The following is an 88,956-nucleotide window of genomic DNA, read 5'->3' on the forward strand; positions in this document are numbered from 1 at the left end:
CTCAACGAACTCGCCGACGCCTACCCAGACCGCATCCAGTAAAGACAACCAGACCCACAACAAGATCATCTTTACACACTTCGAGTTACAGGCTCCCGCGACCTGGAGCGCTGGCTAGGCGTGGTGGGCGGATGGAGGTGGGGAGCCTGTATCTCTAGAGGGGGTGAAGGGGACAAAGGGGACGAGGGGCATCGTGGCGGGGTTGGTCGAGCTGTGTGGGAGAGACGCGGAGGTCGCGGAGGTCGCGGGGCTGCTTGAGGGGGCGCGGCGGGGTGAGAGTGCCGTGCTGGTGTTGCGCGGGGAGCCCGGTATTGGCAAGACGGCGCTGCTCGACCATGCCGTTGGGGCGGCCGGGGGCATGCGGACGGTTCGCGGTACGGGTGTCGAGTTCGAAGCGGAGTTGCCGTACTCGGGGCTTCAGTTGCTCCTGCGTCCGGCCCTGGGAGGTCTCTCCGCGTTGCCCGGTCCGCAGCGTGAGGCACTGGAGGCGGCGTGCGGGCTGCGGGACGGGGATGGGGCCGACCCGATGCTGGTGGGGCTCGCGGTGTTGTCCCTGCTCACGGACTACGCGGGTGCGGACGGGGCGCTCTGCCTGGTCGACGACGCGCAGTGGCTCGATCGGGCCTCGCGGGACGCGCTGCTGTTCGCCGCTCGGCGTCTGCGGGCCGAGGGTGTGGTGATGATTTTCGCCGTTCGGGAGGGTGAGGGGGCCTTCCCTGCGGCGGGGCTTCCGGAGTTGCGGCTGGACGGGCTGTCGCCGGAGGCCGCCGCGGCCCTGCTTGACCGGTCGCCGCTTGATCCCGCTCTGCGCTACCGCCTGCTGTCCGAGGCGGGCGGGAATCCGCTGGCGCTGCTGGAGTTGCCGGTCGCCCTGGCCGCCGAAGGCGGTGGGGCGTTCGCGCCGCGCGCTCTGCCGTTGACCGACCGTCTGCGGCTGGCGTTCCACGGGCAGGTCAGCCGGATGCCGGAGGCGTGCCAGAACGTGCTGTTGACGGCGGCGGCCGAGGAGTCCGGGGAGGTGGCCGTGATCCTGCGCGCTGCTGCGGTGCTGGGGGCGAGTGTCGAGGCACTGGCGCCTGCTGAGCAGGCCGGCCTGGTGCTGCGCGGGGATGCCGAGGGGACGATCCGGTTTCGTCATCCCCTGGTCCGCGCTGCGGTTTACCAGCGGGCGCCGCTGGGGCAGCGGCTTGCTGTTCACCGTGCGCTCGCCGAGGTTCTCGACGCGCCCGAGCAGGGTGATCGGCGGGCCTGGCATCTGGCTGCCGCCGCCACTGGTCCCGATGACGAGGTCGCCGGTGCGCTGGAACGTGCGGCCGTCCGCGCCGGGGAGCGCAGCGGGCACAAGGCGGCCGCGGCCGCGTACGAGCAGGCCGCTCGGTTGAGCACCGGGGCGGATGCTCGGGCTCGGCGTGAGGCTCTGGCGGCGGAGGCGGCGTTGGAGGCGGGGGATCTGGAACGTGCTCGGGCCTTGGGGGTGAGTGCGTTCCGGAGGCTGGAGCAGGATCCGGTTGGGAATGCGCGGATTGCGGCGGTGCGGGCGCACGTGGACTTCTGGCAGGGGTCTTATGCCGCTGCGCATCGGGCGCTTGTTGATGGTGCTGCGGTTGTCGGCGACGTGGATCCGGAGCGGGCTGCTGCGCTGTTGGTTCAGGCCGTCCACCCGTCTTGGTATTTGGGGGAGCGGGTGCTGGCGGAGACGTTGGGCGGGCTGTCCGCGCTGCGGTTGGACGGGGAGAGCCCGTTTGCGCCTGTTGGTCCGTATCTTGCCCACCTTGATCGAGGACGTGCCGGTCGGCCTCCCTTGTTGGGGGAGACCCTCGATGCCGTGCGGCGGCGGGGTGGGGTGCCTGATCGGGTGCTGATGATCCTTTGTGGTGCGGCGCTTGCTCTGGGGCAGGATGCCGACGCGCACGCGTTGGCGACGGAGTTGGCCGCCGAGCAGCGCGCTCGGGGCGGTGCCGGACGGCTGCCGACCGTGCTGTTCTTCGTGGCCGAGGGCGAGGTGTTCACCGGACGGCATCTGGACGCGCTCGCCACGGCGTCGGAGGCCCTGGAGCTCGCCCGCGACACCGGGCAGCGGCAGTGGGTGGGCCAGTTCAGCAGCGTGCTCGCCTACCTCGACGCGGCGCGGGGGCGGGAGGCCGACTGCCGGCGCAACGCCGAGGAGGGGCTCGCCGGTGCCGCCGTCGGGGGTGTCTCGCCCGGCGCGCCGTGGGCGCACTGGTCGCTCGGGCTGCTGGACCTCGGGCTGGGCCGTGCCGAGGCCGCGCTCGCCCGTTTCGAGCGGCTGACCCGCGAGCCGATGCGCCACCACATCTGCGCCACGCGTTCCACCCCCGACCTGGTGGAGTCGGCCGTCCGGGTCGGGGCGCCGGAGCGTGCCGTGGAGCCGCTGGAGCGGTTCGAGCGGTGGGCGGGGTCGGTGCGGCAGCCGTGGGCGGACGCGCTGGTGCTGCGCTGCCGCGGGCTGCTCGCTGCCGACGATCGGGCCGAGTCGTTCTACACCGAGGCTCTGAGCCTGCACGACCGGGACGACCGCGCGCTGGAGTACGCCAGGACCGCGCTGCTCTACGGCGAGTGGCTGCGCCGGGCGCGGCGCAAGGCGGAGGCGCGCGGGCGGCTGGAGGACGCGCTGGACGTCTTCGAGCGGCTCGGCATGCGTCCGTGGGCCGAGCGCGCCCGCGGCGAGCTGACCGCCACCGGTGTCCCGGATCGAGGCGCCGCCCGGGGCGGGGGCGCGGCCGTCGCGCTCACCCCGCAGGAACTCCAGATCGTCCGGCTCGCCGCGCGGGGCCTGTCCAACCGCGACATCGCGGCGCAGCTCTTCCTCAGCCACCGGACGGTCGGCTACCACCTCTACAAGGCGTATCCCAAGCTCGGCGTCGCCTCCCGGGGCGAACTGAAGGACGTCGCCGACCTGCTCGGACTGTGAGAGGCTGCCCCCGTGACGGCTCCTGAACAGGTACTTTCCGGGCAAATCCTGCCCGTGGACGTCGATGGGGTCCCCGCGGTCGAGCTCGGTCCCGGCGTCCACGTCCGGATGCTGCCGGGCATGCCGGGCATCCGGACGTGGGTGATCGACCTGGCCCCGGGCGCCGAGTGGCCGGGGCTGGACGTGCACGAGACCTACGGCGAGGCGTACTTCGTCGTCCGCGGTGAACTCATCGAAGGGGACCTCGTCCACGGGCCCGGTACGTATGTGGCGTTCGGTCCGGGGACGAGCCACCGGCCCCGCACGGAGACCGGTGTGCGCGCCTTCGGGTTCAACTACGACGTCCCCGCCTGACCGGCGGCGAGCGCGTCCCGCATGGCCCGCACGGCGGGGGACGGGTCGTAGCCGTCGGGAACGCCCTCGACCATGATGATGTCGCCCTCGATGTGCCGCGAGCGCAGCGGTGCGATCTCCCGGTACGCGGGCGAGTCCCACCAGGCCCGCGCCTCGGCGATCCCGGGGAAGCCGATCATCACGACGGCTCCGGGCCAGCCGCCCTCCAGCACCTCGTGCGCGGTGACGTGCACGAGGTAGCGGCCGCCGTGCGGCGCGAAGGTGCCCGGCAGGCGCTCGATGTAGTCCGCGATCTCCGGGTGCGGAGGGGCGTCCTGCAAGTGGGCGATGACGTAGGCGGTCACGGTTCCTCCTCGGGTTGCGTGGACGGGCGAGGGGCGGGCCGTCGCGGCCCGCCCCCGCGCGGCGGTCAGACTCCGGCCGGCACCCGGTCGAGGAAGCCGAGCACCTGGCGGATGCGCCCGTCCTCGCCGATCACCGCGACGTCGAAGCCGATGACGACGGGCTCGCCGCCCTCCGGACCCAGGTGCCAGGTGAACCGCGCGATGTCGTGGTGGGCGTCCACCGCGCCGCCGAGGCTGAAGACCAGCCCGCCGAACTGCGCCTGGACGGCCGCGATGGTGGCGTCGAGCCCGTCCCTGCCCTGGACGGACGCCAGCGGGTCGGTGTAGACGGCGTCCTCGGCGAAGACGTCCGCCAGGACGGTCTGCCGCGCGGCCGCGTCGGTCTCGTTCCAGGCGGCGAGGTAGCGCTGGACCAGCTCGGTGACGTCGCTCATGTGCTTCTCCTTAGTGCGTTCCCTTGCTTGTGACCACCACGCTAGGGACGCCGGAGAAGCGGGGAATCTGACGTGCTTAAGTACTTTTCGTGCGAGGTGCGTGCCGCGCCCGGCCGGAGAGTCCCCCGGCCGGGCGCGGGGCGGGTCAGGTCGGGTAGACGGAGTAGACCATGCGCTTGCCGGGGTGCTCGCCCACGGTCCAGAACGTGCCGAGCAGCGGGTTGGCGGGGTCGGTACCGCTCTGCCAGTGGGAGAGGTCCTCGGGGCCGATGCTCAGCGGCTGCTTCCTGTCGATCACCAGGTTGACGGTGGAGGAGTTCGCCGGCTCGGTGGTGATGAGGTCTCCGGCCGTGTTCTCGCCGTGGCTGCGGCTCAGGTACCAGCGGCCGTTGAAGCGGGTCGCGCCCTGGACGTTGCTGTCCGGCAGCTTGTGCGCGACGTCGGCGTTCCAGCGGTAGGCCGTGTCCATGATCAGGTTGTTGTTGCCGTCGAAGGCCCCCGCGATGGGCCAGGCGGCGACCCGGCCGTTGGCCTCTTCGGGCCCGGCGCAGTACTCGCCCGCGATGAGGTGGTCGGCGCCGCTGCGGTCGAGGGAGACGTAGGAGAACTGCGGCGACTGGTCGGAGAAGGTGCACGTGGTGCCGGTCGGGGCCGTCCGCGTCCAGGAGCCGACCTGCGGCATGACGTAGCGGTAGCCGTAGCCGTAGTAGGTGTCGCCGTAGAGGCCGACCTTGTCGGCGCCGCTCGTGGTTCCGTTCGGGGACGCGCCGAGGTCGTAGATGCGGCGCATGTCGAACATCCGGAAGCCGCGGGCGGTGTCCGCGACGAACAGGTAGTTGCCGTACCAGAGGATGCCGCCGGCGTGCAGCGCCTTGTTGTAGTCGCTGGTGGCGGGGTCCTCCGACACCCTGACCGTGTCGTAGTCGCCGTCGGCCCGCGGGTACACGAGCAGGACGTGCCGGTAGGCGCCCGTGTTCGGGTCCATGAAGCTGATGCGGACGCCCTTGACCATGCCGTCGCCGTTGTCGTTGTGGTCGTACCAGCTGACGAGGACGGGCTGGTAGCCGTTGCCCCACTCCTGGTCGGCCTGCATGTCGGCGACGGTCGTGACGCCTTGCGGGTACCACTGGCCGGTGTCCCTGTCGTCGTCCTGGAAGCACATGCTCCGGCCGATCGTGGGACGGGGGCCGCTCTCCGCGATGGCGGCGGGCTCGCAGGCGGTGCCGTTGCCGGTGGGATTGTCGTCCCGCCGGTTCAGGTCGTTCATGATGTCGGTGACGGTGGCCTTGACCAGGGGCAGGTTGTCGGCGCGGGTCTGCAGGTCGGTGCCGTAGGAGTTCGGGCGGAGCTGGAAGTTGGAGAGGGAGAGTTCGTCCGCGTGGGCGGGAGCCTGTAACGCGGTGAGCAGGGGGACGGACAGGGCCAGGGCGGCAAGGGCGGCCAGACTTCGGCGCATGCGCACTCCTCACGGCCGGGCCCGGCCGTGAATCTGGGGGGAGTGGGCGGGCTCCGGCCAAGATCGACGTTGTCGGCTTGAGCAACATGTCACGAATGTCTGGTTTGTGCTAGCAGGAAAAGTGATCAGCTTCACTTTCCGGGGCGGACCCGGCATAAGTTTGCGGGATGGACGTTGCCGTAGCCGTCGCCGCGACCCTGGTGGTGACCTGGGTCCCCGTGCTGCTGTGGTGGCGGCGGCAGGGGCGGGGCGGTGATCTGGGCGGGCCCGCGCGGCGGGCGACGTTCGAGATGCTGCACACCGCGTCCCGGGCGGCGCCCGCGTTCCGGGCCGGGCTGACCGAGCAGGGCGCGCAGAAGGCCGCGCGGCACCTGCGGGCGCTGCTCGACTGCCGGGCGCTCGCGATCACCGACGGGGAGCGGCTGCTGGCCTGGGACGGGGAGCACGGGCACCACGCGGACGAGGGGCTCTCGCACGCCGAGGTCACGCTCGGCAACGGGCGCACGCAGGTGCACGACGTGACGTGCGACCGGATCGACTGCCCCATCCGGCGGGTCGTGGTCGTCCCGCTCGCCACCGACGACCGGGTGGTCGGGACCCTGGCGGCGTACGGGGAGGACGTCCCGGCCGGGCTGATCCGGGCGGCCGAGGAGGTCGCGCAGTGGGTCGACGCCCAGCTGGAGCTCGCGGAGCTGGACCATTCGCGGGCGCTGCTGATGGAGGCGGAGATGCGGGCGCTGCGGGCGCAGATCTCGCCGCACTTCATCTACAACTCGCTGACCACGATCGCGTCGTTCGTCCGGTCCGACCCGGAGCGGGCGCGGGAGCTGCTGCTGGAGTTCGCCGGCTTCACCCGGTACTCGTTCCGGCGGCACGGCGACTTCACGACGCTGGCGGAGGAGCTGCGGTCGATCGACCGGTACCTGCTGCTGCAGCGGGCCCGGTTCGGCGAGGAACTGCGGGTGACGCTGCGGATCGCGCCCGAGGTGCTGCCGGTCGCCGTGCCCTTCCTGTGCCTGCAGCCGCTGGTGGAGAACGCCGTCCGGCACGGGCTCCAGGACAGGTCCGAGCCGGGCCTCATCACGATCGTGGCGGAGGACGCCGGGTCCGACTGCGTGATCAGCGTCGAGGACGACGGCATCGGCATGGACCCCGAAGAGGTGCGGCGGCTGCTCGCGGGCGAGCGCCGCATGCCCGGCGCGGACGAGTCCGGGATCGGGCTGGCGAACGTCGACGACCGGCTCCGCCAGGTGTACGGGGACGAGTACGGGCTCGCGGTCGAGACGGGCCCCGGCGCCGGGACGAAGGTCATCGTGCGGGTGCCGAAGTACCGTCCGGGCGTCACCGCCTCTTGACTGTGCCGACGGGGTTGACTGGAATGTGGCGCACGGCGAGGGAAGGAACGATGCGGTGGGCCTGCGTGTCCTTGCGGTGGACGACGAGCCTCCCGCGCTGGACGATCTCGTCCATCTGCTGCGCGCCGACCCGCGGATCGGGGAGATCCACACCGCGCGGGACGGCGCCGCCGCGCTGCGCAAGCTCGACCGGGCCCTCGCCGACGGGCGCCCCGTCGCCGCCGTGTTCCTCGACATCCGGATGCCCGGCCTGGACGGCACCGTGCTCGGCCGCGTCCTCGCCCAGTTCGCGCGCGCCCCGCAGATCGTGTTCGTCACCGCCTACGAGGGGCACGCGGTGGACGCGTTCGAGATCAAGGCGACCGACTACATCCTCAAGCCGGTGCGGCCGGAGCGGCTCGGGCTGGCGATCACGCGGGTGACGGAGGCCGCCGAAGAGGCCGGCTGGGCGGACGCCGTCCCCGACGCCGCGCCGGCCGAGCCGGAGCCGATGCCCGTCGAGCTGGGCGGAGTCACCCGGTTCGTCACGCCCGCCGAGGTGCTGTACGTGGAGGCGCAGGGCGACTACGCGCGGCTGCACACGTCCGGCGGCAGCCATCTGGTCCGCATCCCGCTGAACGCGCTGAGCGAGCGGTGGAGCGGCGCCGGGTTCGTCCGGGTGCACCGCAGCCACCTCGTCGCGCTGTCGGCGATCGAGGAGCTGCGCCTGGACTCGGGGCGCTGCACGATCGTGGTCGGCGGCACCGAGCTGCCGGTGGCCCGGCGGCACGTCCGGGAGCTGCGCGACCTGCTCGTGCGGCGGGCGAGGAGAGCCCGCTGAGCGCGGGGGAGCGGCGCGAGATCGCGCCGGGGCGGACGCTGGTGACCGGGCCCCGGGCCCGGACCGTCCGGCGGCCGCGCTACCCGGTGACCCGGGAGATCGACGAGCAGACCGGGCTCGGCGAGGCGTACATGCGCTCGCTGCTGCGCAGCCAGCTGCGGCTCGCCGTCCGGCTGTGCCTGGTGCTCGCGGTCGTGGTGCTCGGGCTGCCGCTGCTGTTCGCGCTCGTCCCCGAGGTGCGCGAGCGGGAGCTGTTCGGGCTGCCGCTGCCGTGGGTGGTGCTCGGCGGGCTGATCTACCCGTGGTTCGTGGCGTGCGGCTGGTGGTACGTCCGGCTGGCCGAGCGCAACGAGGACGACTTCGCCGACCTCGTCGACCGCGCCGACCGCCCACCGGGCGACCCCAAGTGAACGCTGCGTACGGGCTTGCCGGGGTGCTGCTCGTGGTGGTCGCCACGGTGCTGATCGGCGTGCTCGGCGTGCGCATCTCGCGGACGACGTCCGACTTCTACGTGGCGTCGCGGACGGTGACGCCGCTGCGGAACGCGTCCGCGATCGGCGGCGAGTACCTGTCGGCGGCGTCCTTCCTCGGCATCGCGGGGCTGATCCTCGCCTACGGCGCCGACATGCTGTGGCTGCCGGTCGGCTGGACGGGCGGGTACCTCGTCCTGCTCGTGCTGGTGTCGGCGCCGCTGCGCCGGTCCGGCGCCTACACGCTGCCCGACTTCGCGGAGGCGCGGCTGGAGTCGATGGCCGTGCGCCGCGTCGCGAGCGTCCTGGTGGTGCTGATCAGCTGGCTGTACCTGCTGCCTCAGTTCCAGAGCGCCGGGCTGGTGCTGCGGACGGTGACGGGCGCCCCGGTGTGGACGGGTGGGGTCCTCGTCGCGGTCGTCGTCGCGGTGAACGTGCTGGGCGGCGGCATGCGCAGCGTCACGCTCGTCCAGGCGTTCCAGTACTGGATGAAGCTGACCGCGCTCGCCGTCCCGCTGATCTTCCTGCTGCTGGCGTGGCGGGGCGACGGCGCGCCCGGCCTCTCGTCTGACGTCCCGCCGCGCTTCGCCGACCGGACGACCGTCGCGGTCGGCGTCGCCGTCACCGTCGACGTGACCGCGCCCGTCCAGGTCGTGGCGGACGGCCGCGTCGACGGGCGGCACCACGCGAACGTGCCGCTGACCCTGAACCCGGGGCGGCACCACATCGACCAGGACACGTCCGTCACCTTCCCGGCCGGCGCCGACGTCCCGCACGTCAGCGGGCGGCCCGTCACCACCGACCGGGAATGGGCGCTGCCGCTCGACGGGCGCGACCACTCGCTGTACGCGACGTACTCGCTGATCCTCGCCACGTTCCTCGGGACGATGGGGCTCCCGCACGTCCTCGTCCGCTTCTACACCAACCCGGACGGGCGGGCCGCGCGGCGCACGACCGTGATGGTGCTGTCGCTGCTCGGCGCGTTCTACCTGCTGCCCGCCCTGTACGGGGTGCTCGGCCGCCTCTACACCCCCGAGCTGCTGATGACCGGGCGGGCCGACGCCGTCGTCCTGACCCTGCCCGGACGGCTGATCGGCGGGGTCGGCGGCGACCTCCTCGGCGCGCTGGTGACCGGCGGCGCGGTCGCGGCGTTCCTGTCGACGTCGTCCGGCATCACCGTCTCGGTGGCCGGGGTGCTCGCGCAGGACATCCTGCGCGGCGGCGTCCGGTCGTTCCGGGTGGGGACGCTGCTCGCGCTCACGGTGCCGCTGGCGCTGGCGATCGCGGCCCGGTCCCTCGCGGTCGCGGACGTGGTGGGGCTCGCGTTCGCCGTCGCCGCGTCCACGTTCTGCCCGCTGCTCGTCCTCGGGGTGTGGTGGCGGCGGCTGACCGTCCCGGGGGCGCTCGCCGGGCTCGTCACGGGCGGGGTGCTCGCCGGCGGCGCCGTCATCGTGACGATCGCGGCGGGGCCGCCGTCCGGGCTCGCCGGGGCGCTGCTCGCCCAGCCCGCCGCCTGGACGGTGCCGATCGCGTTCACCGTCATGATCCTGGTGTCGCTGTGCAGCCAGCGCCGGGTGCCGCCGGGCGTCGCCCGCATGATGGTCCGCCTGCACACTCCGGAGTCGCTCAACGTCGATCGCGGCACCTGGCGGCCCCGCAGGGTGTGACCGGGCGCCTGGCGACCCCAACGGGGGCGACCGTTCGTCGTGCGAAAGCGACCGTTCATCGACGGGGACGACATTCCGGCGACGATGACCGGCACCTTGCCGCAGCCCCGGCGTCGCCCTCTCGTCCCCTCCGAGCTGGATCTTTACCGTGGCGCGTGATTGGCGTCACAACAGAGGAGGGCGGTCGTGTCCGTCGATAAGAGCGCCCCCGGCACCGTCTATGAACGGTTCCAGGGCACCGAGGAGTTCCAGGAACTCCGCCGCAGGTTCCGCCGATTCGCATTCCCCATGACCGCCGCGTTCCTCAGCTGGTACCTGCTCTACGTCATCCTGTCCGGGTGGGCGCGCGGCTTCATGGGCCACGAGCTGTTCGGGTCCATCAACGTCGCGCTGGTCTTCGGGCTGCTGCAGTTCGTGTCGACGTTCGGCATCGCCTACATGTACTCGCGGCACGCCGAGCGGCGCCTCGACCCGCTCGCCGACAAGGTGCGCGGGGAGGTCGAGGCGGCGCAGGCCGGCGACGCCGCCGCGGCCGCCGGCACCGCCAAGGCCGTCGACACCACCAAGACCACCGGGGCCGGGACCGCCGAGACCGCGGAGGACGCCCGATGAGCAACGAGACCCTGTCGATCATCCTGTTCCTGGTGTTCGTGGCCGCCACCCTCGGGATCACCGTGTGGGCGAGCCGCAACACCAAGAGCGCGACCGACTTCTACGCCGGCGGACGCTCGTTCTCCGGCGCGCAGAACGGCCTCGCGATCGGCGGCGACTACATGTCCGCCGCGTCGTTCCTCGGCATCGCCGGGCTCATCGCGCTGTACGGCTATGACGGCTTCCTCTACTCGATCGGGTTCCTCGTCGCCTGGCTCGTGGCGCTGCTGCTGGTCGCCGAGCTGCTGCGCAACTCCGGCCGCTTCACGATGGCGGACGTGCTGGCGTTCCGGATGAGCCCGCGCCCGGTGCGCACCGCCGCCGGCGTCTCCACCATCGTGGTGTCGATCTTCTACCTGCTGGCGCAGATGGTCGGCGCGGGCGCGCTCGTCGCGCTGCTGTTCGGCTTCACCAGCGAGTTCGCCAAGGGCGCCACGATCGCGATGGTCGGCGTGCTGATGATCATCTATGTGGTGTTCGGCGGGATGAAGGGCACCACCTGGGTGCAGATCGTGAAGGCCGTCCTGCTGATGACCGGCGCGGCCCTGATCACGGTGCTGGTGCTGGGCGAGTTCGGCTTCAACCTGTCGTCGCTGCTGAAGGACGCCGCCACCGAGAGCGGCAAGCCCGACGCGTTCCTGGAGCCCGGCCTGCGCTACGCCACCGAGGAGTCCGGCCTCACCGGCAAGCTCGACCTGATCAGCCTCGGCCTCGCGCTCGTCCTCGGCACCGCCGGGCTGCCGCACATCCTGATCCGCTTCTACACGGTGCCGACCTCCCGCGACGCCCGCAAGTCCGTCATGTGGGGCATCGGGCTCATCGGGGTGTTCTACCTGTTCACCCTGGTGCTCGGCTTCGGCGCCGCCGCGCTCGTCGGCTCCAAGGAGATCTCCGCGGTCAACGCGGCGGGCAACACCGCGGCGCCGCAGCTCGCCGAACGCATCGGCGAGATCATGTTCGGCGACGCGGGCGGCACGATCCTGCTCGCGGTCATCGCGGCGGTGGCGTTCGCGACGATCCTCGCGGTCGTCTCCGGCCTCACCCTGGCCTCGTCCTCGTCCTTCTCGCACGACCTGTACGCGCACGTGTTCCGCAAGGGCAAGGCCACCGAGCGGGACGAGGTCCGCGTCGCCCGCATCGCCGCCTTCGTGATCGGCGCCGTGTCGATCGTGCTGGGCATCTACGCGCAGCGGCTGAACGTCGCGTTCCTCGTCGCGCTCGCGTTCGCGGTCGCCGCGTCCGGCAACCTGCCCGCGATCCTCTACAGCCTGTTCTGGAAGCGGTTCAACACCTCCGGCGCCGTCTCCGCCATCTACGGCGGCCTCGGCTCGGCGATCTTCTTCGTGGCGTTCTCCCCGGTGGTGTCCGGCTCGGAGAAGGCGCTGTTCACCGACCACGACTGGAGCTGGTTCCCGCTGGAGAACCCGGGCATCGTGTCCATCCCGATCGGCTTCCTGTGCGGCTTCCTCGGGACCGTCCTCAGCAAGGAGTTCAACGCCGAGAAGTACGCCGAGATCGAGGTCCGCTCGCTGACCGGAGCCGGCGCCGAGCAGGCGGCCGAGCACTAGATCCGCGGGGGGCGCCCCCGCCGCCCCCCGCCCTGCCCGCCGCGCGGGCGACCGTCGCCCGGTCCCGCGCGGCTCGCGGCCCCGTCCCGCCCCACGCCCCCTTGGGACGGGGCCGCTCCATGCCCGCCGAGCCCTTCGGCGGGCAAGTCTTTTCGGCGGGGTGGGGCGGGGTTTGGCGAGGGCGCCGTGTGCAAGATCTACCGTTGGACGACACGGCGACGTGGCGGGGGAACGGTCCGGGCCCCGTCCGGGCGGGAGGGGCGATGGGGTACGGAAGGTCGGCCAAGCGCGGCATGGTGCTGGTCGGCGGGGGGCTGGTGCTGCTGACCGGCGTCGCGCTGCTGGTGCTGCCCGGGCCGGGGCTGCTGCTGGTGCTGGCGGGGCTGCTCATCCTCGCGCGGGAGTTCCCGGCCGTGGACCGCTACGTCGAGCCGGTCCGGGAGCGGGCGATCCAGGCGGCGGAGGAGAGCGTGACCTCCTGGTGGCGGCTGACCGGGTCGATCCTGACGGGGCTGGCCCTGTTCGGGGCGGGGGTCGCGTGGGGGCTCGTGGAGGAACTGCCGTTCTCGGGGTGGAGCGCCGGGTCGGGCCTGATCCTGTCCGGGTTCATCCTTTATGGACTGCTCTACTGGAGCTATCGGCGCGTCAAAGCCGGAAAAGCGCAATGAGTCGGCCATGGGGCGGTCTGGACACTTTCCGTTAAGCCAGGCTTCCGCTGATGGTCCGCGGGCGGTGGGCGTCCGGCCCTCCGGCGGGGGGATCTTGCTGAGCACGCATCATCGTGCGTCGATCCCACCATTCGCCTGAGGAGTCCGAGCATGCCCGTGGAAACGGAGAAGGCCGTTCCCGCGGCGAGTCCGGTGATCGGGGAGGCGGAGATCGCGGCGGCCGTGCGCGTGCTGCGCAGCGGGCGGGTCGTGCAGGGGCCCGAGGTCGCCGCGTTCGAGGACGAGTTCTCCGCGCTCGCCGGGGGCCGCCACTGCGTCGCGGTGAACTCGGGGACGTCGGCGCTGCAGCTGAGCCTGACCGCGCTCGGCATCGGCCCCGGGGACGAGGTCGTCGTCCCGTCGTTCACGTTCGCGGCCACCGCCAACGTCGTCCGGCTGGCCGGCGCCGAGCCGGTCTTCGCCGACATCGACCCCGCCACGTTCTGCGTCGATCCGGACGCCGTCGCCGCCGCCGTCGGCCCCCGCACCGCCGCGATCATGCCGGTGCACCTGTACGGGCACCCGGCCGCGATGGACCGCATCGGCCCGCTCGCCGAGCGGCACGGCCTCGCCGTCGTCGAGGACGCCTGCCAGGCGCACGGCGCCGCCCTCGGCGGAACCCCGGCGGGCGCGCTCGGGACGGTCGGCTGCTTCAGCTTCTACCCGACCAAGAACATGCACGCGCTCGAAGGCGGCATGGTCACCACGGCCGACGCGGAGACCGCCCGGACGCTGCGGCTGCTGCGCAACCAGGGCATGGAGCAGCGCTACGCCAACGAGATCGTCGGCGCCAACATGCGGCTCACCGACGTCGCGGCGGCGATCGGGCGCGAGCAGCTGAAGCGGCTGCCCGCGTGGACCGAGCGCCGCATCGCCAACGCGCGGTTCCTGGACGCGAAGATCACCGCCGCGGCCGTCCCGCCGGTCGCGGACGGCGCGCGGCACGTCTACCACCAGTACACCGTCCGGGTCGCGGAACGCGACGCGGTCCAGCGGGGGCTGGCCGAGCGCGGGATCGGCAGCGCCGTCTACTACCCGACGCCCGTCCACCGGCTGCGGCCGTTCCTGCTGGACGGCCGTCCCGACCCGCGCTGGGACCTGCCGGAGACGGAGCGGGCGGCGGCCGAGGTGCTGTCGCTGCCGGTGCATCCCGGGGTGGGCGACGACGACCTCGCGCGGGTCGCCGACGCCGTCAACGAGGTCGCCGGAGGGTTCACGGCCGTCAGGGGGAGGGGGACGTCATGAGCGTGCCGCTGCGGGCCGGGCTGATCGGGCTCGGCGTCATGGGACGCAACCACGCGCGGGTCCTGAACGAGCTGGACGGCGTCGACCTCGTCGGGGTCGTCGACCCGGCGGACCGTCCCGTGGGCGTCCCGCCCGGGGTGCCGCTGCTGGCCTCGGTGCAGGAGCTGCTGGACCTCGGCGTCGACTACGCGGTGGTCGCCTGCCCGACGGCGCTGCACGAGGAGGTCGGCCTGGCGCTCGCCGAGGCCGGGGCCGGGGCGCTGATCGAGAAGCCGCTCGCCGAGTCGGTGGAGGCCGCCGAGCGGCTGGTGAAGGCGTTCGAGCCGCGCGGCCTGGTCGCCGGCGTCGGGCACATCGAGCGCTACAACCCGGCGCTGCAGAGCCTGCGGGCCCGGCTGGAGGCGGGCGAGCTGGGCGAGGTGTTCCAGGTCGTGACGCGGCGGCAGGGGCCGTTCCCCAACCGGATCGCCGACGTCGGGGTCGTCAAGGACCTCGCTACCCACGACATCGACCTCGCCGCCTGGGTGACAGGGCAGGACTACGTGTCGGTCTGCGCGCACACGGTGGCGCGCACCGGCCGTCCGCACGAGGACATGGTCGCCGCCGTCGGCCGCCTCGCCGACGGCGCGATGGTCAACCACCTCGTGAACTGGCTGAGCCCGCTCAAGGAGCGGACGACCGCGGTCACCGGGGAGCGCGGCTGCTTCGTCGCCGACACGCTGACCGCCGACCTGACGTTCTACGCGAACGGCGAGATGAGCACCGAGTGGGAGGCGCTGCGGACGTTCCGCGGCGTGTCCGAGGGCGACATGGTCCGGTACGCGATCCCGAAGCGGGAGCCGCTGCTGGTCGAGCACGAGCGGTTCCGGGACGCGGTCCGCGCGGGCGCGGGCGGCGGCGACGAGCCGGGGATCGTCACGCTGCGGCAGGGCCTGCGGACGGTCGAGGTGTCGGTGGCCGTGCTGGAGTCGGCGCGGCTCGGCACGACGGTGAGCCTCGGGCCGGCGGAGGTGCTGGGTGCCGTCTGAGCTGCGGCGGGGGCCCTTTCTTAGGGAGGTGGGTGGCTGATGCGGATCTGCGTGGTCGCGCTGGGCAAGATCGGGCTTCCGCTCGCGGTGCAGTTCGCCCGTAAGGGGCACCGGGTGATCGGCGCCGACGTGGACGAGCGGGTCGTCGCGGACGTGAACGCCGGCCGCGAGCCGTTCCCCGGCGAGGCGGACCTGGACGTCCACCTGGGCGCGGCGGTCCGCGACGGGCGGCTGATCGCGACGACCGACACGGCGGCGGCGGTCGCCGAGTCGGAGGCCGTCGTCGTGGTCGTCCCGCTGTTCGTGGACGAGCACGGCACGCCCGACTTCGGCTGGATGGACGCGGCGACCCGGTCGATCGCCGCGGGGCTGCGGCCCGGCACGCTCGTCAGCTACGAGACGACGCTGCCGGTCGGCACCACCCGGGGCCGCTGGGCGCCGATGCTGGCGGACGGCTCGGGCCTCGCGCCGGGCGACGGCTTCCACCTGGTGTTCAGCCCGGAGCGGGTGCTGACCGGGCGGGTCTTCGCCGACCTGCGCCGCTACCCGAAGCTGGTCGGCGGCATCGACGCGGCGTCCGCCCGGCGCGGCGTCGACTTCTACGAGCGGGTCCTCGACTTCGACGAGCGGCCCGACCTGGACCGGCCGAACGGCGTCTGGGACCTCGGGTCGGCGGAGGCCGCCGAACTCGCCAAGCTCGCCGAGACGACCTACCGCGACGTCAACATCGGCCTGGCGAACCAGTTCGCCCGCTACGCCGACGCGATCGGGGTGGACGTCATGAAGGTCGTCGACGCCTGCAACACCCAGCCGTACAGCCACATCCACCGGCCGGGCATCGCGGTCGGCGGCCACTGCATCCCCGTCTATCCGCGGATGTACCTGTGGAACGACCCGTCCGCGACGGTCGTGCGGGCCGCCCGCGACGCCAACGCGGGCATGCCCGACTACGCCGTGGGCCTCCTCGCGGACGCCTACGGCGACCTGGCCGGCGCCGGGGTGCTGGTGCTCGGCGCCGCCTACCGGGGCGGCGTGAAGGAGACGGCGTTCTCCGGCGTCTTCCCCACGGTCGAGGCGCTGCGGGCGCGCGGCGCCGTCCCGTACGTGTCGGACCCGATGTACACGGCCGAGGAGCTGGCGGACCTGGGGCTCCCCCCGCACCGGGGGGAGGCGGTCACCGCCGCGATCGTGCAGGCCGACCACGCCGCCTACCGGGACCTCGGCGCCGACGACCTGCCGGGCGTCAAGGCCCTCGTGGACGGCCGCCGCGTCACCGACCCGGCGCGCTGGCACGGCGTGGAACGCGTCGTCATCGGCGGCCCGTCCCGCTGACCACCGACTGGAGCATCGCATGCAGAACGAAGACGACACGGCGGCCGAGGAGTCGCGCGGCCGCATCGTCATGCTCGTCGACAACGACGTCGAGCGGGACTCCCGGGTGCAGAAGGCGGCGGCGTCGGCCGCCGGGGCCGGCTGGGAGGTGCACCTGCTCGGCTGCGCCGCGCCGAGCAGGCGGCGGCGCTCCTGGACGCTGGGCGGCGCGCACGTGCGGCTCGTCCCGCTGCAGCACACGCTCCTGCGGGACAGGCACGGCGTGCTGCGCGCCACGCTCCGCCGCCCGCTCGCGTACGGGCATCCGAGCGTGGCGGACTACCGGCGGCGGCTCGTCCAGTCCCGCCGCGCCGACCTCGCCGCGTCCAGGCTCGCGCCCGGCGGCGGCCCGGCGCGCAAGGCATGGCTGATGGTGCGGCGCGTCACGGCGAAGACGCAGTCGCGGTGGGTCGCGCTGCGCGTGCGGCAGACCGGGTCGCTCAGCGCGGCGCGCGAGAACCCGCACGCGCCGCTGGAGCGGCTCCCGATCAGGTTCTGGCAGGCGGTCCTCGGCGACCGGGCCTGGCGCGTCCTCGACCGCAACCTGTGGGACTGGGACAGCGCGTACGGGAAGATCATCGACGCGCTCGAACCCGACATCGTCCACGCGAACGACTTCCGGATGCTCGGGGTCGGCGCGCGGGCCGTGCGGCGGGCGCGGGCGAAGGGCCGGGCCACGAAGCTCGTGTGGGACGCGCACGAGTTCCTGCCCGGCATCCGACCCTGGGGCGCCGGGCCGCGCTGGCATCCCGCGATGTGCGCGCACGAGCGCGAGTACGCGGGCGACGCGGACGCGGTGGTGACCGTCTCGGCGGCCCTCGGCGAACTGCTCGTCGAGCGGCACGGGCTCAAGGACGAGCCGACCGTGGTCCTCAACGCCCCGATCACGGGCGGGGAGCCGACGAGCGCCGGCCCGGTTCCGGACATGCGGGAGCTGTGCGGTGTCGGGCCGGACGTCCCGATCGCCGTCTACAGCGGCAGCGCGTCCGTGCAGCGCGGCCTGGACATCATGATCGAGGCACTGCCGCGGCTGCCGCGGCTGCATGTCGCGCTGGTCGTCGCCACGCCGCGGTCCGAGTACATGCGGGGGCTGCTCGCCCGCGCCACCGGGCTCGGCGTCGCCGACCGGCTGCACGTCCTGCCGTACGTGCCGTTCGACCAGGTCGTGGAGTTCCTGGCGGCGGCCGACCTCGGCGTCATCCCGATCCACCACTGGCCGAACCACGAGATCGCGCTGATCACGAAGTTCTTCGAGTACTCGCACGCGCGGCTGCCGATCGTCGTCAGCGACGTCCGGGCCATGGGCGGCATGGTGCGGGAGACCGGGCAGGGCGAGGTCTTCCGCGCCGAGGACCTGGACGACTACGTGCGGGCCGTGCAGGCGGTGCTCGCCGACCCGGGCCGGTACCGCGACGTGTACGGCGAGCGGCCCGACCTGCTCCGCGACTGGACGTGGGAGGCGCAGGCCGAGATCCTCGACGCCGTCTACACCGGGCTGCTGCCGTCCGCCGCGCGGCCCGGCCCGTCCCCGGCCGCCGCCGCGGAGCCGCCCGCCGACCGCCTCGTGGCCAGCCAGGATTGATGGCGCAGCGAGCGGACGGCGGGGACGTCGCCGTCGTCACCCCCTGGTATCCCAACCCGCTGCAGGAGTGGGCCGGAACGTTCGTCCAGATGATGGTGGAGGCGACGGCACCCGGCTGCGGCGACGTCACCGTCTACCACACCGAGGCGTGGCTGATGCGGGAGCCGGAGGCGGAGGTGGAGGCGGCGCGGGCGGCGCACCGGCGGCTCCTGCCCGTCGCGCTGCGCCCGCAGCCGACGGTCGCGGGCGCCCGGCTGCTGCGCGTCCCGGTGCCGACGGTCCCCGAGTACACCTTCGCGGACCTGGCCCGCGAGCACGCGCGGTGGCTGCGGGAGGCGCTGCGCGGGGAGCCGATCCCGGCACCGGTCGTCCACGCGCACGTCGGGCTGCGCGGCGGCTGGACGGCCCTGGAGAACGCCCGGCCGGACGCGCGGGTGTTCGTCACCGAGCACGCGTCCTTCATCGACAAGGTCCTCGCCCAGCCGGACTCGCGGGACCTGTACGCGCAGGTCCTCGACCGGTGCACCGGCTTCTTCGCGGTGACGGACGTGCTGCGCGACAAGCTCGCCGCCGCCTTCCCGGACGCCGCCCGCAAGATCGAGACCCTCCCGAACCCGGTGTCGTTCGCGGCGCCCCGGCCGCGTCCCGCCACGGAGCTGCGCCGCTGGCTGTACGTGGGCGCCCTGATCGAGCGCAAGGGCGTCGAACCGCTGCTGGAGGCGTTCGCCGCGTGCCGCGCCGAGGACCCCGCGCTCACGCTCACGATGGTGGGAACGGGCGTGCTCGGCGCCCGGCTCGCGGAACGGGCCGCCGAACTCGGTATCGAGGACGCGGTGGCGTTCCCCGGCGCGGTCGCCCCGGACGAGGCCGCGCGGCTGATGCGCGAGCACGACCTGCTCGTCCACCCGGCCCGGTGGGAGACGTTCGGCATGACGGTGATCGAGGCGGTCGCGGCCGGGACGCCGGTGCTCGTCACGCGCTGCGGCGGCCCCGAGCGCACGCTCGCCGGCATAGAGGACGCCGCCGGGGAAATGATCGCCGTCGAGGACGACCCCGGCTCGATCGCCGCCGGCTACCGCCGCCTGCGCGGCCGCTTCCCGGACGGCCTCGACCTGCCGAAGGCCCGCGCCGTCCTGGACGAGCGGTTCGGGTACGGCGCGGTGGCCGGGGCGCACCACCGGCACTGGTTCGGGGAGGACCCCGGCGAGGGAGGGGGAGGGGGACGGTGAACGTCGTGTTCGTGGCCCTCGGGGGCACCCGGCGGCCCGCGGTCGTCCGGGAGTGCGCGCGGGTCCGCGCGGACGGCGGCACCGCGACCGTGGTCGTCGGGAGGGCGTCCGCGTGGGCGGAGGAGCCGCTCCCGGACGGCGTCGAGACCGTCGACCTGCCCGCGCTCGAACGCCGCTACCGCCCGGCGCCGGAGCGGTTCCTGCTGTACCGGCTGCCGCGGCTGGTGCTGCGGGTGGGCTTTCCCGGCCCGCTGCGCGGGGTCGGCGACCGGCTCAATGCCGGGTTCCGCGCCCGCGTGGCCCGTCCCGTCGACCGGCGGCTGGCCCGCCGCCCCCGCCGCGACCCCGCCGTGATCCGCCGCCGGATCGTCGACCGCGAGCTGCTGCGCGGCCGGTCCGTGGACCTCGTCGTCATCGGCGACCCGCAGTCGCTGGCGGCCGTGTCCGAGCTGGCGGACGTGATCGCGGACGCGGGAGCGCGGCCCGCCTACACCATCGCCGGAGGACGATCCCATGACTGAACGCCCGGCCGGACGCCCGAGCGAGCGGCGCCCGCGCCTGCTGTACCTCGCCTTCTACTTCCCGCCGTCCCGCGCGAGCGGCGTGTACCGGCCGCGGGCGACCGCGAACCGGCTCGTCGAGCTGGGCTGGGACGTCACGGTGTTCGCGGCGCCGCTGCCGTTCCTCTACGACACGATCGGCTCGGTCGACGACAAGCTGATGGACACCGTCGACCCGCGCGTCAGGCTGGTGCGGCCGAGCCTGAACCGGTTCGTCTGGGAGACGGACCTGCGCGAGTACAGCGGGTTCCGGGCGAGGTTCCCGTACCTCGCGCAGTCGCTCTATACGTGGGGGCAGGAGCACGTCTTCCCAGAGCACTACGCGTCCTGGGCGCGGGCCAGTGTCCGGCGGGCGCTGCGGATGCACGCGCGGCGCAGGTTCGACGTCGTGCTCGCGACCGGCAACCCGTTCGCCTCGTTCGGTGCGGCCTGGCTGTTCCACAAGCTGACCCGCACCCCCTACATCATCGACTACCGCGACTCCTGGACCCTCGACCAGTTCTCCGAGGAGCCGAGGTTCGAGGACGGGCATCCCGCCTGGCGGTGGGAGAGCCGGGTGCTGGGGTCGGCGGCGAACTCGCTGTTCGTCAACGACGCGCAGCGCGCCTGGCACGCGGAGCGGCACCCGCACGCGGCCGACCGCATGATGACCGTCCTGAACGGGTGGGACGCCGACACGCTGCCGAGCATCGCCGAGCCGCCCCCGGCGGCGCGCGACGCGGCCGGGGCGGCGGCGGGGCGGCACGCGCCCCGGTTCACCTACGTCGGCACCGTCACTGACCAGCAGCCCATCGAGCAACTGGTCGAGGGGTTCTCCCGAGCCCGGGAACATCCCGACATGGTGGACGCGTCCCTCGACTTCTACGGGTACTTCGGCTTCTTCAAGGGCTCCGTCAAGGTGCTCCGCAACCGCTTCGCCGCCGCCGTCGCCGGGCGCGGCGACGCGGGCGGCGGCGGGGAGGCGGGCGGCGACGGGGACGCGGCCGAGGACGACGCGGTGCTCGCGCCGGGAGTGCGCTACCGGGGGCCGGTCTCCAAGACCGACCTCGCCGGCGTCTACCGGGACTCCGACGTCCTGGTGTTCCTCAACGGCGGCGGCCGCTACGTCACCTCCGGGAAGATCTTCGAGTACATGGCGGCGGGACGGCCGATCGTGTCCGTCCACACTCCGGGGTCGGCGGCGGAGGAGCTGCTGCGCGGCTACCCGCTCTGGTTCAACCCGGGCGGGCTCGACCCGGCGGACATCGCCGTGTCGATGGCGGCGGCGGCGAAGGCCGCGGCCGGGCTGGACGGGCCGCAGGTCGCCGAGGCCCGCGAGTACGCGGGCCGCTTCTCCCGGAACGTGACCTTGGAGCCGCTCATCGCGCGGCTCACCGAACTGGCCGCGCGCAGGCGCGGCGTGGCGGGACGGGGTGGTTCTCGGTGAACGGCGACGCGCGGGCTCCGCGGGTGCTCGTCCTGGCCCTGGATCCCCGGCTCGCCATGGATCCGAAGCCGAGCGTCCCCGCCCGGCGCCAGTACAAGCGCATCATCGGCCTGGCCGGCCACTTCGTGGACGAGGAAGGCGCGCAGGTCGACCTGGTGACGGCGGAACCGGACGGCTGGGACGAGCTGGACGGGCGGGTGCGGCTGCACCGGCTCGACCGGGCGGAGGCCCGGCATCCGCTGCCCTGGCTGGAGCACACGATCGTCACGCGGATGCCGCGCGTCATCGTCCGGCCGGTGGCGGGGCTCGGCCGTCCCGGCGCCCGGCTCAACACGGCTCGGACGCGGCTGTCCGTCGGCGTCCACCGGCGGCTGTTCGTGCCGTTCTACCGGCACGTCCGGCCGATGCTGCTGGCCCGCATCGCGCAGCGGCGGGTGCTGCGCGGCCTCGACCCCGCCCGGCTCACCCGCGTCGTCGTGATGGACCGGACGTCGGTTCCGCTCGGCCGCCGGCTGGCCAGCCTGCACCCGGACATCGTCGTGACGACCCGGCAGGACCGGACCCTGGACGCGAAGCCCTGACCGCTCAGGACGCCTCGGTGAGGACGGCCGTGCCGTCGGCGGCGGGCTTCTCGACGTAGCGCTCGCCGGTGCGCGGGCACTCCCACGTCCCGTCCGGGCCCTCGGTCAGGCGCGCCCCGGCCCGGCCGACCCAGCCGATGCGCCGCGCGGGCACGCCCGCGACCAGGCCGAAGTTGGGGACGTCCCGGGTGACGACCGCGCCCGCCGCGACCATCGCCCAGCGGCCGATCCGGACCGGCGCGACGCACACGCTGCGGGCGCCGAGCGAGGCGCCCTCGGCGACGTGCACGCCGACCGCGTCCCAGTCGCCGCCGCGCTTCAGCGTGCCGTCCGGGTCCACCGAGCGGGGCTCCCGGTCGTTGGTGAGGACGACGGCCGGGCCGACGAACACGCCGTCCTCCAGCACGGCGGGCTCGTAGACGAGCGCGTGGTTCTGCAGCTTCACGTTGTCGCCGATCTGGACGCCCGCGCCGACGTAGGCGCCGCGCGACACGATGCAGCCCGAGCCCAGCCGGGCGTTCTCGCGGATCTGGGCGAGGTCCCACACGGTGGTGCCGTCGCCGAGCTTCGCGCTCGGGTCGACCTGGGCGCTCGGCGTGATGCGGGGTGTCATGCGCTGCCCTCCTCAACGTTCTGGTCGATGCCCGGTGCCCTGGGCGGAGACGGTGCCGCCGCCCTGCGCCGCAGCCGCCGCAGCCGCGCCGCGAGCGGCACCGTGACGTGCACGGTCACCGGGTCCAGGTCGAGCCGCACGTGCGCGCGGCGCGGCGGGAGCAGGGACGCGGTCATCGGCCGGAGCGGGCCGCCGCCGTCCGGGACGCGGACCTTCACGGGCCCGCCGACGCCGTCGATCTCGATGGACGCGCGCCAGCGTCCGGGCCGGACGCCGGTGAGCGGCAGGTCGGCGAATCGGCGGTCGGGCCGGCCGGGGTCGGTCACCAGCGGGGTGCGGAGGACGCCGTCGTCGCCGGCCCGGCGGAGCAGCACGCTCATCCCCGGCGGCGGGGCGGACGCCAGCACCGGCGGCGGCTCGCACAGCACCCGCAGCCGCCGCCCCGACCGCTGGACCAGCTCGACGCTGCCCAGGTCGGCGACGGTGAGGCCGCCGCCGACGTCCAGCGCGAGCGGGCCGCGCCCGCCGCCGGGACGCGGCCGGACGAGCCGCCACCGGCCCGCCGCCTCGACGAGCCCGGCGCGCGGCACCGCCATCCCGCTCGGCTTGGTCAGCGCGTCGGTCAGCACATGGCCTTCGAGGGCGGCCTCGACGCCGAGCGTCCAGCGGCCGTCCGGCCAGGAGGCGGGCGCGGGGCGGAACGCGGCGGTGAAGGCGGTGGCGCCGCCGTCGCCGGCCGGCTCGCCCGGCCGGGTCGTGCACGGGATGCGGTGGCGGGCGCCGTCGCCGTTCTCCACGACCAGGTGGACGTCCGGCGTCCCCTGGTCGGCGTCGCGGATCACGACCGTCCCGGTGACCGTCAGGTGGGGCCCCTCCCAGACGATGCCGTCCAGCGCGGACCGCAGCACCGGGACCGTCTCGTAGCAGGCGTCGGGGACGTCCATGGCCGCGTCCCGGAAGTAGGGGTAGCGGGCGAACGCGCGCCCGGCCTCCAGCAGGACGCTCGGCCGCTCCCCGCTCCGGTGGAACCGCAGGACCTCTTCCATCTCCTCGGCGAGGCCGAGCCGGACGCAGTGCGCGAGCAGCCGGCGGTGCGGTTCGTAGCGGGCCGCCAGCCCGGGCGTGAGCCAGGCGTCGAGCAGCTCACGGGCCCCGGCCAGCGCGGTCGCGCGCTCCTCGGCGGACGCGCCGAGGTAGCCGCGTTCGAGCCGCCCGAACACCTCCAGCTGCAGGAAGCGGTAGTGCAGCCGCTCGCGCGTCTCGCCCGGCTCGGTGTGCGCGGCGACCAGCGCCATCGCCCGCCCGGCGATCTCGTGGACGGCGGCGGTGGGCGCGCCGCCGACCTGGGTGCTGCTGGTGCCGTCCTCCCGGGCGGCCCAGTAGTAGCAGTCGTAGTCGGCGAGGACGGACACCCCGCTCGCGTGCAGGTAGGCGCCGGTGGTGAACAGCTGGTCCTCGTGCGACAGCAGGCCCTCGGTGAACCGCAGCCCGGCCCGCTCGACCAGCGACCGGCGGAACAGCTGGAGCGCGGCCAGCGACATGCGCGGGAACAGGTCGCAGCCGGGGTCGAGGACGTGGGTGCGCTCGATCGTCCGGCCGAACACCCTCGGCACCTTGCGGCCGCCCGTCCCGACCTGCCGGCCGAGCACGATGTCGGTGCCGTTGCGCTCGGCCATCGCCGTCATCCGCTCCAGCGCCTCCGGGCCCAGCCGGTCGTCGGCGTCCAGGAAGAACACGTACTCGCCGGACGCCCGCTCCAGCCCCCGGTTGCGCGGCGCGCCGGGGCCGCCCGAGTTCGCCTGGTGGACCACCGTCAGCCGCTCGTGGTCGCGGGCGAGGCCGTCCAGCAGCTCGGCGCCGCCGTCGGTGGAGCCGTCGTCCACCGCGATGATCTCGACGCGCCCGGCGGGGAGGCTCTGCGTGAAGACCGACTCCAGCGCCCGGCCCACCGTGCCCCGGCAGTCGTACACCGGCACGATCACACTGACCAGGGGTCGCCTCATGGGCCCTCTACCGTCGGACGCCTTCGGAACGCGTTTACCAGGCAACTCTATGGCGCGGATCCCGCCGTCGTGATCTCCCGGACGGCGCTGAGGGACCTTGCCTTGCACAGTTCACCGGCCGGGCCATGTCCGTTAGCGGTATTGCCACCCGTCCGTTACCGGGGCCGCGAGAACCAGGGAGAAAACCCTGGAGAAAAGGTGCCATCCCGTTGATCCGGCGGCGCGGTATCACCGTGCCATGGTTATGGGCATTGTTCTTCGTCTCCTCGTGGCCGCCGGACTCGCGGCCGACGCAGTCGTGCACTGGCGCTTCGCGCCCGACATGGCCCCCGGGCCGAACACCCCGGACGACGTGATCCCCGGGGACGACCTCTTCCGCGCGCAGGCGATCGCCGCGGCCGTCGCCGCCGTCCTGGTGCTGGCGTGGGCGCGGCGGTGGACGTACGCGATCGCGTTCCTCGTCGCGGCGAGCGCCGCCGGCGCCGTCCTGCTGTACTACTTCGTCGACTTCGGGCAGCTCGGGCCGATCCCCCGCATGTACGACCCGCAGTGGTACGCCGACAAGACGATCAGCCTGGCCGGTGAACTGGTCGCGGCACTCGCCGCGCTCATCGGCTTCCTCACCGTCCGGCGGGACCGGGAGCCGGCGTCGCCGTCGCGCCAGCTCGGCGCGCGCTGACCCGCCGGGTGTGCTGGGCGCGCTGGGCGAATTCGAGGGACTCCTCGAAGATCGCCGTCACGTCCCGGACGTTCTGCCAGAGGTGGCCGGCGCCGGCCACCGGGCGGTACTCGGCCCGCGCGCCCGCCGCGCGGAGGGCCGCGGCCATCCGCTCGCTCTGCGCGCACGGCACCATCCGGTCGGCGGTGCCGTGCCACAGCTGGAACGGCGGGGCGCCGCCGTGGACGTGCGCGACCGGGCTGGCCTCCGCCGCGAGGGACGGCGCGTCCCGCACCGGGGCGCCGAGCAGCAGCGACTCGCGCGAGCCGGGGGCGCCGCCGTCCGGCATCGCGGCCAGGTCGTACACGCCGTGCCAGCCGACCACGGCGGCGATCCCGGGACCGGTGAGCGCGGCGAGCGCGGCCAGGTGCGCGCCCGCCGACTCGCCCCACGCCACGACCGTCGCGCCGTCGAAGCCGTACTCGCCGCCGTTGCAGCGCAGCCAGCCGACGGCGGAGCGGACGTCCTCCAGCTGCGCGGGGTGGCGCGCCTCGCCCGACAGCCGGTAGTCCGCGGCCGCCACCGCGAACCCGGCGCGGGCGAGGCGCTCGAACGGGGACGGCCGCCATCCGGCGAACGCGTGCCCGAAGTCGCGGCGCGACCCGCGCCGCCAGCCGCCGCCGTGCAGGAACAGCACCACCGGCGCCGGGCCCGCCGCCGGGAGGTACAGGTCCAGCAGCAGCGGCCGGTAGCCGACCCGGTCGGCGTACTCGATGCCCGCGCGGACCTCCATCACGTCCCGCCCGCGACGAACCGCTGGGTGAGGCCGCCCACGCCCTCCAGCCGGCTCACCAGCACCTCGCCCGGGCGGATGAAGCGCTTCGGCGAGCGGGCATTGCCGACCCCGGCGGGCGTCCCGGTGAACACCAGGTCGCCGGGGAACAGCCGGCAGACCCGCGACAGCCGGACGAGCAGCTCCGGCACGTCGTAGATCATCGAGGAGGTGCGCGCCTCCTGCACCGTCTCCCCGGACAGGCCGCACCAGATCGCCAGGTCGGACGGGTCGGCGAACTCGTCCGGGGTGACGAGCCACGGGCCGGTCGGGCCGAAGTTCGGGTACGACTTGGCCAGGCTGAACTGCGGCTTCGCGCCGGCGAGCTGCGACGTCCGCTCGGACAGGTCCTGGCCGAGCATGATCCCGGCGACGTGGTCCCAGGCGTCCTCGCGGCGGACGGCGGCGGTCTCCCGCGACACCGCCACCACCATCTCGACCTCCCAGTCCACCGTGTCGGACGGCAGCGCGACCTCGCAGACCGGCCCGGCGAGGCAGCTCGGGAACTTCGTGAACGTCACGGGCGCGGTGTCGGGCGGGTACCCGGCCTCGCTGGCGTGCGCCGCGTAGTTGACGCCGATCGCGAACACCTGGCGCGGCCGGGGCACCGGCGGGCCGAGGTCCGCCCGGTCGAACGGCCTGCCCCGCGCCGAGTCGAGCGACGCGGCCCAGGAGCGGAACGCGTCCCAGTCGGCGAACGCCTCCTGCGGGTCGGCGGAGAACCGGCCGTCCGCGGCGTCGGCGACGTCGACCGCGACGTCCCCGACGACGACCGCGGCGCGCCCGGCCAGGTTCGCCAGCCTCACCAGTCGACCCTCTCCGGCGCGGGCTCGCCGTAGGCGTCCTGCCAGGAGACGACCGGGTTGCGCAGCGTCCCGACGCCCTCGATCTCGGCCTCCACGACGTCACCGGGACGCAGGTAGAAGTCGAACGGGTCCGGCTGGACGGCGGCGACGCCCGAGACCGTGCCGGTGGTGATGATGTCGCCCGCGCTGTAGGTCTGCGGCGAGTGGTACGCCACCAGGTGCGGGATCGACACGCGCATCTGCTTGGTGTGCCCCGTCTGCCGGGTCTCGCCGTTCACCCGCAGCTGCATCGCGAGGTTCTGCATGTCGTCGATCTCGTCGGCGGTGACGATCCACGGCCCGATCGGGCAGAACGTGTCGATCGCCTTGCTGAACGAGAAGACGCCCGACTCCATCTCGCGGCGCTGGATGTCGCGGGCCGTGATGTCGTTGAACACCGTGAACCCCGCGATGTGCTCCAGGGCCTCGTCCGGACCGAAGAACTTGCCGGGCTTGCCGATGATGACGGCCAGCTCGAGCTCGTAGTCCAGCTCCCGGGTGAGGTGCTCGGGGTAGACGATCGGGTCGTCCGGACCGATGATCGCGTCCACGTTCTGGAAGAACACGATGCCCTTGTGCACCGGGTGCGACCAGTTGACCGCCTGGAGCTCCTCGTGGTGGTCGGCGAAGTTGCCGGCCGTGTGGAAGAACTTCTTCGGCCGGATGGGCGCGCGGAGCCGCACGTCCGCCAGCTTCAGCCGCTCCCCGGTCTCGGCGGCCGTCCCGCCGCGCTCGAAGAACGCCCGCGTGGACGGGACGTCCAGCTCGATGACGTCGTCGCCGTCCAGCCGGCCGACCCGTCCCTCATCGAAGGTGATCAGCTTCATCAGGCGCCCACCATGTTGAAGCCGCCGTCGGCGAGCATGTACGCGCCGGTGATGTGCGACGCGTCCTCGGTGGCGAGGAACAAGGCCGTGCCCGCGACCACCTCGGGCGGCGGGATCGTGCCCATCGGCGTCTGCGCGATGAGCTTCTCGCGGCGTCCCGACTTCCAGTCCTCGCGCTCCAGCGTGGCGCCGGTCTCCATGAACCCCGGCGCGAACGTGTTCACGCGGACGGACGGCGCGAACGCCGCCGCGTACGACTTGGTGATGCCGAGCAGCCCGTACTTGGCGGCGGCGTACTGCGGGGCCCGCGCGCTGCCCCGCACGACCACCGTCGAGCCGATGTTCACGATGCAGCCGTGGCCCTGCTCCAGCATCCGGGAGCCGAACTCGTGCGTCATCAGCAGCGTGCCCTTGACGTCCACGTCGATGACGCGGTCGAGGGACTCCTGCGTCAGCTGCCGCCACGACATCTGCTCGGTCGCCACGTCCCCGACGTTGTTGACGAGCACGTCGAGCGTGCCCGCCTGCGCGAACACCTCGTCGGCGAGCCCGCGGATCGCGTCCCACGACGAGATGTCGGCCTGCACGACGAACGCCTCGCCGCCCGCCTCCCGGACGCGCTCGGCCGTCCGCTCCGCGCCCTGCTTGGAGCTGTTGTAGTGGACGCCGACCCGGGCGCCCTCCTGCGCCGCGCGGACGGCGATCTCGGCGCCGAACCCGGTGCCGGCCCCCGTGACCAGCACCGTCTTCCCGGCGAACCGCGGGAAGATCTTCTGCTCCGTGCTCATGGGTCCTCCTAGACCAGCGTGCGGCCACCGTCGACGTACATGACGTGACCGGTCATGAACGACGCGTGCGGCGAGGAAAGGAACAGGATCGGGCCGACGACCTCGGCCGCCGTGCCCAGCCGCCCGGCGGGGACCAGGCGCACCAGATCATCGCGGACGCCGGGCCGCGCGAGGTACTCGGCGGTGAGCGGCGTCTCGACGTAGCCGGGCGCGACCGCGTTCACCGTCACCCCGTGGGACGCCCACTCGGCCGCCATCACCCGCATCATCTGGTTCATGCCGCCTTTGGACGCGGCGTAGGGCCCGTGCTTCTTGTGCGCCAGATGCCCCGACACCGACGACAGGAAGACCAGCCGCCCGCCGCCGGCGTCGATCATGTGCCGGCCGGCCGCCTGCGCCGCGCCGAACGCGGTGGACAGGTTGGTGCGGAGCATGCCGTCCCACTCGTCCTCGGTGAACTCCAGGATCGGCCGCCGGTCGTTGACGCCGACGCAGTGCAGCAGGACGTCCAGGCCGCCCATCGCCTCCACCGCGTGCCGGACGGCGGCGGCTCCCGCGCCCGGCTCGGTGAGGTCGGCGGCGAGCGTGTGCGGCTTCGTCCCGCCGGGGCCCGAGGGCAGGGCGTCGAGCCGCGCGGGGTCGCGGTCGACGGCGGTGACGGCGGCGCCCGCGTCCAGATAGCCGCGGACGCACTCCGCGCCGATCCCGCCCGCGCCGAGCACGAGCACGCGGGAGCCGCGCAGGCCCAGCCAATCGTCCACTTGCGGTCCCTCGCCTCTCTCAGGTACTTTCATTGTGTGAAAGTTAATTTCACGATCCAAGAGTATCGGCGGGACCGGTCATGACGTCAAGCGACCGGTCGCGGTACCACATCGCGGCCCTGGCCAAGGGGCTGCAGGTGCTGAGCCTGTTCGACGGGCCGACGCTCTCCCTGCGCACGAGCGACATCGCCGCCATGACCGGCATCCCGATGCCCACGGCGTTCCGGATCGTCTCCACGCTGGAGGACCTCGGCTACCTGGAGCGGCGGCACGACGGGTCCGTCCAGCCGGGGGTGAAGGTGCTGACGCTCGGCTCGGCGGCGATGCGCGGGTCGAGCCTGGTGCAGCTCAGCGACCGCCCCCTGCGCCTGCTGGCGGAGGCGACCGGCGAGACGGTCAACCTCGGCGTCCTGGTCGAGGACCGCGTCCTGTACCTCGCACGGCTGCGCAACGCCGACCTGGTCACCGCCAACGTGCACGTGGGCTCGACACTGCCCGCGCCCTACACGTCCATGGGCAAGGTGCTACTCGCCTACCTGCCGCAGGACGACCTTGACCGGCGTATCACCGACGCGTCCCTACCACCGGGCGCCGGCCCCAACGCGGTCACCAACATGTCCGCCCTGCGCGCCCAGCTAGAACAGATCCGCCGCGACGGCTACGCGGTACAGGACGAGGAACTAGCGCAGGGCCTCCGCTCGGTCTCGGTCCCGGTGTTCGGCTCAGACGACGCCCCGGCCGCCGCAGTGAACGTCGCCGTCTCCGCGATGCGCCGCTCCAACGCCGACCTGCACGGCGAGATCCTCGACCGCCTGCGCGAGACCGCCGACGACATCAGCACCAGACTGAGGACACATTGAAGGACACCGAAGCCACCGCGCGGCAGCACCCCTTCACACCGGACGAACTGGACGCCGACCGCCTGGCCGTCTACCGGTCGATCACCGAGGGCCCGCGCGCCAAGGGCCCCCGCCTGTTCGACCTCGTCTCGGACTCGGGCGTCCTGGCCGGCCCCTTCAACGAGTTCCTGCTGCGTCCCGCCCTCGGCGACGCCCTGCAACGCCTCGGCGCGGCCATCCGCTACGAGGGAGCGCTCAGCGGACGGTCCCGCGAGATGGCGATCCTGGTCGTGGCCGCCGCCTGGGACAGCGAGTTCGAACGCACCGCCCACGAGGCCGTAGGCCGCGCGGCCGGCCTCACAGAGGAGGAACTGGCCGCCATAGCCGCCAGCGCCCCACTAGCCCTGGCCGACCCGCACGAGGCCGCCGTCCTCCGCCTAACCCGCGCCCTAACGACCGGCGACGTAGACGACGAAACCTGGTCAGCCTGCGTCCCACCCCTGGACCGCGAGACGGTATTCGAACTGACCACCCTCGTCGGCTACTACGCCACCCTCGCCCTCCAAATGCGAACCTTCCGCGTCTAGTCCCGCCGATCATGCGGGCTGGGGTAAGGAGGACACGTGATGAACCATTCCCGGTGGAAGACCCGCCGGACGAAGAGGCTCTTGGGGGAGACGGTCGAGGAGTCGCCGTCCTACGTCGAGGCCGGACGTGCTCTGGCGCTCGGTCAGGCCGTTCATGACCGTCGCGTCGAGCTGGGCATCTCCCAGGCCGAGCTGGCTCGCCGCGCCGGCATGACCCAGTCCCAGATCTGCATCATCGAAGGCGGTGACTCGGTTCCCACCCCGCCGCTCCTCACCCGCCTTGCCGCCGCACTGACCATGCCGCTGGACGCTGTGCGGTAACAACGACCTGTCATCGGGCGCCGTGGCCGGTTACCAGGGGATTTCGCCGTTGTCGTCGTAGAAGGCGCCGGTCGGGCCGTCGTCGGGGAGTCGGGCGAGGCGGATCGCGGTCGCGGCGCCCTGCTCGGGGGTGCGGACGCCGCGGAAGCCGTTGAGGTCGGTCGCGCAGAAGCCGGGGCAGGCGGCGTTGATCAGGATGCCGGTGCCGCGCAGCTCCTTGGCGTACTGGACGGTGACCGCGTTGAGGAACGTCTTCGACGGCGCGTACGCGGCGGAGATCGGGCCCGTCTCCCCGTCGGGCATGGACTGCCGCGTCAGGGAGCCGACCGTGCTCGACATGTTCACGATGCGCGGGGACGCCGACCGGCGCAGCAGCGGCAGCATCGTGTTCGTGACGCGGATGACGCCGATCACGTTGGTCTCCACGGCCGCCCGCATGATCTCGGGAGTCACCCTCGTGGGCTCCTGCGGGCCGCCGCCCGTCACGCCAGCGTTGTTGACGAGGACGTCCAGCCGTCCGGCCCGCTCCTCGATCAGCGCGGCGGCGGCCTGCACGCTCGCGTCGTCGGTGACGTCGAGCGGCACGCCGAAGGCGTCGACGCCCTCCGCCCTCAGCTTCTCGACAGCGGCCTCCCGGCGTGCCTCGTCCCGCGCGCCGACGCCGACGCTCCACCCGAGGGCGCCGAGCCCGGCCGCGATCTCGTAGCCGATTCCCTTGTTCGCGCCGGTGACCAGCGCGATCGTCTGTTCGCTCATGCCCCCATGCTGGACGCGCCCCAGGCCGTCCTTCCAACACCGTTTGGGTGGGCTGCGATACCTCGCGGGTATCGTGGACGCCATGGAGACGCGGGAGCTGCGGTATTTCGTCGCCGTCGCCGAGGAACTGCACTTCGGCCGGGCCGCGGAGCGCCTCGGCATCGCGCAGCCGCCCCTCTCCCGGGCCATCCAGCAGCTCGAACGCCGGCTCGGCGTGACGCTGATCGACCGCACCAACCGCACCATCGCGCTGACCGAACCCGGCCGCGTCCTCCTGCACGAGGGACGCGCCGCACTCGACGCGGTCGCCGCCGCCGACCGCCGCACCCGCCGCGCCGCGCACACCGAGCCCAGCCTGGTTCTCGTCACGAAGGCCGGAGCGACCAGCGAACTGCTGGCGAAGCTGCTCGACGCCTACGCCGCCGAACCCGGCGCGGTCGCCGTCGATGTCCAGCTGTGCGCGCCCGGCGAGCAGGAGCGGCTACTGCGCGACGGCCGGGCCGACGTGGCGCTTCTGCATCTGCCGTTCGACTCGACGGCCGGGTTCGACACCGAGGAGCTGCGGACGGAGGGCCAGGTCGCCGTCCTCCCGGCGGGCCATCCCCTCAGCACCCGGACCCACCTGCACATGGCCGACGTCACTGGGCTGCCCGACCTGCCCCTCCCGCGCTGGCCCCGTGCTGACGGCGCGTACCCGGACGGCCCCGGCCCCGAGGTGCACGACCAGGTGCAGTTGCTTCAACTGATCGCCCTCGGGCGTACCGCCGCGATCCTGCCGGAGACGTGCCGCAGCCACTTGCGTGAAGACCTGGTCACTGTGCCCGTTCTGGACGCCCCGAGGGTGACCACTGTGATCGCATGGCCGCCCCACAGCCGCTCCCAGCCCCTGGCCACCCTGATCCGAACCGCCACTGCTCTCTGAGCGTCCAGCGTGGACCGCGTTCCCGGTCATGGGGGCGTGGCTTCGGGGGTCAGTCGGATTCGGCGTCTGTGCTCGCCGGGCCGGTCAGGAGGCGTGTCAGCAGGTCGCGGAGGTGCTGCTGGTCGGAGCCGGGGAGTTCGAAGAAGGTCCGGGCCAGCGAGTGGGTGCTGGAGCGCAGCTGACGGCGTTTGTGCTCGCCGGCCTCGGTGAGCACCACGTGTTTGACGCGGCGGTCGTCCGGGGCGGGGCGGCGGGTCACCAGGCCGCGACGTTCCAGGCCGTCGACGATGCCGGTGACGTTCGACGGCTCGCATGACAGCCAGTCGGCCAGCCGGCGCATCGGGGCGGGGCCGGACAGGTTGGTCAGGACGAGCGCCTGGGCCGGGGGAAGGTCGAGCTGCGCCGCGGCGGCGTTGAACTGCGCGCGCAGCCGCCCGGTGACCTCGAAGACCAGGCCGCTCAGCTCGGCCACGACCGCATCCGCATCGCCACCGGTACCGGTTTCGGCGGCGGCGTCGGCATCGGAGCTCATGCGGCCAGCATAGCCGCCACTTAAGCCGCTGAACTGTTCAGCTCCTGAAGTAAATGCTACGCTCCGGGCCAAAGCTTCAGGAACTGAACTGTGGAGCAGCTGAAGGAGATGTCGTGATGACGCAAGTGAGCGCGAGCGGGCGCGCGGGCCTTCGGAGCACGCGACGTGCACGGGCACTGGCCGTGGCGGGTGCGGTCGCGGCCGCGCTGGCGGTCTGGGCGGTGGGGGAACCGCTGCTGGGCCATGACCTGGTCGTCCAGCAGGAAGGGCAAGAGCCGCGGGACCTGGGGGCGGCCGCCGTCGGCGTCTTCGCCCTGGTCCCCTCGCTGCTCGGCTGGGCGCTGCTGGCCGTGCTGGAGCGGGTGACGCCGCTGGCGGGCCGGATCTGGACGGCCGCCGCCCTGGCGCTGCTCGCGGTGTCGTTCCTGCCCGTCACCGGCGTGGAGGCCACCGGCGGCAGCAAGGCGGTGCTCGCTCTCGCCCACGTGGCCGTCGGAGCTGTGCTGATCCCCGTCTTCCACCGGACGGCCACGGCCCGCCGCGCCGCCGAGAGGAGCGGGCAATGACGGCGCCCGAGGACGAGATCCTCGACAGCCCCACCCCCGGGTCGCCGACCACATCCGCGCCTACCTCGACACCGGCGGTTAGACGAACCGTGAAGACGCGACCCGCCCTGAGCGACCCCGAACCGACCGTGAACGCGCAGACGGTCGCAGCCGACTTCGCCGCGATACTGCAGCGGGCCGGTGAGGCCCGCGACGCCGACCTCTACGACTCGGCCTTCGCGGCGGACGTGCTGTGGGGCAGTCCCTACGGGGCGACCGTGGCAGGCTACGCCGAACTGAACGCCATCCATCGACGGCTCATGAGGGCGAATGCCGCACCGCCGTCACGGTTCGAGGTGGTCACCGCACTCACCCCCGCGCCCGGCGTGGTGGTGACGCACATCCGCCGGCAGGCGGCCGACACCGGCGGATTCTCCGAGATGGCACTGTACGTCCTCGTCGAACGGGCCGGGCGATGGTGGCTCGCGGCGGCACAGAACACCCCCATCGGCGAACCACCGCCGCAGAACCGAACACGTACCGACGCGGCCCGCTGACGCCCTGGCCGAAGAGGAATGGCAAGGCGGTGGGTGGGGTTGGGGTGGCGCGGAGGGAAGGTGATTCGATGACGTCCTCGCCGTCGAGTATGCGTGCCGTTCGTCTTTCTGCGCCGGGGCCTGTGGACAACCTGCGGGTGGTCACGTTGCCGCTGCCGCCTGAGCGGGACGGGTGGGTGCGCATCCGGGTCGAGGCGTTCGGGCTCAACCGCTCGGAACTGAAGCTTCGGCTGGGGGTGAGCGAGGGGGTCACCTTTCCTCGCGTGCCGGGTATCGAGGCCGTCGGGACGGTTGACGCGGCGCCGGACGGGAGTGGGCTTAGAGGTCGTAACAGAATCAGCGGACGAGGCGTCGCCAGCAGATGATGGCTGCGGCCAGGGTCATGAAGGCTTCGTGGATGTCGTCGCGGATCTCCCAGCGAATGCGTAAGCGGCGGAACCAGTGCAGCAGGCCGATGGTGCGCTCGACGACGTAGCGGTGGACGCCCAGCCCGGACCCGTGGGGGCTGCCGCGGCGGGCGATGACCGGCTTGATGCCCTTGGCCCACACCAGCCGGCGGTACTTGTCGTGGTCGTAGCCGCGGTCGGCCAGCAGCCGCCCGGGTCTTCTCCGAGGCCGGCCGACCCGGCCCCGAACGGGCGGCACCGCCTCCAGCAGCGGCATCAACTGGGTGACGTCGTTGCGGTTCCCGCCGGTCAACGACACCGCGAGCGGGATGCCGTGCCCGTCGGTCAGCACGTGGTGCTTGGAGCCCGGCCGGCCGCGGTCGACCGGGCTCGGCCCGGTTTTGGGCCGCCCTTCAAAGCCCGGACATGGGAGCTGTCGATCACCGCCCTGGACCAGTCCAACTGCCCGGCGGCGTGCAGCTCCTCCAGCAGCAGCCGGTGCAGCCGCTCCCACACGCCCGCCCGGTGCCACTCGGCCAGCCGCCGCCAGCACGTCATACCCGAACCGAACCCCAGCTCCTGGGGCAGGAACTCCCACCGGATCCCGGTGTGCAGCACGAACAAGATCCCGCACAGCACCTTGCGGTCGTCCAACCGCTTACGCCCAGGGTGGTGCTTGCGGCGCTCGACCGTCGGCAGCAGCGGCTCGATCCGCTCCCACAGGCTGTCGGCCACGATCCATGGAGGTTGCTCGCCCTTACGCACCCGCCCACATCACACCTGGACATCACACCATGTCGCATCACATGCACATTTTGTTATGACCTCTTAGCGTCGGGCAGAAAGTCGTCGCGATGATGGGCGACATGGGGCGCACCTACGACGGCGGTTATGCCGAGTACACGTCGGTGCCGCTGGCCCAGGTCCTTCCTGTGGACACCGACCTGCCCTGGGAGCTGTTGGGTGCGCTGCCGGAGATGGTCCAGACCGCTTACGGTTCGCTCACCACGGGCTTGGATTTGCAGCCGGGGCAGACCGTACTGATACGTGGGGGGACGTCGTCGGTGGGGCTGGCCGCGGCTGCGCTTGCGGGCTGGCGTGGTGCCACGGTGTTGTCCACCACCCGGCGGGCCGACCGTCTTGCCTTCCTGGCGGAGCGCGGGGTCGACCATCCGCTGCTCGACACCGGTGAGGTCGCGGCGCCCGTCCGTGAGCTCTTTCCGGACGGTGTGGACGCTGCGCTCGATCTCGTCGGGACGCCGACCCTGCCCGACACCCTTCGCGCGGTGCGCGTGCACGGCACGGCCTGCTTCGGCGGCAGTCTCTCCAACCAGTGGACGGTGCGGGACTTCTCGCCGAACGAGTACCTGCCGAGGGGCGTGCGCCTGGCGGGCTACTTCGGCGATGTCGGGGACCTGCCCCGCGAGGTCTTCCAAGAGATCCTCGACGCGGTGGCGCAGGGCCGGCTGAACTTCCCCGTCGATCGCGTCTACGACGGCCTGGAGCAGGTGAGGCAGGCCCACGACGACATGGAGCACAACCGCGCCACGGGCAAGCTCGTCGTACGCGTGCAGCATTAGAAGCTGTGCAGAGGAAGGGGCGCGTGCGGTGAATCAGCTTCGGGGTGTTGTGGAACTCGCTGAGAGTGTGCTGGGCGGGGACGTCGTCGGCGCCTATCTTCACGGGTCGTCTGTGCTCGGCGGGCTCAAGCCGGCCAGTGATGTGGACGTGCTGGTCGTCTCACGGCGGTCACTGGACGAGCAGGAGCGGCGGGCGCTGCTGGACGGTCTGCTCGGCATCTCCGGCATCAGGGACGACGTCCGGCCGGTCGAGCTCGTCGTGGTCGTCCAGTCCGAGGTGCGGCCTTGGCGCTACCCGCCCGTATGCGACTTCCTGTACGGCGAGTGGCTGCGCGATGAGTACGAGGCGGGGAAGGTCCCCCAGCCGGAGCCGATGCCCGATCTGGCGCTGCTGATCACGATGGTGCTGGCCGGGGACCGTCCATTGATCGGCCCCCGGCCGGGTCAGGTTCTCGCGCCCGTCCCGCACTCCGATCTGGTCCGGGCCAGCGTCGCGGGCATCCCCGAACTGCTCGACGAGCTGGACGACGACACCCGCAACGTCCTGCTGACCTTGGCGCGCATCTGGACGACGCTCGCCACCGGTGAGATCAAGTCGAAGGACGCCGCCGCCGAGTGGGCCCTCGACCGGCTCCCGCCCGAACACCGTCCCGTCCTCGCGCACGCCCGGCGGTTGTATCTCGGCAGCCACTACGCCGACGAGACCTGGACCGAGGCGCTGCGAGGACGGGTGCGTCCGCACGCGGAGTTCGTCCTCGACGAGATCGACCGGTTGGTCACCTGAGGCGGGCGGCCAGCTTCGGCAGGAGGCGGAGGGCGTTGTCCCTGGTGACGGCCTGGTGGGCGCGGCGGCTCAGGGCCGGGTCGCGGTCGAAGTCCCTGGTGTTGAGGGTGACCTCGCGGGCGGAGTTGGCGGGCCAGTCGGTGCCGAACAGGACGCGGTCGGCGCCCACGGCGTTGAGCAGGGTCGGGCTGGCGTACGGGGACGTCGGCAGCGCGGTGTCGTAGTAGAAGCGGCGGAGCGCGGGACGGATCTTCGCCGGGTTCGGGCCGTCGTCCTCGCGGCCCCAGCGTTCGGCGCGGCCCGCCATGTACGGCAGGAACCCGCCGCCGTGGGACAAGATGATCGACACGTTGGGGTGCCGGTCGAGGGTGCCCGCGGCGATGAGACTCAGCGCGGTGCGGGTCGTGTCGAGCAGGAAGTCGGCGAGCCAGTCGCCGACCAGGGGCACCTCGACGATGCCCTTGGGCGCGACCGGGTGGGTGAACACGACCGCGCGGCGGCGGTCGAGTTCGGCGAACAGCGGCTCGAACATCGGGTCGCCGAGGTAGTGGCCGTCGGCGGAGGTGTTGAGCAGGACCCCCTCCGCGCCGAGGTCGTCCAGTGCGTGGGCGGCCTGCTGAATGGCCAGGTCGGGGTGGAGCATCGCGACGTTGGCGAAGAAGCCGAAGCGCGTGGGGTGGTCGTGCACCAGTTCGGCCAGCGACTCGTTGCACGCCCGGACGCCCGAGACGGCGGTCGCGCGGTCCTGGAAGATCTCGGCCGGGACGGGCGCGGACGCGACGCCGGCGGCGATGCCGTTGGCGTTCATGACCCGCAGGGTGCTCTTCAGCGTCCACTGGGCCCAGGCGGGGCCGCCCTCCGGCGGGATGATGCCCTGCTCGACCGCCCATTCCCGCATCTTCGGCGGGACGGCGTGGTGGTGGGTGTCGATCCTGCCGCGGGGAGCCCTGTGCGGGGCGGCGGCCGCCCGGGCCGGGACGGCGGCCATCGCCGCGGTCAGGCCGGTCGCCTGCAGGGCGCGGCGGCGGGTCAGTTCGGGCATGCGCTTCTCCCTCGATGATGCGCCGCCCACCATGTTCTCTAATGAGAAAGTCTCAGATGAGACGATATCAGACCGCCCTATCATGGGTCCATGCTCGACGAGCTGCTCGAACGGATCCTGGCCACGGACGACGACCCCGGCATCCGGCATGTCGGCGTCGGCATGCTCCTGGCGGCCGCGCACAACCGGAGCCGGCAGAGCATGAACGACGAGCTGCGCCCGCTGGGCATCGACGTGCGCCAGTACGCGATGCTGCTCGCCCTGGAGATGTACGGGCCGTCCAGCCAGCGCCGCCTCATCGACCTGACCGGCATCGACAAGTCCACGATGGTGCGCAGCGTGGACGAGCTGGAGCGCGCCGACCTGGTCCGCCGCGAGCGGATCCCGGAGGACCGGCGCGCCTACGCGATCACACTGACTCGAACCGGAACGCAGACCCTTGCCCGCGCCCGCCGCGTCGGCGCCGACGTCGGCGAGCGCCTCTTCGGGCGGCTGGCCGCCGATGAGCGCGACCAGCTCGTCGCCCTGCTGCGCAAGATCAGCGAATACGCCGGCTGACTGATCAGTGGCCGCGCACGCGCACCTGCGCCGTCAGATAGGGCGGCGCTCGCGTGGCGCTGATGCGCGGGCTCGCTTCTTGCCGACGTCTCAGTGCCACCGGGCGCGGCCGCGAGTCCCACGGGTGTCGGGTCCTTGACGGCGGGCGACGGGGGCTTACGCTCGGCTCATGCTCGGTCACCATGCGCGGATCCCGTCGGTCCTGATCGCCGGAGTCGTGGCGCTCACCGCGCCCGCCGTCCCTGCGCGGGCGGCCGCACCGGGCGACCTGCGCACCGACCTCGACGCCATCCTCGCCGACCCTCGGCTCGACGGCGCCGCCGTCGGCGTGGTGGTGCGCGACGCCCGCAGCGGCGCGGTCCGGTACGCGCGCGGCGCCGGCACGCCCGTGCTGCCCGCCTCGAACCTGAAGCTCTACACCTCCAGCGCGGCGCTGTCGCTGCTCGGCACCGGGTACCGGTTCCGGACGAGCGTGCACGCCACCGCCGTGTCCGGTTCGTCCGTCAAGGGGAATCTGTACCTGAAGGGGACCGGTGACCCGACGACGCGGGCCGCCGACTACGACCGGCTGGCCGCCGAGGTCGCCGCGAAGGGCGTCCGGCGGGTGGAGGGCGACCTGGTCGCCGACGACACCTGGTTCGACGCCGTCCGGACCCCGTCCCACTGGGACCCGGACGACCTGCAGTACTACTACGCCGCGCCGATCTCCGCACTGACGGTCTCACCGAACGACGACTTCGACGCCGGGACGGTCGACGTGTCGGTGCGGCCCGGCGCGGCGGGCAAGCCCGTCCGGGTCGGGCTCAGCCCCGCCACCGGCACCGTCAAGATCGCCAACAGGGCGGTGACGGGACGGGCCGGCTCGCCGTCCACGCTGGAGATCGACCGTGCCGTCGGGAGCGACACCATCGTGGTGAGCGGCTCGTATCCGGCGGGTGCCGCGCCCCTCACCGAGCTGCGGACGGTCAGGAAGCCGACCATGTACGCGGCGGACGTCTTCCGGCGGGCGCTGCGGGCCCACGGCGTCCAGGTGAAGGGCGACGTCGAGCGCGGCCGGACGCCCGCGGGCGCCGCCGTGCTCGCGTCCCGCGCGTCCATGCCGCTGTCGCGGCTGATGGTCCCGTTCCTCAAGCTCAGCAACAACATGATCGCCGAGATCCTGGTGAAGGCGATCGGGCGGAAGGCTGCGGGCCAGGGCAGCTGGGACGCGGGGCTCCCGGTGATCGAGCGGTACGCGCGCTCCCTCGGCGTCCCGTCCGACCGGCTGGAGATGGCCGACGGGTCGGGGCTGTCCCGGCGCGACCGCACCACCGCCGGGGACGTGAGCACCCTCCTCGAACGGGTGCGGACGGCGCCGTGGTTCCCGGCCTGGTACCGGGCGCTGCCGGTCGCCGGCGACCCCGACCGGACGGCCGGCGGCACCCTCGCCTCGCGCATGCGCGGCACGCCCGCCGCCGGGAACGTGCACGCCAAGACCGGCACCCTGACCGGCGCCACGGCGCTGTCGGGCTACGTGACCGGCCCCGCCGGGCGCCCGCTGGTCTTCTCGGTGATCCTCAACGGCTACGCGGGCGGCGCGCCCAAGGACGTCGAGGACCGGATCGCCGTCCGCCTCGCCGGCGGCACCCCGCCGCCCGCACGGCGGCGCTCCGGCACGGGCCAGCGGCTCGAATGCTCGTGGGCCGGGAGCTGCTGAGCGCCGTGCGTCAGCCCTTGCGGGCGTCGCGGATCATGTCGCGGACGCGGTCCACCACGGCCGCCATCGGGCCGACCAGCATGTTCTTGGCCGCCGACTCGGTGCCCGGACGCGGATGCGTCGGCGCGGTCGCCTCGGCCGCGCGGACGGCGGCGGCGAAGCCCTTGAGCTGCGCGGGACTGAACTGGACCTTGAGCCGGTCGAACTCGTAGCGCTCCTCGGCGCGGGCGTGCGTCAGCACGTCCATGCGCAGCTTGTCGAGCGACTTCATGAACCGCGGGTCGTCGAGGGACATGCCGTCCAGCTCGGCGAGCAGCTCCTTGGCCTCGCGCTCCTCGGCGAGCCGGTCGTCCACGATCCCGTCGCCGCCCGGCAGGCTCCGCGCCGCCGGGTGGACGATCTCCTCCTCGGCCGTCTCGTGGATCGCCAGCAGCCGCACCAGCTGCCGGAACGCCTCCTCGCGGGCGCTCCCCTCGCTGTGCATCACCTCGTCGAACAGGTCCCTGATCCGGCCGTGCTGGGCGCGCAGCAGGTCGACGACGTCCTCGGTGGTCTCGGCATCGGCGGGTGTGGTCTGCATCTGTCTTCCCCGGTCCCTCGGTGAACGGCCGCCCGGACGGCGGCCGGTCCGGTGCGGGTACCCCCGGCCGGGCCCGGTAAGCGGCTCGCGGCGAAGCCTGGGCAAAGAATTGTCGGGAGACGGGGAGAGCCGTGCGGAACCGGATCGCGCGGGTAGGGGCCGACCGCCGGACCATCCGAAGCATCCGCAGGAAAGGTGAGCCCCTTGGCCTTCAACCCGCTCGAACACCGCGGCATCCCGCTGGACGACCAGCTGCGCAACTGGGCGCAGCTCGACGTCGCCCCGATCGACCCCGACGAGTCCGATCCCTACACCAAGTGCCGCATCATCACGATGAACGGCATCGAGGTGGAGGCGATCATGTTCAGCCACCACTTCGCCCGGGTCTGCCCCGACATCGAGGTCAAGCAGCAGCTCGCGAGCGTCCGCTACATCGAGGCGCAGCAGCAGAAGGTCGTCAACTGGCTGCTGCCCGGCCAGGCGTCGGTGCTGGAGACGACCCTGTCCTACGAGCAGGTCGCCGTCGACCTGACCGGCTGGGTCGCCCGCATGGAGCCCGACCCCTACCTCAAGCAGTCGTACAACTTCGGGCTGCTGGAGGACTTCGACCACCTGTACCGGTACGCGAACCTGTACGAGATCATCGAGCACCGCAAGGCCGAGAAGGTCATCGACCAGCTCACCGAGGTCATGCCGGGACGGCCCGGCTACCAGCAGCACCGCGACCCGGTCGACAACGTCCGGCAGCCCTACGACCGCGAGGCCGCCGCGCCGATCTCCAAACTGCACGCGCTGACCATCATGTCGGCCGAGCAGCAGACGATGAACTTCTACATGAACATGGGCCCGCTCTACATGGAGCCGATCGCCCGGCAGCTCTACCAGGAGATCGGGCTGGTGGAGGAGGAGCACGTCACGCACTACGAGTCGCTGGTCGACCCGGGCGAGACGTGGTGGGAGCGCCTCGTCAACCACGAGTACAACGAGTGCTACCTGTACTACTCCTTCATGCAGACCGAGACCGACCCGCGGATCAAGAACATCTGGGAGCTCCACCTGAACATGGAGCTGGAGCACCTGCGGATCGCGTGCGACCTGATGCGCCGCCACGACGGCCGCGACCCCGAGTCGGTGCTGGCGCCGGCGCTGCCCGAGCCGGTCACGTTCGAGCCGAACAAGGAGCTGGTCCGCGAACTGCTCGCCACCCAGATCGACTGGACGACGCTCGGCACCGGCTTCGTCCAGGAGGCGCACCAGCGGTTCGAGGCGTACCAGGACAGGATCAACGCCGAGCGGGGCGCGCAGGAGCGCGTCATCGACGAGCACCGCGACAAGTTCGGCGACGAGTACCGGCTGGAGACCGAGGGCCCGCACCCCGTCCAGCGGCTCCGCGACAAGCCCGCTCCGCGTCCCTGACCGCGCCTGACCAACTCCGATCCACCCTGACCGCCCCTGGCCGCGGGAACGGCCGTACTCTGGCGCATGGGCGCCGGCAGACCGGGCACATGACGCAACGACCCGTGTTCCGGCCCGGGCCCATCGGCCGGGAGGGTCACCGGCCTGGAGCATGTTCATGATCGGAGAGGCACATGAGCACCGTTCCCGCGCCCGCCATTCCGGAGCCGGCGCTGCACATCGGCCGCTGGCAGCTGCCGGGCGGGCGGACCGCGGCGGGCAACGTCCGGGGCATCGTCCGGGGCGCGCTGCAGTCGTGGGGTCTCGGCCCGGCTGCGGGGAGCCTCAGCGACCGCGTGGCGCCGCTGGTCCAGGACGTCGTCGCGCGGGCCGCGACCCGCTGCCGCGGCCCGCTCGTCCTGCGGCTGGAGCTGCACCAGCCGGCCCGGCTGCTGCTGGGTGAGATCCACGACTCCGCCGCCGACCGGTCCGGCCCCGGAGCGCATCTCGCCGCGATCGCGGTCACCTACGGCAGGCGGCTCGGCCGCGGCGGCTCGGCCGCCTGGTACACGCACGCCTTCGTGTGGCCGACCGCCCCCGCCCCCGCGGGCGGCGCCTGACCGGCGCGCCCGGCCGGGGGCGGCGGCCCGGCGGGGACCATGTTTCGCCGTACCCTCCGGGGAAGGGACGCGATCATGTCCGCATCGCGTGCCGTCCGCTGGGTCCTGCCGGCGGTGCTGCTGCTGGTCTGGCTGCTGATCGGCGGCACGCTCGGCCCGTACGCGGGCAAGCTCGGCCAGGTCGCCACCAACGAGCAGTCGTCGTTCCTGCCGCAGAGCGCCGAGTCGACGCGGGTACTCGACGAGGAGGCCGCGTTCGAGAACGACCGGACCATCCCCGCCATCGTCGTGTGGACGGCCGACGACGGCAGGATCTCGCCCGAGCAGGTCGCGGCGGCGCAGCGCGCGCTCGGCTCGCTGGGCGGCGTCCCGTTCGTCACGGGCGCGCCGTCGCCGGTGGTGCCGTCGGAGGACGGGGCGGCGCTGACCGGCGTCGTCCAGGTCGAGTCCGATGTCGGCGAGCACAGCGTCGACACCATCGACCGCATCCGCGGCACCGCCGCGCAGGTCCCGGGCAGCCGCGCCTACGTCGCCGGGCCCGCCGCCACCCAGGCCGACCTCGCGGACGCGTTCTCCGGCATCGACACCCTGCTCATCGGGGTGGCCGTCATCGTCGTCCTGCTGATCCTGCTGCTGGTCTACCGCAGCGTCCTGCTGCCCTTCCTGATCATCTTCGGTTCGGTGTTCGCCCTCGGGCTGGCCAGCGGGATCGTCTACTACCTGGCGAAACGCGGCACGGTGACGGTGGACGGCCAGGTGCAGGGCATCCTGTCGATCCTCGTCATCGGCGCCTGCACCGACTACGCGCTGCTGCTGTCGGCCCGGTTCCGCGAGGAGCTCGCCAGCGGCCACGACCGGGCCGACGCGATGCTGGCCGCGTGGCGCCGCTCCGCCGGCGCCATCGCCGCCAGCGGCTGCACGGTGGCCCTCGGGCTCATCGCCCTGCTGCTCAGCGACCTGTCGAACAACCGGGCGCTGGGACCGGTCGGCGCCATCGGCATCGCCTGCGCGCTGCTGAGCGCGCTCACCTTCCTGCCCGCCGTGCTGGTCCTGCTGGGACGGTCGGTCTACTGGCCCGCCCGCCCGCACCCCGACCGCGCCCGCGGGACCGGGCACCCGGTGTGGGAGCGGATCGCGCGCCTGCTGGCCCGACACCCGCGCCGCGTGTGGGCCGCCTCCCTGCTCGTGCTGATCGCGTTCGCCGCGTTCATGCCGACGCTGCGCACGGAAGGGGTGCCGCTGAGCGAGACGTTCGTCGGCGAGGCGCCGTCGGTCACGGCGCAGGACGTCCTCAACGCGCACTACCCGGGCGGGGCGGGCAATCCGGCGGTCGTCCTCACCAATGCCGGGGCGCTGCCGCAGGTCGTCCGCACGGCGGACCGGACGGAGGGCGTCTCGAACGTCATGCCGCGCACCCAGGGCGGGGCACCGCTCGTCGTGGACGGCCGCGCCCTCGTGGACGTCACGCTCACGGCCGCCGCCGACACGGCCGCCGCCCGCGACGCCGTCGGACGCCTCCGGGACGGCCTGCACGCGGTGCCCGGCGCGGACGCCATCGTCGGCGGCTACACCGCGCAGCAGGCCGACACCCTCGCCGCCGCCGAGCGCGACCGCACCGTCATCCTGCCGGTCGTCCTCGCCATCATCGTGGTGATCCTGGTGCTGCTGCTGCGCTCCCTCGCGATGCCGCTGCTGCTGGTCGCGACGGTCGCGCTCAACTACCTGGCGACCCTCGGCATCGCCGCGCTGGTCTTCCAGCACCTGCTCGGCTTCACCGCCACCGACCCGTCGGTGCCGCTCTACGGGTTCGTGTTCCTCGTCGCGCTCGGCGTCGACTACAACATCTTCCTGATGACCCGCGCGCGCGAGGAGTCGCTGAAGCACGGGCCGCGCGACGGCGTCCTGCGCGGCCTCACTGTGACCGGCGGCGTCATCACCTCGGCGGGCGTGGTCCTGGCCGCCACCTTCGCCGCCCTCGTCGTGATCCCGCTGGCGTTCCTCGTGCAGATCGCGTTCATCGTCGCGTTCGGCGTGCTGATGGACACGCTCGTCGTCCGGTCGCTGCTGGTGCCGGCCCTCGTCCGCGACGCGGGCCCGTACGCGTGGTGGCCGGGCGCCCTGTACCGGTGGCGCCCCTGACGGGCGCCCGCGACCGTCGCGTACCCACCGGGGCATGTTTGCGTCGAGGTTCGGTATAGGGGGCGGCCCGGCGGTTGGGGACGAGGCGGGCGCGGGTAGGCGTGATCGCGCACGCACTCCAGGGGCCGCGAGGCGAGGTGGTCGGCATGTCATCGGACCGCAGGTTGCTTGCGCCCTTGCTGCCCAAGGGCGAGCCGGTCGAGGGGCTCCTGCGGGGCGCGCAGTTCTTCGTGCCGGGGACGCCGTCCGCGGACTACCGGGAGGTGCACCGGGAGGGCGGGCGCGGCGCCGAGGAGTTCTACCGGGAGCGGTGGCGGCACGACAAGGAGGTGCGGTCCACGCACGGCGTGAACTGCACGGGGTCGTGCTCGTGGAAGGTGTACGTCAAGGACGGCATCATCACGTGGGAGACCCAGGAGACCGACTATCCGTCGGTCGGGCCCGACTCGCCGGAGTACGAGCCGCGCGGCTGCCCGCGCGGGGCCGCGTTCTCCTGGTACACCTACTCGCCGTCGCGGGTGCGGTACCCGTACGTGCGCGGGCCGCTGCTCGCGCTGTGGCGGGAGGCGCGGCGGCGGACGAGCGACCCCGTGGCCGCCTGGGCGGAGATCACCGGCGACCCGGAGCGGACGGCCGCCTACAAGGGGGCGCGGGGCAAGGGCGGGTTCGTGCGGTCGTCGTGGCCGGAGGTCACCGAGCTGATCGCCGCCGCCCACGTCCACACGATCAAGGAGTACGGGCCGGACCGGGTCGTGGGGTTCTCGCCGATCCCGGCGATGTCGATGGTGTCGTACGCGGCCGGCACCCGGTTCCTGTCCATGATCGGCGGGACGGTGCTGTCGTTCTACGACTGGTACGCCGACCTGCCGATCGCGTCGCCGCAGGTGTACGGGGACCAGACCGACGTCCCCGAGTCCGGCGACTGGTGGAACGCGTCCTACCTCGTCATCTGGGGCACGAACCTGCCGATCACCCGGACGCCCGACGCGCACTTCATGACCGAGGCCCGGTACCGGGGGCAGAAGGTCGTGGTCGTCTCGCCGGACTTCTCCGACCACACCAAGTTCGCGGACGACTGGCTCGCGGCGGCGCCCGGCACGGACGGCGCGCTGGCGATGGCGATGGGCCACGTGGTGCTCACCGAGTTCTTCCGCGACCGGCAGGTGCCGTACTTCACCGAGTACGTGAAGACCTACACCGACCTGCCGTTCCTGGTGACGCTGGAGGAGCACGGGGACGCCGTCCGTCCGGGCAAGTTCCTCACCGCCGGCGAGCTGGGAGACGCCGGTGAGGGCGCCGCGCACAAGCCCGTCCTCCTTGACGCGCGCACCGGAGAGCCGGTGGCGCCGAACGGGACGCTCGGCTTCCGGTACACCGAGTCCGGGCAGGGCCGCTGGAACCTGGACCTGGGCGACGTCGATCCGGTCCTGACCCTGTACGGGCGGCACGAGGACGCGCGGCCGGTCGACCTGCCGCGCTTCGACACCGGCGAGACCGAGGGCGGGACGGTCGTCCGGCGCGGGGTCCCGGTGGCGCGGGTCGGCGGGCGGCTGGTCACGACGGTGTTCGACCTCCTGATGGCGCAGTACGCGGTGCCGCGCGACGGGCTCCCCGGCGAGTGGCCGGACGGCTACGGCGACGCCGCGCACCCGTACACGCCCGCGTGGCAGGAGGAGGTCACGTCCGTCCCGGCCGCGGCGGCGGCCAGGGTGGCGCGGGAGTTCGCGCGCAACGCCGAGCTGTCGCGGGGCCGGTCGATGATCTGCATGGGCGGCGGGACGAACCACTGGTACCACTCCGACCAGATCTACCGGGCGTTCTTCACGCTGACGATGCTGTGCGGCTGCCAGGGCGTGAACGGCGGCGGCTGGGCGCACTACGTCGGGCAGGAGAAGGTGCGGCCGCTGACCGGCTGGCAGCAGGCGGCGTTCGCGCTGGACTGGCAGCGCCCGACCCGGCACATGACCGGCACGTCGTTCTTCTACCTGCACACCGACCAGTGGCGGTACGAGACGTTCGGGCCGGGGGAGATGTCCGGTCCGCTGAGCCGGGGGCTGTTCCGGGGCCGGACGTTCGCCGACTGCGTCGCGCAGGCGTCCCGGCTCGGCTGGACGCCGTCGCATCCGGGGTTCGACCGCAACCCGCTCGACATCGCCGACGAGGCCGCGGCGGCGGGACGTCCCGTCGCGGAGCACGTGGTCGACGAGCTGAAGGCCGGCCGGTTGAAGTTCGCCTGCGAGGACCCCGACGCGCCGCAGAACTGGCCCCGCGTGATGACGATCTGGCGGGCGAACGTCCTCGGCTCGTCCGGCAAGGGCATGGAGTACTTCATGCGGCACCTGCTCGGCACGGACGACGCCGTCCGGGCCGAGGAGTCGCCGCCCGGCCTGCGCCCCGCCGAGGTGGCCTGGCGGGACGAGGCGCCGCGCGGCAAGCTCGACCTGCTCACCACCATCGACTTCCGGATGACGAGCTCGTGCACGTACGCGGACGTCGTGCTCCCGGCGGCCACCTGGTACGAGAAGCACGACCTGTCCAGCACCGACATGCACCCGTTCGTGCACTCGTTCAACCCGGCGATCGCGCCGCCGTGGGAGTCGCGCACCGACTTCGACGCGTTCCGGCTCATCGCCGAGGAGTTCTCCCGGCTCGCCGCCGGGCGCCTCGGCACCCGCACCGACGTGGTCCCGGTGCCGCTGATGCACGACAGCGCGGACGAGACCGCGCAGCCGGGCGGGCGCGTCCTCGACTGGAAGGCGGGCGAGTGCGAGCCCGTCCCCGGGGTGAGCATGCCGCGCCTGGTGACGATCGAACGCGACTACGCGGCGGTGGCGGAGAAGATGGCCGCGCTCGGCCCGCTCGTCGAGACGCTCGGCACGTCCACCAAGGGCGTCTCGCTGGTGCCGTCGGAGGCGGTCGCCTACCTGCGCGAGACGAACGGCGTCGTGCGCGGCGGTGTGGCCGACGGGCGTCCCTCCCTGGCGCTGGACCTGCACATGGCCGAGGCGATCCTCGCGCTGTCGGGCACCACGAACGGGCACGTCGCCATGCAGGGCTGGCGCGACCTGGAGAAACGGACGGGCGTCGCCCTCGCCGACCTCGGCGAGGAGCGCGCCGGGGAGCGCATCTCGTTCAGCGACACGGTGGTGCAGCCGCGCCCGGTCTTCGCCAGCCCGGAGTGGTCCGGCATCGAGTCGGGCGGACGCCGGTACTCGCCGTTCACCGTCAACGTCGAGCGCAAGAAGCCCTGGCACACGCTGACCGGCCGCATGCACTTCTTCCTCGACCACGACTGGATCCACGAGTACGGCGAGGCGCTGCCGACGTACCGGCCGCCGCTCACCTACGCCCGCCACTACTCCGGCGAGCTGGGGCTGCGGGACGAGGGCCGGCCCGAGGTCACCGTCCGGTACCTCACGCCGCACTCCAAATGGTCGATCCACTCCGAGTACCAGGACAACCTGCACATGCTGCGGCTTTTCCGGGGCGGACCGGTCATCTGGATGAGCCCCGCCGACGCCGCGACGATCGACGTGCGCGACAACGACTGGATCGAGGCGTACAACCGCAACGGCGTGGTCGCCTGCCGGGCCGTCGTCACCCACCGGATGCCGCGCGGCACGGTCTTCATGTACCACGCCATGGACCGGCACCTGATGACCCCGAAATCGGAGATCTCCGGCTGGCACGGCGGCTCCGACAACTCCCTCACCCGGCTCGTGGTGAAGCCGACGCACCTGATCGGCGGCTACGGCCAGTTCAGCTACGGGTTCAACTACTACGGCCCGACCGGCAGCCAGCGCGACGAGGTCGCCGTCATCCGCAGGAGGTCCCAGGAGGTGCGGTTCTGATGCGTCCCATGGCGCAGGTCGCGATGGTGATGAACCTCGACAAGTGCATCGGCTGCCACACCTGCTCGGTCACCTGCAAGCAGACCTGGACCAACCGTCCCGGCACCGAGTACGTGTACTTCAACAACGTCGAGACCAAGCCCGGCCTCGGCTACCCGCGCCGCTACGAAGACCAGCACCAGTGGAAGGGCGGCTGGACGCTCGACGGCAAGGGCCGGCTCCAGCTCAAGGCGGGCGGGCGGCTGCGCAGGCTGCTGTCCATCTTCTACAACCCCGACCTGCCGACGATCGACGACTACGGCGACCCGTGGACGTACGACTACCAGACGGTGATCGACGCCCCGCTCGGCACGCAGAACCCGAGCGCGCACTCCATCTCCGCGCTCACCGGCCGCGACATGTCGCCGCGCTGGGGCAGCAACTGGGACGACGACCTCGCCGGCGCCCCCGAGCACGCCCTCGCCGACCCCGACCTCGCCGGCATCGAGGACCGGGTCCGGATGGAGTTCGAGCAGGTCTTCATGTTCTACCTGCCGCGCATCTGCGAGCACTGCCTCAACCCGTCCTGCGTGGCGTCCTGCCCGTCCGGCGCGATGTACAAGCGGGCGGAGGACGGCATCGTCCTCGTCGACCAGGACCGGTGCCGGGGCTGGCGGTTCTGCGTGTCCGGCTGCCCGTACAAGAAGGTCTACTTCAACCACCGCACCGGCAAGGCGGAGAAGTGCACGCTGTGCTTCCCGCGCATCGAGGGCGGGCAGCCCACCATCTGCGCCGAGACCTGCGTCGGGCGGCTCCGCTACCTCGGGCTGTTCCTGTACGACGCCGACAAGGTCACCGAGGCCGCGGCGACGCCGGACGAGCAGGACCTGTACGAGGCGCAGCTGTCGGTGTTCCTCGACCCGTCCGACCCTGAGGTGCGGAGGGCGGCGGCCGAGGCGGGCATCCCCGCCGACTGGATCGACGCCGCGCGGCGCTCCCCGGTCTACGCGCTGGCCGTCCGGCACCGGGTGGCGCTGCCACTGCATCCGGAGTACCGGACGCTGCCGATGGTCTGGTACATCCCGCCGCTGTCCCCGGTCGCCGACGTCGCGCACTCCGCCGGGTACGGCGACGCCGACCCCGACCGGGTGTTCGCCACCATCGACGAGCTGCGCATCCCCATCGAGTACCTCGCCAACCTGTTCACGGCGGGGGAGACGGGGACCGTCCGGAACGTGCTGCGCAAGCTCGCCGCCGTCCGCACCGTGCAGCGCGCCGGGCAGCTCGGGCTCGACCTCGCCGAGGACCTGCCCGCGTCCGTCGGGTCCACCCCCGACGAGCTGGACGACCTGTACCGCCTCCTCGCCATCGCCAAGTACGAGGACCGCTACGTCATCCCGAAGGCGCACGCCGAGGACGCCGGACGGCTCATGGCCCAGCACGAGCAGCTGTTCTGCAGCCTCGACGGCGACGGCGGCCCCGGCATGGGCGGGCACGGGCCGCAGGCGAGCGTCGAGAGCTTCCACCCGGGCGAGGTGCGCGGCGGCGCGAGCACGTTCCGGGCGGATGACGGCAGGACGCACTTCAACCTGCTCGGCTGGGACGGCCGCGGCGACGCTCCCCACCTCTTCCCGGAAGGGGACGCCCGGTGAGCGAGAAGGCGGGCCAGGCGTACAAACTCGCCTCAGTGCTGCTCCAGTACCCGACCATGGCGCTGTTCGAGGGCCTCGACCGGCTCGACGCCGCCGCGTCCGAGACCCGGCCGAAGGCGTCCCGCGAGGCGTTCGCGCGGTTCCTCGGCTGGCTGCGCGCCACCGAGCCGACCGAGGTCGCGCAGCACTACGTCGAGACGTTCGACCTGCGGCGCCGCTGCGCGCTCTACCTCACCTACGCCCGGCACGGCGACACCCGCAAGCGCGGGATGGCGCTGCTGGCGTTCAAGACCGCCTACCGGGTCGCGGGGTTCGCGCCGTCCGACGACGAGCTGCCGGACTACCTGCCGCTCGTCCTCGACTTCGCGGCGCTCGCCCCGGACGGCGAGAAGCTGCTCCGCCGGCACCGCGCCGACCTGGAACTGCTGCGCACCGCCCTGCACGACGCGGGCACCCCCTACGCCGACCTCGTCGAGGCGGTGTGCGCGCGGCTGCCGCGCCCCGGCCGCCGCGACCTCGCGCTCGTCCGGCGGGCGCGGGAGCAGGGTCCCCCCGAGGAGGAGGTGGGGCTCGCGCCGTTCGCCCCGCCGGAGTACCTGGACGGAACCGGAGCGGGGGCTCGGCGATGACCGACGCGATGACCAGCGGCGACCTGTGGTGGTGGGTGATCCTGCCCTACGCGGCGATGATCGTCTTCGTGGTGGGGCACATCTGGCGGTGGCGCTACGACCAGTTCGGCTGGACGAGCCGCTCCACCCAGCTGCAGGAGCGCCGCCTCCTCAAATGGGGCGCGCCGCTGTTCCACTACGCCACGTTCGCCGCCATCGCGGGCCACGTCATCGGCATCCTCGTCCCGAAGTCGTTCACCGAGTGGCTCGGCATCCCCGAGCGCGCCTACACGCTGTTCTCCGGCATCGCCGGGTCGGTCGCGGCGATCGGCGTGCTCGTCGGCGCCGGAATCCTGATCTTCCGCCGGATGGGGGTGCCGCGCGTCCGGGCGACGACCAGCGCGGTCGACTACCTCGCGCTGATCCTGCTCGGCATCATCAGCGTCCTCGGCATCTACCTGACGCTCGGCGTGCAGCAGTTCGGGGGCGGCTACGACTACCGCAACACGGTGTCCCCGTGGTTCCGCAGCCTGTTCGCCGGCTCCCCGGACCACCGCGCGATCGGCGCCGCTCCGATCATGTACCAGGTGCACGCCACCGCCGCCTGGATGATCTTCGCGGTGTGGCCGTTCAGCCGGCTCGTCCACGCGTGGAGCATCCCGCTGTGGTACCTGTGGCGGCCCTACGTCGTGTACCGCGACCGCCGCGCCGCCCCGCCGCCCGAACCGGGGACCGGAGGACGGAAGTGGCGCAAGATCGGCGTACCGTACTGATTTGACTCCCTCCCCTCGCAAGGAGGGGATTCCCGCGGCTTGCGCCGCGGGCGTTTCTGCTTCCGTGCCGACTGCGGTGGGGAGATCCCCTGCCGTCCGACGTCAGCTCCACAGACCTCGCCGGGCGCCTGCCCGGCTACGGCTCGACCAGCCGCAACGATGTTCTTGGCCGCGTTGATGTCCCGGTCATGCCGGGTGCGGCAGCCCGGACACGTCCAGTGCCGGGTGGAAAGACTCAGGGTTTCCAGCAGGTGCCCGCACGCCGAGCAGGTCTTGGACGAGGGGAACCAGCGGTCGATCACCACCAGGACGCGCCCGGCGCGTCCGGCCTTGTACTCGAGTTGGCGGCGGAACTCGCCCCATCCGCAGTCGGAGATGGCGCGGGCCAGCCTGTGGTTGCGCATCATGTTGGCGACCGCGAGGTCTTCGATCACGATCACGTCCGCCCGGCGGACGAGGTTCGAGCTGGTGCGATGCAGGAAGTCGGCACGGGCATCGCGGACCTTGCGAGAGGCTCGGGCGAACTTGGTTCTGGCCTTGTGCCGGTTGTTGCTGCCGGGCTGCTTGCGGTTCATACGCCGCTGGTACCGAGCCAGACTGCGCTGCTTCTTCTCCAGGTGGCGGGGGTTGGCGATGCGGTCGCCGTCACTCGTCACCGCGAAGTCCTTCACGCCGAGGTCGATTCCGATGGCGTGGCCGATGGCGGGCATGGGCGCGGGGACGTCGGTGTCAACGGCGAAGGTCACATACCAGCGGCCGTCCGGGTCCCGCGAGACCACCACCCTCGTCGGGTTCAGTGCGGCCAGGTCCACCTCGTCGAAGGACCACACCAGTGGCAGCGGCGCGGTGGTCTTGGCCAGCCACAACTCGCCGTCCTTGATACGGAACGCCGAACGGGTGTAGTGCGCGGTCTGGCGGGAGGCACGGTTCTTGAAGCGGGGATGGCGGGCGCGGCCGGCGAAGAACGCTGCGAACGCTGCGTACTGGTGCCGCAGCACCTGTTGCAGCGGCGCGTAGGACACCTCGGACAGGAACGCCAACTCTTCAGTCTTCTTCCACGCCGTCAGCGCGGCGTCGGCCTCCTTGTAAGAGATGCGCCTGCCCTCGGAGCGCCAGGCGCGGTGGCGTTCGGCGAGGGCCTTGTTCCACACCAGGCGGACGCAGCCGAACGTGCGGCCGAGGATGGCCGCCTGCTCTGGATCGGGATAGGCCCGGCACTTGTACGCCGTCCGCATGACCGGCACATTACAGAAAGTGAACGTGGATGTACGGAGAATGCGGCCGTGCGTCGACGAAAGTCGATGCCGGACTGTCCCGACCCCTTCGGACCTGAGCTGAGAGACTACGAATCCCACCTGGCCCAAAGCGCCGGGGGTGGCCTTCGGAGGATTGGTGATCAGCGAGCGCACGGGGGAACGGCGTGGCGCGGTCGAGCAGGCGGTGGCGAGTCTCAATCCGGGGTACTTCGCGCTGGTGATGGGGACCGGGATCGTCTCGATCGGCGTCCATACCAACGGGCTGGAGACGCTCTCCCACGCGCTGATGTGGCTGGCCATCGCGTGCTATGCCGTGCTCGTCGCGGCGACCGCGTGGCGGGCCGTCGCGTACCGAGCCGAGCTGCGCGCCGACTTCACGGACCCGGCCCGCGGCTTCGGGTTCTTCACCTTCGTCGCGGGCACCGACGTGCTCGGCACCCGCATCGCCGGGACGGGCGAGCACGGCATCGCGTTCGCGCTGCTCGCCGTCGGCGGCATCGGCTGGATCGTGCTCGGCTACGTCGTGCCGTGGACGGCGGTGCTCGGCCGCGAGGACCGGCCCGTCATCGCCGGCGCCAACGGCACCTGGTTCATCTGGGTGGTCGCCAGCCAGTCCGTCGCGGTGCTCGCGGCGGCGCTGGAGCCGGTCAGCTCGGTGCGTTCCGAACTCGCGCTCGTCGCCGTCTGCTCCTGGTCGGTCGGCGCGATCCTGTACGCCGCCGCGGGCGTGTTCGTCGCCGCGCGGATGCTGATGTACCCGCTGCGCCCGAAGGACCTGACCCCGCCCTACTGGGTCGCCATGGGCGCCACCGCCATCACCGTCGTGGCCGGCGCCCGGATCGTGGAGATGGCCGACGCGCCGATGGTGAACGCCACCCGCGGCCTGATCGCCGGGACCAGCGTCGTCTTCTGGGCGTTCGGCAGCTGGCTGATCGTCCCGCTGGTCGCGGCCGGGGTGTGGCGGCACGCCGTCCACCGCGTCCCGCTCCGGTACGAGGCGACGCTGTGGAGCATCGTGTTCCCCCTCGGCATGTACGGCGTCGCGGGCCAGTACCTCGGCGTCGCCGACGACCTGCCCGCGGTCGAGTGGATCGGCAGGCACGAGATGTGGGTGGCGGTCGCGGCGTGGACGCTCGCGTTCGCCGCGATGATCGTCCACCTGGGCCGGACGCTGGTCTGGCCCCGACCGGCGGCCGCCGAGTCGTAGCGCTCGGGGAAGTCGCAGCCCTCGGGAAGGTCGTAGCCCGGCATCATCCGATCGGTTGATGCCGGGTCGAGCGGGCCGGGCGATGTGCGCGGGCGGCGCCCGCCGGGATGCTCGAAGCATGCCGATCATCGAAGTCAACGGCCTGCGCAAGGTCTACGGCGGCCGTCCCGTGGTGGACGACGTCACGTTCGCCGTCGAGGAAGGGGAGATCTTCGGGATCCTCGGCCCCAACGGCGCCGGGAAGACGACGACCGTCGAGTGCCTGGAGGGGCTGCGCGAGCCCGACGCGGGCGCCGTCCGCGTCGCCGGGCTCGACCCGCGCACCGAGCGCGGCGAGCTGACCCGGATCCTCGGCGTCCAGCTCCAGGAGAGCGAACTCCAGGAGAAGCTGACCGTGCGCGAGGCGCTGGAGCTCTACAGCGCCTTCTACCCGGACCCGGCGGACTGGCGCGAACTCGCCGAGCGCCTCGGCATCACCGGGAAGCTCGCCAGCCGCTTCGGCAAGCTGTCCGGCGGCCAGAAGCAGCGCCTGTTCATCGCCCTCGCCCTCATCGGCCGCCCCCGCATCGTCGTCCTGGACGAGCTGACCACCGGCCTCGACCCGCGCGCCCGCCGCGACACCTGGCAGCTGATCGAGGACGTCCGGGGCTCCGGCGTCACCGTCCTGCTCGTCACCCACTTCATGGAGGAGGCGCAGCGCCTCTGCGACCGGATCGCGGTGTTCAAGCAGGGCCGCCTCGCGGCGCTCGACACCCCCGCCGGGCTGATCCGGCGCAGCGCCGGCGGCACCGTGCTCTCCTTCACCCCGTCCCGTCCCCTCGACGACGGCGAGCTGACCGGGCTGCCCGAGGCCACGACCTTCGAGCTGCGGGACGGCCGCGTCACCGTGCACGGCACCGACGCGACCGTCAACGCGGTCATCTCGCTGCTCGCCCGCCGCCAGATCACCGCCCACCAGCTGCGGATCACCGATTCCACGCTGGACGACGCCTTCCTCGAACTCACCGCAGAGCAGGAGAACTGACGTGTCCGCGTCCACCGCCGTCCTCAGGGCCGAAGCCCGGCTCTTCTCCCGCGAGCCGTTCAGCCTGTTCTGGATCGTCGCCTTCCCGACCGTGCTGCTGACGATCCTCGGGCTGATCCCGTCGTTCCGGGAGCCGGACCCCTCCCTCGGCGGCAACCGCGTCATCGACCTGTACGTCCCGGTCAACGTGCTGCTCGCGCTGATCATGGCGGGGATCCAGGCGCTGCCGCCCGTCCTGTCCGGGTACCGGGAGCGCGGCATCCTGCGCCGCATGTCGACCACGCCGGTGCGGCCGGGCTCGCTGCTGGCCGCGCAGATCGTCCTGCACTTCGCCGCCGCGCTGGGGTCGGCGCTGCTGGTCATCGCCGTCGGCCGGATCGCCTTCGGCGTGGCGCTGCCCGGCCAGGTGCCCGGCTACCTGCTGGCGCTGCTGCTCGGCGCCCTCAGCGCGCTCGCGCTGGGCGCGGCGGTCACGGCGGTCACGCCGACCACCAAGGCCACCACCGTCGTCGGGTCGGTCGTGTTCTTCCCGGCGATGTTCCTCGCGGGGGTGTGGGTGCCGGTCCAGGCCATGCCCGACCTGCTGCAGGACGTCGTAGAGTACTTCCCGTTCGGGGCCGCGTCGCAGGCCCTCAACCAGGCCGCCGAGGGCGGCTGGCCCGACTGGGCGCACCTGGGCGTCACCGCGGGGTGGGCCGCCGTCCTGATCGCCGCCGCCGTTCGCTGGTTCCGCTGGGAGTAGGGAAAACTGGGGCAATGGCGACAATCCAGGAGCAATGGGAACGGTTCTATCGCTGGGGACCGTTCGCCCTGCTGCCGCTCGCGACCTTCCTGGCCCTGCTCATCCGCGACATGGTCATGTCGGTGGCGGAGGAGCGGGCGGCGGCGGCCCTCCTGGTCACCGCGCTGGCGCTCCAGATCCTGCACGCCGGGCGGAAGATCCCGGGGCCCGTCTACTTCTGGACGCGGACCGCCCTCGCCTTCGCCATGTCCTGGCTGAACCCGTTCTTCTCCGTCTACGCCGTGCTCGGGTACTTCGACTCCCAGCACTTCCTGAGCCGGCGCTGGGCCATGGCCGGGGCGTTCGTCACGGCGGTCACCATGGCGGGCGCGCAGTCGGGCGGGCTGCCGCCGCAGAGCCCCGGCCAGGCGGCCGGGTTCGCCGGGCTCCTCGTTCTGAACAGCGGGCTGATCGTCGTCTTCGGCGCCCTCGCCGACCGGGAGGCCGAGCGCACCCGCGTCCAGGACGAGACGATCGCCGAACTCGAGCGGACCAACGCCCGGCTGGAGCAGGCCCTCGCCGAGAACGCCGGCCTCCAGGCCCAGCTGCTCGTCCAGGCCCGCGAGGCCGGCGTCAGCGACGAGCGCCGCCGGCTGGCCGCCGAGATCCACGACACCATCGCGCAGGGCCTCGCGGGCATCATCACCCAGCTCCAGGCCGCCGAGGACAGCGAGCACGTCCGCCGCGCCACCGACCTCGCCCGCGCGAGCCTGCGCGAGGCCCGCCGGTCCGTGCAGGACCTCGCGCCCGCCGACCTGGAGCACGGCACGCTCCCCGAGGCGCTGAAGAAGGCCACCGAGGGCCGGGCCCGGTTCACCGTCACCGGGACGGTCGAGCCGCTGCACGACGAGCTGGAGGCCGCGCTGCTGCGCATCGCCCAGGAGGCCCTCGCCAACGCCGCCCGCCACGCGCACGCCGAACGCGTCGGCGTGACCCTCTCCTACATGGACGACGAGGTGACCCTGGACGTCCGCGACGACGGCCGCGGCTTCGCCGTCGCCGCCCGCCCGTCCGGCGGCTTCGGGCTGACCGCCATGCGCGAGCGCGCCGAACGCGTCGCCGGCACCCTGGAGGTCGAGTCCGAGCCCGGCCGGGGCACGGCCGTGTCCGCCCGCGTACCTTTGATCCGCCATGCCTGACGCCGCCGCCGAGAACACCGCTGACATCAGCCTGCTGATCGTCGATGACCACCCGGTCGTGCGGGACGGCCTGCGCGGCATGTTCGCCGCCGCCCCCGGGTTCGAGGTGCTGGCCGAGGCCGCCGACGGCCGCGAGGCCGTGGCGCTCGCCGCGGAACTCCGGCCCGACGTCGTCCTCATGGATCTGCGGATGCCCGGCGGAGGCGGCGTGGAGGCCATCTCCGAGCTCACCCGGCGCGGGCTGCCCTGCAAGGTGCTCGTCCTCACCACCTACGACACCGACACCGACACGATTCCGGCGATCGAGGCGGGCGCGACCGGCTACCTGCTGAAGGACGCGCCGCGCGACGAGCTGTTCGACGCCGTCCGCGCCGCCGCCGAGGGCCGGACCGTGCTGTCCCCGGCCATCGCGGCCCGGCTGGTGTCGCGGGTGCGCGACCCGCGCGGCGGCGGCTCGCTCAGCGCCCGCGAGCTGGAGGTGCTGCGGCTGGTGGCGCGCGGCACCGGCAACCGGGAGATCGCTTCCGAGCTGTTCATCAGTGAGGCCACGGTCAAGACCCACCTCACGCACATCTACGCGAAGCTCGACGTCAACGACCGGGCGGCGGCCGTGGCCACCGCCTACGAGAGGCACCTGCTGCCCTAGCCGGGCTCCTCGGGAGGGCCGTCGATGATGGCCTTGATCGCGCTGATGGTGAAGTCGGTGACGGCTGCGGGGTCCTTGCCCGCGTCGATGGCGCGGACGGCGGTGTCGACCAGCGACTGGACGGCGCTTTGCAGCAGGTCGGGGTGCCGGACGTCCAGCTCCTCGACGGACCCGCTGAGCAGGGCCTCCAGGTCGCGGTGCAGCGCCATGATGCGGGCCGTGCCCTCGGGAGAGAGGGACGCGCGGGCCAGGCCGACGCGCCATTTGTGGTCGCCGCCGGAGCCCTCGGCGATGTTGGCGCGGGCGTAGGCGAGGACCCGCTCCGCCGGGGTGGGCGCCGCGTCGACCGCCCGCCGGACGGCCTCGGTCCAGCGCGGGAAGTCGCGGGCGACGACGGCCTCGATCAGCTCGTCGACCGTGTCGACGTACTTGTAGACGCTGGACCGGGCGATGCCGACCCGGCGCGCCACCGCGCCCACGGTGAGCCCGGCGCCCTCGCGCAGGATCTCCTCGGCCGCGTCGACCAGCGCCGCCTCCATCCGGCTGCGGTGCTCCCGGACGGTCGGCGCGTTGATCTTCGGCACCCCGTCGCCTCCGCTTCCCCCACCCCCGGACGGCCCATCGACCGGGCCCGGATATGGTATCCGCAGTTATAGCGACACCCTGTTTCCAAAATTCCCCGTCCCCATGATGAAGGTGCCCATGTCGGCTCTGCTGCGGGCGATGCTCGCCTCCAAACGCTCGGCGGCCCTCACGGTCGCGCTCTGGATCGTCCTGACCGGTGCCCTGGCCGGGCTGGCCCCCGACCTGAAATCGGTGCAGGACAACTCGTCGGCGAACAGCGCTCCGGCGGCCAGCGACTCGTCGGTCGCGCAGCGGGAGCTGGAGCGGGCCTTCCCCGGCAGCGACGCCCTCCCGGCCGTCGTGGTCGTGAAAGCCGAGGACGGCCCGGCCGCCACCGCCGCCGTGACCCGCGCCGCAGGGGCCGCGGGGGAGGGGTTCGGCATGCCGGTCTCCCCGGTGTGCGGCCAGGACGGGACGAAGCCCGGCACCGACTGCGTCCCCGGCGGCGACGGCCTTACCTCGGCGGACGGCAAGACGCGCGTCGTGATCGTCCCCGTCACCGGCGACCCGACCGGTGACGCGTTCGAGGACGCCGTCGCCGGTCTCCGGACGGCCGTCAAGGACGCCGCCCCGGCGGCGACGGTCGCGGTGACCGGCCCCGCCGGGATCATCGTCGACACCGTGAAGGTCTTCTCCAGCGGGGACAAGGTGCTGCTGCTCGGCACCGTCCTGCTCGTCCTGGTGATCCTGCTGGCGGTCTACCGGTCGCCGCTGCTGGCCCTCGTGCCGCTGCTCGCGGTGGGCGTGGCCATGCGTGTCACCCAGACGCTCGGCGCGCTGCTCGCCGACGCGGGCGCCATCACCGTCAGCTCGCAGACCGCGTCGATCATGACCGTGCTGCTGTTCGGGGTCGGCACCGACTACGCGCTGATCATCACCAGCCGGTACCGGGAGGCGCTCGCCGACGCCCCCGACCGGTTCGCCGCCATGCGGGCGGCGCTGCGCGGGACGGCGGAGTCGGTGCTGGCCAGCGCGTCCACCATCGTGCTCGCCATGTTCGCGCTTCTGGCCCTGGTGTCCCCGGCGCTGCGCGGCTTCGGGCCCTACCTGGCGCTCGGCGTCGCGGTGATGGCGGTCGTCGCCTTCACCTTCATCCCGGCGGCCGTCCTGCTGCTCGGACGCGCGGTGTTCTGGCCGTTCTCCGAGGTGGCGATGGCCCGGCGCGCGGCCGGCGGAGGCGTCTGGCGGCGCGCCGCGGACCTGGTCGTCGTCGCGCCGCGCCGCGTCCTCGCGGCCACCCTCGTGCTGCTGGCCGTGCTCTGCCTCGGCATGACCGGCTACAAGGAGAGCTTCGACTTCGTCAGCGGGTTCCGGGTCGGCACCGACTCGGCCGCCGGGCAGCGCATCATCGACCGCGACCTCGGCCCGGGGGAGATCGCGCCGTCCACGCTGCTCGTGCGCGGCACGGGCATCACCCCAGGCCAGGCGGAGGCCGTCCGGGCGAAGATCGCCCCGCGGGCGGCGCGGACGGCGTTCGACCCGTCCCGCGACATCGCGCCCGGCGGCGGGGCCGCGCGGATCACCGTCGTCCTGAAGGACAACCCCTACTCGCCCGCCGCGATGGACGCCGTCGACCCGCTCCGGGCCGCCGCAGCCACGGCCGCGCGGGACGCCGGGATCGCCCAGGCCCGGGTGCTCGTGGCCGGGCCCACCGCCGAGACCGCCGACATCAAGTCGGCGCTCGACCGGGACATGCTCGTCCTCGTCCCGCTGGTGCTGCTGATCGTCGGGGCGGTGCTGGCCGGGCTGCTGCGGTCGGTGCTCGCGCCGCTGTACCTGCTCGCCACGCTCGTCCTGTCGTTCCTGGCCACGCTCGGCCTGACCGTCGCGATCACCGTCTGGCTGGGCGGGGACCTCGGCATCGGCAACCGGGTCACCGCCTACGTGTTCATCTTCCTGGTGTCGCTCGGCGTCGACTACAACATCTTCATCATGAGCCGGTACCGGCAGGAGGCGGCGCACAAGCCTCCGGTGGAGGCGCTGCGCGCCGCGATCACCCGCACGGGCGGCGTGGTGTCCTCGGCCGGGCTGATCCTCGCCGGGACGTTCGCGGTGCTGATGACGCAGCCGATCCGCGAGCTGTACCAGTTCGGCATGGCGATGGCGATCGGCATCCTGCTGGACACGTTCGTCGTCCGGCCGCTGCTGGTCCCGGCGATCGTGCGGCTGCTCGGCGACCGGGCGCTGTGGCCGCGCCGCCCCGCCGTCCGGGGCTGATCGGGAGGGGCTGATCGGGAGGGATCAGGACGGGCGGATCAGCCCGCGGCGGGTCGCGGCGGCGACCGCCGCGGTGCGGGAGTCGACGCCGAGCTTGGCGTAGATGTGCACCAGATGCGTCTTGATCGTCGTCTCGCTGAGGAACAGCCGCTTGCTGATCTGCCGGTTCGACAATCCCTCGGCGACCAGGCCGAGGACGTCCAGCTCCCGCGCGGTGAGGGTGGCCGCCGGGGTCCGCATGCGGCCGAGCAGCCGGGACGCGACGCTCGGCGCGAGCGCGCTGTCCCCGGCGGCGGCCGACCGGATCGCGGCGAACAGCCGGTCCGGCGGGGCGTCCTTGAGCAGGTAGCCGGTGGCGCCCGCCTCGATCGCGGCGAGGATGTCGGAGTCGGTGTCGAACGTGGTCAGCACGAGGACGCGCGGCGCGTCCGGCCCGGCGGTGATGCGCCGGGTGGCCTCGCCGCCGTGGATGCCCGCGCCGAGCCGCAGGTCCATCAGGACGACCGACGGCTTCAGCCGCCGCGCCTCCGCGACGCCCTCCTCGCCCGTCGCCGCCTCGCCGACCAGCTCGAAGTCGGGCTGGTCGGCGAGCATCGCGCGGATGCCGGAGCGCACCACCGGGTGGTCGTCCACCAGCAGGATCCTGATCGGGCTCATGTGCCGCCCCCGTCGCCGGCCGGTACCGGGAGGGTCGCCACGACGGCGGTGCCCTCGTCCTTCGCGGACTCGACCTCCAGCGTGCCGCCGAGCGCGCGGGCCCGCTCCCGCATGGCCCGCAGGCCGTAGCCGTCGACCGGCGCCGCCGGGTCGAAGCCGCGGCCGTCGTCGTAGACGTCCAGCACCACCATGTCGTCGAGGTAGGTCAGCGTGACGCCGACGTTGCCGGCGCCGGAGTGCTGCGCGGCGTTGCCGAGCGCGCCCTGCGCGATGCGGACCAGCGCCACCTCGTACTCGGTGGGCAGCTCCAGCGGCTCGCCGGACGTCTCGAACCGCATCCGGGACGCCGACCGCGCCGCCGCCGACTCGGTGATCCGGCGGAGCGCGTCGGTGAGCGACGACCGCTCCAGCACGGGCGGCGCCAGCTCCCGCACGAAGTTGCGGGCCTCCGCGAGGTTCTCCGCCGCCGCCTCCTCGGCCTCGGCGAGCCGTCCCCGGGCGGTGTCGCGGTCGGAGTCGAGGTCGCGCTGCGCGGCGCGCAGCAGCAGGATGATGCTCGACATGCCCTGCGCGAGCGTGTCGTGGATCTCCCGTGCCAGCCGCTCCCGCTCGGTGAGCCGCGCCGCGTCCGACTCCGCCCGGACGAGCCGCTCCCGGGTCCGCACGAGGTCGTCGATCAGCAGCCGGCGCTCCTCGCTCTCCCGGTAGAGCGCCTGGTAGGCGAGCGCCATCAGGGTCGCGACGGCCGCTCCGACGCTCGGCCCGACGACCTCCGCGAGCGTGACCCCGTCGCCGTGCCAGGCGACCGCGCCGATCGCGGCGGCCGTCAGCAGCACCACGCCGGGCAGCGCCCACGCGAGCCGCAGCAGGTGGACGTACAGGAAGAACAGCGGGAAGGCCAGCCACACGAAGGCGGGGGACGCGAGCGCCAGCGCCGCCCACCCGGCGGTGAGCACCGCGAGCCACGCCCGCGCCGGCCCGAGCCGGGGACGGTGCCGCGTGCTCTGGACGATCCCGCCCGCGTACACGGCGCCCAGCAGGAGCCCGCCCGCCAGCACCGGGCCGTCCCGCAGGCTGCGCGCCAGGGCGATCGCGAGCAGGACCGCGAAGGTGCCGTGCATGGCCCAGGCGAGCAGGCGCATCGCCGGGGAGAACGGATCGTTCCTCATTTCTCACCCAGCGTAAGCGAGGAACCCCCAGGTCACATCGATCGAAAGGTTGATTCCGGCCGTCCGGAAGGAGGCGGCCCGGCGGTGCCGCCGCACGATGTGCCGCCCCGTCCCGCGCGGCGAGGCTGGAGGCACTGGAACCGAGCTGGACGGGGGATTCACGGTGTTCGTGGCGCTACGGGACCTGCGCTTCGCCAAGGGGCGGTTCGCGCTGATGGGAGCGGTCGTCCTGCTCATCACCCTGCTCGTGACGATGCTGTCCGGGCTCACCGAGGGCCTGGCCCGCGACAGCGGCTCGGCCATCGCGAACCTGCCCGCCGACCGGGTCGTGCTGAACGGCGACTCCTTCACGACCAGCCGCATCGACCAGCGGACGCTGCAGGGCTGGCAGGACGTCCCGGGTGTACGGGCCGAACCGCTCGGCATCGGCATGAACCGGCTGGGGGAGGGGACTCCGGTCGCCCTCTTCGGCGTCGACGCGGGCAAGGACGCGCCGCCGCCGGGCCAGGTCACCCTCTCCCGAGACCTCGCCGAGGAGACCGGGCTCAAGCCGGGCGCCACGGCGGAGATCGCCGGACGCTCCTTCACCGTCGCGGGCGTCGGCGGCGCCGCGTCCTACAGCCACAACCCGGTCGCCTGGCTGCGGATGGACGACTGGAAGGCCGCCGACCCGCAGGGCTCGTCCGTCCTGCTGCTGCACGTCACCGGGGACCCGGACCTCGGCGCCGCCGACCGGCGGCTCGGCACGACCGCGCTGACCCCGGGCGACGCGGTCTCCAAGATCCCGTCCTACGCCGCCGAGAACGGGTCGCTGCAGCTCATGCGCGGCTTCCTGTTCGCGATCTCGGCGCTGGTCATCGGGGCGTTCTTCACCGTCTGGACGATCCAGCGCCGCGGGGACGTCGCCGTCCTCAAGGCGCTCGGCGCGAGCACCGGCTACCTGCTGCGCGACGCGCTGGCCCAGGCCGTGCTCGTGCTGCTCGCCGGGGCGGGCCTCGGCGGCGCGATCGGCGCGGCGGCCGGGCTGGCGCTCGGCGGGGCGGTGCCGTTCGTCGTGTCGGCGGGGACCACGGCCCTCCCCGTCGCCGCCATGATCGCGCTCGGCGCCGCCGGGGCCGCGCTCGCCATCCGCAAGATCACTTCTGTCGACCCGCTGACCGCGCTGGGAGCGGCACGATGAGCCTGAACCTGACCGATGTCGTCCTCACCTACCCCGACGGCGACCGGACGCTGACCGCCCTCGACCACGTGAGCCTGGCCGTCCGGCCGGGCGAGTTCGCCGCCGTCGCCGGGCCGTCCGGCTCCGGGAAGTCGAGCCTGCTGGCCGTCGCGGCGACGCTGATCCCGCCCGCCGCCGGCACCGTCGAGATCGCGGGCCGCGACGTGACCGGCCTCGGCCCGGCCGAGCGCACCCGGCTGCGCCGCGACCTCATCGGCATCGTCTTCCAGCAGCCGAACCTGCTGCCGTCCCTCACCGCCGCCGACCAGCTCGCGGTCATGGCGCACCTGTCGGGCGGCCGGGCCGGCCGCCGGAACGCCGCCGACCGCGCCCGCGAACTGCTCGACGCCGTCGGCCTGGCGGGGATGGAGCACAAGCGCCCGCACCAGCTCTCCGGCGGCGAACGCCAGCGCGTGAACATCGCGCGCGCCCTGATGAACGACCCGAGGGTCCTCCTGGTGGACGAGCCCACGAGCGCCCTGGACCACCACCGGGGCGAGCAGATCGTGAAGCTCCTGGCCGACCTCACCCGCGACGCCCGCGTGGCGACCGTCATGGTCACCCATGACCGGGCGCAGCTGGCCGCCGTCGACCGCGTCTACGAGATGACCGACGGCCGTCTCGCGCAGCGGTCAGCGCTCGGAGAGGTAGCGCTCCGCGGTCTCGCGTAGGCGGGCGTGGACGCCGTCGTAGGCGGACACCCCCGGCAGGGCGGCCTTGGGGAGCTTGGCGAGCATCGTGTAGTTCGTGTCGACGACGTTGCCCGCCGGGGCCAGACCCGCCTGGCTGACGAGTTGGTAGGCGTCCAGCTCCTCCAGGCCGGCGAGGGCGGACGTCCAGGTGACCAGGTCGTGCTGGCTGATCCGGAAGGCGTCCTCCAGCGGGCGCGCCGAACCGGTCGACATCAGGTGGAGGTCGTCCTCCAGCCGGGGCCACGCCGGAGCGGCGCCCTTGATGAGGTCGACGACCACGACGGTGTTCATCGCCGCCTCGACGGCCGTCCCGCACACCTCGCCCTCGCCCTGCCGGCAGTGGCCGTCGCCGAGGGAGATCAGCGCGCCCGGCACGTTGACGGGGAAGTAGGCCGTCGTGCCCGCCCGCATCTCCGGGGTGTCCATGTTGCCGCCGTGCGCGCCCGGCGTGATGCTCATGATCACTTCGTTGGCGGCGGGCGCGACGCCCACGGTGCCGTGCATCGGGTCGAGAGGCAGCTCCACCTCGAAGTCGCTGCGCCGGGCACGGAAACGGCAGACGCCGCGGGCGGCGTCCACCTCGTAGACCCAGACCCGCTCCTCCAGGGCCGGGTGCAGCATCGCCGTCGCGTGCGTCGTGGTCAGCGCCCCGAAGTGCGGGAACGTGGTGGAGACCGCCCAGTCCCGGGCGGGGCGGATGTCCACGAAGTGCACCGCGACCGCGTCGCCGGGCTCGGCGCCCTCGACCGCGATCGGGCCGGTCACCGGGTTCAGGTAGGGGAACGTGCACACCTGGCTCGGCAGGTCGTCCACCCCTTTGACCGCGCCGCCGAAGCAGTCCTCGGTGGTCAGTTCGACCACGGTGCCGGGGGCCACTGTGAGGGCCGCCTCCCGTCCGCCGAACGCGTAGGCGGGCTCCGCGCCGTCCAGCGCGACCACGTCGAGCGTCACTTGCCGTCCTCCTCCTCTTCGATGCCGGCCAGGGCCGGGCGCCGGTGCATGACGAGCAGCGCGACCAGCACGGCCGCCCCGACCGCCAGCCACAGGAACGCCAGCTTCTGCGCCGCGACCTTCGCGTTGATCACCACATAGCCCAGGATCAGGAAGCCGATCGCGGGCGCGACCAGGTGCCGCCACCAGTCCCGGCTGCCCGAGCGGACGACGTAGTGGACGACGACCGACACGTGCAGCGTCAGGAACGCCGTCATGGCGCCGAAGTTCACCAGCGAACTGAGCAGCGTGATGCCGTCGTCCCGCTCTGCCATGTAGAGGCCGAGCACCAGCGAGACCGCCGCGACCAGCAGCGTCGCGTTGACCGGGACGCGCCGCGTCGGGTGCACCTTGGCGAGGAAACGGGGCAGCTGCCGGTCCCGCGCCATCGCATACAGCAGCCGGGACGTCGCCGCCTGCGCGACCAGCGAGTTCGCGAAGCCCCACGCGATCGCGGTGGCGAGCGCCGTGAGCTTGGCCAGCCAGGCCCCGCCCGCGACCCGCGCGGCGTCGTAGAACGCGGTGCCGTCGGGGTCGCCGTCCTTCACCAGCGCGTCCGGGTCGGGGACGAGCAGCGACGCCACCCACGTCTGGACGATGAACAGCAGCCCGACCAGCACCAGCGCGGCGACCATCGACCGTCCGATGGCGCGGGCGGACTCGCGGTTCTCCTCCGCCAGCGTCGAGATGCCGTCGAAGCCGAGGAAGCTCAGCACGGCGATGGACACCGCACCGAACACCAGCCCCCACGAGAACGTGTCGCCGTTGTAGATCGGCGTGAAGCTGCCGCCGCTGTGCCCCTTGCCCTGCGCCAGCGCCACCACGCCCACGGCCAGGAAGATCAGCAGGATGACCAGCTCGGCGAGCAGCATGACGCGGTTGATCCGCGCGGTCATCTCGATGCCGAAGAAGTTGACGACCGTGTTCAGCACGACGAACGCGGCCAGCCACAGCCACACCGGGACGCTGGGTACCAGCGAGTTCATCGCCACGCTCGCGATCAGGTACAGCAGGCCCGGCACCAGCACGTAGTCGAGCAGGATCATCCAGCCCGCCAGGAACCCGACCGGCGCCGCGATCCCGCGCCCGGCGTAGGTGTAGACGGACCCGGCCATCGGGAACGCCCGCGACATCTGCGCGTACGACGCGGCGGTGAACAGCATGGCCAGCATGCCGACCGCGTACGCGAGCGCGACCATGCCGCCCGCGCCCTCGAAGACGCTGCCGAAGATGCCGAACGGCGCGATCGGCACCATGAAGATCAGCCCGTAGACCACCAGGTCGCGGAAGCCGAGCGAGCGCTTCAGCTCCTGCGTGTAGCCGTACTGTTCGAGCTTCGCCTGCTCGGTGCTCATGGCCCCTCCTCCGCGCGGGGGACCCGCCCCGCGCCGTGAGCGACCCTAGAGCTTTTCTTTTCAGATGAAAAGATTCCAAACGAAAAGACTTCACAGCCGGGCGATCACGGCGAGGTCCAGGCCGTCCGCCCTGGCCAGGTAGGTCGCCGCGGGCGGCGGCCCGAGCGGCGCCGCCGACCACGCCAGCCGGGCCGCCCGGTCGTCCCCGCCGAGCAGCCGCACCGCGCCGGACCGCCCGTCCCGCACGGTCAGCAGCCCCGCCGCCGCGAGCGCCGCCGCCAGGTGCACGCCGTCGTAGCACCCCTCCGCGTAGGTGTCGAGGACGGGCGCCGCCGCCCCGAACGCCGCCCGGTACCGCTCCGCCAGCGCGATCCGGCGGTCATCGCCCTGCCCTGCGAACGACCGCATCGCCGAGTACAGCTCCCCGGTGTCGTCGCCGCCCGCCGCGAGCAGCACGTTCTCCTTCCAGCGCCCCGGACAGCCGCACCATCCCGGACGCCGGCCGCGCCGCCGCGAACACCCGGTTGAACACCGCGAGGTCCCGGCCGACCAGGCTGAGCAGGATCGCCTGCGCGCGCGCCCGCTCCAGCGCGTCCACCAGCTCCTCGAAACCGGCCTCCGGATCGTCGCCGGACGCCAGCGGGAACGGGACGAGCCGGTCCAGCACGACCTCGGCGCCGAGCGACCGCACCAGCCGCCCCGCCACCCGGTGCACCGACCGCGGCCAGATGTAGTCGTTGCCGACCAGCGCCCACCGCCGCAGGCCCCGCCGCTCGCTCAGCCGCCGCACCGCGGGCCCGAGCTGCCGCTCCGGCGAGTCGCCGAGCAGCACCACGCCCGCCCGCCGCGGCCCGCCCTCGTGCGGCGGCGTGAAGATGTAAGGCACCACCCCGGCGAGCGCCGCCTCCAGCGCCCGGTGCACGTCGCTCGTATGGAACCCCACGAATGCCTGGACGAGCCCCGCCCCGGCGAGGAACCGCGCCTCGGCCGCCACCGCCTCCGGCCGGCGCCCGGCGTCCACCGGCACCAGCTCGACGCCCCGCCCCGCCGCGTTGACCTCGATCGCGGCCAGCCGCGCCGCGCTCAGCCCCGACGGCCCGGTCAGCCCGAGCGGCCCGGACAGCGGCAGCAGCAGCCCGAGCCGCAGCACCCCGGCGTCCGGGCCGGTGACCAGCAGCTCCGTGGCGTCCCGCAGCACCGAATCGGTCATGACCTGGCAAGTATGCTCTGTGGACGGACGGCCGGAAACAGGGGAGACGGACGTGGTCGAACGGCGGGACACGGTCGAACGGCGGAACACGCGCACCGACCTCGTCGACCTCCTCACCCGCGCCCAGCGCGCCCTCACCCGCGACCTCGGCGCCGTCCTCGACGAGGAGGGCACGACCGTCGAGCAGTGGCGGGTCCTGCGCGCCCTCGCCGGCGCCGACGACGTCTCCATGGGCGAGCTCGCGGCCGTCGTCGAGATCCCGCACCCCACCCTGACCCGGCTCGTCGACTCCCTGGTCGACTCCGCCTACCTCTACCGCTCCCACTCCGCCCGCGACCGCCGCCGCGTCTCCGTCCACGTCTCCGACCTGGGCCTCGCCAAGCTGGCCCGCCTGGAGGCCCTCGCCGAGGCCCACGAACGCTCCCTCGCCGACGCGGAGACCGTCCAGACCCTCTCCACCCTGCTCACCGACCTGTGGACGGACCTCCGCCGCCCCGCCCCGTGAAAGCTTTCACGCCGCGCATGACGCGCCGTCGCACCGCGGGTTAGCCTGCCGACTGGAAGCGCTTCCAGTCCGGCCACCCCCGCCACCGGAACGGAGAACGCGCGATGCGACGCGACCGGATACGCCGTGCCCTCACCCTCCTCCTCGGAGCGGCGCTCCTACCGATCCTCTGGGTCGACACGGCGTCCGCCCACGGCTCGGTGATCGACCCCGCCTCCCGCAACTACGGCTGCTGGGACCGCTGGGGCGACGACTTCCAGAACCCCGCCATGCAGCAGGAAGACCCGATGTGCTGGCAGGCATGGCAGGACAACCCCAACGCCATGTGGAACTGGAACGGCCTCTACCGCAACAACGTCGGCGGCAACCACCAGGCGTCCATCCCCGACGGCCAACTCTGCAGCGGCGGCCAGACAGAAGGCGGCCGCTACCGCTCCATGGACGCCGTCGGCCCCTGGAAGACCACCGACATCGGCAGCACCTTCTCCATCAACCTGTACGACCAGGCCAGCCACGGCGCCGACTACTTCCTCGTCTACGTCACCCGCCAGGGCTACGACGCCCTCACCCAGCCGCTGCGCTGGAGCGACCTGGAACTCGTCCGCCAGACCGGCCGCTACGCCCCCGCCAACAACTACGTGATCGACAACGTCACCGCCCCCGGCCGCTCAGGCCGCCACGTGGTCTACACGATCTGGCAGGCGTCCCACATGGACCAGTCCTACTACATCTGCAGCGACGTCAACTTCCGCTGAATCGGCACGTCTGCTCCCACACGGAGGCCCGGAAGCGGCGCGATGCCTGCTTCCGGGCCTCTGCAATTCTCAAAAAGGGGGACGGTTTGTCTGGTTCTTATTTCAGGTCGAGCCGGCCCGCTTTGATGTGCCCGAGGAACCCGGCCACCGTGGCCCGGTCGAGAACGATGACGGGGCTCGACTCATCGAGGACACTGTCGCGGACGCCGGTCGACCCCGCCCCGAGAGGACGCACCTCAAGGCACCCGGTGTTCGCCCCGCAGAACCGGCTTTTGCGCCAACTGCGCTCCGGGTCCGCCGACCCTGCCGGGCGGGTAGGTGCCGTCGATCGTTCGGCGTCCATTGCCATGTGTGTGTCCCTTACCTAGGCTGAGGTGCGCAAACCCCCGCACTCAGCAATGGGCGAGGGTGTGGGCGCAGCTAGGACACAACAATGGCGGGGCCAGGCTAGCAAATGCGAGACGGCACGCCGAATGCGTTCGGCAAAAGCGGCGATTAGATGGTGGTCCGAAGCTCAGCACGTTGCAGCGTCTCCGGTAGGACGTGCAAGGGAACGTGCCTACTCGCCTCGGCGTCGGGTACGTGGATCCAGCCATAGCGGGTCAAGCCGCAGACGTTGACTTCGACCGCGCGTTGGTACGACTGCGGGCACAGACCGGAGTATCCGTGGACGATGGTCGCTTCGTAGATCTGCTGCGACACGACCAGCACGAGAGGCGCGTCGGTGTTCCGCAGCGCCGCGCGGACCGCGTCCGCGTCGAGGAGCCGGATGGCCGCGTCGATCTCCGCGCCGAACGGCCCGTGGTCGTCGCGGAGCAGGTCGCCGGCGTGGACGACCGCTCGCATGCGCAGCCGCCGGTCGGGACGGTCGGCGGGCCGCAGCGCGGCGTTGTAGCCGCCCAGCAACTGCGCCAGCACGGGGATGAGCGGGTCCAGCAGGCGGGACCTCGGGACCTCGTCCGTCGGCTGGACGAGCACGAGGACGCCGTCGCCGCGGTCCTCGATGGGCTCGCAGAACCGCTCGTCGATCCCCGCCGCCCGCATCGCGCGGTGCAGCAGCAGGTAGAGCTGGTTCCGCAGCTCGACCTTGACGAGGTCGGTGCGGGTCGACGAGCTCTCCAGGTCGAGTGCCAGGATGCTCCGATGTAGGGGGCCGCAGAGGGGCAAGGTTTCGTCCTCCCATCCCCGTCCGGCGGACATGTCGTCCGCGACGCAGAGGCCGCCACCGCCGAGGTGGCATGTCCCGGTGGCGCGCCATCGCGGTCACGGGCACTGACGCAACGCTCCGCCGCAGGCGGGCGAACCCGCGGCGACTTACTCCCCTTGCCCCCAATATGCCCGACCCGCGATGCGAGTGCAGCATGCACGGCGTGATGCACAGGGGCGTTCATGAAAGTCTATCCTTGCGGTGATACGCCGTTCTGGAATTCTCGCGCGGAACGGACCGACTTTTGAGGTAATATATGCGGTGCAACATGCACTGCGGGTTTCGCATCAGACCGTTGGCCAGTTACCCCAGCAAATCAAGATCTCCATCGCCAGGTGGCCGCCGCCATTCCTGGCCGGCCTCGGGGAGAGTGGCAGTGCCGACATCTCAAGCCCCGTCCGTGCGCCGGCGTCGCCTCGGCGTCGCGCTGCGCCGCATGCGCGAGGGCAGTGGTCTCAGCGCCGAGACGGTCGGCCGGCGGCTGCGCTGGTCGGCGTCCAAGGTCTCCCGCATCGAGACGGCGCGGATCGGGGTGCGAGAGGCCGATGTCAAGCGCATGCTCAAGCTGTACCGGGCCGAGGACCACGCGCTGACCGAGCTGCTCGCCCTGGCGCGCGAGGCCGCCAACCCGGGGTGGTGGACCCGCTACCCGGGCCTGCCGCCCGACCAGGCCGCCTACTGCGCGCTGGAGGACGAGGCGGACGTCGCGCTCGCCTATGAGGCGCAGATCGTGCCGGGGCTGCTGCAGACGGAGGATTACGCGCGCCGCCTGATCCTCGGCTGGGCGGAGATCGTCCCCGTGCCGCCGGCGGTCGTCGAACGCGATCTCCAGGTGCGCATGAAACGCCAAGAACTTCTGCGGGCACCGCGTTCCCTGCGGCTGTCCGTGATCTTGGACGAGGCCGTGCTCCTGCATCGCATCGGCGGTGCCGCGATCATGTGGCGGCAACTGGAACGGCTGGTCGAACTGGCGGGCCTGCCGAATGTCGAATTGCGGATACTGCCGCTGGGCGCTGATCACAGCGCCGCGCTGCACGCGTTCACACTGCTGGAGTTCGCGCCGTCCTTCGAGGTCACCTTTCCCGCCGTCGTGCACAGCGAAAGCCATCCGATGAGCCTCGTCCAGGACGAGATCGTCACGCACGAGCACCACCGTGTCTTCGACTGGCTCGCGCAGCGGAGCCTCACGCCCGCGGAGTCGGTCGACGTGGTCCAGCGCACCGCCGGGCGCGAGTGGTGCTCTTGATCTCGCGGTGTCGGTGGGGGGTCGTAGGGTCGGGGTATGTCGCGGCGGCGGTTCGAAGTGGCCATGGGGCGTATGCGGGACGGGGATCCGCGGGTGCGGGAGGGGGCGTTCGACTTTCTGCGCGAGCATGCGGACGCCTACGTCGACGAGTTGATCGCCGAGTTCGCGGTCGAGGACGATCCGGGGCTGCGGTGCTGGCTGCTGGAGCTCGTGGCCGAGGCGCGGTCCGGGAAGGCGCTGGACGTGTTCCGCGACCAGCTGGAGAGCCCGGACGAGTCGCTGCGGTTCTGGGCTGCGCGGGGGCTGGAGATGCTCGACACGCGGGCGGCCGAGCAGGTCCTCGAGCAGGCGCGCGACGAGGGGTGGATCGCTTAGCCGGGGTGTGCCCGGCTAGGCGGCCGGGCCGTGGGGGGCGAAGGTGCCGTAGGCGCCCTGGTGGAACAGCAGGGGCGTCTCGCCGTCGCCGAGCTGCAGGTGCTCGACGCGGCCGATGACGATCTGGTGGTCGCCGGCGTCGTGGAGCTGCTCGGTGACGCAGTCGATCCAGGCGACCGCGCCGTTGATGACCGGGTTGCCGGCGGGGGACGGGCGCCAGCCGATGTCGTGGAACTTGTCGGTTTTGCGCACCGCGACGGCGCGGCACACGTCCTCCTGCGCGGCCGACAGGACGTTCACGCAGAACCGCTCGCCCGACTCGCGCAGCGCGCGCCACGAGCTGGAGCCCTTGTCGGGGAGGAAGGCGACCAGCGGCGGGTCGAGCGAGACGGAGGTGAACGAGCCGACCGTCATGCCGATGGCGGTGCCGGCCGCGTCCAGCGCGGTGACCACGACGACGCCGGTCGGGTAGTGGCCCAGCACCTGCCGGAAGCGGGCGGGGTCGATGGCCTCGTTGGTCGTCAGGCGCATGACGGAACTCCTCCCTGTAGCGATCGCTACAGAGAATGCCATCCGGGACCCCGGCCTGACAAGCGTGAGGTTCCGGTGCTCAGCCGGCGACGGCCCGCTCGACCACGGCGACGGTGATCGCGACGAAGTCGTCGGGGTCCCAGTCGTCGTGGATCTGGTGGGCCAGGAAGAGGCCGTCGGTGGCGGCCATCACGATGCGGGCGAGGTCCATCGCCAGCTCGGGGCGGCGGGCCTGCAGCTCGGTGTCGAAGTACGAGGTGAACCAGGCCGCGATGCTGCTCGCGACCGAGTCGCGGGTGGCGAGGAAGTACCGGCGGGCCTCCGCCTCGACCTCGCGGGACTCCAGCAGCAGCATGTGCCCGATGCGCAGGAAGTCGGGGGCGTCGCGCAGCGAGCGCACCGAGCGGGACAGGATCGCGCGCAGGCTCTCGGCCAGCGGGCGCTCGTCGCGGGGGTCGCGCTCCCAGCGCGGCTGGGCGGCGATCCACTGCTCGAAGCTGTGCCGGATCACCTCGGCCATGAGGTGGTCCTTGTCGCGGTAGAACCAGTACACCGAGCTGGCCGGCAGGCCGGACCGCTTGGTGACCCGCGAGATCGTGGTGCCCTCGTAGCCGCACTCGGAGGCGATCTCGGCGGCGGCCTTGAGGATGCGGACCCGGGACAGCTCCCGGTCGTCGGCGGAACGCGTCGTCGGCATCGCGGTCACGCCGCCTCGCCGAGCCAGGCGAGGGCCTGCGCGTGCACGCCGTCGGCGATCAGGTCCACCATCCGCTCCAGGTTCCAGCCGCGGCCCGAGTGGACGCCGACGTACAGGCCGTCCATCACGGCGAGGTGGAAGCGGGCCATCCGCTCGGCGACCTCGCGCACCCGGTCCGGGTCGCCGGCCGGGAGCACCTGCTCCCACCAGTCCCGGATGGCGGTGCGGGTCTCGCCGCGCACCTCGATGTAGCGGCGCCGCGCGGACGGCTCCTTCGGACGGTTCGCGAGGCCGAGCATCAGCCCGAGCCGCCAGAACTCCGGGCGGTCGGTGATCGCCCGCGACGCCCGGTGCAGCCGGTCGCGGATCTCCTCGGCCGGGTCGGAGACCGCGACGCGCTCCTGCCAGGTCGGCGCGGTGTCGCGCCAGCGCCGGTAGCTGAACTCCAGGGTCTCGGCGAGCAGTTCGTCCTTGTTGCGGAAGTGCCAGTAGACCGAGCTGGCCGGCAGCCCGGTGGCCTCGGTGACCAGGGCGATCGAGGTGCCGTCGTAGCCGCGCTCGGCGGCGATGGCGAGGGTGGCCTCCAGGATCCGCAGCCTGGACTCCTCACCCTGCTGGTGGCGGCGCGCCGTTTTCCGCATCCGGCAATCATCTCCCCTCTGATCATCGGAAACCCGACCGCGGTGGGGGGTTGTGTCGACCATCACATCACGGGTACGGTCACCGCACGTCCCTGTAGTGATCGCTCCAATCAGTGTAGTGATCGATACGGGCGGAGATCGGTGACCTGGAGTAGACAATGCCCACCTCACGCAGAGCTCCCCGCCGCCGGCGGCTGCTCGCCCCCGTCCTGGCCGCGCTGACCGCGGCCGCGTCCCTCACCGCCTGCGGCTCCGGCGACGCCGGCGTCAGCGCCGCCGACGCCAAGACCCAGGCCGCCGACCTCGTGAAGCTGCTCGGCGTCGAGGACGGCGCGGACCTCGGCGGCAAGGTCACCTTCAAGCTCGGCGCCGCGCTCACCCTGTCCGGGCCGTCCGCGAGCAACGGCGAGTCGATGCGCAACGCCATGGAGCTCGCGGTCGAGCAGATCAAGGCGGCCGGCGGGCCGGCGATCGAGCTGAGCGTCAAGGACATCAAGGGCCCCGACCCTGTCGCCGCCAAACAGGCCGCGTCGGAGCTGGCGGCCGAGGGCGTCCCGGCCAAGATCACTTCGATGGGGGACGGCCTCGGCGCGATGCTCGCCGACACCGACAAGAGCAAGATCCTCAGCCTGGACGGCGTCGGCGGCGCCCAGGTCTTCACCAAGGGCACGCAGTACTTCTACGGGACGCGGGAGGTCGCGCCGTCCGACGCGGCGCCCGGCGCCCTGGAGTGGTTCAAGCGGGCGCACCCGCAGGGGCGGACGGTCGGCCTGGTCGGCGTCGACCTCGGCCCCCTGAACGCGGCCATCCAGGCCGACATGAAGGCCAAGATCGAGGCCGCGGGCCTCACCTACAACGGCCTCTGGGAGACGCTCTCGCCCAGCTCCCAGGACTACGCCAGCATGATCGCGAAAGTGAAGAAGAACGAGCCCGACCTGCTCTGGGTCGCCTTCGGCGGCGCGGCGCCCGGCGCGTTCGCCGCCCAGGCCAAGAGCGCCGGCGTGAAGAGCGAGCTGCTCGGCATCGAGTTCACGCAGGAGGCGGTCAAGGCGTCCAAGGGCGTCCTCGACCGCGAGGGCTTCCGGTTCGCGATGGACTACTTCGACGCGTCCAAGCCGTCGAACCCGCTGGCCAAGCTGTTCGCCGAGGCGTACGAGAAGGCGTACGGCGAGCCCGCCGACTTCTACGCGGCGAACGCCTACGAGGAGACCCTGATGGTCTGGGACCTCATCCGCCGCGTCATCGCCGAGGGCGGGAAGCCGGACGACAGCGCCCAGCTCAAGGCCGCGCTGGAGAAGGACCCGAAGTTCGCCTCCGTCTACGGCGGCGACGCCGCGACCGTCGGCGCCCTGGAGATCGACCTGAAGACGCACGGCGTCGCCAAGCGGCCGATGGGCGTCTTCGAGTACAAGGACGGCAAGGTAGCGCCGCTCGCCACCTACGACGTGGGCGGCGGAGACTTCCGCCTCGCCCGCTGACGGCTTCCTCCGGGGCGGCCCCGCCGCGGGCCGCCCCTCCTCCTCGTCTCCGGAGGCTCCATGCATGACCTGCTGGACTCAGAACTCTGGCAGCTGACCGTCAACGGGCTCGTCCGCGGCGCCTTCTACGCCGCGCTCGGCGCGGGGCTCGCCCTCGTCATCGGTGTCACGACCCGCTTCCACTTCGCCTACGCGCTCACCTACACGGTGGCGCCCTATGCCGCCTTCTGGGCCATGGACGGGCTCGGTGTGCCGTTCTGGCCGTCCGCGCTCATCGGGCTCGCCGCGGCGGTCGCGGTCAGCGTGCTGCTGGAACTCGGCGTGTACGAGCCCGTCGCGCGCCGCGCCGCCGACCGCGCCATGCTCGCCGTCCTCGTCACGTCGATCGGCGTCAGCACCGCGGGCATCGCGCTGCTCCAGCTCAAGTTCGGGACGAGCAGCCTGCCGTTCTACGGCCCCGAGGCGGTGCGGCACGAGTTCGGACGGGTGCAGATCTCCACCTTCGACCTCGGGCAGGTCGCCACCTGCCTCGTCCTCGTCGCCGCGCTCGCCGCGTTCCTGGCGTTCACGCCGCTCGGACGCTCCATCAAGGCGGTGCGCAGCAACCCGGGCCTCGCCGCCGTGCTCGGCATCGGCGTCCGCCGGGTCAACCTCGTCTGCTTCGCCGTCGCGGGCCTCATCTCCGGCGCCTGCGCGCTCTGGTACGGGCTGCTCTACACCGTCCAGCCGACCATGGGCGACACGACGGTCATCTACGGCTTCGTCGTCGCGTTCCTCGCCGGGACCCGCGCGTCGCCGCTGCGCGCGCTGCCGATCGGCATCGGGCTCGGGCTGCTGGAGCAGTGGGCGTCGAACTGGCTGTCGCTCCAGTGGACGCAGACCGCCGTGTTCATCGTCCTCACCGGCTACCTCGCGTTCCTCGCCGGGAGGAGCCGCCTCCCCCTCGTGTCGTTGCGGAAGGCCTGACGCCATGTGGATCAACTATCTGGACCAGGCGCTGCTGCTCGCGGCGCTCGCCGTCAGCGTCAACCTGCTCGTCGGCTACGCCGGTCAGGTGTCGGTCGCGCACGCCGCGTTCGCGGGCGTCGGCGGCTACACCGCCTGCTTCCTCGCGGGCGAGCACGGCTGGCCCTACCTCGCCTCGCTCGCCGTCGCCGTACTGGTCGCGACCGCGTTCGGCGTGCTGATCGGGGTGATCGCGCTCGGTCTCGCCGAGGAGTACCTCATCCTGATGACGCTGGCGTTCTCGCTCGGCGTCATCGGCGTCTTCGCCACCTTCGACGCGCTCGGCGGCGCCATGGGCATCACCGGCGTCGAGGGGCTGCGGCTGTTCGGCCTGGAGCTGGACGGGCCGTCCGACTGGCTGGCCCCGTCGGCGGTGGTCCTGGTCCTGGTCTTCGCCGTCTGCCGCCGCCTCGGCGAGTCGCCGTACGGCCGGGTGCTCAAGGGCATCCGGGAGGACGCGGTGGCGACCCGGGCGCTCGGCAAGAACACCTTCGGCTACAAGATCGGCATCTTCGCGGTCACCAGCGGGCTGACCGGGCTGATCGGCGGCTTCTACTCCGGCTGGCTCGGCCAGGCGACCCCGTCGGCGTTCGGCTTCCCGCTCGCCATGGCGGTCTTCGCGATGGTGATCGTCGGCGGCAACGCCAACCTGGTCGGCTCGGTCGTGGCGGGCGTCGCGCTCACGATGATCGAGCCGGTGCTGCGCGAGGTCCTCGGGGTGGAGAGCACGCAGGCGGCGCTGCTCCAGGTGGTGCTGTACGGGGTGCTGCTGGTGCTCGTCATGATCGTCCGGCCGCAGGGGCTGTTCCCCGAGCGCTCGCGGCACGCCGCCGTGCCCGCCGCCGGGGCCGCTCCTCGCGCGGAGGTGTCGCCGCGTCCCGAGCGGCCGGCCGACCGCACCTCCTACGCCGACGCCGAGGTGGTGCTGCGGGCGGAGGGCCTGTCCAAGCGCTTCGGCGGCATCACCGCCGCCAAGGACATCGGCCTGGAGCTGCGGCGCGGCACGATCACGGCGCTCGTCGGCCCGAACGGCGCCGGCAAGACGACTGCGTTCAACCTGCTCACCGGCACCGTCGTCCCGGACACCGGGTCGGTGACGCTGAACGGCGCGGAGCTGGTCGGGATGCGTCCGGACCGCGTCGTCCGCGCCGGGCTGGCCCGCACCTTCCAGGACGTCCGGCTGCTCGGCCGGCTCACCTGCCTGGAGAACGTCATGCTCGCCGTCCCCGGGCAGCCGGGGGAGCGGGCAGCGAGGCTGTTCGTCCCCGGCCGCGGCGTCTCCCGCGCGGACCGCGAGGTCGCTGAGCAGGCGATGCAGTGGCTCGACTTCGTCGGCATGGCCGACCAGGCCGCGACACCGGCCGACGCCCTGTCCTATGGCCAGTCAAAGCTGGTGTCGCTGGCGCGCGCGCTGGCCACCCGCGCCGACGTGCTGCTGTTGGACGAACCGGCGTCCGGCGTCGACGCGACCTGGGTGGACACCATGCTCACCATGGTCGCCGCCGTCCGCGACGAGGGCCGCACCGTCTGCCTGGTCGAGCACAACCTCGACGTGGTGCGCGAACTCTCCGACCACACCTACTTCATGGAACTCGGCGAGATCACCGCGTCGGGCACGCTCGCCGAGCTGACCGGCTCGGCCCGCCTCGCCGAGGCGTACTTCGGCGCCCAGTGAGGGAGGACGCATGACTCTGCTCGATGTGAGCGGCCTGGTGGCGGGCTACGGCCGCAAGGAGGTGCTCCACGGCGTCGGCCTCCGTGTCGACGCGGGCGAGATCGTGACCCTCATGGGCCACAACGGCGCGGGGAAGACGACCACGATCCGATCCGTGCTGGGGGCCGTCCGCCCGCGCGCCGGAACGATCCAGATCGCCGGCCGCGACACCGCCCGCCGTCCCGTGCGCGCCGCCGTGGCGGCGGGCGCGGCGATGATCCCCTCGGAGCGGTTCGTCTTCCCCGACCTGTCCGTGCACGACAACCTGCTGCTGGGCGCGGCCAACGCCCCGTCCGGGACCGATACCGCCGAGCGGCTCGCGACCGTCCAGGACCTGTTCCCGATCCTGGACGAGCGCGCGAAGCAGCCTGCGGGCTCGATGTCGGGCGGGCAGCAGCGCATGGTCAGCCTGGGCATGGCGCTCATGGCCCGCCCCAAGCTCCTCCTGCTGGACGAGCCGTCCCTCGGCCTGGCCCCGTCCGTCGTGGAGACCATCTTCGGACGGCTGCGCTCCCTCGCCGACGACGAGGGCCTCGGCATCCTCCTGCTCGAACAGAACGTCAAGCAGGCCCTCCAGATCGCCGACCGCGCCTACGTCATGCGCTCCGGCCAGATCATCCTGGAGGAGACCGCGGAGCAGATGCGGCAGCGCACCGACTTCTGGGACCTCTTCTAACGCCGCGCCCGGCGGCCCGGCCGGTGGTCAGTCCGTCGGAGCCGGCAGGAGGTCGGCGTGCCTGACGGTGTAGTTGCCCTTGGTGACGGGAGCGAAGGCCGCGGGGCCCATGCAGGTCCCGACCTTGCCCTCCTCCCAGCCGCCCTCTCCGTTCTCGACGCCGTTGACCACCGACCAGGAGAACCCCATGCGGTCATGCCTGCCGCCGGGGCCACCGTCGTGGACGCTGAAGCCGAGCCGCTTGCCGATCTGGTCCTTGATCGGCTCGTCGGCCTTCGTGACGACCGCGGTGAGGGTGGCGTTGCCGGGGCTGGTCAGCAGGCAGTCCACCCTGGCCTCCGACCGTACGGTCCAGCCCTCGGTCGGGGAGTGGTGGTAGATCGTCACGGTCCCGCGGGCGTCGGTGGGCAGGCCGCCGGGGGCGCCCGGCCTGGGCACCGAATAGGGGACGGCGCGGGCGTCGAAGGTGAAGGCCCGGATGTCCTGATCGGGCCAGTACGTGAGGCGGACCTGCGCGGCCCCGGACACGCGCGCCGCCTGGGCCGCCGGTGTCGCCGGGGAGGTCGCCTCCGCCGCGACCGGTGCGGCCGTGACGGCGATGGCGGCCCCGATCACGGCGGCGATTCTGATCATCCTGGGCATGGGCATGGGCATGGGCATGGAGAGACTCCGTTCGGTCGGCGGACGGGCCCGAGCGGCACGGCCGATCCCCATGCTCCGATCGGGCACCGCCCCCCGAGATCCCCCTCACGGGCCGATCCCCTCCCCCGGAGGTACGACCCGGCGGGCGAAGCCGGCGACCCGGCCAGATCATCCTGGAAGAGACCGCAGACCAGATGCGCCAACGCCCCGATTTCTGGGACCTGTTCTGACAAGGCGCAAGCCCTCGCCCGCTGCGGGACGAGGGCTCGCCCACAACACGGGGGGACGGTCACTCGGCTTCTCAGTCTCTCTCGTCGCCGCCTGAACCCGGACACGCAGAAGCAGACCCTGATCCAGCCACCGGCCAGGGCCCCGCTCCCGCATGCCCAGCGTCCATCGTTAGTTTCCGGTCAGCATGGGGGATGGCCTGCTCGTACCAAGCCGATCAGTCAACGGACTCATCTCGGTCGGCTGGCAGGACGGCCCATCGTCGAACTCAATCCGCGTGGTCGGCCAGGTCTTGAGGGGCGCACTCGTTATAACATGAGATGCATGGGGTTGTTCGAGATCCAGGCCGAGGCGTAAGTCGTCGACTGGCTCGTGTCGCTCACGCCCGTTCAGCTGGCGCGGGTGGACGCCGTGTGCGGCTTGCTCGCGATGGAAGGCACCGGCCTCGGCATGCCCCTGTCCCGGCCTCTCGGCGACCACGTGTGGGAGCTGCGGATCAATCTCCACCCCAAGGACATCCGGATCACCTACTGGTTCCCCGGGCACGACCGGATCGTGCTGTTGACGGTGTTCCGCAAGACCCGCGACGCCGAGCACGCTCAGGTGAGACGGGCCAAACAAGCGCAGAAGATCTGCGAAGCCGAACACGACACCGACCAGATCATCAGCATCATCGAGACTCCGGAGGGGCGATGAGCAGCCAGCGGACCAGCCCGCACGTTCTTCTCGCGGATCATCCTGGCCTGGCCGCCAAGCGAGACACCGACGAGTACCGGCTCGCCCACGAGGAGGCGCACCTGGCGCTCGCCCTCGGCCGCGCCATCTATGCCCGGCGCACCGAGCTGGGCATGTCCCAGACCGAACTGGCCCGCCGCGCCGGGATGCGTCAGCCCGCCGTATCCCGCATCGAATCCGGCGGTGGAGGCGTTCCGACCCTGGCCGTTCTCAACCGGCTCGGACACGCCCTCGGCTTGCGATTCCGGGTCATCGTCGGGGAAGGCGACGCCGGCGCGGCGGAGACCGAACTACTCGCCACCGCATGAGGACCCGGCACCTGTTGCTCGGCCAGCACACCGGCCCGCTTGGCCGGGCAAGCGGGCCGGATGCGGCGCGTGCAGAGCCAGCCGCCTCGCTGCCAGCCTTGCGGGGGTCACGTACGTGCTGGTGTACGGAGAATAACCAGTCTCCACACTTTCAGGGGATTGGCACCTGCCCCGGATCGGGACGAGGGCTCGCGTACAACACTGGGGGGTGGTCAGGCCAGGTCGTGCTCCCCGCGCTTCACCCGGTCGGCGAACCTGCGCCAGTCGGCGACGTCGAACACCAGATGGGGAGCCTCGGGGGCCTTGGAATCACGCACACCGACCTTGGCAGTGAGCTGCGCGACCTCCACGCAGTCACTCTGGCCGGACGAACTTCCACTGTGGCTGGCCTTACGCCAGAGCTGCGCGACCTCCACACAGTCCTGCTTAGCGGGGTCGCTTCCGCTGTGGCTGGACTTACACCAGAGGTGTGCAACCTCCACGCAGTCGCTATGGGTGGACGTGCCGCTCCGGCTGGACTTGCGCCAAACGGGAGTCAACTGAACTCCTCCATCACTCGCTTGATCAGGTCGATCGAGGCGTCGACCGGCGACGCCCGGTCGCTGATGCGGTCGAATCGCAGGCGGAAGGACCGTACCTCGTCCGCGTCCATGACCAGTCTCCCACCGCCGCAGGCTTCGGTATAGGCGATATCGGCGTTTCCGACCGTCATGATCTTGAATGAGCCATCTCGCCCCATGTGTGCGCCTACGCTTCTCGGCACGACCCGAATGGTGATGTTCGGGTGCCTGGTCCACTCCAAGAGCACGGCAAGCTGGGCGCGCATGACGTCGCGGCCGCCGACCGGCTGGTCAAGTACGCCCTGGTCGAGGAAGACGCGCGTGATCGGGCCGGGCTTGCGGTTCAGCACCTCCTGACGTTTCATCCGATTTGCGATACCGGTCTCGATGTCCGGCGAATTGCCTGACTCGAACAGTGCTCGGGCGTAGTCCTCTGTTTGGAACAGGCCTGGGATGCAGGAGAGTTCCCAGATCCGCAATTCCCCGGCGCGCAACTCCATCTCGGCATGGGCCTTGAACCACTCGGTGTTGTGACCGGCGATGGCGAATCCCACCAGAAAGGTGAACAAACCGCCCGTGTCCCACTCCCGGTCGAGGATCTTCGCATGCTTGAGCTGGAGCTTCATCCCGCCGGATTCAAGGCGCGAAACACTCGACCTATCAAGATCGAGAAGTTGCCCCAACTTTGATCCGGACATTTTGCGCTCTTCGCGGTGTCTCCGCAGCTGAACCGCTATGAGGTCCCATAGCGAACCAGCTGGATCGAGCGAGTCTCGGGCACTCACCGCCAACTCCCCGTTGTTGTTTTTCCTGGACGAACGTAGCGAAGATAACTCGCCTTGTTCATTCTTGTCCTGGGAAAACGCAACGAAGCGGAGGCGATCATGAATGGGCGACACGATCTTGAGGATCAACACCTTGATCGTCTTCGCAGCGAATTCACGGGTCACCGGATCTGGCGGGCGGTGCGCTGGGACGGGCGGCTGGGCGACTGGGTGGCCAGCCTGCACGACCCGTCCGCCGGGATCGACCCGACCGTGATCTGCTCGGACGCCGCCGCGCTTCGCAAGGCACTGCGCGTTGAGGCCGAGCGGGCCGCCGCGCGCAAGGGACTCCGGTGACGGAACGGCCGCACCACGACGCGGGCCGGCCACCGGAGGGGACCGCGACCCCCGGCGCGGTCCCATGGGGGGAGGTGAGAGCGGCGCGTCCTGTGAGCGTCCCCCCGGGCGCACCGGCCGCGCCGCTCCACCGCTCGCCCCACCAGTCGGCCGACACCGTGCGGCCGTCCACCATCGCGAACATCGAGGAGCACTTCCCCGGCGTCCACTGCTGGTGGGGTCTCCACACACGCCGGTGGTGGGCCTACGTGCCGACCCCGCCGGTGGGCCGCCTGCTGGAAGCCGCCACCACGGATGCCCTCATCGCCCAGATCGCGGAGAGAGTGGAGGGACGGCCAAGAGTCGCTCTTCGACAGGGGCTCTGAGAGTTAGCGGAAGGTGTGCTCCATCTCGCCGATGCCTTCTACCCAGGTGCGCAGTGTCTCTCCGGATCGCAGGAAGCGCTGGGGGGTGCGGCCGAGGCCGACGCCGTCCGGGGTGCCGGTGAAGATGACGTCGCCGGGGTGCAGGGTGAGCACCTCCGACAGCTTCGCGATCGTGCGGGGGATCGAGAAGATCAGCTTGGACGTGCGGCCGTCCTGTACCGTCTCGCCGTCGATCGAGCAGCCGAGCCCGAGGTCGTCGCGGTTCGGGATTTCGTCGAGGGTGACGAGCCAGGGGCCGATCGGCGCGAAGCCCGGGTACGACTTGGCGAACCCGAACTGCGGGGCCTCGCCGGTGAACTGCAGGATCCGTTCCGAGAGGTCCTGGCCGACCGTGAGGCCGGCGACGTGGTCCCAGGCCCGGCCGGCGGAGACGCGGTGCGCCGGGCGGCCGATGACCGCGACGACCTCCACCTCCCAGTCGGTGTGGCCGCCGTCCGGCAGGCCGACCTCGCCGTACGGGCCGGTGATGGACGAGGCGAACTTCGTGAATACCGGCGGCAGGTCCTTCGGTGGCTCGAAGCCGGTCTCCGCCGCGTGGTCGGCGTAGTTCAGCCCGATCGCGACCACCTGCGATGGGGTGGGGGCGGGGGAGCCGAGGTGGAGGCGGTCGATCTCGACGTCCGGTGCCGGGGTGGCGGTTGCCGCCCAGGCCGCGAAGGCGTCCCAATTGTCGTAGAGGCTCTGCGGGGCCGGGCCGAAGCGTCCGGCGGACGCCGTCTCGATATCTGCGGCCTTGTCGTCGGAGACGACGAGCACGGCCCGTCCCGCGTGGTTGGCGATGCGCATCAGATCTCTCCGCCGATCAGCCCCAGCAGGAGCTTCTCGAAGGTCTCGGGGTGCTCGATCTGGGTCCAGTGGCCGCACCGGCCGATGACGTACAGGTCGGCGTTGGGGAGCTTGTCGGCGAAGTACTTGCTCGCGTCCACCGGGATGATCCGGTCTTCGCGCCCGTGCACGCACAGCACGTCGTGGGTGATGCCCGCGAGGTCCTCGGGTGTGAAGAAGCGGCGCGTCCCGTTCGGGTCGAACGACGCCTCGTGGGAGCGGCGGACGTCCTCCCGGGTCACGTACGCCATCCGCTCGGCCACGACGCGGTCGATGGTGCCGCGCATGGGCTCCAGGTCGTACACGAACTCGGTGAGCAGCCCCTTGAGGGACTCCGCGCTCGGGCTCGCGTAGAACTCGCGGAGGTGCTTCAGGCCGGGGCTGACCGGCATGTCCGGCGCGCCGCCGCTGCCCATCAGCAGGATCTTGCCGACCAGCTCGGGCCGGGCCAGCGTCATCAGGAGGGCGAGCTGGCCGCCCATCGAGTTGCCGACCAGGTGCACCTTCTCCAGGCCCAGCTCGTCCGCGAGCGCCAGCAGCGCCTCGGCGCGCAGCTCGTTGAACGGGCCCATGCCGCGCGGTGCGTCGAGCGGGTGCGAGGAGTCGCCGAAGCCGATCTGGTCGGGGGCGAGGCACCAGAACCGGTCGCCGAGGTCGGCGATGATCCGCTCCCAGTTGGACAGCCCGGTCGCGCCGGGCCCGGAGCCGTGCAGGAACAGCACGGCCTCGGGCCCGCGCTCGCCGGTCTCGTGCAGCCGGAACGTCAGCTCCCCGTCCCGAACCTTGACGGCGACGTCAGAAGAGGTGATCACAGGTGCACCGCCGCGAGCTTCTCGGCGCCGAGGTGGCGGCCGCCCCACGCCTTGGCGAGCGGGTCGTCGAACAGGAACGCGTGGCTGCCGGCGGCGACCGCGTCCTGGAACTTCCTCTGCAGCGGGTGGTCGAGGAACGCGGAGCGGCCCGACGAGACCCGCATCAGCGCCTGGACGGTGTCGAGCGCCGCGTTCGCCGACCGGGCGACGTCCCACCGCCAGAACGCGCGCTGCTCCAGCGACGGGACCTCGGCGCGCTCGGCGGCCTCCATCAGCTCCGACGCGGTCCGCTTCACCTTGAGGACGGCGGCGTCGAGCTGCCAAGCGGCCTCGGCGAGGTGGTTCTGCACGACGGGCTCCTCGCGGAGCAGCTGGCCGTAGTTGGTGCGGCGGCCCCGCGTCTCGGTGACCCACTGGTCGTAGAAGCCGAGGCAGGCGCCGAGCGCCCCCGCCGCGATGATCAGGTTGAAGGTGACCGCCCACGGCGTCCGGTACAGCGGGGCGTCGTTGCGCTCCTGGCCGGGCAGCGGGATGCCGAGGCCGTGCGTGTAGTAGACGTGCGACTGGCCGCGGTGCTCGGGGACGAAGACGCCGTCCACCACGATGTCGTCGGAGCCGGTGCCGCGCAGGCCCGCGACGTTCCAGGTCTCCTCGATGCGGTAGTCGCCCTCGTCGAGGATGACGGAGACGAAGTCGGGGTACTCGGTGCCGTTCACCTCGCGGGTCCCGGCGATGCCGCCGAGGATGACGCCGGAGCAGATGCCGCTGCCGGAGGAGAAGCTCCACCGGCCCGACACCCGGTACCCGCCCGGCACCTTCTCGATCTTGCCGGTGGGGGTGTAGGACGACGCGATCCGGCGCGCCGGGTCGGCGCCCCAGACCTCCTCCTGCGTCTCCTCGGGGAAGAGGGCGATCTGCCACGGGTGCACGCCGACGACGGACGCGACCCAGCCGGCGGACGCCGACGCCCGGCCGATCTCGATCACCGTCTCGGCGTACTCGGCGAGGTGGGCCTCGCCGCCGCCCCAGCGGGCGGGCTGGAGCGCGCGCAGCACCCCGATCCCGTCGAGCGCCGCGACGGCCTCGGGGGTGAGGCGGCGCTGCTCGGCGCTCGGCGCGTCCGCGGCGGCGAGCGCGTCCGCCGCCGCCCGCGCCTTCTCGATCATGCTCATAGTGGTGTTCCGTCCTGGGATGTCATGTCAGAGACCGGCGCCGACGAAGGTCCGCACGATCGCCTGGAAGCGTGCGGCCTGCTCGATCTGGGTCCAGTGGCCGCACTTGTCGATGACGTAGAGGTCCGCCTGGGGCAGGTGGTCGGCCAGGTAGTAGCTGCACTCGATCGGCACGATGACGTCCTGGCGGCCGTGCACGACCAGGGTCGGCTTGTCGATCTTCGCGAGGTCCTCGGGCGTGAAGGCGAGCATCTCGGGGCCGAACATGGCCCGGTGCCCCGCCTCGATCCAGGGCCGCCGCACCATCGGCATCCGCTCGGCCGCGACCTTCTCGACCGTGTCGCCGAACGCGCTCTTGTCGTGGACGAACTGGATCAGCAGGTCCGCCATCGCCTCGACGGTCGGGTCGTCGAAGTAGGTGATCAGCTTGATCAGCTCGGGGGTCGGCTCCAGGCCCGGCATGCCGCCGGAGCCCATCAGCACGATCCCGGAGACCAGGTCGGGCCGGAGCTGGGCGATGCGCAGCGAGTACATGCCGCCCATCGAGTTGCCGACGAGCACGACCTTCTCCAGGCCGAGCGCGTCCACCAGCTGGAACAGTGCGTCGATGCGGACCTCGGCCTGCGCCGTGAAGCCCTGCGGCTGCGGGTCCGGGTAGCTGGAGTCGCCGAAGCCGAGGATGTCGGGCGCGACGCAGTGGTAGGTGTCGCCGAGCCCCTCGATGACCTCCCGCCAGTTCGACGCGGCGGTCACGCCCGGCCCGGAGCCGTGCAGGAACAGCAGCGCGGGCGCGCCCGGCGTGCCGGTCTGGTTGACGCGCAGGTGCCGGCCGCCGCCGATCGCGACGTCCTCGACGCGGATCGCGGCGGTCATGCGCCCGTCCCTTCGACCATGCGGAAGATCCCGGGCGGGCCGTCCAGGTACGCCTGGGAGCGGTGGTGGCCCCAGATGGACGGCAGGTCGTGGTTGCCCGCGACCCAGGTGAGGTCGTCCACGGTGATCCCGCCGTGCCCGTACTCGATCTGCATCGAGGACGGCGTCTGCACGTAGATGGACGTCATCAGGTCGTTGGTGTGCCGCCCGAGCGACAGCAGGATCTCCCGCTCCGGGTCGGCGGTGAACAGGTCGATCGCGGTGCCGAGGTCGTCGAACGACTCGACCTCCAGCATCAGGTGGTTGATGCCGGTCATGCCGGGGATCTCGGCGACCGCGAGGGAGTGGTGGCGGCCGTTGCAGTGGTAGAAGCGCAGGTTGAAGATGTCGCTCTTCACCCGGTCCGACAGCCGGAAGCCGAGCGTGTCGGCGTAGAACGCGTCGGCCTTCGCCAGGTCGGGGACGATCAGCACGATGTGCCCGAGGCCGAGGTCCCCGGTGACGAACCGGCCGCGCATGGGGCGTCCGGGGAAGAACGAGTTCGGCTGGGAGAACTGGCCCCACAGCAGCTCGTGCCGGTTGCCGAACGGGTCGGTGAACCAGTACAGCTCGGCGACCTGCCGCTCCTCGACCTCGCCGGCGCCGCCGTCGTGCACCTCGACGCCCTTGCCGCGCAGCTCGGCGACGTACGCGCGGAGCTCGGTCTCGTTGCCGCAGTCCCACCCGGCGTAGCGGAACTCGTCCTGCTCCGCGGGGTGGACGGCGATGCGGTAGCCCTTGTCGTCGACCTTGACCCGGACGGCGCCGTCCGGGCCGTCCCCGGCGACGACCGCGCCGAGCAGCCGGGTGGCGTAGTCCCGCCACTCCTCCGCCTTCGGCGACGCGATCCCCAGGTAGGCGAGTTGCGAAATCACAGCATGACCTCCGGTGCGGACGAGTCGAGGAGGGCGGCGCCGTAGTACTGGCCGACGCCGTCGGAGACGAGGAACGCGTGGCCGAGTTCGGCGATGACGTCCTGGTAGAGGCGGTGCAGCGGGTGGTCGACGAAGACCGTGCGGCCGGAGGCGACCCGCATCAGCTTGTTGATCGCGAAGCCGGTCTCCTGGCAGCCCTTGGTGATGTTCCAGCGCAGCCGGGCCCGCTGCCGCTTCTCCAGGTACACGCCGGCCTCGGCGGCCTCGGTGATCGTGTCGATCGCGTCGTACATCTTCATGACGGCCGCGTCGTGCACCCATTCGGCCTCGGCCAGGTGCATCTGCATCAGCGGGTCGTCGGCGTAGGTGCCGCCCCAGTTCGCCTTGCGGACGGCGGTGTCGGACGTCCAGTCGTCCAGGACGCGGCGGGCGAGGCCGAGCATCGGCGCGACGAGGACGAGGTTGAACATGACCGCCCACGGCACCTTGTAGAGCGCGGAGGGGTTGGTCTCCATGCCGGGCGCGGGACGGTCGGGGTTGTACTCGTAGAGCGGGCTGGACAGGAAGCGCCGCGCGGGGATGAAGGCGTCGGCGACGACGATGTCCTTGCTGCCGGTGCCGCGCGAGCCGCCGACGTGCCAGGTGTCCTCGATGGCGTACTGGTCGCGGTGCAGCAGCGCGGACCCGTAGTTCGGCACCTCGACGCCCGGCGCGACCTCGACCTTCCCGGCGAACCCGCCGAGGATGACGCCCTGCGCGTGGTCGCAGCCGGAGGAGAACGACCAGCGGCCGGAGACGCGGTAGCCGCCGTCGACCGGCTCGATCTTGCCGGTGGGGGCGTAGGACGAGGAGGCGTTCCAGTCGGGGTCGGACTCCCAGACCTCGGCCTGCGTCTCCTCGGGGAAGAGGGCGATCTGCCACGGGTGCGAGCCCATGACGCCGGCGACCCAGCCCGCCGAGGGCGCGATCCGGCCGAGCTCGTAGACGCTCGTGAGGTGCTCGCGGAGGGACAGTTCGGCGCCGCCCCAGCGCTTGGGCTGGAGGCCGCGCATGAGGCCGGTCTCCTGCATGTGCGTGAAGGCGCGGCCGGTCAGCGAACGCTGCGCGGCCGACAGGTCCTCCTCGGCGCGAAACTCCGGCTCCAGCCGGCGGACCTCGTCCAGGACGGTCATCGGCGTCAGTTCCTTCGGTAGGGGAGAGCGCGGGGGGATGGCGTGACCCGCATCTCTGTAACACTCACTACACGGAACCGTAGAACGCTTACTCCGGGGAAGGCAAGTGTCCCGGCGTAGATCTCCAAGTCTGGGCCGAGTTGCGTTCTCCGGGTGACTGGTGTCACGGTTAAGCTCTGTAGTAATCACTACATGGAGGAGTTCCCGTGCCGCACACCCCGCCCTGGGAGCCGGGCCTGCTGTCGTCGCTGACCGGTGTCGGGCCCGGCCCGACCGCGCGCGGCAAGCGGGCCGGGTCACCAGTCCTCATCGATGCTCGCGATCTCACATCTCAGCCGACGGGC

The 88,956-nt window shown here is 72.3% G+C and carries 91 protein-coding genes and 1 pseudogene; 55 read left to right on the forward strand and 37 right to left on the reverse strand.

Features of this window, described 5'->3' with window-relative positions:
- Positions 1 to 193: 193 nt before the first annotated feature.
- On the forward strand, positions 194 to 2,932 hold the full coding sequence (locus tag AB0K34_RS19360; RefSeq protein WP_364550082.1) for an AAA family ATPase: 2,739 nt from the start codon (positions 194 to 196) through the stop codon (positions 2,930 to 2,932).
- 54 nt (positions 2,933 to 2,986) lie between these two features.
- A complete protein-coding gene (locus tag AB0K34_RS19365; protein WP_240808633.1) occupies positions 2,987 to 3,286 on the forward strand; it encodes a cupin domain-containing protein in 300 nt (99 codons plus the stop codon).
- Here the strand turns inward: AB0K34_RS19365 and AB0K34_RS19370 are convergent.
- The 3 genes from AB0K34_RS19370 to AB0K34_RS19380 all read right to left on the reverse strand — a co-directional run bounded on the left by AB0K34_RS19370 (position 3,268) and on the right by AB0K34_RS19380 (position 5,520).
- Positions 3,268 to 3,630: a DUF1330 domain-containing protein gene (locus AB0K34_RS19370; RefSeq protein WP_364550084.1), complete on the reverse strand. Its 363-nt coding sequence runs from the start codon at positions 3,628 to 3,630 to the stop codon at positions 3,268 to 3,270. The two genes, AB0K34_RS19365 and AB0K34_RS19370, sit on opposite strands and share 19 nt — an antisense overlap.
- Before the next feature lie 65 nt (positions 3,631 to 3,695).
- Positions 3,696 to 4,064, reverse strand: coding sequence for a nuclear transport factor 2 family protein (locus AB0K34_RS19375; protein WP_364550086.1), 369 nt, complete (start codon positions 4,062 to 4,064; stop codon positions 3,696 to 3,698).
- 145 nt (positions 4,065 to 4,209) lie between these two features.
- Positions 4,210 to 5,520, reverse strand: coding sequence for a hypothetical protein (locus AB0K34_RS19380; RefSeq protein WP_364550088.1), 1,311 nt, complete (start codon positions 5,518 to 5,520; stop codon positions 4,210 to 4,212).
- Between the two features lie 167 nt (positions 5,521 to 5,687).
- Between AB0K34_RS19380 and AB0K34_RS19385 the strand changes: the two genes are divergently transcribed.
- The 15 genes from AB0K34_RS19385 to AB0K34_RS19455 all read left to right on the forward strand — a co-directional run bounded on the left by AB0K34_RS19385 (position 5,688) and on the right by AB0K34_RS19455 (position 21,780).
- Positions 5,688 to 6,875: a histidine kinase gene (locus AB0K34_RS19385; RefSeq protein WP_301174641.1), complete on the forward strand. Its 1,188-nt coding sequence runs from the start codon at positions 5,688 to 5,690 to the stop codon at positions 6,873 to 6,875.
- A gap of 55 nt (positions 6,876 to 6,930) precedes the next feature.
- Positions 6,931 to 7,695 (forward strand): LytTR family DNA-binding domain-containing protein, encoded by a 765-nt coding sequence (locus tag AB0K34_RS19390; RefSeq protein WP_138641533.1) that lies wholly within the window; start codon positions 6,931 to 6,933, stop codon positions 7,693 to 7,695.
- A 41-nt stretch (positions 7,696 to 7,736) separates the two neighbouring features.
- Positions 7,737 to 8,105 carry a DUF485 domain-containing protein gene (locus AB0K34_RS19395; protein WP_301174642.1) on the forward strand — a complete coding sequence of 123 codons (369 nt, stop codon included), beginning with the start codon at positions 7,737 to 7,739 and terminating at the stop codon, positions 8,103 to 8,105.
- Entirely contained in the window at positions 8,102 to 9,832 is a 1,731-nt protein-coding gene (locus AB0K34_RS19400) for a cation acetate symporter (RefSeq protein ID WP_301174643.1), read from the forward strand. The genes AB0K34_RS19395 and AB0K34_RS19400 overlap by 4 nt, the downstream gene beginning before the upstream one ends.
- A gap of 186 nt (positions 9,833 to 10,018) precedes the next feature.
- A complete protein-coding gene (locus AB0K34_RS19405; protein WP_301174644.1) occupies positions 10,019 to 10,444 on the forward strand; it encodes a DUF485 domain-containing protein in 426 nt (141 codons plus the stop codon).
- On the forward strand, positions 10,441 to 12,051 hold the full coding sequence (locus AB0K34_RS19410) for a cation acetate symporter (protein WP_301174645.1): 1,611 nt from the start codon (positions 10,441 to 10,443) through the stop codon (positions 12,049 to 12,051). Before AB0K34_RS19405 ends, AB0K34_RS19410 begins: the two co-directional genes overlap by 4 nt.
- A gap of 263 nt (positions 12,052 to 12,314) precedes the next feature.
- Positions 12,315 to 12,719 carry a PGPGW domain-containing protein gene (locus AB0K34_RS19415; protein ID WP_364550091.1) on the forward strand — a complete coding sequence of 135 codons (405 nt, stop codon included), beginning with the start codon at positions 12,315 to 12,317 and terminating at the stop codon, positions 12,717 to 12,719.
- Positions 12,720 to 12,869: 150 nt separating this feature from the next.
- A complete protein-coding gene (locus tag AB0K34_RS19420; RefSeq protein ID WP_301174889.1) occupies positions 12,870 to 14,003 on the forward strand; it encodes a DegT/DnrJ/EryC1/StrS family aminotransferase in 1,134 nt (377 codons plus the stop codon).
- On the forward strand, positions 14,000 to 15,031 hold the full coding sequence (locus tag AB0K34_RS19425) for a Gfo/Idh/MocA family oxidoreductase (protein ID WP_364550093.1): 1,032 nt from the start codon (positions 14,000 to 14,002) through the stop codon (positions 15,029 to 15,031). Before AB0K34_RS19420 ends, AB0K34_RS19425 begins: the two co-directional genes overlap by 4 nt.
- Before the next feature lie 39 nt (positions 15,032 to 15,070).
- A complete protein-coding gene (locus AB0K34_RS19430) occupies positions 15,071 to 16,363 on the forward strand; it encodes a nucleotide sugar dehydrogenase (protein ID WP_364550095.1) in 1,293 nt (430 codons plus the stop codon).
- 19 nt (positions 16,364 to 16,382) lie between these two features.
- Positions 16,383 to 17,984, forward strand: coding sequence for a glycosyltransferase family 4 protein (locus tag AB0K34_RS19435; protein WP_364550097.1), 1,602 nt, complete (start codon positions 16,383 to 16,385; stop codon positions 17,982 to 17,984).
- Complete coding sequence (locus AB0K34_RS19440) at positions 17,984 to 19,213, forward strand: glycosyltransferase (protein ID WP_364550098.1); 1,230 nt, start codon at positions 17,984 to 17,986, stop codon at positions 19,211 to 19,213. The genes AB0K34_RS19435 and AB0K34_RS19440 overlap by 1 nt, the downstream gene beginning before the upstream one ends.
- Positions 19,210 to 19,734: a hypothetical protein gene (locus AB0K34_RS19445; protein ID WP_301174884.1), complete on the forward strand. Its 525-nt coding sequence runs from the start codon at positions 19,210 to 19,212 to the stop codon at positions 19,732 to 19,734. The genes AB0K34_RS19440 and AB0K34_RS19445 overlap by 4 nt, the downstream gene beginning before the upstream one ends.
- Entirely contained in the window at positions 19,727 to 21,199 is a 1,473-nt protein-coding gene (locus AB0K34_RS19450) for a glycosyltransferase (protein WP_364550100.1), read from the forward strand. The genes AB0K34_RS19445 and AB0K34_RS19450 overlap by 8 nt, the downstream gene beginning before the upstream one ends.
- Positions 21,196 to 21,780, forward strand: a complete 585-nt coding sequence (locus AB0K34_RS19455) for a hypothetical protein (protein ID WP_364550102.1) — start codon at positions 21,196 to 21,198, stop codon at positions 21,778 to 21,780. The genes AB0K34_RS19450 and AB0K34_RS19455 overlap by 4 nt, the downstream gene beginning before the upstream one ends.
- Before the next feature lie 4 nt (positions 21,781 to 21,784).
- On the opposite strand, the gene AB0K34_RS19460 is transcribed toward AB0K34_RS19455, so the two are convergent.
- Positions 21,785 to 22,393 (reverse strand): acyltransferase, encoded by a 609-nt coding sequence (locus AB0K34_RS19460; protein WP_364550104.1) that lies wholly within the window; start codon positions 22,391 to 22,393, stop codon positions 21,785 to 21,787.
- Entirely contained in the window at positions 22,390 to 24,396 is a 2,007-nt protein-coding gene (locus tag AB0K34_RS19465; RefSeq protein WP_364550106.1) for a glycosyltransferase family 2 protein, read from the reverse strand. The genes AB0K34_RS19460 and AB0K34_RS19465 overlap by 4 nt, the downstream gene beginning before the upstream one ends.
- A 268-nt stretch (positions 24,397 to 24,664) precedes the next feature.
- Between AB0K34_RS19465 and AB0K34_RS19470 the strand changes: the two genes are divergently transcribed.
- Positions 24,665 to 25,075: a hypothetical protein gene (locus tag AB0K34_RS19470; protein ID WP_364550108.1), complete on the forward strand. Its 411-nt coding sequence runs from the start codon at positions 24,665 to 24,667 to the stop codon at positions 25,073 to 25,075.
- Here the strand turns inward: AB0K34_RS19470 and AB0K34_RS19475 are convergent.
- The 5 genes from AB0K34_RS19475 to AB0K34_RS19495 are packed head-to-tail and all read right to left on the reverse strand — an operon-like array spanning position 25,017 to position 29,107.
- Complete coding sequence (locus AB0K34_RS19475) at positions 25,017 to 25,847, reverse strand: alpha/beta hydrolase (RefSeq protein ID WP_364550109.1); 831 nt, start codon at positions 25,845 to 25,847, stop codon at positions 25,017 to 25,019. The genes AB0K34_RS19470 and AB0K34_RS19475 overlap by 59 nt on opposite strands.
- Complete coding sequence (locus AB0K34_RS19480; RefSeq protein ID WP_301174880.1) at positions 25,847 to 26,692, reverse strand: fumarylacetoacetate hydrolase family protein; 846 nt, start codon at positions 26,690 to 26,692, stop codon at positions 25,847 to 25,849. Before AB0K34_RS19480 ends, AB0K34_RS19475 begins: the two co-directional genes overlap by 1 nt.
- Positions 26,689 to 27,558 carry a fumarylacetoacetate hydrolase family protein gene (locus tag AB0K34_RS19485; RefSeq protein ID WP_138637093.1) on the reverse strand — a complete coding sequence of 290 codons (870 nt, stop codon included), beginning with the start codon at positions 27,556 to 27,558 and terminating at the stop codon, positions 26,689 to 26,691. The genes AB0K34_RS19480 and AB0K34_RS19485 overlap by 4 nt, the downstream gene beginning before the upstream one ends.
- Positions 27,558 to 28,346, reverse strand: a complete 789-nt coding sequence (locus tag AB0K34_RS19490) for an SDR family oxidoreductase (RefSeq protein ID WP_138637091.1) — start codon at positions 28,344 to 28,346, stop codon at positions 27,558 to 27,560. Before AB0K34_RS19490 ends, AB0K34_RS19485 begins: the two co-directional genes overlap by 1 nt.
- A gap of 8 nt (positions 28,347 to 28,354) precedes the next feature.
- A complete protein-coding gene (locus tag AB0K34_RS19495) occupies positions 28,355 to 29,107 on the reverse strand; it encodes an SDR family NAD(P)-dependent oxidoreductase (protein ID WP_205719289.1) in 753 nt (250 codons plus the stop codon).
- Positions 29,108 to 29,187: 80 nt separating this feature from the next.
- Between AB0K34_RS19495 and AB0K34_RS19500 the strand changes: the two genes are divergently transcribed.
- From AB0K34_RS19500 to AB0K34_RS19510, 3 genes are read left to right on the forward strand one after another with little or no spacing between them, the layout of a single operon-like run.
- Positions 29,188 to 29,967, forward strand: coding sequence for an IclR family transcriptional regulator (locus tag AB0K34_RS19500; RefSeq protein WP_138637089.1), 780 nt, complete (start codon positions 29,188 to 29,190; stop codon positions 29,965 to 29,967).
- Positions 29,964 to 30,533: a carboxymuconolactone decarboxylase family protein gene (locus AB0K34_RS19505; RefSeq protein ID WP_205719288.1), complete on the forward strand. Its 570-nt coding sequence runs from the start codon at positions 29,964 to 29,966 to the stop codon at positions 30,531 to 30,533. Before AB0K34_RS19500 ends, AB0K34_RS19505 begins: the two co-directional genes overlap by 4 nt.
- 39 nt (positions 30,534 to 30,572) lie before the next feature.
- Positions 30,573 to 30,854, forward strand: a complete 282-nt coding sequence (locus tag AB0K34_RS19510; RefSeq protein ID WP_138637087.1) for a helix-turn-helix transcriptional regulator — start codon at positions 30,573 to 30,575, stop codon at positions 30,852 to 30,854.
- Positions 30,855 to 30,884: 30 nt separating this feature from the next.
- Here the strand turns inward: AB0K34_RS19510 and AB0K34_RS19515 are convergent, their stop codons facing one another.
- Entirely contained in the window at positions 30,885 to 31,610 is a 726-nt protein-coding gene (locus AB0K34_RS19515; protein WP_138637086.1) for an SDR family oxidoreductase, read from the reverse strand.
- A gap of 82 nt (positions 31,611 to 31,692) precedes the next feature.
- On the opposite strand from AB0K34_RS19515, the gene AB0K34_RS19520 reads away from it, so the two are divergent.
- Entirely contained in the window at positions 31,693 to 32,532 is an 840-nt protein-coding gene (locus AB0K34_RS19520) for a LysR family transcriptional regulator (RefSeq protein WP_364550113.1), read from the forward strand.
- 49 nt (positions 32,533 to 32,581) lie between these two features.
- On the opposite strand, the gene AB0K34_RS19525 is transcribed toward AB0K34_RS19520, so the two are convergent.
- Positions 32,582 to 33,064, reverse strand: a complete 483-nt coding sequence (locus AB0K34_RS19525) for a MarR family transcriptional regulator (RefSeq protein WP_364550115.1) — start codon at positions 33,062 to 33,064, stop codon at positions 32,582 to 32,584.
- A 116-nt stretch (positions 33,065 to 33,180) separates the two neighbouring features.
- On the opposite strand from AB0K34_RS19525, the gene AB0K34_RS19530 reads away from it, so the two are divergent.
- Together AB0K34_RS19530 and AB0K34_RS19535 are read left to right on the forward strand one after the other, a co-directional pair.
- Entirely contained in the window at positions 33,181 to 33,630 is a 450-nt protein-coding gene (locus AB0K34_RS19530; protein ID WP_364550117.1) for a DUF6069 family protein, read from the forward strand.
- Entirely contained in the window at positions 33,627 to 34,166 is a 540-nt protein-coding gene (locus tag AB0K34_RS19535; RefSeq protein ID WP_364550119.1) for a hypothetical protein, read from the forward strand. The genes AB0K34_RS19530 and AB0K34_RS19535 overlap by 4 nt, the downstream gene beginning before the upstream one ends.
- 336 nt (positions 34,167 to 34,502) lie before the next feature.
- Here the strand turns inward: AB0K34_RS19535 and AB0K34_RS19540 are convergent.
- Positions 34,503 to 35,317: pseudogene (locus AB0K34_RS19540) on the reverse strand (IS5 family transposase).
- A 101-nt stretch (positions 35,318 to 35,418) separates the two neighbouring features.
- Between AB0K34_RS19540 and AB0K34_RS19545 the strand changes: the two are divergent.
- Both AB0K34_RS19545 and AB0K34_RS19550 read left to right on the forward strand, forming a co-directional pair.
- Positions 35,419 to 36,132 (forward strand): zinc-binding dehydrogenase, encoded by a 714-nt coding sequence (locus AB0K34_RS19545; protein ID WP_364550121.1) that lies wholly within the window; start codon positions 35,419 to 35,421, stop codon positions 36,130 to 36,132.
- A gap of 28 nt (positions 36,133 to 36,160) precedes the next feature.
- Entirely contained in the window at positions 36,161 to 36,916 is a 756-nt protein-coding gene (locus AB0K34_RS19550) for an aminoglycoside adenylyltransferase family protein (protein ID WP_138637069.1), read from the forward strand.
- Here the strand turns inward: AB0K34_RS19550 and AB0K34_RS19555 are convergent.
- Positions 36,909 to 37,958 carry an amidohydrolase family protein gene (locus AB0K34_RS19555; RefSeq protein ID WP_205719284.1) on the reverse strand — a complete coding sequence of 350 codons (1,050 nt, stop codon included), beginning with the start codon at positions 37,956 to 37,958 and terminating at the stop codon, positions 36,909 to 36,911. The two genes, AB0K34_RS19550 and AB0K34_RS19555, sit on opposite strands and share 8 nt — an antisense overlap.
- A 90-nt stretch (positions 37,959 to 38,048) precedes the next feature.
- Here AB0K34_RS19555 and AB0K34_RS19560 point away from each other — a divergent pair, with 90 nt between their 5' ends.
- On the forward strand, positions 38,049 to 38,516 hold the full coding sequence (locus tag AB0K34_RS19560; protein ID WP_138637068.1) for a MarR family transcriptional regulator: 468 nt from the start codon (positions 38,049 to 38,051) through the stop codon (positions 38,514 to 38,516).
- A 169-nt stretch (positions 38,517 to 38,685) separates the two neighbouring features.
- Positions 38,686 to 40,212 carry a D-alanyl-D-alanine carboxypeptidase/D-alanyl-D-alanine-endopeptidase gene (dacB, locus tag AB0K34_RS19565; protein WP_301174879.1) on the forward strand — a complete coding sequence of 509 codons (1,527 nt, stop codon included), beginning with the start codon at positions 38,686 to 38,688 and terminating at the stop codon, positions 40,210 to 40,212.
- Positions 40,213 to 40,222: 10 nt separating this feature from the next.
- Here the strand turns inward: dacB and AB0K34_RS19570 are convergent, their stop codons facing one another.
- A complete protein-coding gene (locus AB0K34_RS19570; protein ID WP_138637066.1) occupies positions 40,223 to 40,792 on the reverse strand; it encodes a hemerythrin domain-containing protein in 570 nt (189 codons plus the stop codon).
- 204 nt (positions 40,793 to 40,996) lie between these two features.
- Here AB0K34_RS19570 and AB0K34_RS19575 point away from each other — a divergent pair, with 204 nt between their 5' ends.
- The 7 genes from AB0K34_RS19575 (at position 40,997) to narI (ending at position 51,809) form a co-directional block, all read left to right on the forward strand.
- The gene (locus AB0K34_RS19575) at positions 40,997 to 42,208 is read left to right on the forward strand and encodes a hypothetical protein (RefSeq protein ID WP_138637065.1); all 1,212 of its coding nucleotides are present in this window, start codon (positions 40,997 to 40,999) and stop codon (positions 42,206 to 42,208) included.
- A gap of 173 nt (positions 42,209 to 42,381) precedes the next feature.
- Positions 42,382 to 42,807: a hypothetical protein gene (locus AB0K34_RS19580; protein WP_301174878.1), complete on the forward strand. Its 426-nt coding sequence runs from the start codon at positions 42,382 to 42,384 to the stop codon at positions 42,805 to 42,807.
- 75 nt (positions 42,808 to 42,882) lie between these two features.
- Entirely contained in the window at positions 42,883 to 44,946 is a 2,064-nt protein-coding gene (locus AB0K34_RS19585) for an MMPL family transporter (RefSeq protein ID WP_301174877.1), read from the forward strand.
- A gap of 146 nt (positions 44,947 to 45,092) precedes the next feature.
- Positions 45,093 to 48,797, forward strand: coding sequence for a nitrate reductase subunit alpha (locus AB0K34_RS19590; RefSeq protein ID WP_364550124.1), 3,705 nt, complete (start codon positions 45,093 to 45,095; stop codon positions 48,795 to 48,797).
- Positions 48,797 to 50,428, forward strand: a complete 1,632-nt coding sequence (gene narH, locus AB0K34_RS19595) for a nitrate reductase subunit beta (RefSeq protein ID WP_364550126.1) — start codon at positions 48,797 to 48,799, stop codon at positions 50,426 to 50,428. Before AB0K34_RS19590 ends, narH begins: the two co-directional genes overlap by 1 nt.
- Positions 50,425 to 51,057 (forward strand): nitrate reductase molybdenum cofactor assembly chaperone, encoded by a 633-nt coding sequence (gene narJ, locus AB0K34_RS19600; RefSeq protein ID WP_240807703.1) that lies wholly within the window; start codon positions 50,425 to 50,427, stop codon positions 51,055 to 51,057. Before narH ends, narJ begins: the two co-directional genes overlap by 4 nt.
- Positions 51,054 to 51,809: a respiratory nitrate reductase subunit gamma gene (gene narI, locus AB0K34_RS19605; RefSeq protein WP_240807705.1), complete on the forward strand. Its 756-nt coding sequence runs from the start codon at positions 51,054 to 51,056 to the stop codon at positions 51,807 to 51,809. The genes narJ and narI overlap by 4 nt, the downstream gene beginning before the upstream one ends.
- Here narI and AB0K34_RS19610 read toward each other — a convergent pair.
- Positions 51,719 to 53,044: an RNA-guided endonuclease TnpB family protein gene (locus AB0K34_RS19610; RefSeq protein ID WP_364550155.1), complete on the reverse strand. Its 1,326-nt coding sequence runs from the start codon at positions 53,042 to 53,044 to the stop codon at positions 51,719 to 51,721. The two genes, narI and AB0K34_RS19610, sit on opposite strands and share 91 nt — an antisense overlap.
- A 157-nt stretch (positions 53,045 to 53,201) precedes the next feature.
- Between AB0K34_RS19610 and AB0K34_RS19615 the strand changes: the two genes are divergently transcribed.
- The 5 genes from AB0K34_RS19615 to AB0K34_RS19635 all read left to right on the forward strand — a co-directional run bounded on the left by AB0K34_RS19615 (position 53,202) and on the right by AB0K34_RS19635 (position 57,862).
- On the forward strand, positions 53,202 to 54,272 hold the full coding sequence (locus tag AB0K34_RS19615) for a tellurite resistance/C4-dicarboxylate transporter family protein (RefSeq protein WP_364550129.1): 1,071 nt from the start codon (positions 53,202 to 53,204) through the stop codon (positions 54,270 to 54,272).
- Between the two features lie 118 nt (positions 54,273 to 54,390).
- Positions 54,391 to 55,296 (forward strand): ABC transporter ATP-binding protein, encoded by a 906-nt coding sequence (locus AB0K34_RS19620; protein WP_171069052.1) that lies wholly within the window; start codon positions 54,391 to 54,393, stop codon positions 55,294 to 55,296.
- Position 55,297: 1 nt separating this feature from the next.
- Positions 55,298 to 56,038: an ABC transporter permease gene (locus tag AB0K34_RS19625; protein ID WP_138637235.1), complete on the forward strand. Its 741-nt coding sequence runs from the start codon at positions 55,298 to 55,300 to the stop codon at positions 56,036 to 56,038.
- 14 nt (positions 56,039 to 56,052) lie between these two features.
- Complete coding sequence (locus AB0K34_RS19630) at positions 56,053 to 57,216, forward strand: sensor histidine kinase (RefSeq protein WP_138637237.1); 1,164 nt, start codon at positions 56,053 to 56,055, stop codon at positions 57,214 to 57,216.
- Complete coding sequence (locus AB0K34_RS19635; RefSeq protein WP_301174871.1) at positions 57,209 to 57,862, forward strand: response regulator transcription factor; 654 nt, start codon at positions 57,209 to 57,211, stop codon at positions 57,860 to 57,862. The genes AB0K34_RS19630 and AB0K34_RS19635 overlap by 8 nt, the downstream gene beginning before the upstream one ends.
- Here the strand turns inward: AB0K34_RS19635 and AB0K34_RS19640 are convergent.
- Positions 57,859 to 58,446, reverse strand: coding sequence for a TetR/AcrR family transcriptional regulator (locus AB0K34_RS19640; protein ID WP_301174870.1), 588 nt, complete (start codon positions 58,444 to 58,446; stop codon positions 57,859 to 57,861). The genes AB0K34_RS19635 and AB0K34_RS19640 overlap by 4 nt on opposite strands.
- A 118-nt stretch (positions 58,447 to 58,564) precedes the next feature.
- On the opposite strand from AB0K34_RS19640, the gene AB0K34_RS19645 reads away from it, so the two are divergent.
- Positions 58,565 to 60,703, forward strand: coding sequence for an MMPL family transporter (locus AB0K34_RS19645; RefSeq protein ID WP_364550132.1), 2,139 nt, complete (start codon positions 58,565 to 58,567; stop codon positions 60,701 to 60,703).
- Positions 60,704 to 60,727: 24 nt separating this feature from the next.
- Here AB0K34_RS19645 and AB0K34_RS19650 read toward each other — a convergent pair whose 3' ends face one another.
- Both AB0K34_RS19650 and AB0K34_RS19655 read right to left on the reverse strand, forming a co-directional pair.
- Positions 60,728 to 61,360 carry a response regulator transcription factor gene (locus tag AB0K34_RS19650; protein ID WP_138637242.1) on the reverse strand — a complete coding sequence of 211 codons (633 nt, stop codon included), beginning with the start codon at positions 61,358 to 61,360 and terminating at the stop codon, positions 60,728 to 60,730.
- Positions 61,357 to 62,529, reverse strand: a complete 1,173-nt coding sequence (locus AB0K34_RS19655) for a sensor histidine kinase (protein WP_364550134.1) — start codon at positions 62,527 to 62,529, stop codon at positions 61,357 to 61,359. The genes AB0K34_RS19650 and AB0K34_RS19655 overlap by 4 nt, the downstream gene beginning before the upstream one ends.
- Positions 62,530 to 62,698: 169 nt before the next feature.
- Between AB0K34_RS19655 and AB0K34_RS19660 the strand changes: the two genes are divergently transcribed.
- Together AB0K34_RS19660 and AB0K34_RS19665 are read left to right on the forward strand one after the other, a co-directional pair.
- Positions 62,699 to 63,709 carry an FtsX-like permease family protein gene (locus AB0K34_RS19660; RefSeq protein ID WP_364550136.1) on the forward strand — a complete coding sequence of 337 codons (1,011 nt, stop codon included), beginning with the start codon at positions 62,699 to 62,701 and terminating at the stop codon, positions 63,707 to 63,709.
- Positions 63,706 to 64,419 carry an ABC transporter ATP-binding protein gene (locus AB0K34_RS19665; RefSeq protein ID WP_364550138.1) on the forward strand — a complete coding sequence of 238 codons (714 nt, stop codon included), beginning with the start codon at positions 63,706 to 63,708 and terminating at the stop codon, positions 64,417 to 64,419. Before AB0K34_RS19660 ends, AB0K34_RS19665 begins: the two co-directional genes overlap by 4 nt.
- On the opposite strand, the gene AB0K34_RS19670 is transcribed toward AB0K34_RS19665, so the two are convergent.
- The 4 genes from AB0K34_RS19670 to AB0K34_RS19685 all read right to left on the reverse strand — a co-directional run bounded on the left by AB0K34_RS19670 (position 64,381) and on the right by AB0K34_RS19685 (position 67,995).
- Positions 64,381 to 65,391, reverse strand: a complete 1,011-nt coding sequence (locus AB0K34_RS19670; protein WP_364550140.1) for an acetamidase/formamidase family protein — start codon at positions 65,389 to 65,391, stop codon at positions 64,381 to 64,383. The genes AB0K34_RS19665 and AB0K34_RS19670 overlap by 39 nt on opposite strands.
- Positions 65,388 to 66,785 carry an APC family permease gene (locus AB0K34_RS19675; protein WP_364550142.1) on the reverse strand — a complete coding sequence of 466 codons (1,398 nt, stop codon included), beginning with the start codon at positions 66,783 to 66,785 and terminating at the stop codon, positions 65,388 to 65,390. Before AB0K34_RS19675 ends, AB0K34_RS19670 begins: the two co-directional genes overlap by 4 nt.
- Before the next feature lie 90 nt (positions 66,786 to 66,875).
- Positions 66,876 to 67,241: a hypothetical protein gene (locus tag AB0K34_RS19680; protein ID WP_364550143.1), complete on the reverse strand. Its 366-nt coding sequence runs from the start codon at positions 67,239 to 67,241 to the stop codon at positions 66,876 to 66,878.
- Positions 67,165 to 67,995, reverse strand: a complete 831-nt coding sequence (locus AB0K34_RS19685) for an ABC transporter substrate-binding protein (protein ID WP_364550145.1) — start codon at positions 67,993 to 67,995, stop codon at positions 67,165 to 67,167. The genes AB0K34_RS19680 and AB0K34_RS19685 overlap by 77 nt, the downstream gene beginning before the upstream one ends.
- A 52-nt stretch (positions 67,996 to 68,047) precedes the next feature.
- On the opposite strand from AB0K34_RS19685, the gene AB0K34_RS19690 reads away from it, so the two are divergent.
- On the forward strand, positions 68,048 to 68,500 hold the full coding sequence (locus tag AB0K34_RS19690) for a MarR family transcriptional regulator (RefSeq protein WP_301174864.1): 453 nt from the start codon (positions 68,048 to 68,050) through the stop codon (positions 68,498 to 68,500).
- A gap of 104 nt (positions 68,501 to 68,604) precedes the next feature.
- Complete coding sequence (locus tag AB0K34_RS19695; protein ID WP_301174863.1) at positions 68,605 to 69,255, forward strand: lytic polysaccharide monooxygenase auxiliary activity family 9 protein; 651 nt, start codon at positions 68,605 to 68,607, stop codon at positions 69,253 to 69,255.
- 97 nt (positions 69,256 to 69,352) lie between these two features.
- Here the strand turns inward: AB0K34_RS19695 and AB0K34_RS19700 are convergent, their stop codons facing one another.
- Both AB0K34_RS19700 and AB0K34_RS19705 read right to left on the reverse strand, forming a co-directional pair.
- Complete coding sequence (locus AB0K34_RS19700) at positions 69,353 to 69,604, reverse strand: DUF397 domain-containing protein (RefSeq protein ID WP_364550147.1); 252 nt, start codon at positions 69,602 to 69,604, stop codon at positions 69,353 to 69,355.
- Positions 69,605 to 69,750: 146 nt separating this feature from the next.
- The gene (locus AB0K34_RS19705; RefSeq protein ID WP_301174862.1) at positions 69,751 to 70,422 is read right to left on the reverse strand and encodes a hypothetical protein; all 672 of its coding nucleotides are present in this window, start codon (positions 70,420 to 70,422) and stop codon (positions 69,751 to 69,753) included.
- A 440-nt stretch (positions 70,423 to 70,862) separates the two neighbouring features.
- Between AB0K34_RS19705 and AB0K34_RS19710 the strand changes: the two genes are divergently transcribed.
- Positions 70,863 to 71,708 (forward strand): helix-turn-helix transcriptional regulator, encoded by an 846-nt coding sequence (locus tag AB0K34_RS19710; RefSeq protein WP_240808625.1) that lies wholly within the window; start codon positions 70,863 to 70,865, stop codon positions 71,706 to 71,708.
- 36 nt (positions 71,709 to 71,744) lie between these two features.
- Complete coding sequence (locus AB0K34_RS19715; protein ID WP_301174861.1) at positions 71,745 to 72,083, forward strand: HEAT repeat domain-containing protein; 339 nt, start codon at positions 71,745 to 71,747, stop codon at positions 72,081 to 72,083.
- 15 nt (positions 72,084 to 72,098) lie between these two features.
- Here the strand turns inward: AB0K34_RS19715 and AB0K34_RS19720 are convergent, their stop codons facing one another.
- The 3 genes from AB0K34_RS19720 to AB0K34_RS19730 form a co-directional block, all read right to left on the reverse strand.
- Complete coding sequence (locus tag AB0K34_RS19720; protein WP_138641124.1) at positions 72,099 to 72,614, reverse strand: flavin reductase family protein; 516 nt, start codon at positions 72,612 to 72,614, stop codon at positions 72,099 to 72,101.
- A gap of 79 nt (positions 72,615 to 72,693) precedes the next feature.
- Entirely contained in the window at positions 72,694 to 73,311 is a 618-nt protein-coding gene (locus tag AB0K34_RS19725) for a TetR/AcrR family transcriptional regulator (RefSeq protein WP_138641123.1), read from the reverse strand.
- 5 nt (positions 73,312 to 73,316) lie between these two features.
- Positions 73,317 to 73,952 (reverse strand): TetR/AcrR family transcriptional regulator, encoded by a 636-nt coding sequence (locus tag AB0K34_RS19730; RefSeq protein ID WP_301174860.1) that lies wholly within the window; start codon positions 73,950 to 73,952, stop codon positions 73,317 to 73,319.
- Positions 73,953 to 74,110: 158 nt separating this feature from the next.
- Between AB0K34_RS19730 and AB0K34_RS19735 the strand changes: the two genes are divergently transcribed.
- The 4 genes from AB0K34_RS19735 to AB0K34_RS19750 are packed head-to-tail and all read left to right on the forward strand — an operon-like array spanning position 74,111 to position 78,825.
- Complete coding sequence (locus AB0K34_RS19735) at positions 74,111 to 75,430, forward strand: ABC transporter substrate-binding protein (RefSeq protein ID WP_301174859.1); 1,320 nt, start codon at positions 74,111 to 74,113, stop codon at positions 75,428 to 75,430.
- 60 nt (positions 75,431 to 75,490) lie between these two features.
- The gene (locus AB0K34_RS19740) at positions 75,491 to 76,396 is read left to right on the forward strand and encodes a branched-chain amino acid ABC transporter permease (protein WP_138641120.1); all 906 of its coding nucleotides are present in this window, start codon (positions 75,491 to 75,493) and stop codon (positions 76,394 to 76,396) included.
- A gap of 4 nt (positions 76,397 to 76,400) precedes the next feature.
- Positions 76,401 to 78,110, forward strand: a complete 1,710-nt coding sequence (locus AB0K34_RS19745) for a branched-chain amino acid ABC transporter ATP-binding protein/permease (RefSeq protein WP_138641119.1) — start codon at positions 76,401 to 76,403, stop codon at positions 78,108 to 78,110.
- A 10-nt stretch (positions 78,111 to 78,120) separates the two neighbouring features.
- Positions 78,121 to 78,825 carry an ABC transporter ATP-binding protein gene (locus AB0K34_RS19750; protein ID WP_138641117.1) on the forward strand — a complete coding sequence of 235 codons (705 nt, stop codon included), beginning with the start codon at positions 78,121 to 78,123 and terminating at the stop codon, positions 78,823 to 78,825.
- 27 nt (positions 78,826 to 78,852) lie between these two features.
- Here AB0K34_RS19750 and AB0K34_RS19755 read toward each other — a convergent pair whose 3' ends face one another.
- Positions 78,853 to 79,458 (reverse strand): hypothetical protein, encoded by a 606-nt coding sequence (locus AB0K34_RS19755; protein ID WP_301174858.1) that lies wholly within the window; start codon positions 79,456 to 79,458, stop codon positions 78,853 to 78,855.
- Positions 79,459 to 80,067: 609 nt separating this feature from the next.
- Between AB0K34_RS19755 and AB0K34_RS19760 the strand changes: the two genes are divergently transcribed.
- Positions 80,068 to 80,391, forward strand: coding sequence for a type II toxin-antitoxin system RelE/ParE family toxin (locus AB0K34_RS19760; protein ID WP_205719738.1), 324 nt, complete (start codon positions 80,068 to 80,070; stop codon positions 80,389 to 80,391).
- A complete protein-coding gene (locus AB0K34_RS19765) occupies positions 80,388 to 80,738 on the forward strand; it encodes a helix-turn-helix transcriptional regulator (protein ID WP_138642108.1) in 351 nt (116 codons plus the stop codon). The genes AB0K34_RS19760 and AB0K34_RS19765 overlap by 4 nt, the downstream gene beginning before the upstream one ends.
- 212 nt (positions 80,739 to 80,950) lie before the next feature.
- On the opposite strand, the gene AB0K34_RS19770 is transcribed toward AB0K34_RS19765, so the two are convergent.
- Positions 80,951 to 81,277, reverse strand: a complete 327-nt coding sequence (locus tag AB0K34_RS19770; protein WP_138642109.1) for a DUF397 domain-containing protein — start codon at positions 81,275 to 81,277, stop codon at positions 80,951 to 80,953.
- Entirely contained in the window at positions 81,274 to 81,924 is a 651-nt protein-coding gene (locus AB0K34_RS19775) for a DUF5753 domain-containing protein (protein ID WP_138642110.1), read from the reverse strand. The genes AB0K34_RS19770 and AB0K34_RS19775 overlap by 4 nt, the downstream gene beginning before the upstream one ends.
- Before the next feature lie 213 nt (positions 81,925 to 82,137).
- Between AB0K34_RS19775 and AB0K34_RS19780 the strand changes: the two genes are divergently transcribed.
- Both AB0K34_RS19780 and AB0K34_RS19785 read left to right on the forward strand, forming a co-directional pair.
- On the forward strand, positions 82,138 to 82,419 hold the full coding sequence (locus tag AB0K34_RS19780; protein ID WP_138642111.1) for a hypothetical protein: 282 nt from the start codon (positions 82,138 to 82,140) through the stop codon (positions 82,417 to 82,419).
- Between the two features lie 92 nt (positions 82,420 to 82,511).
- Positions 82,512 to 82,784 carry a hypothetical protein gene (locus AB0K34_RS19785; protein ID WP_138642112.1) on the forward strand — a complete coding sequence of 91 codons (273 nt, stop codon included), beginning with the start codon at positions 82,512 to 82,514 and terminating at the stop codon, positions 82,782 to 82,784.
- Positions 82,785 to 82,787: 3 nt separating this feature from the next.
- Here AB0K34_RS19785 and AB0K34_RS19790 read toward each other — a convergent pair whose 3' ends face one another.
- Genes AB0K34_RS19790 through AB0K34_RS19815 form a run of 6 tightly spaced genes read right to left on the reverse strand, consistent with a single transcriptional unit; the run spans position 82,788 to position 88,612 of the window.
- Positions 82,788 to 83,630: a fumarylacetoacetate hydrolase family protein gene (locus AB0K34_RS19790; RefSeq protein WP_301174857.1), complete on the reverse strand. Its 843-nt coding sequence runs from the start codon at positions 83,628 to 83,630 to the stop codon at positions 82,788 to 82,790.
- Positions 83,630 to 84,481, reverse strand: a complete 852-nt coding sequence (locus tag AB0K34_RS19795; RefSeq protein WP_171068976.1) for an alpha/beta hydrolase — start codon at positions 84,479 to 84,481, stop codon at positions 83,630 to 83,632. Before AB0K34_RS19795 ends, AB0K34_RS19790 begins: the two co-directional genes overlap by 1 nt.
- A complete protein-coding gene (locus AB0K34_RS19800) occupies positions 84,478 to 85,653 on the reverse strand; it encodes an acyl-CoA dehydrogenase family protein (RefSeq protein ID WP_138636334.1) in 1,176 nt (391 codons plus the stop codon). Before AB0K34_RS19800 ends, AB0K34_RS19795 begins: the two co-directional genes overlap by 4 nt.
- 27 nt (positions 85,654 to 85,680) lie before the next feature.
- Complete coding sequence (locus AB0K34_RS19805) at positions 85,681 to 86,526, reverse strand: alpha/beta hydrolase (RefSeq protein WP_138636333.1); 846 nt, start codon at positions 86,524 to 86,526, stop codon at positions 85,681 to 85,683.
- Positions 86,523 to 87,440: a VOC family protein gene (locus AB0K34_RS19810; RefSeq protein WP_138636332.1), complete on the reverse strand. Its 918-nt coding sequence runs from the start codon at positions 87,438 to 87,440 to the stop codon at positions 86,523 to 86,525. Before AB0K34_RS19810 ends, AB0K34_RS19805 begins: the two co-directional genes overlap by 4 nt.
- Complete coding sequence (locus AB0K34_RS19815) at positions 87,437 to 88,612, reverse strand: acyl-CoA dehydrogenase (RefSeq protein ID WP_138636331.1); 1,176 nt, start codon at positions 88,610 to 88,612, stop codon at positions 87,437 to 87,439. The genes AB0K34_RS19810 and AB0K34_RS19815 overlap by 4 nt, the downstream gene beginning before the upstream one ends.
- Positions 88,613 to 88,956: the final 344 nt, after the last annotated feature.

It is taken from the genome of Actinomadura sp. NPDC049382, assembly GCF_040677125.1.
In the GTDB taxonomy this organism is placed as follows: Bacteria; Actinomycetota; Actinomycetes; order Streptosporangiales; family Streptosporangiaceae; genus Spirillospora; species Spirillospora geliboluensis.

Coding starts and splice junctions, on each gene's coding strand:
- AB0K34_RS19375 (WP_364550086.1), bottom strand. CDS start 4,064: ATGAGCGACGTCACCGAGCTGGTCCAGCGCTACCTCGCCGCCTGGAAC.
- AB0K34_RS19555 (WP_205719284.1), bottom strand. CDS start 37,958: ATGCCCGAACTGACCCGCCGCCGCGCCCTGCAGGCGACCGGCCTGACC.
- AB0K34_RS19380 (WP_364550088.1), bottom strand. CDS start 5,520: ATGCGCCGAAGTCTGGCCGCCCTTGCCGCCCTGGCCCTGTCCGTCCCC.
- dacB (WP_301174879.1), top strand. CDS start 38,686: ATGCTCGGTCACCATGCGCGGATCCCGTCGGTCCTGATCGCCGGAGTC.
- AB0K34_RS19425 (WP_364550093.1), top strand. CDS start 14,000: ATGAGCGTGCCGCTGCGGGCCGGGCTGATCGGGCTCGGCGTCATGGGA.
- AB0K34_RS19460 (WP_364550104.1), bottom strand. CDS start 22,393: ATGACACCCCGCATCACGCCGAGCGCCCAGGTCGACCCGAGCGCGAAG.
- AB0K34_RS19675 (WP_364550142.1), bottom strand. CDS start 66,785: ATGAGCACCGAGCAGGCGAAGCTCGAACAGTACGGCTACACGCAGGAG.
- AB0K34_RS19655 (WP_364550134.1), bottom strand. CDS start 62,529: ATGAGGAACGATCCGTTCTCCCCGGCGATGCGCCTGCTCGCCTGGGCC.
- AB0K34_RS19730 (WP_301174860.1), bottom strand. CDS start 73,952: ATGCGGAAAACGGCGCGCCGCCACCAGCAGGGTGAGGAGTCCAGGCTG.
- AB0K34_RS19645 (WP_364550132.1), top strand. CDS start 58,565: ATGTCGGCTCTGCTGCGGGCGATGCTCGCCTCCAAACGCTCGGCGGCC.
- AB0K34_RS19750 (WP_138641117.1), top strand. CDS start 78,121: ATGACTCTGCTCGATGTGAGCGGCCTGGTGGCGGGCTACGGCCGCAAG.
- AB0K34_RS19530 (WP_364550117.1), top strand. CDS start 33,181: ATGACGCAAGTGAGCGCGAGCGGGCGCGCGGGCCTTCGGAGCACGCGA.
- AB0K34_RS19580 (WP_301174878.1), top strand. CDS start 42,382: ATGAGCACCGTTCCCGCGCCCGCCATTCCGGAGCCGGCGCTGCACATC.
- narI (WP_240807705.1), top strand. CDS start 51,054: ATGACCGACGCGATGACCAGCGGCGACCTGTGGTGGTGGGTGATCCTG.
- AB0K34_RS19525 (WP_364550115.1), bottom strand. CDS start 33,064: ATGAGCTCCGATGCCGACGCCGCCGCCGAAACCGGTACCGGTGGCGAT.
- narH (WP_364550126.1), top strand. CDS start 48,797: ATGCGTCCCATGGCGCAGGTCGCGATGGTGATGAACCTCGACAAGTGC.
- AB0K34_RS19630 (WP_138637237.1), top strand. CDS start 56,053: ATGGCGACAATCCAGGAGCAATGGGAACGGTTCTATCGCTGGGGACCG.
- AB0K34_RS19435 (WP_364550097.1), top strand. CDS start 16,383: ATGCAGAACGAAGACGACACGGCGGCCGAGGAGTCGCGCGGCCGCATC.
- AB0K34_RS19620 (WP_171069052.1), top strand. CDS start 54,391: ATGCCGATCATCGAAGTCAACGGCCTGCGCAAGGTCTACGGCGGCCGT.
- AB0K34_RS19635 (WP_301174871.1), top strand. CDS start 57,209: ATGCCTGACGCCGCCGCCGAGAACACCGCTGACATCAGCCTGCTGATC.
- AB0K34_RS19715 (WP_301174861.1), top strand. CDS start 71,745: ATGTCGCGGCGGCGGTTCGAAGTGGCCATGGGGCGTATGCGGGACGGG.
- AB0K34_RS19560 (WP_138637068.1), top strand. CDS start 38,049: ATGCTCGACGAGCTGCTCGAACGGATCCTGGCCACGGACGACGACCCC.
- AB0K34_RS19500 (WP_138637089.1), top strand. CDS start 29,188: ATGACGTCAAGCGACCGGTCGCGGTACCACATCGCGGCCCTGGCCAAG.
- AB0K34_RS19520 (WP_364550113.1), top strand. CDS start 31,693: ATGGAGACGCGGGAGCTGCGGTATTTCGTCGCCGTCGCCGAGGAACTG.
- AB0K34_RS19440 (WP_364550098.1), top strand. CDS start 17,984: ATGGCGCAGCGAGCGGACGGCGGGGACGTCGCCGTCGTCACCCCCTGG.
- AB0K34_RS19665 (WP_364550138.1), top strand. CDS start 63,706: ATGAGCCTGAACCTGACCGATGTCGTCCTCACCTACCCCGACGGCGAC.
- AB0K34_RS19430 (WP_364550095.1), top strand. CDS start 15,071: ATGCGGATCTGCGTGGTCGCGCTGGGCAAGATCGGGCTTCCGCTCGCG.
- AB0K34_RS19815 (WP_138636331.1), bottom strand. CDS start 88,612: ATGACCGTCCTGGACGAGGTCCGCCGGCTGGAGCCGGAGTTTCGCGCC.
- AB0K34_RS19485 (WP_138637093.1), bottom strand. CDS start 27,558: ATGAAGCTGATCACCTTCGATGAGGGACGGGTCGGCCGGCTGGACGGC.
- AB0K34_RS19755 (WP_301174858.1), bottom strand. CDS start 79,458: ATGATCAGAATCGCCGCCGTGATCGGGGCCGCCATCGCCGTCACGGCC.
- AB0K34_RS19695 (WP_301174863.1), top strand. CDS start 68,605: ATGCGACGCGACCGGATACGCCGTGCCCTCACCCTCCTCCTCGGAGCG.
- AB0K34_RS19490 (WP_138637091.1), bottom strand. CDS start 28,346: ATGAGCACGGAGCAGAAGATCTTCCCGCGGTTCGCCGGGAAGACGGTG.
- AB0K34_RS19700 (WP_364550147.1), bottom strand. CDS start 69,604: ATGGCAATGGACGCCGAACGATCGACGGCACCTACCCGCCCGGCAGGG.
- AB0K34_RS19475 (WP_364550109.1), bottom strand. CDS start 25,847: ATGGAGGTCCGCGCGGGCATCGAGTACGCCGACCGGGTCGGCTACCGG.
- AB0K34_RS19775 (WP_138642110.1), bottom strand. CDS start 81,924: ATGAAGCTCCAGCTCAAGCATGCGAAGATCCTCGACCGGGAGTGGGAC.
- AB0K34_RS19725 (WP_138641123.1), bottom strand. CDS start 73,311: ATGCCGACGACGCGTTCCGCCGACGACCGGGAGCTGTCCCGGGTCCGC.
- AB0K34_RS19515 (WP_138637086.1), bottom strand. CDS start 31,610: ATGAGCGAACAGACGATCGCGCTGGTCACCGGCGCGAACAAGGGAATC.
- AB0K34_RS19805 (WP_138636333.1), bottom strand. CDS start 86,526: ATGACCGCCGCGATCCGCGTCGAGGACGTCGCGATCGGCGGCGGCCGG.
- AB0K34_RS19465 (WP_364550106.1), bottom strand. CDS start 24,396: ATGAGGCGACCCCTGGTCAGTGTGATCGTGCCGGTGTACGACTGCCGG.
- AB0K34_RS19765 (WP_138642108.1), top strand. CDS start 80,388: ATGAGCAGCCAGCGGACCAGCCCGCACGTTCTTCTCGCGGATCATCCT.
- AB0K34_RS19535 (WP_364550119.1), top strand. CDS start 33,627: ATGACGGCGCCCGAGGACGAGATCCTCGACAGCCCCACCCCCGGGTCG.
- AB0K34_RS19745 (WP_138641119.1), top strand. CDS start 76,401: ATGTGGATCAACTATCTGGACCAGGCGCTGCTGCTCGCGGCGCTCGCC.
- AB0K34_RS19740 (WP_138641120.1), top strand. CDS start 75,491: ATGCATGACCTGCTGGACTCAGAACTCTGGCAGCTGACCGTCAACGGG.
- AB0K34_RS19720 (WP_138641124.1), bottom strand. CDS start 72,614: ATGCGCCTGACGACCAACGAGGCCATCGACCCCGCCCGCTTCCGGCAG.
- AB0K34_RS19420 (WP_301174889.1), top strand. CDS start 12,870: ATGCCCGTGGAAACGGAGAAGGCCGTTCCCGCGGCGAGTCCGGTGATC.
- AB0K34_RS19685 (WP_364550145.1), bottom strand. CDS start 67,995: ATGACCGATTCGGTGCTGCGGGACGCCACGGAGCTGCTGGTCACCGGC.
- AB0K34_RS19585 (WP_301174877.1), top strand. CDS start 42,883: ATGTCCGCATCGCGTGCCGTCCGCTGGGTCCTGCCGGCGGTGCTGCTG.
- AB0K34_RS19545 (WP_364550121.1), top strand. CDS start 35,419: ATGGGGCGCACCTACGACGGCGGTTATGCCGAGTACACGTCGGTGCCG.
- AB0K34_RS19790 (WP_301174857.1), bottom strand. CDS start 83,630: ATGCGCATCGCCAACCACGCGGGACGGGCCGTGCTCGTCGTCTCCGAC.
- AB0K34_RS19610 (WP_364550155.1), bottom strand. CDS start 53,044: ATGCGGACGGCGTACAAGTGCCGGGCCTATCCCGATCCAGAGCAGGCG.
- AB0K34_RS19385 (WP_301174641.1), top strand. CDS start 5,688: ATGGACGTTGCCGTAGCCGTCGCCGCGACCCTGGTGGTGACCTGGGTC.
- AB0K34_RS19450 (WP_364550100.1), top strand. CDS start 19,727: ATGACTGAACGCCCGGCCGGACGCCCGAGCGAGCGGCGCCCGCGCCTG.
- AB0K34_RS19415 (WP_364550091.1), top strand. CDS start 12,315: ATGGGGTACGGAAGGTCGGCCAAGCGCGGCATGGTGCTGGTCGGCGGG.
- AB0K34_RS19800 (WP_138636334.1), bottom strand. CDS start 85,653: ATGAGCATGATCGAGAAGGCGCGGGCGGCGGCGGACGCGCTCGCCGCC.
- AB0K34_RS19735 (WP_301174859.1), top strand. CDS start 74,111: ATGCCCACCTCACGCAGAGCTCCCCGCCGCCGGCGGCTGCTCGCCCCC.
- AB0K34_RS19510 (WP_138637087.1), top strand. CDS start 30,573: ATGAACCATTCCCGGTGGAAGACCCGCCGGACGAAGAGGCTCTTGGGG.
- AB0K34_RS19650 (WP_138637242.1), bottom strand. CDS start 61,360: ATGAGCCCGATCAGGATCCTGCTGGTGGACGACCACCCGGTGGTGCGC.
- AB0K34_RS19570 (WP_138637066.1), bottom strand. CDS start 40,792: ATGCAGACCACACCCGCCGATGCCGAGACCACCGAGGACGTCGTCGAC.
- AB0K34_RS19410 (WP_301174645.1), top strand. CDS start 10,441: ATGAGCAACGAGACCCTGTCGATCATCCTGTTCCTGGTGTTCGTGGCC.
- AB0K34_RS19590 (WP_364550124.1), top strand. CDS start 45,093: ATGTCATCGGACCGCAGGTTGCTTGCGCCCTTGCTGCCCAAGGGCGAG.